This is a genomic window from Massilia atriviolacea, from assembly GCF_003953935.1.
GTDB lineage: Bacteria > Pseudomonadota > Gammaproteobacteria > Burkholderiales > Burkholderiaceae_D > Telluria_A > Telluria_A atriviolacea.
Genome location: NZ_RXLQ01000003.1, coordinates 1 through 115343, shown reverse-complemented (window position 1 = coordinate 115343; position 115343 = coordinate 1). Strand labels below are relative to the sequence as shown.

The window sequence follows — 115343 nt, the reverse complement described above, 5'->3', positions numbered from 1 at the left end:
GTGCGCAAGCGCGCAGGCGGGGTCGGGCTGCGTCAGGTTCGCGGTCGGCAGCACGATGCCCCGTTCCAGCGCGGCGTGCGCGCACAGGAAGCCGAGTGCCCCGGCGCCGGCGATCCAGTGGCCGAGCGCCCCTTTGACGGAGCTGACATGGGCGGCGTCGAGGCTGGCCCCCAGCACTCGCCGCAGCGCCAGCGCTTCGACCGCGTCGTTGAGGGGCGTCGAGGTGCCGTGCGCCTGGATGTAGCCGACCGCATCGAGTCCGGCGGCGGCAAGCGCGATACGCATCGCGCGCGCGGCGCCATCGCCCTGCGGGTCGGGAGCGGTAAGGTGATGGGCGTCGAGGCTGCGGCCTTCGCCGGCCAGTTCGACCGTCGCATTGCCGCGCTCGCGCGACAGCACCACCATGGCGGCGCCCTCGCCGACCACGAAACCGTCGCGCCGCAGGTCGAACGGGCACGACACGCCGCGCGCGCTCAGGGCGCCGACGCGGCCGAAACCGGCCAGCATCATCGGATCGACATCGGCGCCCACGCCGCCGCACAGGGCCGCTTCGCACAGGCCGAGGCGGATTGCGCGCGCCGCTTCGGCAATCGCACTGGCGCCCGAGGCGCAGGCCAGCGACATCGTCACCGCCGGCCCATGCGCGCCGTATTCAAGGGCGAGCGCCGATGTCACGGCCGCCGGCGAAATGATGGAGGCGTCGAATTCGGCCACCAGCGCCGCCGCCTTGACGCCGAACTGCGCATGGTCGAAGCGCGCACCGCCGCCGGCGCCACGGGTCAGTCCATGCAAGGTGGCAAACGGCGCGCGGCCGGATTCGGCCCCGAGAAAGATGCCGAGCCGCTTGGGCGCGACATCGACGCCGGCTGCCTGCCATGCTTCGCGCGCGGCGACCCTGGCCAGCGCCAGGCGGCGGTCGCCGCTGTGCGCGAAGCCCGCGATCTGCGCAGCGGCGGTGGAGGGAAAGCCGGCCGCATCGAAACCGGCGACCTGTCCGATGGCGCTGCGCCCTGCGGCCAGCGCCTGGAGCGAGGCGGGCCAGTTCGCGCCCAATGCCGTGATGGCGCCGACGCCGCGCACGAACACCCGCGTTGCCGTCATGCGTCCTCGGCCGAGCCGGTGAGCCAGATATTGAGCACCTCGCGGCGCCGCGCCAGCAGCTTGGGATTGGTCACGCGCGCAAAGGCGAAGGCCAGTTCGGCTTCGGCCACCAGCCTGCCGTCCACGCGCGCCATGGCGCGCACCTGGCCGCCGTCTTCATGCACGACGATGCCGTGGCATTCGAGTTCGATCTTGTCGCCCGCGCGCACCTGGTGGCGAAACTTGGCGCGGTCGACCGTGACCAGTAGCGCATGCAGGTCGTGGCGGCCTTGTTCGCGCATGCTCGCTTCGACCAGCACGCCGCCCAGTTGCGCCATCGATTCGATGATCATCGCCCCGGGCATGATGGGGTGCCCCGGAAAATGGTCGGCAAAGATATCGTCCGACAGCGACACGCACTTGACTCCCGAAGCCAGTTGCGGCGGCTGAAGCGCCGTAATTCTATCGAGAAGTATGTATCGCATCCACGCTGCCTTTTTGACCATGTCGATTGCCGCCGGCGGCGCCGAACGGCCACTCAAAGCATGCAATTCAGGTTAGGATATCCTAAAGCTAACACCCAACACCAGTAGATCATCGTTGAAAGGTTCACATGGAATGTACCAGCTGCGACACGGGCACCGTGCGCAAGGATCGCGAGCACACCTTCTTCATGCACGAGATGGCCGTCTGCGGCGGCTGCACGACGCCGATCGAAGCGCGCGTGGTGCTGCGCGACGATGGCGTGGTGCGGCTGATCCGCTGCCATCAATGCGGCCCATCCGAACAGATGGTGTCGGACGACGCCAAGGGCTGGATGGCGGCTTTTCTCGCGCGCGGCCAGGCCGGTCCGGGCAAGCAGGGCGACCACTATTTCAAGCACACGACATCGACCTGTCCCGGGTGCCTGGCATTGCTGCCGGCCGATGTGGTGATCCGCGACGGCAAGGTCTACTTCGTGAAGAACTGCGACCAGTGCGGCCCGTCCGAAGCGCTGGTGTCGGAAAACGCGGCCTACTATGTGGACGCCTACTCGTACGCGCGCGCCGGCACCGAGCCGCTGGTGTTCGCAACGCAAGCCGACAAGGGCTGTCCGACCGATTGCGGCACCTGCGGCGACCATGAGCAGCACACCTGCCTGCCGATCATCGAGATCACCGATTACTGCAACCTCGAATGCCCGGTCTGCATCGTCAACAACACCAATGCCTACCACCTGTCGAACGAGGCGTTCGCCCGCATGATCGATACGCTGGTGCGCAACGAGGGCCAGGTGGAGTCGATCGCGCTGTCGGGCGGCGAGCCGACCAGCCATCCGCGCCTGATGGAACTGGTGGCCATTGCCACGCGCGAGGAAATCGGCCGCATCGTCATCATCACCAACGGCTTGCGGCTCGGGCGCGACCGCGCCTTTGCCGAGAAGATCAAGGCCAGCGGCGCCTACATCGCGCTGCAGTTCGACGGTTTTACGGCCGACACGCACGAAAAAATCCGCGGGCGCGACCTGTGCGACGAAAAGAGCGCCGCACTCAGGATGCTCAAGGAGCTCAACATCCCGACCCAGCTCATTTTCGTGGCCGCGCGCGGCGTCAACGAGCACCAGATCGGCCAGGTGGTGGAGCTGTTCCTGTCCGAGGACCACTTCCTGTCGCTGAACTTCCAGCCGGTGGCCTTTACCGGCGCGGGCGGCGGCCAGTTCGCGCACGACCCGATGGACCGGCTGACGATTCCCGGCGTGATCAAGGCCATCGAAGAACAGACCGGCGGCAAGCTCAAAGTGAGCGACTTCGCGCCCCTGCCCTGTTCGCACCCCCAGTGCGTCTCGCTCAGCTACCTGCTGCGCATGAACGACGGGACCCATATTCCGTTCGGGCGCTTTGTCGACTTCCGCACGCACGGCACCCTGCTGCGTTCCTCGGCCACCCTGGGCGCCTCGCCCGAGATCCACGATGCGATGAGCGATGTGGTGCACGACGTGTTCGCGCGCCAGGATGAGATCGAGCGCTCGGCGGACATCCTGGCGGCGCTGCGGCGCACGATCGATGTGATGTTCCCGAACCGGCCGGTCAGCGCCAAGGAAGCGATCCACCTGGGCGAGCGCCAGGCCAAGTCGATCTTTTTGCACCACTACATGGACCGCCACGACTTCGACCTGGAACGGCTGCGCAAGTGCTGCCACCATTATCCGCAGGTGGACGGGCGCATCATGCCGGCCTGCGGCTTCAATATGTTCCACCGGGGCGCGGCCAAGGGCCCGGACACCGAACTGGCGGCATGGGGCAAGAAGCCCTGGACCACGGACGCGCCGGTGCAGGTGGTGCAGTTCCACCGCACCGATACGCGCCAGGCGCTGACCGGGATCGGGGTCGGCGAAACGCCGGCGCGCGCGCCGCATGCGATCGGCCTTGGCGGCGCCAAACCGGTGGTGCTCGAATAATGGGAATGCTCGACGGTCGGACCGCATTGGTCACCGGCGGCTCGCGCGGCCTCGGACGCGCGCTGTGCATGGCCCTGGCGCGCGAAGGCGCGAACGTGGCCTTCAATTATTCGCGCTCGGTGGCGGAAGCCGAGGGCGTGCTGGCCGCGCTCAGGGAACTGGGCGTGAAGGCGTGGGCGTTCCAGGTGTCGGTGCTGGACAAGGCGGGCCTGCAGGGCATGGTGCGCGCCATCGAGGCGGATGCGGGGGCGATCGATATCCTGATCAATAACGCCGGCATCGGCCAGGTGGTGCCGCTGGCGCTGATGGAGGAAGAAGACTGGGACCGCATGATGAACACCAACGTCAAGGGCGCTTTTCTGACCACCCAGGCGGTGCTGCGCGGGATGATCCACCAGAAGCGCGGGCGCATCCTGAATATCAGTTCGCTGGCGGGCGTGAAGATGATGCAGGCGCCGGTGCACTACAGCGCCGCCAAGGCGGCGCTCAAGGGCATGACGGAAGCGCTGGCGAAGGAAGTCGGCCGCTACGGCATTACCGTCAACTGCCTGGCGCCGGGCGTGCTCGACGAAGGCGTGAGCGGCAACGTGCCGGCCGCGAAGATGACGGAATACCTGCGCCATTGCGCGCTCGGGCGCCTGGGAACGGTGGAGGAAGTGGCGCAAGCGGCCGCATTCTTTGTATCGGACAAGAATAGTTATATGAGCGGAGCGACCGTGGTCATCGACGGCGCGGTGTAAGCGGGAATGTGCCTGCGGCAAGGCCGCGCGGACTTAAGCTGAATCAAGCGGGCGGCCCGTGCCGGCGGGCCTGGCGGCGCGCAGATGTGCCTATCATTTGCTGACACGGGACGCGGCCGCCAACCTGCCGGCCGCGCATCTTGTGTCTTCAAGAAAGAGGCCCATCATGACCAGTCCCCTGACCTTACTGACGCCGGTACTTCCCGGTACGAGTGCGGCCACTGTCGTCGCCAGGCTGACCATCCTGCTGCCGGCGATCGAGGCGGCGATCCAGGCGATCGGCACGGTCCACTATGCCCGCCTCATCCTGCTCGACCGCTCGCAAGCGGACCTGCAGCCGGACCTGGCGTCCCTGCTGCCATCGGACAATCTGGTGATTGCCATCATCACCTCCTTCGATGGCGATTTCAGTGCGTACATCCATGACTTCACCGTCCAGCTGAGCGCCGAGTTCGACGCGATCCTGTCGCTGGTGGTGGGCGGCGCGGCGATCACCCCGGTGGTCGACCATGTGGCGGAATTCGAAGCCTTCATTGCCAAACACAATGCCTCGCAACATCTTCCCAACACGTATTTCTACGCCGCCTATCCGCACACCGTGCAGCACATCCTGGCCGCCATCTGAGGCATGGGCGGCAAGGGGAGGCAGCGATGAGCGAATCCGCGATCGACCTGGACGACGTGCAAGGCCTGATCCTGCGCGGCTACCGCGTCAAGCTGGCGCGGCATTTCGTGCTGACGATCACGGATGCGCTTGCGACCCGCAAGCTGATCGGGGCGCTGGTGCGGGGCGCCGATGGCTTGCCGGCCATCACAAGCGCCAGGCTGGGCGTGCCGACACCCGCCGCGTTCCTCAATATCAGTTTCAGCGCGGCCGGGCTGGCTGCGCTGGGGGTCGGTGCCGGCGCGCTGGCCAGCTTCGATCCCGCCTTCCAGCGCGGCGCGACCGATGCCGTGTCCGCCGCCACCGTGGGCGACGTCGGCCCGAGCGCGCCGCGGCACTGGATTGGCGGGCTGGGCGACGCCACCCGGGTCCACATCCTGCTGAGTCTGTGGGTGCGCGATTCGGCCGCCCTGATGGAGCATGTTTCGGCGCAACTGCGGGCGGCCTTCGGCGGCAGTGTGAGCGAGCTGTACGTGCACGATGGCGGCGAATTCGCGGACGGGACCGTGCACTTCGGCTATCGCCACGGGATCGCGCAACCGGCGATCATCGGCATGCCGCCGCGCAAGCAATTTGCGCTCGATGCGCAGGAACCGGTCCCGCCAGGGGAATTCCTGCTCGGTCACCCCAACGCGGCGGGCGGCAGCTACCGCGTGTTGCCGCCGGAACTATCGGCCAACAGCAGCTATGGCGTTTTTCGCATCCTCGAGCAGGATGTGGCCGGCTTCGAGGCCATGCTGGCCCGCCATGCCGCCGATGCCGGCATCGATACCGACCTGCTGGCGGCAAAGCTCATGGGACGCTGGCGCAACGGCAAACCGCTGGCCCTGGCGCCGCACGCGCTGGACGCGCCGCTGCCCGATGCGCAACTGAACAATTTCGGTTTCGTCAGCCCCGACCCGGCCGCGGACGACACCCTGGGCCTGAAGTGCCCGATCGGCGCCCACATCCGGCGCAACAATCCGCGCGGCGCCGCCGTCATCGGCAGCGGCAGCAGCCATCACCGCATCGTGCGGCGTTCGATGCCCTACGGTCCGCAGTACGATCCGGCAAGGCCGGACACGCGGGCGCGCGGGCTGATCGGTTACTTCATCAATGCCAGCATCCGCAAGCAGTTCGAATTCCTCAGCAGCGAATGGAACCGGAAGCACGACTTCGTGAAATCGGCCACGGGGCCGGGGGGCGCGGCGGACGGCAACGCGGTGTTCAACATCAGCGGCGAAGATGTGCTGTCCGGGGTGAACGATCCGGCGTCGAGCGCGTTCACCCTGCCCGGCAAGGGGCCGAACGGCAGCGCCAACCGGGTGCTGGAGGGCTTTTCGCGCCTGGTGAGGACGCGCGGCGGGGTGTACTGCTTTTTCCCGAGCATCACAGGCTTGCTGTACCTGGCGCGCTTGCCCTGACGCTACTACGGCCGCGAGAAGCGCGTCACCCAGGTCTGGACGCCGCTGTCGTCGGGCAACACGTCGATCTGCTGGATCAGCTCGACCACATCGCCGTCGCTGCGCCGCAGCCGCACGGCGCCGCGCCAGCTGCCGTGCAGGGCGAGCAGGCGCATCACGTCCTGGTCCAGCCCCGCCGCGCGGCTCTCGCAATGCAACAGGCGCTGATGCTGGCCAACCACGTCCTCGGGCGCGTAGCCGGTGAGCGCGCTGAAGGCGTCGTTCACATCGGAAATAATGCCTTGCTGGTCGCTGAGGAACATCGCTTCGGGCGCACGCGTAAACACCTGCGCCAGGCGCTGCGCGCGGCGCTCGCCGGCGCTGCGCCGGCTGACGTCGATCATGACGGCGCGGCACGTCTCGCCATTGTTGGACAGCGTGGTGCGCAGTTCCACCGTGCGGCTGCCGCCGTCCCTGGCCGCCAGCGCCACCTCGCACTGCGCATCGGACTGGGTGGCAAACAGCGACTTGAGGCAGGCCGCCAGGCGGCCGCGGTCGGCTTCGGCCACGAACACGCCCAGGCGCTTGTCGATCACGCGGGCGCGCTCGGTGCCGAGCAGGCGTGCGCCAGCCAGGTTGGCCTCGGCGATCTTGCCGGCCCGGTCGAGCGTGAAGTAGGCCACCGGCGCGAAATCGAACAGTTCGATATAGCTGGCCAGGGCCGCCTCGATCCAGGCGCGCGCCGCTTCCAGCTGTTCATTCTGCAATTCGAGTTCGACCTGGTGCACCTGCAATTCGTGCACCAGGCGCTGGGGATTGTCGAGGTGCGCGGCGCCGTTCCCCGGCATGCGTCCCTGCTCGTACAGGCGCTCGTGCGCGCGCATCCGCAGGTCGGGATCGGCTGGCGATGCCCCTTGCAAAGTGTGTTCACGGTTCATGGTGGTTTTCCTGAGGAATGTGGCGCTCCAGCAATGCCTGCGCCTCTTGCACAATCTGTTGCAGGGCCGCACCCGGCGCGCTCCCCTGCTTCAATACCGACAGCGCCTGGTTCAGTGTGTCGGCCAGGCGCCGGCGTTCCGTTACATCTTCCTTGACCGAGATAAAATAACCGGGCTCGGGCGAGTACAGCGCACAGTTGATCCATTGCGCGCCGTCATTGCAAGCCACGTCCAGGCGCTCCGACTTGCCCGTGGTCGCCACCCGCACGCAGGCTGCGAACAGTTCCGCGCTGAAAGGATAGATGGAGGTGGACAGTTCCGACTGGCGCTTGCCGACCGCATCCTGCAGCCCGGTCAATTCCTTGAACTTCGGATTGACTTCGAGCACCAGGAAATCGCGCGGCACGCCATCGTCCAGCAGTACCTGATGGCAGGCGACCGCGTTCAGCGAATGTTCCAGCAATTGCCGGAAACGCGCTTCTGAGCGCTTCTGCTCGGTGATTTCCCAGGCCATGCCGGACACGCCGATGATCGCGCCGCTCTGGTCGCGCGCCGGTTCGGCAAAAAAATCGTAGAAATGCGTGGTGCCATGCAAGTGCGCGCTGGTTTCGGTATGCACGCTGATGCCCTGTTCGAGCGCCTGGCGCTTGAGCGCGGACAGGCGCGCGGCGTCTTCCGGCGGCAACAGGTCGGCATCGGTCTTGCCGACCGCGTCGCCCGAGCGCAGTTGCGGCTGCAGGTTGTGGACCCAGGTGTAGCGCAGGTCGCGGTCCTGGCTGAAGACCGTCAGCGGCGCGTGTTCGATCGCAATGCGGAAACGCTCGTCGCTGAGCCGCAAGGCGCGCTCCAGGGTTTTCGCGGCGCTGATATCGATGAAGGTGATGACCACGCCGTCGATGCGGTTGTCCTGGGTGCGGTAAGGCATGATGCGCACATTGAACCAGCGGCCGTCGAATGCGCCGACCTGGACTTCGCGAAACACCAGCGAGCGCAGCACTTCGCGGGCATCGTCGGCCAGCGAGGGGTAGTCGAGCGTGCTGACCAGGTCGGTAATCGGGCGCCCGGCATCGCTGGGGATCAGCTTGATGATGCCGGTGATGCGGTTGGTGAAGCGCCGGATGCGCATCTCTTCGTCGAGAAACAGGGTGGCGATGTCGGTGCTGTTGAGCAGGTTTTTCATGTCGTCGCTGGCTTGCGACAATTCGTCGACCTTGGCCGACAACTCATGGTTAACCGTCTGCAACTCCTCGTTCATCGACTGCATCTCTTCCTTGGAGGTGGTCAGTTCCTCGTTGGTGCTCTGCAGTTCTTCGTTGGTGCTTTGCAACTCCTCATTGGTCGATTTCAACTCTTCCTGCGAGGTTTGCATCTCTTCGCGCGCGCGCTGCAACTCTTCGCGCGATTGCGCGATTTCCTGCGTCATCGCATCCATGCGCTCGGCTTCGGCACCGGCCAACTGGCCCTTGCGCGGCACTTTGGCGCGGGCGGCGGGCTGGTCCGAAAACACGATCAGGACCATGCCGCGCAGCGGGGCCGGATCTTGCAGGCTGTGCACCTCGACATTGACCATCAGCGCGCCGTCGTTGCTGCCCACGCGCAAGCCCTTGAGCACCTGGCTGCCCTGCTCGCGCACGACGCGGGCGAAGACTTCGTTCAGGGCGCCGGCCAGCCCCTCGCGCGCCATGGCGAAGATGTTCAGGTTGGCCTTGCCGGCGGCCGGTTCCAGGTATTTGCCGGTCTTGCCGCTGATATAGATGATGTCGCCCTTGTCGGTGGTCAGCACGGCGGCGGGCGAAAAACGTTGCTGCAGCAGCGAATCGATCAAGGTCTGCACGTTGGCGTTGCCCGGCTGGGCCGCGCCGGCGGCCGGCATCGGTTCGGCCAGGCCCCGGCGGGCGCGGCCGTAAATGGAGGCCGGGAAATCCAGCGGCTCGCTGCGCGGGCTGCTGGCGCGGCGCTGGTAGATGCGCGTCTTGCCCGGCCAGGCCGTAAACAGGTCGCTGGCGGCGCCCACCGTTTCGGCGCTGCCCAGCACCAGGATGCCGCCCGGACGCAGGCTGTAGTGAAACAGCGGCAGCAGTTTCTTCTGCAAGTCGGCCTCCAGGTAGATCAGCAGGTTGCGGCAGGTCAGCAGGTCGAGTTTGGTGAACGGCGGGTCCATCACCAGGTTTTGCGGTGCGAAGGTGACCATCTCGCGGATTTCCTTGCACACGCGAAAGCCGCCATCGTGCTGCACGAAATAGCGGCGCAGGCGCGCTTCGCTGATGTCGGCCACGATATTGCCGGGAAATTCACCGGAGCGCGCGCGGTCGATCGCATCGCTGTCGAGATCGGTTGCAAAGATTTGCAGGGTGAAGCGCCCTTCCGGCTTGAGGCGCTCGATCGTGTCGCGAAACGCGATGGCCAGCGAATAGGCTTCTTCGCCGGTGGAACAGGCCGCCGTCCAGGCGCGCAGGGTGGCGCCTTCCGGATGGGCGGCAAGCAGGGCGGGAATGACTTCGTCCTCGATCTGTTCCCACACGGCGGGGTCGCGGAAGAAGCTGGTCACGCCGATCAGCAATTCCTTGAACAGCAACTGCGCTTCGTGCGCATTATCGCGCACATAGCGCACATAATCGGCGATGCCAGCCAGCTGGTGCAGGCTCATGCGGCGCTCGATGCGGCGGTAGATGGTGCTTTTCTTGTAGAAGGAAAAATCATGGCCGCTTTGGGCGCGCAGGATCACGACGATCTTGTCCAGGGCGCTGCCGTCGGCATCCGAAAAGCTCAGTTCAGGCGGGGCGACCGGCAGCGGCGCGTGACGGCGGTAAGCCAGGATGCGGCCGGCCAATTCCTCTGCGGGCGCCACCACGTCGGCCAGGCCGGCGTCGATGGCGCTGCGCGGCATGCCGTCGAACTTGGCCGACTCGGGATCCTGGACGAACACCGCGCCCGCGCATTCCTTGATCGCGCGCAAGCCGAGCGAGCCGTCGGCACCCATGCCGGAGAGAATCACGGCGATGCTGTTGGCTTGCTGGTCGGCGGCCAGCGCGCGCAGGAAAAAGTCGACCGGCAGGCGCAGTCCGCGCGGCGCGGCCGGTTCCAGCAGGTGCAGGACGCCATGCAGGATGGACAGGTCGCGGTCCGGGGCGATGATGTAGAGATGATTCGGCTCGACCCGCATGCGGTCGCCGATTTCGATGACGGGCATGCTGGTGCTGCGTTGCAATAGCTCGACCATGATGTTTTTGTGCACCGGATCGAGATGCTGCACGACCACGAACGCCATGCCGCTGTCGGCCGGTACGCCCGACAGGAACAGTTCCAGCGCTTCGAGTCCGCCGGCCGAGGCGCCGATGCCGACGATGGCGGTGCCGGCACGCGGACGGGCCGGCGCGCTGCCGGACTGGAGGGTGGGCGTGGACGGCGTCGTGCTGGTTTTTGTCATGGCGGCTGAAGCTACATCGTGGATGAATCGACCCGCAGCGCTGGCGGCGGCAGGCACCGGGCCGTACTATAACATTCGGCTCGCCGGGCCAATGCGGGGGCAGGCACATTTTTGTACCTACTTTCCAGGCGCCGCGATGAGCAATACGATGGCGCACTTCGACACCGACCCCGACGGCATTCATGAAAAAACTCATCATCGTCACGCATCCCCATATCGGCGCGTCCACCGTCAACAAGCGCTGGCTGCGCGAAGCGCAGGAAAGGAGCGGGGAATTTACCGTGCACCAGCTGCATGGGGTATACGGCGCGGGAAACGCGCTCGACGTGGAACGGGAACAGGCGCTGTTGCTGGAACACGAGGCGCTTATCTTGCAGTTTCCGTTTTACTGGTTCAGCACCCCTCCCCTGTTGAAACAGTGGCTCGACGACGTGCTGCTGCCCGGCTTTGCCTATGGCCGCGCGCCCGAGCACCGCAAGCTGGAAGGCAAGCGCATCGGCTTTGCGATTTCGGCAGGCATCGGGCAGGAGGATTACCGGCGCGAGGGGCGTTATCACTACACGGTGGACGAACTGCTGGCGCCGCTGAAGGCCACGTTTTCGTATATCCAGGCCAACAGCGTGGCGCCGTTCGTGTTCTACGGGGCGCAATACGATCCGACCGATCCGGATATCGGCGACATGAGCGAACAGGTGGAAGCGAGCGTGCCGGCCTATCTGGCGTATTTGCGCGGCGTTTAATCAGGACGATCCATGCCATGCGCGCTCAGGTAATCCTGGCCCCAGTTGCACATCGCTTCGATAATCGGCGTGAGCGTGGCGCCCAGTGGCGTGACGGCATATTCGACCATGGGGACCTTGCCGGGCGTGGACAGTTTGGCGATCAGGCCATCGGCTTCCAGCTCGCGCAGCTGCTCGGTGAGCACTTTTTGGGTGATGCCGAACATCATCCGGCGCAACTGGCCGGAGCGCGTGCTGCCTTCCATCAGGTGGCACAGGATGGCGCATTTCCATTTACCGCCGATCAGGATGACGGTTGCGTCGATCGGGAAGTTGATCGTTCGTTTTGACATTGGGTGGATTGAAGAGTGAGCGTGCGCGCCGGAGATCAGTGTTCGATGTAGACCTTGTCGCGAATCGATTGCAGATGCGCTTTGAACACGGCGTTTTGCCTGAGTGACAGCGCGGGATCGAATACCAGTTCCCCTCCGAAGGCCGATTCCGTGTTGGCCCCGACCAGCGTCTGTCCGCGCGCGGCGAATTTTTGCGCGCCCTGGCGCATGATCACTTTCAGGGTGCTGGAATCGACCCCGCCGCCACAGAAGAACTTGTAAGGCACGGTGACTTCGGCGATGCCGTTTTGGTCGAGGTCGGTGACGGTGATGTATTTTGGGAAAAACTGCCCCTCGGAATCCAAGGTCGGGCAATCGTTCACGTCCTCGATCAGCCACGCGCGCGCCCAGCGGCTTGCCTTACGCGTGTAGAGCGAGGCGAAGAAATCGTAGCGCTCGACCCTGGCGGGCGTGGCGTTGTCTGCGGCGGATGGCCCGGCGCGCAGGCTGACGACCAGGAGGTGTTCGCCCGTGGCGTCCTCGATGCGTGCTGCCTTGACCAGCTTGCCGGGGACGGCGATGTTTTCGGTTTTCAGGAACGCCGGCGGGACCGGGGCCTGGCTCAGCGCAGGCGCCGCGCGCACGCTGGCGGGCGTTGCGGCGGCAAGCAGGGCGATCGGCAGGGCAAAGTGTGCAAGAGGTAGGGATGTCATGCGGCGGATCGGAAACGTTGGACAAAGGAAAAACAATCGCATGGCGGGGGCATCGCCGGCCGATCCGGACAGTGACGGCTTCAGTGTGCAATGGCACAGACGCGAACGCGAAAGCGGACCAGACTGTATTTTCGCACACCTACTGGATACAAGATGCATACCACTAACGGCCCGAGCGGCGCTCCCTTGCGCTACGACCCCGCCTTCGAAATCGAGGAAGATGGCGAGGCGGAAACCACGGCGGGCATGCTGGAAAGCCTCAAGCATATTTCCGCCACAACATACGAACACAGCGGTCACGCGACGCGCAGCGTGCATGCCAAATCGCACGGCTTGCTGCTGGGTGAACTCAGCGTTGCACAAGATTTGCCGCCCGCCTATGCGCAGGGATTGTTTGCGGCGCCGGGCCGCTGGCCCGTGGTCATGCGGCTCTCCACCACGCCGGGGGATGTGCTCGACGACAAGGTATCCACCCCGCGCGGCATGGCGCTGAAGGTGATCGGGGTACCCGGCGCCCGCGTTGAAGGCAGCGAAGGCGACAGCACGCAGGACTTTGTGCTGGTCAACGGACCGGTATTCCTGGCGCCGAGCGCCAGGCGGTTTCTTGGGAGCTTGAAGCCGCTGGCGGCGACCACCGACAAGGCGCCTAAGCTGAAGCGTGCATTTTCCGCCGTGCTGCAAGGCGCCGAGAAAGTCATCGAAGCGGTCGGCGGCGAAAGCGCCACCATCAAATCGCTGGGCGGGCATCCGGAAACCCATCCGCTGGGCGAGACGTATTTCAGCCAGGCGCCGATATTGTATGGCGAGTACATGGCCAAGGTATCGCTGGCGCCGCTGTCACCCGAACTGATCGCCCTGAGCGGCCAGAGCGTCGATCTGTCGGGTACGCCGGATGGTTTGCGCGCGGTGGTGCAGGCGCATTTCGCCGGCCATGGCGCAGAATGGGCGCTGCGCGTCCAGTTATGCACGAATCTGGAGACGATGCCGATCGAGGATGCGTCAGTCGCGTGGCCGGAAGAGGAAAGCCCGTGGGTGACCGTGGCGCACCTGCGCGCCCTGCCCCAGGCGGCGTGGAGCGAGGCGTTGTCGAAGGCGGTCGATGACGGAATGCAGTTCAACCCGTGGCACGCGTTGGCGGCCCATCGCCCGATCGGATCGATCATGCGGGTGCGCAAGGCGGCGTACGCGATGTCGAAGCGCTTTCGCGCCGCGCGGAATGGGGTGTCGGTCGGCGAGCCGCGTGATGCGGCGGTATTGACCGGCATTGCGCTCGACAAGCCATAGCATTGCGATCTGTACTACGCGACCGTGTCGAAGGCGTTCGAGACAGGCACTCAGCGCCGCCGTACTGACAGCATGCACGGCGGCAAATGCGGCAGTCGCCGCTGCGGCGCTGCCGGGACATACCGTGTTCGGACGGCTCCAAGGATCTGCGCTGTGCCGGCCGCCCGCCGCGTGAGTGGCCTCTCATCGGTCATTTTTTGGCCTGCCCAACAGGAATCGAACCTGTGACCCTCAGCTTAGAAGGCTGATGCTCTATCCAACTGAGCTATGGGCAGTATCTGTCGCAAGGAGCAAACCTCGCGGAAATGAAAACGGGCTGTCACGTGAATGACAGCCCGTCTTTAACTTGGTCGGAGTACAAGGATTCGAACCTTGGACCCCCTGGTCCCAAACCAGGTGCGCTACCGGACTGCGCCACACTCCGAAGACGTTATTATACGTCGGGCGAATCGCAATCGTCAACGGCACATCGTGAAGTTTCCGTGAAATGTTGAATCAAGGAAAACTCGCCACCAACGCCATGACCGACACCACGGCGCGCCAACCTCGTCACGGCGCGCCTTCCCCCTTCGCGACCGCCTGCCTACGCCGTGACCTTGCTGGCAATCCGGCGCGCGGTCGATTCGGCGACCTGGGCATTCTTCGCTTCCACCATCACGCGGATCAGCGGCTCGGTGCCCGATGCGCGGATCAGCACGCGGCCGGTATTGCCCAGCTCGGCTTCCACGGCCTCCTTCTCGGCCACCATCTCGGCATTCTTGGTCCAGTCGAAGCCGGAAGGCACCTTGACGTTGATCAAGGTCTGCGGATACAGGGTCAGTTCGCTGCAGCACTTGTCCAGGCCCTTGCCGCTGCGCTTGAGCGCGGACAGGACCTGCAGCGCGGACACGATGCCGTCGCCGGTGGTGTGCTTGTCCAGCGCCAGCAGGTGGCCCGAACCTTCGCCGCCGAACAGCCAGCCGTTCTCTTTCATTACTTCCAGCACGTAGCGGTCGCCGACCTTGGCGCGCGCGAAGCCGACGCCGAGTTCCTTGAACGCCACTTCCAGCGCCATATTCGTCATCAGAGTTCCCACCGCGCCGGCCACCGGGCCGGTCATCATGCGGTCGCGCACCATCACATACAGCAGCTCGTCGCCGTTGTAGATGCGGCCGGCGCTGTCGCACATGACCAGGCGGTCGGCGTCGCCGTCGAGCGCGATGCCCAGGTCGGCGCGGTGTTCGAGCACGGCGGCAGCCATGGCTTTCGGTGCGGTCGCGCCGAAGCCGTCGTTGATGTTGAAGCCGTTCGGCTTGTTGCCGATGGCGATGACTTCCGCGCCCAGCTCGTGGAACACGTGCGGTGCGATGTGGTAGGCGGCGCCGTGCGCGCAGTCGAGCACGATGCGCAGGCCGCGCAGGTCGAGCTCGTTCGGGAAGGTGCTCTTGCAAAATTCGATGTAGCGGCCCTTGGCATCTTCCAGGCGCTTGGCGCGGCCCAGCTTTTCGGCCGGCACGCATTCCATCGGCTGGTCGATCATGGCTTCGATTTCCTGTTCGACCGCGTCCGGCAGCTTGGTGCCGTGTTCGGAGAAGAACTTGATGCCGTTATCCTGGAACGGGTTGTGCGACGCGGAAATCACGACACCGGCGGACAGGCGCAGCGCGCGCGTCAGGTAAGCCACGGCCGGGGTCGGCGCCGGGCCGGCCAGCATCACGTCCACGCCGGCGGCGTTGAAGCCCGCTTCCAGGGCGGACTCCAGCATATAGCCCGAAATCCGGGTGTCCTTGCCGATCAGGACCGTCGGACGGCCGGAGGCGGCGTTGGTTTTGGCGATCACCTTACCGGCGGCGTAGCCGAGGCGCATCACGAAATCAGGGGTGATCGGCGCAACGCCCACCAGCCCACGCACACCGTCGGTACCGAAATATTTACGTGCCATGTTTTCTCTTTTACTCAGTAAATGAATGAATTAGTTAATGAATGCATGCGTCGTGGCGGCTTGCCACACGGCCAGTGCGTCGACCGTTTCGACCACATCATGGACGCGCACGATGCGCGCGCCCTGCGCCACTGCGGCCAGCGCGCCGGCAAGGCTGCCGGCCAGGCGCTGCTCGACCGGCTTGCCGGTCACGGCGCCGATCATCGATTTGCGCGACACGCCGGCCAGCACCGGCAGACCCAGTTCGCGCTGCATGTTGCCGATATTGCGCAACAAGGCGTAGTTGTGTTCCACCGTCTTGCCGAAACCAAAACCCGGGTCGATGCAGATACGCTCGCGCTCGATGCCGATGGCCAGCATGGCCTCGACCCGTTCGCGCAGGAAGTCCGTCACCTCGCGCACCACATCAGTGTAGGCCGGCGCCTGCTGCATGGTTTGCGGCGAATCCTGCATGTGCATCACGCACAGGGCGCAGTCGCTTCCCGCCACCGCGTCCAGCGCGCCAGGCGCGCGGAACCCGTTGATATCGTTGATCATGTCGACGCCGGCCAGGATCGCTTCGCGCATGACCTCGGGTTTGTAGGTGTCGATCGACACGGGTTTGCCCAGGTCGCGCAGCGCGTACAGCACCGGCATTACGCGGCGCAACTCCTCGTCCAGCGCCAGGGCGGGCGCGCCCGGACGACTCGATTCGCCGCCGATGTCGATCAGGTCGACGCCCTCGCCCACCATTTCTTCGGCGCGCGAGAGGGCGAATTCGAGCGAACCGAAGCGTCCGCCGTCCGAAAACGAATCGGGCGTGACGTTGAGAATGCCCATGACCAGGGGTTTGGCGGCCACATCGAAGCCAAAACGGCCGCATTGAAAGTATTGTCGCATTACCTTGACATCATGATGTTAATCGATCGACCATAAAAAATGCCGCTCAGTCTTGTCTGAACGGCATTATATACAACCTTGCAAGAACCGGAGAAATTTACGCCGGTGCTGTCGCGTTTGGTGAAACACCACCCGAGCCGCTGTCGCCCGGTGGCGGCGTGCGCTTGGTCAGGATGCCCGACTTCGGCTCGCGCGGCTCGTTGCCGGCCATGATGTCGTTGATCTGGTCGGCGTCGATGGTTTCCCAGTCGAGCAGCGCGCGCGTCATTTTTTCGACCTTGTCGCGGTTCTCTTCCAGCAGGCGGCGCGAGAGCGCGTACTGCGTGTCGAGGATCGAACGGATCTCGGCATCGACCTTTTGCTGGGTCGCCTCGGAGATGGTCTTGGTGGCGCCGCCGAAGAAACCTTCGTTTTCGCTGTCTTCGTAGACCATCACACCCATGCTGTCGCTCATGCCGAAGCGCGTCACCATCGAGCGCGCCAGCTTGGTGGCACGCGAAAAGTCGTTCGACGCGCCGGTCGACATCTGACCGACGAACAGTTCTTCGGCGATACGGCCACCGAACAGGATCGAGATTTCTTCCAGCATCTTGTCCTTGTAGCCGGACAGGGTGTCGTGTTCAGGCAACTGCCAGGTCAGGCCCAGTGCATAACCGCGCGGCATGATGGTGACCTTGTGCACCGGATCGGCCTTGGGCAAGAGCTTGGCGATGACGGCGTGGCCGGACTCGTGGTAGGCGGTATTGCGGCGTTCTTCTTCGCGCATGACCATCGATTTGCGCTCCGGACCCATGTAGATCTTGTCTTTCGCGTCCTCGAAATCGCTCATTTCCACCAGGCGCTTGCTGCGGCGCGCGGCGAACAGGGCTGCTTCATTGACCAGGTTGGCCAGGTCGGCGCCCGAGAAGCCCGGCGTACCGCGTGCCAGGATGTCGGCCTTGACGTCGGCGCCGATCGGTACCTTGCGCATATGCACATTGAGAATCTGTTCGCGGCCGCGGATGTCCGGCAGGCCGACCATGACCTGGCGGTCGAAACGGCCCGGACGCAGCAGCGCCTTGTCGAGCACGTCGGCGCGGTTGGTGGCGGCCACGACGATCACGCCGGAGCTCGCTTCAAAGCCGTCCATCTCGACCAGCAGCTGGTTCAGGGTCTGTTCGCGTTCGTCGTTGCCGCCGCCCATGCCGGCGCCACGGTGACGGCCGACCGCGTCGATCTCGTCGATGAAAATGATGCAAGGCGAGTGTTTCTTGGCGTTCTCGAACATGTCGCGCACGCGGCTCGCGCCCACGCCGACGAACATTTCGACGAAGTCCGAACCGGAAATCGAGAAGAACGGTACCTTGGCTTCGCCGGCGATGGCGCGTGCCAGCAGGGTCTTGCCGGTGCCCGGAGGGCCGACCATCAGCACGCCGCGCGGAATACGGCCGCCCAGCTTCTGGAACTTGGTCGGGTCCTTGAGGAAGTCGACGATCTCGTTGACTTCTTCCTTCGCTTCGTCGCAACCGGCGACGTCGGCGAAGGTGACGGTGTTGTTGGTTTCATCCATCATGCGGGCCTTCGACTTGCCGAAGGAGAAAGCGCCACCCTTGCCGCCGCCCTGCATCTGGCGCATGAAGAAAATCCATACGCCGATCAGCAACAGGAACGGGAACCAGGAAATGAAGACGGTTTGCAGGAAGGAGGGATCTTCCGGCGGTTTGATGTCGAAACGCACACCCGCTTCGCGCAGGTCGCCCACCAGGCCACGGTCGAGCAGGGTCGCGGTGGCGCGCACCTTGGTGTCGTCCAGGCGGGTGGCGGTGATGTTCGGGCCCTCGATCAGCACTTCCTTGATGCGCCGTGCCTTCACGTCATCGAGCAGTTCGGAATAAGGGATGGACTTGCTGCCGCCGGCAACGCTGTTGTTGTCGAACTGCCGGAACAGCATGAACAGCAGCAGGGCAACGACAACCCAGATGGCGGATTTTGAAAACATATTATTCACGAAAACTCCTTCGATGCAGGCGCATCTTTTTACCGATTTTAGAACGCCGATTTTACTCGCAATAAGCAGGCGGTGCCACGCACGCCCCGCTGCCGGGCTGAAAAACTACTGAAAAGCCATGAATATTAGGCAATTCTTACCCAATTTCCATGCCTTTTGCGGCTTTCCTTGGCTGATGTGCGGCTAAACCCGTCAAATATCAAGGGGAGATTCCTCTTCCAGTGCGGTATTCTTGTCGGTAGGATTTTTCAGCCCCTTGCCGACCAGGAAAATCTCGGACGATTTGTCGCGGCTGGCCTTCGGCTTGATCTGCTTGACCACCTTGAACTCGGCCCGGAAGTGCTCCACGATCTGGCTGAAACCCATGTCCTTGAAACATTTGACCACCAGCGCGCCGCCCGGTTTCATGTGGAATTGCGAAAACTCAATGGCGAGGTCGATCAGGTGCTCCATGCGGGCGGCGTCGGCCGTGGGGATGCCCGACAGGTTGGGCGCCATGTCCGACAGCACCAGGTCGCACTTGCGCCCGGCCAGGATGGTGTCGAGCTGGCGCAGGATGCGCGCTTCGCGGAAGTCGCCGAGGATGAAGTGCATGTCGGCGATCGGCTCCATCGGCAGCATGTCGAGGCCGATGATGGTGCCGTTGATGCCGCCGCCATCCTTGCCGGCCAGCTTGCGCCGCACGTACTGGCCCCAGCTGCCCGGGGTGCAGCCGAGGTCGACGATGACCTGGCCGGATTTGATCAGCTTCTCGCTCTCGTCGATTTCCTTGAGCTTGTAGGCGGCGCGTGCACGGTAACCCTCTTTCTGCGCCAACTTCACGTAGGGGTCGTTTATGTGGTCGTGCAACCAGTTTTTGTTTAATTTGTTCTTTGCCATTCGCGTAGAATACTGCTTTTAAAGGATTATCTAAAAATATTATGCAAAAACTTACCCCCGTCGAGCGCAGTGCACTGCGCGCTGAAGCCCACGCGCTGAAGCCTGTCGTCATCATCGGCGAAGCGGGCCTGACGCCAGCCGTGATCAAGGAGATCTCGGCCAGCCTCGACTCGCACGGCCTGATCAAGGTCCGCGTGTTCGGCGACGACCGCGCCATGCGCACAGAAATCTACGAGAACATTTGTACCGAGCTCGATGCGGCTCCGGTGCAACACATCGGCAAACTGCTGGTTATTTACCGCCCCAAAGTGGAAGTGGTCAAGGAACGCAGCGGCAAGTCGGGTAAAGGAATGCGCGAAGTAACCATTGTTAAAGCGAGCGCAAGCGGTACCAAGCGCCCGTCCGTGACCAAGGTCATGATCAAGGGAAATGAGCGTGTGACGGAAGGCGGCTCCATCAAGCGCGCCAAGCCGCGCCAGAGCAGCCAGAAGAAAAGCGCACTGGGGAAATAATCCCGGCGTCGCCTGCGTTACCGCCTCTGCAGCGTCGTTCCCGGCCTAGGCCGGGAACGACGCGCTAGTGGCGAGAACAGCGACAGTGGCAGATACCGCAGTGGCGACCAGCATTACGGCCTCGGGTTCTTCAACACCAGCACCGCCGCCAGCACGCTCTGGATCAGATACAAGCCCATCGAGATTCCGTGCAGCATGCCGAACTGCTTGCGCGCGGCGCCTTCCATCACGCCGCCCGGCGCCGCTTCTTTCAGCGCCGCCATCATCGGTCCCAGCCCCAGGCTGCTGACCGCCTGCAGCGCCAGCATCGCCGCCACCACCAGCATCAGCACGCGCCGCCGCCTGGCGTCGATCGCCCGGTCCAGCGCCAGCACGGCCAGCAAGCCCGCGCCGCACACCAGCGACACGATGGCCTCGCTGCGGAACATGCTGCCCGCGATGGTCCCGGCCAGCACGCTGTCGGACAAGGTGCGGAACAGGGTCGGGGCCACCAGGTAACCGACCGTCCACAAACTGCCCGCCCATGCCGTCACCAGCAGCAGGCGAACCCGCGCGAGCAGCATCAGATGTACTTGACTTCGAGGATTTCGTATTCGCGCGGGCCCGATGGCGCCTGCACTTCGACCACGTCGCCGGCGTATTTGCCGATCAGCGCGCGCGCGATCGGCGAGGTCACCGACACTTTATTGAGTTTCAGGTCCGCTTCGTCCAGGCCCACGATCTGGTAGGTCACTTTGGCGCCGTTTTCCAGGTCTTCCAGGTCCACGGTCGATGCGAACACCACGCGCCCTTCGGCGTCGAGGGTGGTCGGATCGATGATCTGCGCGGCGCCCAATTTGCCTTCCAGCTCCGCGATGCGGCCTTCGACGAACGCCTGGCGCTCCTTGGCGGCGTCGTATTCGGCGTTTTCGGACAGATCGCCGTGCGAGCGCGCCTCGGCGATCGCGTCGATCACAATGCGGCGCTCCTTGGTCTTGAGCTGGTGCAGCTCTTCCTTGAGCAGTTCGGCGCCGTATTTGGTAAGTGGAACGGTTGTGTTCATGTCGTATTCGCGTTTCTACTGAAAAGTGAAAACCACAGGGCGCGCGATGGAGGCTGTCCGTCGCGCGCCCTGTGGTCAGGGGTACTGCGTGCCGCTTAGTTTAAGGTTTTATGCAGGCCTTGTAAATCGTACACCCGCAACTCGTCGAGATGACGCATGCCTTCGACCGCAGCCTCCGCACCCGCTATTGTAGTGTAAGTCGTCACGCGCGCGGCCAAAGCCGAAATCCGGATCTGGCGCGAGTCGACGATCGCACTGCGTTTTTCTTCGACCGTGTTGATCACCAGCGCGATCTCGTGGTTCTTGATCATGTCGACCACGTGCGGACGGCCTTCGATCATCTTGTTCACGGCCTGGCACGGAATGCCCGCCGCCGTGATCACGGCCGCCGTGCCCTTGGTCGCGACGACCTGGAAGCCCATCGACTGCAGGTCGCGCGCCACTTTCACCGCGCGCGGCTTGTCCGAGCCCTTCACCGACAGGAACACCTTGCCCGATTCGGGCAGCTTGACGCCGGCGCCCATCTGCGACTTGACGAACGCTTCGCCGAAGGTCATGCCCACGCCCATGACTTCACCGGTGGACTTCATCTCGGGTCCGAGAATGGTGTCCACGCCAGGGAATTTCACGAACGGGAACACGGCTTCCTTGACGCTGAAGAACGGCGGCACGACTTCGGTCGTGATGCCCTGCGATGCGAGGGTCTGGCCGACCATGCAGCGCGCCGCGATCTTGGCCAGCTGCAGGCCGGTCGCCTTGGACACGAACGGCACCGTGCGCGACGCGCGCGGGTTCACTTCCAGCACGAACACCGTGTCAAGCATGGCGCCATCGACTTCGGTCTTCTGGATCGCGAACTGCACGTTCATCAGGCCGACCACGTTCAGGCCCTTGGCCATCAGCGAGGTCTGGCGCTTGAGTTCATCGATGGTCTCCTGCGACAGCGAGTACGGCGGCAGCGAACAGGCCGAGTCGCCCGAGTGCACGCCAGCCTGCTCGATGTGCTCCATCACGCCGCCGATGAAGGTGGTCTCGCCGTCGGAGATGCAGTCGACGTCGACTTCGATGGCGTCGTTCAGGAAGCGGTCCAGCAGCACCGGCGAATCGTGCGATACCTTGACCGCTTCGCGCATGTAGCGTTCCAGGTCGCGCTGTTCGTGGACGATTTCCATCGCCCGGCCGCCCAGCACGTAGGATGGACGCACCACCAGCGGATAGCCGATTTCCTGCGCCAGCGCCAGCGCTTCGGCTTCGGTGCGCGCGGTGCGGTTAGGCGGCTGGCGCAGGTCCATCTTTTGCAGCATCTGCTGGAAGCGTTCGCGGTCTTCGGCGGCGTCGATCATGTCGGGCGAGGTGCCGATGATCGGCACGCCGTTCGCTTCCAGGTCGAGCGCCAGCTTCAGTGGCGTCTGGCCGCCGTACTGCACGATCACGCCGACCGGTTTTTCGATGGCGACAATTTCCAGCACGTCTTCCAGCGTCAGCGATTCGAAGTACAGGCGATCCGAGGTATCGTAGTCGGTCGACACGGTCTCCGGATTGCAGTTGACCATGATGGTCTCGTAGCCGTCTTCGCGCATCGCCAGCGCCGCGTGCACGCAGCAGTAATCGAATTCGATACCCTGGCCGATGCGGTTCGGGCCACCGCCCAGCACCATAATCTTTTTCTTGTCGCTCGGGTTGGACTCGCACTCTTCATCGTAGGTCGAGTACATGTACGCGGTGTCGGTCGAAAATTCGGCCGCGCAGGTGTCGACCCGCTTGTACACCGGACGGATGCCCATCGCATGGCGCGTCTCGCGCACGACTTTGTCGCTCGTGTGCAGCAGGAAGGCCAGGCGCCGGTCCGAGAAGCCTTTTTGCTTGAGTTTGTACAGGGTCGGCTTGTCGATCGCTTCGAGCTTCTGCGTATCGAGCCAGAGTTCGATGTCGACGATTTCCTTGATCTGCACCAGGAACCACGGATCGATGTGGGTCAGCTGGTGCACTTCTTCCAGGGTGAAGCCCTGGGCGAAGGCGTCGCCCACGTACCAGATGCGGTCCGGGCCGGGTTCGCCGAGTTCTTCTTCGATCTTTTCGCGGTCGCGCGTCTTTTCGTTCAGGCCGTCGACGCCCACTTCCAGCCCGCGCAGGGCCTTCTGGAACGATTCCTGGAAGGTGCGGCCGATCGCCATGACTTCACCGACGGACTTCATCTGGGTGGTCAGGTGGTGGTCGGCGGCCGGGAATTTTTCGAACGTGAAGCGCGGGATCTTGGTGACCACGTAGTCGATCGACGGTTCGAACGAGGCAGGCGTGGCGCCGCCGGTGATTTCGTTGCGCAGTTCGTCGAGCGTGAAGCCCACCGCCAGCTTGGCAGCGATCTTCGCGATCGGAAAACCGGTCGCCTTCGAGGCCAGCGCGGAGGAACGCGACACGCGCGGATTCATTTCGATGACGATCATGCGGCCGTCGGCCGGGTTGATCGAGAACTGCACGTTCGAGCCGCCCGTGTCGACGCCGATCTCGCGCAGCACCGCCAGCGAGGCGTTACGCATGATCTGGTATTCCTTGTCGGTCAGGGTCTGCGCCGGCGCCACGGTGATCGAGTCGCCGGTGTGCACGCCCATCGGGTCGAGGTTTTCGATCGAGCAGATGATGATGCAGTTGTCCGCCTTGTCGCGCACCACTTCCATCTCGTACTCTTTCCAGCCGATCAGCGATTCTTCGATCAAGAGTTCCTTGGTCGGCGACGCTTCCAGGCCGCGCTTGCAGATGGTCTCGAATTCTTCTTCGTTGTAGGCGATGCCGCCGCCCGTGCCGCCCATGGTAAACGATGGACGGATGATGGTCGGGAAGCCCAGCTCGCGCTGCACGGCCCACGATTCTTCCATCGAGTGCGCCACGCCGGAACGCGCCGAACCGAGGCCGATCCTGGTCATCGCTTCCTTGAACTTGGAGCGGTCTTCGGCCTTGTCGATGGCTTCCGGCGAGGCGCCGATCAGCTCCACGTTGTACTGTTTCAGTACGCCGTTGTTGTGCAGGTCGAGCGCGCAATTGAGCGCGGTCTGGCCGCCCATGGTCGGCAGGATCGCGTCAGGACGTTCCTTGGCGATGATGCGCTCGACGACTTTCCAGGTGATCGGCTCGATGTAGGTCACGTCCGCCATCTCGGGGTCGGTCATGATGGTCGCCGGGTTGCTGTTGACGAGGATGACCTTGTAGCCCTCCTCGCGCAGCGCCTTGCACGCCTGGGCGCCGGAATAATCGAACTCGCACGCCTGGCCGATGATGATCGGGCCTGCGCCAATGATCAGGATACTTTTAATGTCACTACGTTTTGGCATATTATTTATTCTCCGCGGCTTGCATCAGGCTGATGAAGCGGTCAAACAGGTAAGCTACATCGTTCGGGCCCGGCGACGCTTCAGGGTGGCCCTGGAAGCAGAAGGCCGGCTTGTCGGTGCGGGCGAAGCCCTGCAGCGAGCCGTCGAACAGCGATACGTGGGTCACGCGGCAGTTGGCCGGCAGGGTTTGCGCGTCGACCGCGAAACCGTGGTTCTGCGAGGTGATCATCACCTTGCGCGAATCGAGATCCTGCACCGGGTGGTTGGCGCCGTGGTGGCCGAACTTCATCTTGAGCGTGCGCGCGCCGGAAGCGAGCGCCATGATCTGGTGACCGAGGCAGATGCCGAAGGTCGGGATGCCGCGCTCGATCAGCTCCTTGCTGGCCGCGATCGCGTAATCGCACGGCTCCGGGTCGCCCGGGCCGTTGGCGAGAAAAATCCCGTCCGGATTGAGGGCCAGGGCGTCGGCGGCGCTGGACTGGGCCGGCAGCACGGTCACTTTGCAGCCGCGTTCGGTCAGCATGCGCAGGATGTTGCGCTTGACGCCGTAGTCGAAAGCGACCACGTGGAACTTGGCGTCGGTGAGCTTGCCGTAGCCTTTGCCGAGCGTCCATTCGGTCTCGGTGAATTCGTACGCGGCGGTGGTCGAGACCACCTTGGCCAGGTCCATGCCGGCCAGGCCCGGGAACGAGCGTGCCAGTTCCAGCGCCTGTACCTGCGACGGCTCGTTGCCCTGCGTGCCGACCAGAATGGCGCCGCCCTGCGCGCCCTTCTCGCGCAGCAAGCGGGTCAGCTTGCGGGTATCGATGCCGGCAATGGCAACGATGTTTTCGGCCTTGAGGTAATCGGACAGCGACTGGGTCGAACGGAAGTTCGATGCCAGCAGCGGCAGGTCGCGTATGATCAAGCCGGCGGCGTGGACCTTGCTTGCCTCGACGTCTTCCGGATTGACGCCCGTATTGCCGATGTGCGGATAGGTCAGCGTGACCAGCTGGCGCGAATAGCTTGGATCGGTCAGGATTTCCTGGTAACCGGTCATGGCCGTGTTGAACACGACTTCCCCGGTGGTATGGCCGGCGGCGCCAATGGAAAAACCTTTAAATATCGTTCCGTCGGCGAGAGCCAGGATGGCTGGAACGGCGGGGCCAGAAAAAAATGGCGGCAAGGGCAACTCCTGATAAAGTTACCGTAGCTGCGCCACGTCAGACCGACGACCATGGATTCCCGCTGCGCTTGGCGCTGGGGGATGGTGTCATGTTGAATGAGGGATGGTGGGTAGTCGCTACGGTAGGTGTATGAATGGCTAAACCTCCAAATTATAGCGCAAGCCAGCCCTTCCGGCAATCGCCGGCGGGCGCATTTGCATCGCTTTTCGCGCTTTTGCTGGACATCGCCAACGCTCCTCGCTACATTTGAGCGAGCATCGCCAGGCAAACATTTATCGGGAAATGTGATTATGTCTACGTTTGGAAGAGATACGCCGATGGAGCGCCCCAACCCGGGCGGACGGGCAGCCGTGTTCGTGCCCAAGGTCAACGCGGAAGAAGCGGTCGGCTCGATGCTGAAAAACGGCTCGGGCATGGTCGGCTTCGGCAACAGCGACGGTTCGGTCACCGTCTACTTCGAAAACAACCGCTTCAACGATTCCGCCCTGCATAAATGGGAAAGCAAGGTGTGGAAGGCGTACGGGAGAATGGTCGAGCTGTCGCCGACGGTAAACAAGCTGGTCTGCGACGCCAGCAACCTGGCGCAGATCGGCTTTGTCCAGGGGCCCGAAATCGAGGTGCGCGACATGGAACTGCTGATGGCCTGGCTGGAACGCACCAAGGCCGTCGATACCGCGCCGGAAGGCCCGCTGATCCACGCCTGAGCGGGAGGCCGCCATTAAAGGCCGAGTTCGCTCAAGCCCGGATGATCGTCCGGGCGCCGGCCCAGGGGCCAGTGGAACTTGCGCTCCTGCTCGCGGATCGGCAGGTCGTTGATGCTCGCATGGCGCAGCGCCATCAAGCCCTGCTCGTCGAATTCCCAGTTCTCGTTGCCGTAGGAGCGGAACCAGTTGCCGGCGTCGTCGCGCCACTCGTAGGCGAAGCGCACGGCGATGCGCTTGCCGCCGAAGGCCCACAATTGCTTGATCAGGCGATAGTCGAGCTCGCGCACCCATTTGCGCGTCAGCAGGCCGACGATGGCCTCGCGCCCGGTAACGAACTCGGCGCGGTTGCGCCAGCGGCTGTCGGCGGTATAGGCCAGCGCCACGCGCGCCGGGTCGCGCGAATTCCAGCCGTCTTCGGCCAGGCGCACCTTGAGCGTGGCGCAGTCTAGGGTAAACGGCGGCAGTGGCGGACGGCTCGCGGATTCGGTCATATTGGCTCTCCAAAGGGGAATCACAGCATAAGCGAATGCGGCCGCATCTGTGGTAAGCAGAGCGGCCGCGAAAACCGGATCAGATCGGCATTGCCGCCGATGTATTACTGCGCCAGTGCGGCAATGCCGGCCTTGGCGATCTGCGCATCCTGGTCCGACTTCACGCCGGACACGCCCACGGCGCCGATCACATGGCCGTCGACGATCACCGGCACGCCGCCTTCGAGCATGCCTTCGACGAACGGCACGGTGAGGAAGGCGGTGCGGCCGTTGTTGATGATGTCTTCATACACCTTGCTCTCGCGCCGGCCCAGGGCCGCCGTCTTGGCCTTCGATGGCGCGATGTGCGAGGACAGCGGCGCGGCGCCGTCCAGGCGTTGCAGCGACAGCAGGTGGCCGCCGTCGTCGCAGATGGCGATGGTCACCGCCCAGTTGTTGGCGATGGCTTCGGCTTGCGCGGCGGCAGCGATTTTCTGGACGTCGGCGAAGTTCAGGTACGGTTTCGATGGCATGTTGATATCCCAAGTGATTAATGCGGGCCATTTTACGGCAAGCGCGTGGCTTGCCGATATTGGTATGGCTATAGCCTTTATGACTGCTGGCGCGCCTTGAGCTTGGCCTTGATCTGCGGCATTACGGCCGCCGCCGCCTGCTCGCCGGCCAGGATCGCGCGATTGCGGCTGGCAAAATCGTTACTGCCCATCTTGGGCAGGGACGGCGCGATGACGACGTCCGCATCCTTGAGTTCATAGTGATTGAGGCGCTGGCCCATGATGGCGAAGGTTTGCATCAGCACTTCCAGCGAACTGACGGCCGCCTGCGCGTCGGTCTGGCTCGAAATATTGACGGCGATAATGAAATCGGCCCCCATTTCGCGGGCAAAACGCACCGGCACCGGCGCCACCAGGCCGCCGTCGACATATGAGCGGTCGCCGATGCGCACCGGCTGGAACACGCTCGGCACGGACGAGGAAGCACGCACCGCCTGCCCGGTGTTGCCGCGCCTGAACAGGATCGGCTGGCCGTTGTTCAGGTCTGTGGCGACGGCGCCGAAGGGAATCTTGAGCTTTTCGATCGGGGCGTTCTTGACCGCCTTGTTCACATAGTTCTGCAGGGCGTCGCCCTTGAGCACGCCGGAAGACTTGCCGAACAGCGGCATGGCCCAGTCGGAAATTTCGGCCTCGTCCATTTCCATGGCGGTTTTTTGCAGGGCGAAGCCGTCGTTGCCGGCGGCATACATGGCGCCGACCACGCTGCCGGCGCTGGTGCCGACCACGATGTCCGGATAAATGCCCTGGGCTTCGAGCGCCTTGATCACGCCGATGTGGGCGAAGCCGCGCGCGGCGCCGCCGCCCAGGGCCAGGCCGATGCGGATTTTCTTGGGCGCCGGGGCGGCGGCCGGTTGGGCCACGGCGGGCGGCGGAGGTGGCGGAGTCGTGCCGCAGCCGGCGAGCAGGACGGCAAGGGCGATCAGGGAACGGCGTTTGGTAAACATAGTGGTCGTCAGGGAAGCGAAGACCACGATTGTACCTGCTAAGGAGCGTGCCGTAGCGCGCGCGGGCGGACATCCACCCGGCGCCGGCTGGCGGCGCCTGGATTTCCCGAACTCGCCAAGGCCACGCCCTGCGGGCGCCGCGCGGCCTTGACCGGCGCGCACGCGATGCCGACGTGCGCAAGGGCATCGCCTACACGATAAAGTCCCACTGCAGCGGCGCAAGCACATGCGAGGCGATCTCCGGCGAACGCAGGAACTCGTCGGCAACATGCTCCAGGCTCACGCCCTGCTCCATCGCCGCGCGCCAGAAGGCCAGGCCGGGGGCGTCGCTGTGGCGTCCGAAAATGCCCTGGTAGAGCAACTCGAGATCGTGCTCGATGGCGCCGTTGAAGCGCATCGGATGAAGCAGCTGCGATTCGGGCGAACTGATGATCTCCAGCGCGATGTGGCCCAGGCTCACCCCGCTTTTCTCGGCCTGGGACCAGAACTCGAAGCCCTGGTAGTCGGCCTGGCGGCCCAGCACGCTCTTGTACAGCCCGGCCAGCGCGCTCTGTTCGCTCCTGTGCTCGACCGCCAGCGTGCCGTCGGCAAAGACCAGGCTTTCCACATTGATCGCCAGCGCCGTGCGCCCGCCTTGCGCCGTGGGCGTGACAGCGACATACGATTCGTGCAGCGCAATCGTGTAGTCGGCCCGGTTGCCGATGAAGACGCCGCTGTCGGCCGCCAGTCCGCCGTGCAGGATGGTCGGCGCCGGCGTGGCCGCCGGCTCGGCCGCTGCCGCCCTGCTGGCGCTGCCCACCGCCCAGTTCAGGCGCAGGGTATCGTTGCCGCCGCCGGAGAACAGGAAGGCGTTGTCGGCCGAGGTGCTAAAGGTCTGGCTGGCGGCGTCGCCCGTGAGGATCTGGCCTTCGGTGTTGCCGCTGACGTTGGCGGCGCCGACGATCGCGGCAAAATTGACCGCGTTCAAGACAATCTGGCTGCCGCTGGCCAGCTTGGTGGCGTCCACCACCAGCGCCGTCGCCTGGCTGGCGTTACTGGTGCCGGTCAGGGTGACGGCGCCCGTGGCGGCGTTGGCGCCGCCCACTGCCACGATGGTCTCGACCAGCAAGGGCAGGCTGGCGCCCAGGCGTCCCAGAAACGTGACCCCATTGCCGGTCAGGTGGGACTGGTCGGCGCTCGGATGGCCGGGCGTGGAAGCCAGAATGGCCTGGATCAGGTGCTCGGTCGAATTGCCTGCATTGCGGCTGGGGCCGCCGCTAGCCGACAAGCCGAAGCCCGGCGCCAGCTGGGCCAGCAGCAGATTGGCGCCGCTGGTGGCGGTGGCCAATGCAATGTCGGCCGTGCTGGCGCCGCCATTCGATTCGACCCGGTCGCCGCTCACCACCGGGATCACGGTCTGGGTGCCGCTGCCGCCACCGGGCAGGCTCACCGGCACGGTCGTGACGGCCACGCCGTCGACGGTCGCCACCACCGGCACGGGAGGGATGACCGGCGGCGGCACCGGAATTACCGGCGGCAAGGGCAGCGAGTCGATCAGCAAGCCGAGGATTGCGCCGGCCGGCGACAGATTGCCGGCGGCGTCGCTCTGCTTGACCGTGAGCGCGTGGTAGCCGATCGAGAGCGGAGAACTGGTGATGCTCCACTGGCCGCTTGCGTCGGCCACTGCCGTTCCCAGCATTGTCACGCCATCGTCGTCGTACAGGATCACGCTGGTGTTGGGGCTGGCGCTGCCGGTCAATACCGGTGAGCTGAAGTAAGTGATCTTGTCGCCCGCGGCGCCGCTGTCGCTGCCGGGCGACAGGAGCGGCGCGCCCGGCATTCCCGGCGCTTCGGTGTCGATCAGCAGGGTCAGCGCGGCACTGGCAATGGAGACATTCCCGGCCGCATCGGTCTGTTTCGCCGTGAGGGTATGGCTGCCTTCGCCGAGCACGGTGGTGACGATGCTCCAGATGCCGTTGGCATTGGCGATGGCGCTGCCCAGCACGGTAATGCCGTCGGTGTCGAACAGTTCCACGGTCGCGTTCGCTTCGGCGCTGCCGGTCACGGTGGGCGTGGAAAAACGGGTCAGATTGTCGCCGGCGATGCCGCTGTCGCTCGGTGCCGCCAGCACCGGCGTGCCCGGCGCTGCGGCGCCGCTGTCGATGACGACGGCCAGTGCGCCGCTGGCGGTCGATACATTGCCGGCCAGATCGGTCTGGCGCGCTGTCACGGTATGGCTGCCGACGGCGAGCATGCTGCTGGTGATGCTCCAGTTGCCCTTGCCATCGGCAACAGCGGTCCCGATCAGCGTGGTGCCATCGGTGTCGTACAGCCTGACCGTCGCATCCGGTTCGGCCGACCCCTTGAACACCGGCGTGCCATTGCTGGTGATGGCGTCGCTGTCCGACACCCCGGTATCGGTCGCGCTGCTCATCACGGGAACCGAGGGCGCCGCTGCGGTATGGTCGAGCACGTACTGTTCGCCCGCGTCGTAGCCGCCGGCAATGGGGACATTGCCGGCATTCTGGATACCGGTGCCGCTGGCATTCAGGTTCAGGCGCACGCTGCCGTCGCCGCCGATGCCGTTGACGGTCACGGTGTAGCTGGCGCCGCTGCCGGCCAGCGAGGCGATGTTGGCGACCGCCGTACCGGTGGTGACAAGCGTAAAGTCGCCGATATCGACCCCGGTCACGCTCTGGCTGAAGGTGACGGCATAGGTCAGCGTGGTGTCGGCCGCCGGCACCGCGGCGGCCGCGCCGCCGGCGCGCACGATGGCGCTGACGCTGGGCGTATTGGTGACGTTGATGACGAAGATCTGGTAGGCCTCGTTGCCGGCGGCGTCGGTCGCTTTCAGGTAAATATGGTAGCTGCCCATGGCCAGGTTCTGGCTGGCCACCAGTCCGCTGCCGGAGATGCTGAACTTGGCGTTGTCGGCGTCGATGGTGCCGTTGCCGACCGCAAAACCGTATTGCACGCTGGTGATGTCGGTCGACGATAGCGTGGCCACGGTGCTGCCGCTGGTAGCGGCAGCGGCGTCGACCGAGGTGGCGCTCAGCGCCATCCCGACCGGACCGATGGTGTCGAGGATATAGGCAAAGCCGTTCGAGGCCGGCGAAACGTTGCCGGCGACATCGGTCTGGGTTGCCGTGAGCGTGTGCGCCCCTTCGACCAGGGCGCTGCTGGTGATGCTCCAGGCGCCCGCGCCGTTGGCCGTGGCCGTGCCCAGCAAGGTGGTGCCGTCGGTATCGTACAGGCGCACTGCGGCGTTGGCTTCGGCCGTGCCGGTGATGACGGGCAAGGCGGCATTCGTGATGCCGTCGCCGGGTGTGCCGCTGTCGCTGCCGGCCTGCAGCGCCAGTTGCGCCGGCGCGTTCGCGCCGCTGTCGATGGTCAGGACCAGGCCGGCGCTCAGCGGCGAGGTCTCGCTGGCGAGATTGGTTTGCGTCACCTTCAGCGTATGGCTGCCCTCGCCCAGCGCCGTGCTGGTGATGCTCCAGTTACCGCTGCCATCGGCCGTGCTGGTGCCGAGCAAGGTGGTGCCGTCGGTGTCGTACAGTTTGACCGTGGCGTTGGCCAGGGCGGTGCCGGTCACGGTTGGGGTGCCGACGTTGGTGATGCCGTCGCCGGCGGTGCCGCTGTCGCTGGCGCCGCTCAGTACCGGCAGCGGCGGCGCGGCCGGGCCGGGACGGCCGCCGAAGACTACGATGGAACTGGAGAAGGTGGCGCTGTCGCTGCCGTCCAGGCCCTGGACCGCGTTGACGTCATTGTTGGGGCTCGGGTCGGAATACGAAAATTCGATGATGTCGCCGGCGGTCAGGGCGTTGGCGGTAAACGTCAGCCTCACCATTTTCGCCGCGCTGTCGATCGCAACGGCCGAAACGGTGGTGCCGGTACCGTTGATCTGGACCGAAAATGCGTTGGTCGGCGGGGGATTGGCGGCGTCGAGGTCGAGGGTGAAAATCAGGCTGAAGAAATTCTCGCTGATATACCCATTCGCGCTGGCGTAGGTCGGTTGAGGCATTGAACGGTCTCCTTGCTGTGAGTAGGGCCGCCCCGCGCACCTGCAATGCTACTCCGGCGGGGTGAAGTCGGAAATTCATCTTACACCCCGCAAAACCGTTGTTTTCGCCGCACAATTGAACTCAGCGCCAGAGCGATGCATTCGCGCCACAGTGCGCTGCCGCCATGCCATATGAAATGCTTCCTTGCCAGGATGCCGGCCTGCGTGCCGGCGCCGGCGCGTCCCTTGCAGCGGCAGTCAGGCGCAGCGCGCCCGCGCGATCTGCCGAGATCAGGTGGCCGGCCGGTTGCTCCCGCGCAGCCCAGGCCGGCTGCGCGGCCGTCAGCCGGAGGCGGCCGGCAAGGACACGATAAAGCTGCTGCCCTTGCCCGCTTCCGACTTGATGGTCAGGTTGCCGCCATGGCGCAGCAGCACGTGCTTGACGATCGCCAGGCCCAGGCCGGTGCCCTGGGTTTCGCGCGAGCGGCTCTTGTCGACCCGGTAAAAGCGTTCGGTCAGGCGCGCGATGTGCTTCTGGTCGATGCCGATGCCGGTATCGGTGGCGACGAACTGCGGGCCGTTCGGACCGATCTGCCAGGCCAGGTGCACGGTGCCGCCCGGCGGGGTGTAGCGCACCGCGTTCGAGGCCAGGTTGCCGAAGGCGCTGCGCAGCTCTTCCGCATTGCCCATCATGTTCGGCCCGTTCACGCTCGACGTGATCTGGTGCTTGCCGCCCGACAACGCCCGCGCCTCCTGCACCACCTGCTCCATCAGCGCGGCAATATCGACCGACTCGCTGCGCAGCGGATAATCCACCGATTCCAGGCGCGACAGGGTCAGCATGTCCTCGATCAGGCGCTGCATGCGGTGGCCCTGCTCGGTCATCAGTTTCAGGTGCGACATGCGCGTTTCCGGGTCGAGGTTCATTTCGCTCGACGCGATCTCCAGGAAGCCGACGATCACCGTCAGCGGCGTGCGCAATTCGTGCGAGGCGTTGGCGATGAAGTCGCGCCGCATTTCCTCGATGCGCTGGGTTTCGGTGGCGTCGTGCGTGACCAGGATCTGGCGCCGGTTTTCGAAGGGAATGATCTGGCAGATCAGCTTGCGGTCGCGGAAACTCAGCGTCAGCGGGTTCTCGTAGCGGCCGAGGATGATGTAGTCGATGAAATCCGGATGGCGGATCAGGTTGGTGACCCGCATGCCCTTGTCGCGTTCCAGGGTCAGGCCCAGGTGGCGTTCGGCGGCCGGGTTGCACCATTCGAGGAACAGGACGTCGTCCATGATGGCGACGCCGTCGGGCAGCAGGTGCATGGCCTGGCGGAAACGGGCCAGCCATTCGGTCAGTTCGGCCTGGTTGCGTTCGTCGTCGCGGCGCAGGCGGTACAGGCGCGAGAAGATATTGGTCCAGGAACCCCAGCCATCGGGCAGCTTGCCGGAATGCGGGTCGTCCAGCCAGTCGCCCAGCTGGTGCAGGTAGGACAGCTGGATGAACAGCAGGATGAAGACGGACAGGAAAGCGACGGCCAGGCCGTAGACCAGCCCGAACAGCCACCAGAACACGCCCGCGCCAAGCAGGATGAAGCTCATGCGCAGCAGCGCGGGGATCCAGAACAGCAGTTTGGGATTCATGTTGCGGGGGGTGTCTTTCGTTCAGCTAATACCCCGTCGTTCCCGCGCAGGCGGGAACCCAGGATCGAAGCGCCGCTCGCAGCTGCGCAAACAAAATTGGATTCCCGCCTGCGCGGGAATGACGGCCTCAAGGTCGGCGGTCGCAGTTCCAGCGCGGCGACGCTGCTGCCAACGTCGACAACATCACTTCTCCGACAGCATATACCCGACGCTGCGCACCGTCTTGATCAGTTTTTCCGATTCCTTCAAGGCCTTGCGCAGCCGGAGCACGTGCACGTCGACCGTGCGTTCCTCGATCACCACATGGTCGCCCCATACTTTATCGAGCAACTGGCTGCGCGAGAACACGCGTTCCGGATGCGCCAGCAGGAACTTGAGCAGCTTGAACTCGGCATGTCCCATGTCGATCTTCTGGCTGTCGATCGACACCGTGCAGCTGACCGGGTCCAGGCTGACCGGCCCGGCACTCATCACCGCCTGGTCGTGCTCCGGGCTCTTGCGGCGCAGCAGCGCCTTGGCGCGCGCCAGCAGTTCGCGCGGGGAAAACGGCTTGGTCACGTAATCGTCGGCGCCATTGTTCAGGCCAGCGATCTTGTCTTCTTCCATGCTCTTGGCGGTCAGCATGATCACAGGAATATCCTGGAAATTGCGGTCCGAGCGCATGCGCGACAGCAGGCGCAAGCCGGTCTGGTCGGGCAACATCCAGTCCAGCAGCATCAGATGCGGAATGCGCTGCTGCATGAATTCCCATGCATCTGCCACATTCTGCACCGAACACACGTTCCAGCCCGCTTCGCGCAGCGAAAAAGTCACCAGTTCAACAATGGCCGGTTCGTCTTCTACGATTAATACAGTGGTTTTGTCGGCGGCCATCGAGATTACGGTACAGGTTGATCGGGAATCGTCAGCGCCGGCTTGGTATGCCGGATATCCTTGCCTTCGACGACGTAGATCACGTATTCGGCGATGTTCTTCGCATGATCGCCGATGCGCTCGATGGCCTTGGCGACCCACAGGGTGTCCAGCGCCGACGAAATCGTGCGCGGGTCTTCCATCATGAAGGTAATCAGGTTACGCATGATCGAGCGGAATTCGTGGTCGATCACCGCATCCTGGGCGATCAGCTGCAGGGCCTGCTTGCCGTCCAGGCGGGCGAAGGCGTCGAGCGCGTCGTGCAGCATGTCCGAGGTGGCGGTGGCGATCGTGCGCACCATTTCGTAATGGTTCACGCCGACGGCGCCGCGGCCGTGCAAGTTCTTCGATGTGCGCGCGATCTTGGCCGCTTCGTCGCCGATCCGTTCCAGGTCGGTGATGACCTTGATGGTCGCCATGACGGTGCGCAGGTCGTTGGCGGTCGGCTGGCGGCGCACGATCAGGTGGCTGCAGGCGTCGTCGAGCGCCACTTCGAGCTGGTTGACTTCGTCGTCTTCCGCGATCACGCGGTCGGCACGTTCCAGGTTGCCAATGCGAAAACAGGTCATCGCGTCGAGGAACTGGGTCTCGACGATGCCCCCCATCAGCAATACCTTGGAGCGGATGGTTTCAAGTTCGTGGTCGTACTGCTTGGATGAATGCTCGCCTATCATTGCTGCTCTCCGTATTGATTATTGTTCTGGCTCAGCCAAAGCGTCCGGTGATGTAATCCTGCGTCTCTTTGCGCGCGGGATTCATGAAAATCTGGTCGGTTTCGCCGAACTCGACCAGCTCGCCCAGGTACATATAGGCGGTGTAGTCCGAGCAACGCGCGGCTTGCTGCATATTGTGGGTCACGATGGTGATCGTGTAGTCCTGTTTGAGTTCGCTGATCAGTTCTTCCACTTTCGCGGTCGAGATCGGATCCAGCGCCGAGGTCGGCTCGTCGAGCAGGAGCACGTCCGGCTTGACCGCCACGCCGCGCGCGATGCACAGGCGCTGCTGCTGGCCGCCCGACAGCGACAGTCCGCTCTTGGACAGCTTGTCCTTGACCTCGCCCCACAGCGCGGCTTTTTTCAGCGCCCATTCGACGCGTTCGTCCATCTCGCCCTTGGACAGGTCTTCGTACAGGCGCACGCCGAAGGCGATATTGTCGTAGATCGACATCGGGAACGGGGTCGGTTTCTGGAACACCATGCCGACCTTGGCGCGCAGCATGTTCACATCCTGGCCCGGATCGAGGATGTTCTTGCCGCGGTACATGACCGAACCCTCGGCGCGCTGGCCCGGATACAGGTCGTACATGCGGTTCAGGGTGCGCAGCAGGGTCGACTTGCCGCAGCCGGACGGGCCGATGAAGGCGGTGACCTGTTTTTCGAAAATATCGAGGCTGACGTTGGTCAGGCTTTGCGTTTTGCCGTAGAAGAAATTCAGGCCGGAAATCTCGATCGTCTTGTTCTTGGGCGTTACAGTAGGCATCGGTGTAGGCATAGGGCTCATGAGAGTGATCGGTCGATTATTTCGTGGTTTTCTGGCTGAACATGGTACGCGACAGGATGTTCAACAACAACACGCTGAAGGTCAGCAGCAAGGACGCGGCCCAGGCCAGGCTGACCCAGTTGTCCGCGGTGCTTTGCGCAAAGGTATTGATGACGACCGGCAAGTTGGCGATCGGGGCATTCATGTTGGAACTGAAGAACTGGTTGTTCAGCGCCGTGTACAGCAGCGGCGCGGTTTCGCCGGTGATGCGCGCCACCGCCAGCAGCACGCCGGTGACCACGCCCGACTTGACGGCGCGCAGGCGCACCGTGGTGGCCACCTTCCAGCGCGGCGCGCCGAGGGCGAAGGCGGCTTCGAGCAGGTTCTGCGGCACCAGGCGCAGCATGTTGTCGGTGGTGCGCACCACTACCGGGATCGCGATCAGCGACAGCGCGATCGAGCCGGCGTAACCGGAATAGTGCCCGGCCACGTTGACATACAGGGTCCACACAAAGATGCCGAGCACGATCGAGGGCGCCGACAGCATGATGTCGGTCACGAAGCGCGTGACCTGGGCGAAACGGTTTTCTTCGCCATATTCGGCCAGGTAGACGCCGGCCAGGATGCCGATCGGGGTGCTGATGAAGGTTGCCAGGCCGACGATCATCAGGCTGCCGAGAATGGCGTTGCGCAAACCGCCGCCTTCGCTGTCGGGACCGGGCGTATCGTTGAAGAACAGGTCGAGCGAGATGCCGGCGAAGCCCTTGATCAGGAGGGTCGACAGGATCCACATCAGGAAGATCAGGCCGACCGACATGGCCAGCACCGACAGCGCGATGCCGATCCGGTGCTTCCAGAGGCGCTTGCGGTAGACCGGGTTGAGAATCGTCTGGCTCATTTAACGCCTTCCTTGCGCGACATTCCGAGCAGCATCAGCTTGGCTGCGGACAATACGATAAAAGTGATGATGAACAGGATCAGCGCCAGCGCCAGCAGCGAGGAGGTATGCAGCGGCTGCTCGGCTTCGGCGAACTGGTTGGCCAGGATCGAGGCGATACTGTTACCGGCCGAGAAGATCGACCACGACAGGTTGTTGGCGTTACCGATCACGAAGGTCACCGCCATGGTTTCGCCGAGCGCGCGGCCGAGGCCGAGCATGACGCCGCCGACCACGCCGGTCTTGGTGTAAGGCAGCACGATCTTGCGCACGACTTCCCACTTGGTGCAGCCGAGGCCGTAGGCCGATTCCTTCAGCACGGCCGGAACGATTTCGAACACGTCGCGGATGACCGAGGCGATGAAGGGGATGATCATGATCGCCAGCACCAGGCCGGCGGCGAGGATGGAAAAGCCCATCATCGGGCCGCTGAACAGCTGGCCGACGATCGGCAGCTGGCCCAAGGTGGATTTCAGGAAAGGCTGGACGTATTCCGAAAACAGCGGCACCAGCACGAAGGCGCCCCACATGCCGTAAATGATCGATGGAATGCCTGCCAGCAGTTCGACGGCGGTGCCCAGGGGGCGGCGCAGCCAGACCGGGCAGATTTCAGTCAGGAACAGTGCAATGCCGAAGCTGACCGGAAACGCGATCAGCAAGGCGATAATCGAGGTGGCGAGGGTGCCCACGATGGGAATCAACGCGCCGAATTGCTGGTTGCCCGGATCCCACTCGGCGCTGGCGACGAAGCCGAGCCCGAAGGCCTTGAAGGCCGGCGCGGCGCCGATGATCAGCGAAACGATGATGCCTACCAGCACCAGCAGGACCGATGCCGCGAACAGCAGGGTCACTTTATGGAAGAAAAAGTCCTGTATGCGCTGCTTGCGCATAGTGGAAAGCAGGGCAGCGTGCTCAAGGTCGGGCGCTGCGGGCTTGTTGACGGCCATTGCGATAGTTGGGTGTGCGCTCATTGATTGACTTCGCCGGGTGTCCACATGATGTTGATCGATGCATAAAAGCGGGCGGGCCGCACATGCGGCCCTGCCCGCCCCTTGTTATTACCAGATGGCCTTGCCGGACGCATCTTTCAGATTGGCTTTCCAGGCATCGCTGACCAGCTTGGTGACGCTGTCAGGCAGCGGCACGTAGTCCAGTTCGACAGCAGCGGCGTCACCGTTCTTGAACGACCAGTCGAAGAACTTGATGACTTCCTTGCCCTTGGCGGCGTCCGCCTGGCTCTTGTGCATCAGGATGTAGGACACGCCGGTGATCGGCCAGCTGTTCTTGCCTGGCTGGTCGGTCAGGACCACGCCGAAGCCCGGCGCCTTGACCCAGTCGGCCGAGGCGGCGGCGGCCTTGAAGTTCTCGTCGTCAGGCTGCAGGAAGCTGCCGTCCTTGTTTTTCAGCTGGGTGTGAGCGATCTTGTTCTTCTTGGCGAAGGCCCACTCGACGTAGCCAACCGAACCCTTGACGCGCTGCACAGTCGAGGCGACACCATCGTTGCCCTTGCCGCCCACGCCGACCGCCCATTTCACCGATGCATCGGCACCGACCTTGGTCTTGAATTCCGGCGAGACCTTCGACAGGTAGTCGGTGAACAGGAAGGTGGTGCCCGAGCCGTCGGCGCGGTGCACGACGGTGATGTCGTCGGCCGGCAGCTTGACGCCCGGGTTCAGGGCGGCGATTTCAGGGGCGTTCCACTTGGTGATCTTGCCCAGGTAGATGTCGGCCACGACCGGGCCGGTCAGCTTCATGGCGCCAGGCGCGATACCGTCCAGGTTGACGATGGTCACCACGCCGCCCATGATGGCCGGGAATTGCATCAGGCCGGCCGCGTCGAGTTCGTCGACTGGCAGCGGCTTGTCGGACGCGCCGAAGTCGACGGTTTTTGCCTTGATCTGTTTGATGCCGGCGCCGGAGCCGACCGATTGATAGTTCATGCCATTGCCGGTGGTCTTCTTGTACGCCTCCGCCCATTTCGCATACACAGGGTAAGGAAAGGTCGCACCCGCGCCGGTCATGTCCGCAGCCATGGAGTTCGCTGCCGCCAGTGCGCCAACGCCAACGATGATGGAAGCCAACAACTGTTTCATTCGCATATCAAGTCCTTGTGGGTTATACAACGTGGAATGCTGCGCAGTCTACCGCCCAAATATGACACGTTTATGACATGACCGAAATCCTTGTAAGAATCCTCCTGCTGCCTGCATGATACGCTTAGTATGACCCTGGGCATGTCACACAATTGAGACGCTGTGTCACCGCCATGTCATATTCATTTATTACACTAGCGGCGTTTACTATTATCTATCTGACTAGTTAAAGACATAATGAAAACTGCAACGACCGCGGATCCGGCGCGCGCCAATATCTTCCTCGACCGGGAGCTGTCGCAATTGACGTTCAACCGCCGCGTTCTGGCCCAGGCCGAAGACACTTCCCTGCCCCTGCTCGAACGGCTGCGCTACCTTTGTATAGTCAGTAACAACCTGGACGAGTTTTTCGAAGTGCGCGTGGCCAGTCTGTTGGCCCAGGGCAACCTGGCGGAAAACCCGGCGCTGGCGGCCAACCTGGCGCGCATCAGTAACGAATGTCACAATCTGGTCAAGGACCAGTACGCGGTGCTGAACACCGAAGTGCTGCCCGAACTGAAGAAAAAAGGCGTGCACCTGGTGCGCCACACCGACCGCAACGAGGCGCAGCGCGCCTGGGTCAAGGATTATTTCGAACGCGAAGTGCGTCCCCTCCTGACCCCGATCGGCCTCGATCCGGCCCATCCGTTCCCGCAGGTGGTTAACAAGAGCCTCAATTTCATCATCTCGCTGACCGGCAAGGATGCCTTCGGGCGCGGCACCGGGATCGCCATCGTCAAGGCGCCGCGCGTGCTGCCGAGGGTGATCCGCCTGCCCGACCACCTGTCGACCAACGGCGGCATTTCCTTCTGCCTGCTGTCCTCGATCATTCACTCGCACATCGAAGACTTGTTTACCGGCCGCGAAGTGATCGCCTATTCCCAGTTCCGCGTCACGCGCGACAGCGACCTCTGGGTCGACGAGGAAGAAGTCAAGAACCTGCGCCAGGCGCTCAAGGGCGAGTTGCAGGGGCGCCAGTTCGGCACCTCGGTGCGGCTCGAAGTGGCCAAGAATTGCGCCCCGGAACTGTCCGAATTCCTGCTCGAACAGTTCGGACTCGACAAGAGCCGCCTGTATGCGGTCGACGGCCCGGTCAACCTGGTGCGCCTGGCCGAGCTGATCGACCACGTCAAGCAGCCGGCCCTGCGCTTCGAGCCCTTCGTGCCCGGCATGCCGCAAAAGACCGCGCACCACGACATTTTCGAGCAGCTGAAAAAGCACGACATCCTGCTGCACCATCCGTTCCAGTCGTTCCAGACCGTGGTCGACTTCATCCAGGTGGCCGCGCACGACCCGGCGGTGGTGGCGATCAAGCAGACCATCTACCGCACCGGCATGCACTCGGACCTGATGGAAGCGCTGATGGCGGCCGCGCGCGCCGGCAAGGAAGTGACGGTCATCCTGGAACTGATGGCGCGCTTCGACGAAGAAGCCAACATCAACTGGGCCGACAAGCTGGAACAGGCCGGCGCCCAGGTGGTGTACGGCGTGGTCGGCCTGAAAACCCACGCCAAGGTGGCGCTGGTGATCCGGCGCGAGGATGCCGACGCCGAGGGCAACCCGGGCGGCCTGCGCTTCTATGCCCACCTCGGCACCGGCAACTATCACCTGACCACCACCCGCCTGTACACCGACTTCGGCCTGCTGACCGCGCATCCCGAGATGGCGCAGGAAGTGAACGAAGTGTTCATCCACCTGACCAGCCTGACCAAGCCGCACAAGTTGACCCATTTGTGGCTGGCGCCGTTCGCGCTGCAGAGCGAGATCATCAAGGCGATCCGCAACGAAGCCAAGATCGCCCGCGCCGGCCGGCCCGGACGGATCATCGTCAAGATCAACGCGCTGGTGGACGAATCGGTGATCCGCGCGCTGTACGCGGCCTCGCACGACGGCGTGAAGATCGACCTGATCGTACGCGGCGCCTGCACCCTCAAGCCTGGGGTGCCGGGGCTGTCCGAAAACATCAAGGTGCGCTCGATCATCGGCCGCTTCCTGGAACACAGCCGGATTTATTACTTCCGCAACGACCTGGCGCACGATGTCTACCTGGCCAGCGCCGACTGGATGAGCCGCAACCTGTTCCGCCGCATCGAAGTCGCCTTCCCGATCCTGGACAAGGCGCTGAAACGGCGCGTGATCACGGAAGGCTTGAACCCTTACCTGAAAGATAACTCAAACGCGTGGGAGCTCGAACCGAGCGGGCAGTACCAGCGCCGCAAGGTGCGCGGCAAGCAGCTCGAGTTTTCGGCGCAGCGCCATCTGATGGCGCTGCTCGGCACCCACCCCGTCGATACCGGAGAGTGACAGGAGAACAGCATGGATCTGATTTTATGGCGCCACGCCGAAGCGCACGACGCCGACCCGGACCAGGACGACATGGAGCGCGCGCTCACGCCCAAGGGCCAGAAGCAGGCGCGCCGCATGGCCGACTGGCTCACCTCGCAACTGCCCGACAGCTGCCGCATCCTGGTCAGCCCGGCGCTGCGCACCCTGCAGACGGTGGAGCCGCTCAAGCGCAAGTTCAAGATCGTGCACGAACTGGCGCCGGGCGCCGATCCGGAAGATATCCTGATGGCGGCCAACTGGCCGAACGGGCGCGAACCGGTGCTGGTGGTCGGGCACCAGCCGACCCTGGGCCAGGTGGCGGCGCTGCTGCTGTCGGGCCATCCGCAGGACTGGCAGATCAAGAAAGCCAACGCCTGGTGGCTGGTCCAGCGCGAAGCGCTCGATCCCTACAGCCTGTACCTGAAAGGCGTGATGGCGCCCGACCTGATTGTTAAATAAGTGTTCGCCAGCCTTGAATTGTTGCATTCACCTGCTAAAGTTTAGGTGTATCAACTAAGGGAGAAATCGCTCAACGGCGGTTACTGGATCATGTTAAGCATGCTGGTCATGGCCATTTTTGGAGGGATGGTTGGGTTGGTGCTGTATGAACTGGTGGAAGAAGTTCACGGCAGTAAACTCGACCTGCAAGATCGCTATCACGAATAGCACAGGGCCTGAACCAGGCCGATAAAAAAAGCGGCAAGGCCCGATGGGCGCTTGCCGCTTTTGCGTTGACGGGATGGGCCGCTCAGCGTCCGGTCTTGAACTTGGTGAACGTGCGCGTCATCACGCGGCGGATATCCTGCGGCACCGCTTCCGGCGGGATCATCTTTTTCAGGTCCTCGTCCGACAGGAACACGCTCTTGTTCTCGGCCACATCCTTGCGCACGAACTTCATGCCGGCCTTGTTCGGGTTCGCGAAAAACACCTTGTTGGTCAGGCTGGCCTGCACTTCCGGACGCAGGATATAGTTGATCCACAGGTGGGCATTGTTCGGATGCGGCGCATCGGCCGGAATGGCCATGGTGTCGAACACCAGCGGCGCCCCGTTCTTCGGCACCAGGGCCTCGATCTTGACGCCCTTCTTCGCATCGATGGCGCGCTGGCGGGCGATATTGATGTCGCCCGCCCAGCCGAACACCACGCAGATGGCGCCGTTGGCCATGTCGTTGATATAGCCGGAAGAACTGAACAGGGTCACGCTCGGGCGCACCGCCTGCAGCATCTTGCCCGCTTCGGCGTAATCGGCCGCGTTCTTCGAATACGCAGGCTTACCCATGTAATGCAGCGCCGCCGGGAACACTTCGGACGGCGAATCGAGGAAGGACACGCCGCACGACTTGAGCTTGGCCGTGTACGCCGGATTGAAGATCAGTTCCCAGGCATTGGCCGGCATCGGGGTCGTGCCCAGCGCCGCCTTGACCTTGTCGACATTGATGCCGACCGTGGTGTAGCCCCACATCCAGTCGACCAGGTACTCGTTGCCCGGATCGAGCGTGGCCAGCTTGGCCTGGATGCCGGGATCGAGGTTGGCCAGGTTCGGCAGTCTGGATTTATCGAGCTTGCGCAGCAGCTTGGCGTCCATCTGCTGGCGTGCCCACGGCGCGGTCGGCACCACGATGTCGTAACCCGACTTGCCGGCCACCAGCTTGGCGTTCAGGACTTCGTTACTGTCGAAGACATCGTAACGCACGGTGATGCCGGTCTCCTTGGTGAAGTTCTTGATCGTGTCGTCGGCGATGTAGTCGGACCAGTTATAGATATTGAGGACTTTCTCCTCGGGCTGCTGGGCCTGGGCCGGAACGCCCGACCAGAGCGCCGCCGCCAGCGCCGCCAGGCCCAGGCCGAGCCGCCGTTTCGCGTGCATTTGCCGATTGACTGCCACCATTGATGCCTCCGAAGATAGATTGTAGATAATAGATAATAGATAGTAGATAGAGAGTGGAACCGCGTCCTGCCAGAATGATCGGGCATTGCGGCCCGGTTGGCAAGCGCCGCCGCACAGCGCCTTGCACGGGAGGGCACGGCCAACTAAAATCGAGCCTCTTGCGGTATCCTTGCCACTTTTCCCCTTCCGTGACGGCCCCAGACGATGAAAACACCCCCTGCGGCGCTTGACGCGACCACGCCGGAACCACGTATGTACCGGGTTGTCGCCGACAGCATCGTACAGCTGATCGCCGCCGAAGGCATGCAGCCCGGCCAGCGCCTGCCGGCCGAGCGCGAGCTGTCGGCGCGCCTGGGGGTGAGCCGCGCCTCGCTGCGCGAAGCCCTGATCGCCCTGGAACTGGGCGGGGTGGTCGAGGTGCGCAGCGGCTCGGGGGTGTACGTCAGCATCCAGGCGGCCCAGGCCAAACCGTCGCCCGAAGTCGGACCCGGCCCGTTCGAAGTACTGGCAGCGCGCCGCATGATCGAAACCGAAGTGGCCGGCCTGGCGGCAAAAAATGCCACCGATTCGGCCATCGACGCCATCCTCACGGCCGTGCTGGAGATGGAGCGCGACCACGAGGACCGCGCCAGCAACGAGCAGGCCGACCGCAATTTCCACCTGGCGCTGGCGCGCGCGACCGGCAACACGGCGCTGGTGGGCGCCATCGACTACCTGTGGAACCAGCGCGGCACGCTGTGGCACAAGCTCAAGGAACACTTCCAGACCGAGGAATTGCGCAAGCAGACGCTGATCGACCACCGCAACATCCTGGCGGCGATCGCCGCGCACGACGTGGCCGGCGCGCGCCAGGCCATGCGCGCCCACCTCGAACGCGTGACCCGGACCTTCTCCCGTGCGTAAGCACGCGCCGCAGGGCTTCACCTACGTCGGCCTGATGGCGATGGTCGCCGTGATCGGCGTGGCGACGGCGGCCACCGTCTCGGTGGGCGAGCTGGCGCGCCGGCGCGCCGCCGAGACCGAGCTGCTGTTCGTCGGCAAGCAGTACATCCGCGCATTCCTGGAATACGAACTCAATACGCCGGAAGGCCATGCCAGCCATGCTCCGTCGCGGCTGGAAGATTTGCTGCAGGACCCGCGCCAGCCCGGCGTGAAGCGCTACCTGCGCCAGCTCTACCCCGACCCGATTACCGGCAAGGCCGACTGGCAGCTGGTGCGCGCCCCGGGCGGCGGCGTGATGGGGGTGCGCAGCGCCTCGTGCGCACCGACCATCCGGCGCAGCTTCACCGACGGCGACTTCATGTACCTGGACGGGCAAAAGCGCTACTGCGACTGGCAGTTCGCGTATGTGATGGCGTGCGGCGGCAACTGCAAGGACACGCTGCGCCCCGAGGATTGAGCCGGCGGGGCCAAAAAAAAGCCACGCGTCAAGGGATCGCCTTGTGCGCGTGGCCAAACCGGCTAGATACGCCGTCTTCTCACCTGAATCCTGCTGGGTTCCCGCTTATTTAAAGACGCATGCGCGCGCGATGTTGGCGGCGTTGCTGTCCTTGCCTGGCTCGTTGCCTTTCGAGGTGCCGACGAACGTGGCGCAACGCGACGACGCCTTGTTCGACACGAAGTCGGTCATGGTGGCGACATCGTAGGCCTTGGCCAGTGCCGGCAGTTTGGAGGCGTCGAAGCTGCTGTTTACGCCGACGCCTGCGCTGACGTTATAGATCGTCACGCCGTTGATGGTGACGGTGCGTGCCGACTGGCTGGAGCAGTTACCGCACGAGCGATACAGCTTGCCGCCTTCTTCCGCGTAGAAGTTGGAGATCACGATCTTGCTGTTCGCGCCGTTATTCTGGAACATCTTGTCGGCCGCCTTGTAGGCCGCGCCGCCGGTGACGGTCATGGTGCCGGCGCCTTTGAGCGTGGCCGCATCTTCGCCCACGTCGCCCCAGTACACGTTTTCGATCTTGCAGTTGCCGGCGCAATGAACGCCGTCGGCGCCGCCGGCGGCCAGGTTGCGGCCCGTGCCTTTGGCCGGATCGCCCAGTACCACGTTCTTGAGGGTGGCGCCGGCGCCCAGGGTGAAGTGCGGGATCTGGCTTTCGGACTGGCTGCCGTCCATCTTCTTGTTGTTACCGACCAGGCAAACCATCTTGCCGTATTTGACCAGGCCATCGAAGGTGGTATTGGCCGGGACGTCGGTCGTTTGCGTGACCAGCACCTTGGTGCACGAGGGGATAGCGCGCTTGCCTGGAGCGGCCGATGCGCTGGTGGCGATGCACAGACCGGCGATTGCGAAAAGAAGGGCATTGAAGCGTTTCATGATGACTCCTGATGGATGAATGAAGCGGCCATCCCCGCCCGGGGATGGCGCGAACTGCGACAACATTTACTGGGCCAGGTTGGTGCGCGCGCCGGCCGTTGCGATGGCTTTCGCTTTCACGCCGGCCGCCGCGCTGGCGCTGTAGGCGTAGCCGGTCGGGCCGTACGCCTTGCTGGTTTTCCAGTCGGTGGCGTTGGCGTAGGTGCCGCTGTCCGGCGCGCCCCAGGTGATGCCGCTGCCGACGAAGTTCTCGCGCAGGTCCCAGTAACCGAGCTTGCTGCTGTCGCGCGAGGTGACCGGATTGCGGACGTTCTCGAAGTAGTTCGCTTCGACCAGCGCCATCGCGCCCATGCGCACGTTGATGCCGGAGGTATCGACGTTGCCGAAGTAGTTGTTGAAGAGGTGGGCCTTACCGTAACGCAGCAGCGGCAGGCGCGACTTCACGTTTTCGAAACGGTTGTTGTGGTAGGTGGTCAGGGAAGCGGCGTTGAGCGTGTCCTTGTCGCTGAAACCGTTCAATGCCACCTTCTGGTAGTTGTACACGTAGTTGTACGACACCGTGATGTGGTTGGCGCCCTTCTTCATGTCGATGCCGCCGTCGAACGAGGCATCGCCCGCGCCCGGGCACGATTTGATCGAAGCGAAGATGGTGTTGTGGTCGATCCAGATCTTGCTTGGCTTGCCGCTCGAGGTGCCTTCGATCGAGATCGAATCGGCGTCTTCGCCGCCCTGCAGCAGGCCGATGGTCATGTTCTGCACGATCACGTTGCTCGAGTCGCCGACGATGCGGATGCCGAAGTTGGCCGACGAATCGGCCGCGCCGCGGATCGTGATGTCGCTCTTGTTCTTGATTTCCAGCGTTTGCGCCGGTTTTTTCCACTGTGCGCACACGTCCTTGACGCTGGCGTAGTCGAACTTGCCGGTGTAGTTCAGTACCAGGCCGCCGCTGCCCGAATAGGCCTTGATCTTCGCCGCCATGTCGGCCAGCGTGGCCACGTTCACGGCGGCCTTGCCGCCGCCGCCGGTGGTGGCGGCGCCGTAGCCGATGGGACCGGCCATCGCCTGGGTACTCGCCAGGACGGCTGCGGCAGCCAGTGTCAGTTTCAAAGTCGATATTTTCATGCGGGTTACTCCGTAAAGATTGCTAGTCATTCGAGCCGGCAGCGGGGCCGGAACCGATCCCGCGCTGACGATGTGGACCAAACGGAGCGCCGCTTTGTTGCCGTATTGCATCCGCAATCTGCATGGGTAAACGCCTTCTGCGGGTCGGCCATAGTGCAAATAAATTAACGTTCGCTAGGTCTGGAGTGAGAATGCACGCTCAGATGTTGTCGTGTCAATATCATGTTAAATGACATGAAGCACCATGAAGATACCAATTTTCACCAGCGCAGCGGCGACGGAACCGATAGCGCGTGAGATTGCCACAGCGATGATCTTTATTTTTCGCCTAACGTCTTTCTATATTCAGACAATTCATATCAACGTCTGCATGAAAAGGTTTTCCATGCGATCCGGGCGAGCGCCTCGGCATGTCAAGGACGATAAGACCTGATGCCAATGAAAAATGTAAAATGCACGACCAAAAAACAACATTTGGCCTGACCGAAATGAGGATTTGGTCGAAACATATAAAATATTGGTCAGTCCAGATTGCGATTTTTTGAGTGATTTTCTTCGCCGTGCAAATTTGGCCTGACCGCAATTGATGATTCAAGGAAGAAGGATCAAAGCCGGCTGAACGGCATGCCGTCGCGCGTATTGCCGGGCGCGCCGCTGTAGAGGTTGTAGACGCCGGCACCGCTATCGGGCGCGACCAGAATCCAGGTGGAGGTACTTTCGGTCATCGGATCGAGCGGCAGGGAGCGCAGATATTTGCGTTCGACCAGTTCGCCGAGCGTGTGCGGATAGCGTCCGTTATCGCCATAGAATTTGTCGATCACCTCGCGCGTGATGTGCAGGTTCTCCCTGAGGACCGTTTCCTTCGACTGGTCGATACTGCGGAAAAAGCGCGGCGCGGCGATCGTCAGCAGCAGCGCCAGGATCGCCAGCACCACCAGCAGCTCGATCAGCGTGAAGCCGCGCTTACCAGCGCCGGTATGCAATGCCATTCAGTCCCACCTGTTCGGAATTGGAGTGCACGTCGTAGACATCCTCGCCCGGCTTGGGGTCGGCCGGGTCGCTCTGGTAGGAGCGCAGGCGCCAGGTCTGTTCCGGCGCCAGGCTCGGGTCGTCGCTGAAGGGATCGCGCGGCAGCGCGCGCAAAAAATACACCTTGCGCGCCTTGGCGCTGCGCTGGTCCGGCACGCCGTTGACCAGCGTTTGCAGATTGGGCGGATAGCCGCTGCCATCGAGCAGGCTGGCGATGCGGCCCTCGCCCGCCGCGCGCTTGTACTCGTCGAGCGCGGTGCGGATATCGCGCAGCGCCACGCGCAGTTCCTGTTCCTTCTGGCGCTGCACGGCCACCTGCGCCAGCGGCAAGGCAATGGTCGAGAGCAGCGCCAGGATGGCCAGGGTCACCATCAGCTCGATGAGCGTGAATCCGCGCAGGCCCCGCATGTCAGCCGCCGTTCCGTTCGAGCAGGGGGGCGCTGGCCGGCAGGGGCACCGGAACCGGCGGCGCCGGCTCCTGCGGGGCGGCGTGCGGCGGCTGGCCCGCATGGACGGCCCCGCCGCGCAGGCTGGCATCGGTCCCGGCATCGAATTCCACTTCGCCGCCGGCCCCGGGCGCCTGGTTGCGCAGCACGCGCGGCGTGATCGACAGCACGATCTCGGTCTTGGTGCGCTCGCTGCCCTTGCTGCCGAACAGGCGGTCGAGCATCGGCAGCTGGCCCAGCCCGGGAATGGCGCTCGACGAACGCTTGTCGTTATCGCTGATCAGCCCCGCCAGCACCTGGTTCTCGCCATCGCGCAGGCGCAGCACCGTACTGGCGTTGCGCGCGCCGATGCGGTAGCCGTAGGGCTGGTCGTTACTGTCGAAGATCGTGCCCAGGATGCTGCTCACTTCCAGATTGAGCTTGATCGACACTTCATCGTCCATGTACACCACCGGTTCGGCTTCGAGCTTGAGGCCGACGTCGAGGTAGTTGACCGACTGCGAAGTCACGCCGGTCGAGGTGACATTGGCCGACACGCTCGGCACCCGCTCGCCGACGCGGATCAGCGCCTTTTCGCGGCTCTTGATGCGGATGCGCGGATTGGCCAGCACGCTGACGTTATCGCGGTTCACCGTTGCCGACAGCCGCATCGGATCGACGCTGGCCAGCAGACCCTTCGAATTGAGGTTCTTCAGATCGTTCAGGGTAAACGGATTGCTGGCGATGCTGCCGTCGAACAGCACGGTGGACGCGCCGAGCGGCGTCAGGCTCACATTGCCGGGCCACTTCACGCCCAGCGATTCGAGGTCGCTGCGCTGCACTTCGAGGATCTCCACTTCCAGCATCACTTCCGGTTCGGCGACGTCGTGCAGCGCCACCAGCCTGGCCGCCATCCGGATGGTGTCCGGCGTATCGCGCAGCACCAGCATATTGAGTTTTTCGTCGACCACCAGGTCGCGCGTCTTGAGCAGGGTGCGCAGGCTGTTGGCCACGGTCCTGGCCTCGGCGTTGGCGATGCGGAAGCTGCGGATCGTCAGCTTCTGGTAGTCGCGCTGCTTGGCCGCGTCGTTCGGATACAGCAGCACGGTGCGCTCGTCGACGATGCGCTGCTCCATCTGCACGCTCATCAGCAGGTTGCGCAGCGCCTGTTCGATGGTGGTGTCCTGCAGGTTGAGCGTGACGCGCAGGTCGGCAGGCACGTCCTTGTCGAGGGTGAAGCTGATGCCCGAGGTGCGCGACATCGATTCGAGCACCGCGCGCAGCGGCGCATCGTGGAAGCGCAGGCTCAGTCGCTTCTGGAAGGCCTTGCCCAGCACCGTGCCGGCCGGCGCCGCGGCGGCGTGATCCTGCAGGGTTTGCAGCATCTTTGCCGCACGGCCGTTCTTGGGGTGCCTGGCCAGCAGCGCCTGCAAGGCCTCGCGCGCTTCCTCGCGCTTGCCGGCGGCGAGCAACTGCTCCACGCCGGCCAATGCCTGCGCCTGCGACTGCGCCGCAGCCAGCTTGCGCATGCCGAGCATGGCCTGGTCCACCGCGCCCAGGGCGGCGGCGCGGCGGTAGCCTTCCTGCGCCGCGTCCCAGGCGCCGCGCGCCACGTCCTGCGCGGCCTGCGCCAGCAGCTGGTTGGTCAGCGCGATGCGCGTGTTGGCCAGCAGGACGCGCGCCTCGATATGGCCCGGGGTTGCGGCCAGCACCTGTTCCAGGCGCGCCACGCCCTCTTCCAGCTTGCCGGCGTCGAGCAAGGCGCGCACTTCCGGCGGCGTGGGCTGCGGCCCGCTCGCGCATGCGGCCAGCACCGCCAGGCTGCATGCCATTGCCAGCTTGCCTGCTATTTTTTTCATTCTTCTGTCCCAAAACTGATCCGGTGTTGCTTGCCGGTTTGTTGATCCTGAATGTCCACCGATTCCTGGCGCAGGGCCCGCACGCGATAACGCTTGTCGAACACGCTGCCGGCGCGCGCCAGCAGGACCGCATCGCCGCGCAGCAAATAGGCTTCGCGCACGCCGTCTTCCACCTTGAACCCCAGCAGCACGAACGGCGCCTGCGGCTTCTCGCCGGCGTCCGGATCGTGCGAGTCATGCGCTCCGGCGCTGGCCGCATCCTGCTCCCCCGGCTGCGCCGGGCCGCCCGCAAACAGGTCGGGCACCGGGCCGGCCGGGTCGGCTGCAACGGCAGGTGCGCGCAGCGGAGCGGCTGCCGCTTGCACCGCTTGCACCGCTTGCGGGCGGCGCGGGCGCTCGGCCACGCCCACCACCTCCGGCTCGGTGGGGCTGTCGAACAGGATCAACAGGCCCACGCCCAGCATCACCGCCATCATGATCTTCAGACGTGCCGGCATCACGGCGCGTCCGGCGCAAACCAGACCGAAAACAGCAGGCGCGCCTCGACACCGGCGCCGGCCGGGGCGCGGTGGATGCCGACTTCGTCGAGCGACAGGCCGGGAATGGCCTGTGCCGCGCGCACGAAGCGGCGCACCTGCGGATAGGTGCCGGTGGCCGGCATCTGTACTTGCCAGCGGCCGACCCGTCCCGTTTCCTGGCGCCGGTAGTCGGCCTGCGCGATCGTCAAGCCATGTTCCGCCGCCAGCGCGAACAGGCGCTGTACCGCCGCATCGGCGCGCGCCGCCGGCGGCAGCGCGCTGTGCGGGGGGCCGGCCTGCACGCTGGCGGGCACTGGTGCTCCGGCCCGCACGGCCAGCGCGTCGCGCAAGGCGGCTTCCTGCGACGGCAACCACCACAACCACGCCAGCAGGGCGCACAGCAGCAAGGCCGCGCCGGGCAGCATCCACAGGCCGTGGCGCACTGCCAGTACTTCCAGTCGCCAGCGCAGGGCGTTCCATCGCATCATGGCGCGCTCCGGGCTTCGCTGTCGGGCAAGCGGTACGGCGCCGACAGCTGCGCTTCGTAATGAAAGTTGATGCCGCCTTCGGCCGCCGCCTCGTGGCGCATCAGGCTCAGACGGGTAAATACCGGGCTGCCTTTCAGGGAGCGCAGGTAGGCCTGCAGTCCGGCCACGTCGTCCATATTGGCCTGTACCTTGATCACGCCGCGCGCCAGATCGGGTTCGAACGATTGCAGGCGGGCCTGCGGCACGCGCTCGAACGCGCCGAAGATCTCTTCCCACGGCTGCGCGCGCTGCAGCATCGACTGGCGCAGCAACTGCGCTTCGTCGGCCAGCGGCTGCGCGCGGCGCCGTTCGGCCTGTTCGCGCTGCTCGCTGGCGGCCTGGCGCGCGGCCTGCGCCGCCCTCGCCTCCTGCAGCTCGTGCTCGATGCGCAAACCGCGCCCGAACGCCAGGCCGCCCAGCAGCATGGCGAGCACGGTGAAGCCCAAGCCCAGCTGCGTGCCGCGCATGCGCCAGTCCCAGCGCCATACGCTGCGCTGGTCGGCGAAATCGATCATCATCGGCTTCATGCGGCTGCCTCCAGCGGCGTCCACCCGGCCGGCGCGGCGGGGCCGGACCAGAAGCGCGCGGCCGGCAAGGCCATGCCCAGGCGCGCCATCTCCAGCGCCAGCAGGCCCTCGACGTCGGTGCCGGGCTGCTGGCGCACCAACTGCAGGCGCGCCTTGTGCCAGACCAGCAGGTTGACCACCCCGTCGGCCGCCGCGCACCAGACGCCGTCCGCCGGCAGCGCCGCGCAATGGCGGTTCCAGTCGTGCAGTAATGCCGGCTGCAGGCGTGCCAGCGCAAAGCCGGCCAGCGCCTGGCGCAGGGCGCGCGGTATCGCGCAGGCCAGCATCGGCGCGCCGGCCTGCCAGTCGGCCTGCAGCAGCCAGTCGGCCGGCGCCTGGCCGTACAAGGCTTCGAAGCGGGCGTCGAGCAGCAGGCGGCAGTCGCGCAGGCTGGCGATCCCGCCCGGCGCTTCCAGCAGGAAGGTGCGGCTCCAGCGATCGGCCACGCGCACCGACAGGCGCGCGCGCGCCGGCAGCGCCTGCGCCAGTTCGGCGCCGAGCGCGGCCCAGTCGCCGCCAGCCGCATTGAGCGCGCTGCGCCGCGCGCCGCGTTGCAGCACGATGCTGCGGGCGCCGATATCGACGCCGATGTTTTCAGCCTGCCAGCGTGACACGTTTCACCTCCTCCAGCGTGGTGTCGCCGCTGGCCACCAGCGCCAGCGCATCTTCGAACAGGCTGCGCATGCCGCCGGCCCGTGCCACTTCCTTGATCTGGCGCAGCGGGCGACGCTCGATCACCAGTTCGGCCAGCGCATCGTCGAGCATCAATATTTCGGCCACGGCGCGCCGTCCCTTGTAGCCGGTGCCGCGGCATTCGCCGCATCCGACGCCGCGGCGGAAGTTGTAGTGCGCCACGGCGGCGCGCGCCAGGCCGCTGCGCACCAGCTCCTCATCGTCCGGCGTGTACGGGGCGCTGCAGTGGCGGCACGACAGGCGCACCAGTCGCTGCGCGATCACGCCGTTCAGGGCCGAGACGAAGGAGTAGGGATCGATGCCCATGTGGGCGAAGCGGCCGAATACGTCGAACACATTGTTGGCGTGGACGGTGGAGAGCACCAGGTGCCCGGTGAGCGCGGACTGCACCGCGATTTCTCCGGTTTCCTTGTCGCGGATTTCGCCGACCATGATGATGTCCGGGTCGTGCCGCAGGATCGAGCGCAGTCCGCGCGCGAACGTCAGGCCCTTTTTGTCGTTGACCGGAATTTGCAGAATGCCGGGCAGTTGGTACTCGACCGGGTCTTCGATGGTGATGATCTTTTCGTGTCCGCTGTTGATTTCGGTGATGGCGCCGTACAGGGTGGTGGTCTTGCCCGAACCGGTCGGCCCGGTCACCAGCACCATGCCGTACGGCTCCGACACCAGGCGCCGCATGGTGGCCAGGTGGTCGGGCGCGAAGCCGGACGAGTCGAGCGTCAGGCTGCCGTGCGCGCTGATCATCGACTGCTTGTCCAGGATGCGGATGACGGCGTCTTCACCGTGCACGCTCGGCATGATCGAGACGCGCAAGTCGATTTCGCGGCCCTGCGATTCGACCCGGAAGCTGCCGTCCTGCGGCACGCGGCGTTCGGCGATATCGAGTTCGGCCAGTACCTTGATGCGCGAGATGGCCTGCTCCGCCAGCGCGCCGCCGGCCACCTGCGCGGCCTGGTCGAGCACCCCGTCGATGCGGTACTTGGTAAGCATGCCGCCGGGCGTGCTTTCGAAGTGGATGTCCGACACGCCCGATTTGAGGGCGTCGTACAGGGTGGCGTTGACCAGCTTGACGGCGGGACTGCCGGCGTCGCCCAGCGAGGCGTAGGAGAGGCTTTCCATCAGACGCGAGGAATCGCCCTCTTCCGCCGCGCCGGTGACGAGCGAATCGACCGAGCGCACCGATTCCTCCTGCTTGGACAGGTAGGCATGCAGGTCGGCCGGCAGCGCCAGGCGCCAGCGCAGCGGCGCGCCGGCCAGGGTTTCGGCCCACACCTGCAAATCCTGCGCGTAGGGGTCGCACAGCACCGCCAGCAGGCCATCGGCGCCGCGCAGCAGCACGCACTGGCGCTGCTGCGCGCGCGCCAGCGGCAGGCGCTCGAACGCCGGGGCGCAGGCCAGCATGGCAGCCAGGTCGATGGCTGGCAGGCGGAAAGCGTCGGCCGCCTGCGCCAGCAGCGCGCGCGGTTCGGACTGGGTCAGCGCTTCGAGTTCGGCAAAAAAGGCGCGGCCCGACAGCTGCGCCTTGCGCTGGGCCGCGCGCATCGAGTCCAGCATGGGCGCCAGCATGGGCGCCATCATGGGCGCCATCTCCATCGGCTTCATTGCAGGGTTCCGGCGAGGTCGAAGATCGGCATGTACAGCAGCACCACGATGGCGCCGATGACGACGCCGATGGCGGCCATCAGCACCGGTTCGAAGGTCTTGCTGAATTTCTCGATCCACAGGGTGGTTTCGGCGTCGTAGAACAGCGCGGCGCGCGTGAGCATCAGCCCCAGTTGGCCGGAGCGTTCCCCCACGCGCAGCATGCGCAGCGCGATCGGCGTGGTCAATCCGTTCCGTTCGAGCGACTCGGAAAAGCTGCCGCCCTGCGCAATGGCGTGGCGCGCCGCCGCCAGCGCCGCGCGCCGCCCCGGCGAAATGGCGCCGCTGACCATGTCCAGCGCCGCGACCACGGCGATGCCGCCTTCGAGCAGCATGCCGAGGGTGAGGTACAGGCGCGCCAGTTCCAGGATGTGCATGCGCTCGCGCACGCCCGGCAGGCGCGTGAACAACTGCATCAGCTGGCCGGAACGGTGCATCCGGCGCAGCCAGAAGAACAGCGCCGCGCCGGTCGCGGCCAGCGCCGTCAGGATCGTCGGACCATGGCCGGCGACGGCGGCGCCCCACTTGATCAGCCACTGCGACAGCATCGGCAGTTCGCGTCCGCTGCCCTGGTAGACGGCGGAGAATTTCGGTACCACGTACCCGAGCAGGAACATGCTGACCGCGCTGCCGACCGTCAGCAGGATCACCGGATAGATGGAGGCGCTGACCAGGCGATTGCGCACGCCGTCGACACGCACCTGGTATTCGATGTAGCGGGTGAGCGCCTGCGGCAGGTCGCTGGTGCGCTCGGCCGCCTTGACGATGCCGCCGAACAGCGGCGGGAACGATGCCGGTTCGGCCGCGATGGCCACCGAAAAGCGCAAGCCGTCGCGCATGCGCGCCAGCAGGCGGGCCAGCAGCGCGCCGGTATCGGTGTGGGATTCTTTTTCGCTCAGCGCTTCCAGGCTTTCGACCAGGCCGAGGCCCGCTTCGAGCAGGGCCAGCAGCTCCTGGGTGAACAGGACGAGGGAAAAGCGCTTGCCGCGGTGCTGGGCCGTGAGCGCCACCGGCCGTACTTCGAGCACGGTCAGGCGCCGCTCCACGGCCGCGCGCGATGCGGCGCTGGCATCGCTGGCGTCCAGTTCCAGCATCTGGACCCGGTTGTCGGGTCCTACGGCACGAATCGCGAAGCGCACGGGCGGATCAGCGGGCGAGGCTGGCGTCAATGCCGCGCAACTGCCGGCGTGGAAATGGATTCATGCTGCCCCTGCTTTCAAAATCATCCTGGGTGGAAGGCGCTGTGGTTTGCCACCTTAGGCAGGTGCACGCCCACTTGCACATCATCGGTCCAGCCACTTACTATGCGGCCTGACCAATTCGCATTCTACTCCTGTTGATGTCATTTGGATATGTGACTTTAAAGACACGGAATTGGCAATTTTTTATTGCAAGATCATCAGCTGATGTGGCAGCGGAGCGGGATGAGGATGCGACACCGGATCGCCTGTTTCGTGCGCCGCGCGCGCCTGAGGCAGCGCAAAAGACGCAGCAGGTCGCTCGCTACAATGCGCCATGACCGCCCACCACGACATTGGCTACCGTGCGCTGTTCGCCCACCCGGAACTGGTGCGCGATCTGCTTGCCGGCTTCACGCCCTTCAAGCTGTTCGGCGGGATCGCCCTGTCGTGTTTCAAGCGGATCAATGCCACCTATGTCAGCGAGCGCGCAGTGCGGCGCGAGGGCGACATGGTGTGGCGCGTGCAGCTCGGCGCTGGCTTGCACGTCTACGTTCTCCTGGAATTCCAGGCGAGCGTCGAGCATTTGATGGCCGTGCGCATGCAGACCTACATCGGCTTGCTCTACCAGGACCTGGGAAAACGTCATGAATTGCGGCGCGGAAAACTGCTGCCACCGGTACTGCCGCTGGTCTTTTACAACGGCCAGCGGCGCTGGAGTGCCAGCCTGGATCTGGCCGGCGTCCTGATGGCAGCGCCCGCCGGACTGGCGCCGTTCCAGCCGGCCCAGCGCTACGTGCTGATCGACCAGAAGCGTCTCGACCAGAGCACCTTGAAAACGACGGCCAATGTGCTGGCACTCTTGTTCCGGCTCGAACTTTCATCGGCTCCCGAGGTCGTAGAGGAGATTGTGCCGGCGCTGATTACCTGGCTGTGCGCAAGGCCACAGCGCGGTCTGCGCCGGTCGGTCGCACGATGGGCGAACCGCGTGGTGGAGCGGCGGTCCGGCAAACCGGGACCGTTTTCCCTGGAGAATATGGAGGAGATTGCCGACATGGGAAGAAAACTCTTGACATGGGCGGAAGAATTCGAGTCGATCGGCTTCAAAAAGGGGCGCGCCGAAGGCAAGGCTGAAGGCAAGCTGATCGCGCTACGCGCCATGGTGGACACCCTGCTGCGCTCCCGCTTCGGCGAGCTGCCCGCGCCGGCGCTGCAGCGCATCGAACAGGGTACGCACGCACAGCTCGATCGATGGTTCAAACGCGGCCTGACCGCAGCGAGCCTGGATGCGGTGTTTGGCGACGGCGAACAGTGAGCCCTTCCCGCCCTACACGTGCAACAACAGATGCTCGCGTTCCCACGGGCTGATGACGGTCATGAATTCCAGGTGCTCCTGGTCCTTGATGGCCGCGTACACATCGACGAAGCGCTCGCCGAGCACGTCGCGCAACTTGTCCTCCGCGCGTAACAAGCTCAGCGCTTGCGGCAAACCCTGCGGCAGTTCGAAATCGAGCGCATGCGCACTGCCGACCGTCATCGGACTCGGTTCGATCTCTTGCGTCATGCCCAGGTAACCGCAGGCCAGGGTCACGGCGAACGCCAGGTAGGGATTGGCATCGGCGCCGATCACGCGGTTTTCCACCTTGCGCTCCTGCGGCGCCGACTCCGGCACCCGGAAGCCGACCGTGCGGTTATCCAGCCCCCATTGCACATTGATGGGCGCGGTGGTGTGGCGCACGATGCGCCGGTAGGAATTGACGTAGGGCGCGGCCAGCGCCATCGCCGCCGGCATGTAGCGCTGCAAGCCGCCGATATAGTGATAAAACGCCGGCGACGGCGCCCCTTCCGCCGTACTGAACAGGTTCAGGCCGGTGGCGCTGTCGCTCACGCCCTGGTGCACGTGCATCGCCGAGCCCGGCTCGTTGGCGAGCGGCTTGGCCATGAAGGTGGCGTACATATTGTGCTTGAGCGCCGCTTCGCGCAGGGTCCGCTTGAAGAAAAACACATTGTCGGCCATGGCCAGGGGCTCGCAGGAGAGCAGGTCGATGCCGAACTGGCCGGCGCCGATCTCGTGGATCAGCGTATCCACATCGAGCTGCATGAGCTCGCAGAAATCGTAGATATCCTCGAACAGCGGATCGAACTCGTTGACGGCGTCGATACTGTAGATCTGGCGGCTGGTTTCGGCGCGCCCGCTACGGCCGATGGGGGAGCGCAGCGGCAGGTCGGGATCGTTGTTGCGGGCGGTCAGGTAAAACTCCAGCTCCGGACCCACGCTGGGCGACCAGCCCTTGTCCGCATACAGCTTGAGCACGCGCCGCAGCACGCTGCGCGGGGCGAAATCGACCAGGCTGCCGTCGGAAAAATAACAGTCGTGGATCACCTGGGCGGTCGGATCGAGCGCCCAGGGCACCATGGTGATGGTGGACGGATCGGGCCGCAGCACCATGTCGCGGTCGGTCTGTGAAATGGCGCGGAAATAGGCGACGTCGTCGGCCGGATAATTGCCGGTCACTGTCATGCCTAGCACGGCTTCGGGCATGCGCATGCCGCGTTCGTTGGTGAATTTGGTGCGCGGCAGGATCTTGCCGCGCGCCACGCCGGTCAGGTCCGGCACCAGGCATTCGATTTCGGTGACCTGGCGCTGGTTGAGCCACAGGTCCATATCGCTGAAAGTAAAGTTCTTGCGAACCGCCATTCCACATCTCCTCAGGCCATGAAGTCGAACAGCGAACGCGCCCCTGCGCCGGGCAGGCCGGGCAAGGCACTGTTGGCGCCGCCACCCTGGCTGATCTCGGTGTAGCGCGCCACCAGGTTGCTGGCCTGGGCATTGAGCGCGCCGGTGAGCGCCGTCTTCTGGCCGGTCAGGGTAGTGACGCTGCGCTCGACGCTGAGCTTTTCCTTGCCGATGCTGCTGCCGGCGCCCAGCAGTTGGCCCAGTTGCGCGTCCAGCTTGTCCGCAATCCCCTTGCCGCCGTCCGTAAACAGCTTGCCGACGGCATTCGGATCGGCCTGCACCGCCGCCGCCAGGGCCTTGGCGTCGATCTTCAGGCTGCCGCCCTTGTCGAGCGTGACGCCGGCTTTTTCCAGCGCTTCGCTATTGCTTCGTATCATGGCCGTCAGCTGATCCTGCGCCTGGCGCAGCGCCGGATCGGATTTGAGGCCGCCCTGCTGCAAGGTGTGCAAGGTCGACGACAGCTTGTTGAAACCATCGACAAAATTGCCGATATTTTTGGCGATGGCGCCGGTTTCCTGCGCGACAACGACCTTGGTACTGCCCTTGGCTGCCAGCGCCAGCGCCGTGCCGCCGATCTGGCCGGTGATGACGTTGCTGGAACTGGTGACGCGCTTGCCGTCGATATTGAGCACCGCGTCCTGGGCGGCGCTGCTCGCCGTCAGGTTCTTCAGTCCGGCCGGATTGTAGGCCAGCAGCTTCTCCACGGCGGCGTCGCCCCCCGCGCTGATGCGCATGCTGCCGGCCGCGCCTTCCGGCCCTTTGAGCTGCAGCGCGAAGCCGCCGCTACCCTTGACGATACTGGCGTCGATGCCGGCCGCCTTGAAGGCGTCGGCCATGCCCTGCAGGGAATTGTTGGTGCTGTCGATCGTGATCGAACGAGCGCTGCCGTTCGGCGTCAACGCGCCGCCCGCCTCGCTGCCGAATTCGATCTTGATGGTGGAAGGCAGCCCGCTGCCGATCGGCGCGTCCTTGTCTTTTTGCGGTCGCGCCAGCAAGGTTTGCGACTGCGCGAGTTGCTGCACGTCGATGGCGTAGGTGCCCGCCTTGGCGCCCGTCATGGTCAGGGCAGTCAGGACATTGGGACTCGACGAGGTGGCGCCGGTCTGCAAGCCGGTGCCGGACAGCGACTGGGTCAGCGATTGAAAATTCGCCAGCGCGCTCTGCAACTGGCCGAGGCCGGACAGGCGGGTCTGGTCGCGGCTCAGCTGGGCCGTGAGTTTCTGGACGCCGGCATGCTGCGCGAACAGGCTCTTGTTGACCCGGCCATACATCTCGGCGGAGGCGGCGTTGCCCGACTTGAGGCCACCCAGGACACTGTTGGAATTGATCGGCACGGCCATGATGTTTTACCTTTGATTCACGTTTAACGTAAAGGTAACACATTCGCCCACCGCGCTTCACGCAATTCCCGGCGCAGGCCTGAGGCAGGGCAAGGGCGCCGGGCAAGCGTCTTGCGCCGTGCGCAGGCGAGCCTCGTCCTTATGCCTTACTTCATGAACTTGGCCAGCTGGGTCATCCCCGACAAATTGAGATTGAGGAAGTTAAAGCCGACCTTGAAGTCGCCATGGCTCAAAATGCAATACGAAGCGCGGCCACGGACATCGATCGTGGTCATGCTGCCGTCCACGAACAGGTCGAAGCGCAATTGCGCGTTTGCGCCTACCTGGATCGGGTCGGGCGACACGATGCACATCCCGTTCGCCCCCACATCCACCGTCTTGACCGTGATCGGGGCACAGCCCTCCACCGCCACGAGAGCTTTTACTTTTAACAATTTTCGCTGCGTCAGTCTTTGTTCGTTAAACACGTTGTCGCCCATTACCATGCAGAGTCACACATTATAATGCCAAATTGCAACATGTGTTATTAATCGAGCTCACGCAGTTTGTTAAATGCTTCGTCGATCCGTTCGACCGCGACGATGGTCATGCCTTCGATTTTCTGCTTCGGTACGTTGGCCTTGGGAATCATCGCAATCGAGAAGCCGAGCTTGGCCGCTTCGCGCAAGCGCTCCTGTCCGCGCGGCGCCGGCCGGATTTCGCCCGCCAGCCCGACTTCGCCGAATACCACCAGCCCGCGCGGCAGCGGTTTGCTGCGCATCGACGAATTAATTGCCAGCAACACCGCCAGGTCGGCCGCCGGTTCGGTAATCTTGACCCCGCCTACCGCATTGATGAAGACATCCTGGTCGAAGGCGGCGATCCCGGCGTGCCGGTGCAGCACCGCCAGCAGCATCGCCAGCCGGTTTTGCTCCAGGCCCACCGAGAGGCGGCGCGCATTCGGCAGGTGGCTGGTATCGACCAGCGCCTGGATTTCCACCAGCAAGGGCCGGGTGCCCTCCTGCGTCACCATCACGCACGAGCCCGGCACCTGGTTGTCGTGCTGCGACAAGAACAGGGCCGACGGGTTGGACACCCCTTTCAAGCCTTTTTCGGTCATCGCGAACACGCCCAGCTCGTTCACCGCGCCGAAGCGGTTCTTGATCGCGCGCACCAGGCGGAAGCTGGACTGGGTGTCGCCCTCGAAGTACAGCACGGTGTCGACGATATGCTCCAGCACGCGCGGCCCGGCCAGCGCGCCTTCCTTGGTCACGTGGCCGACCAGGATGATGGTCACGCCGGTCTGCTTGGCCACCCGGGTCAGCTGGGCGGCGCATTCGCGCACCTGCGCCACCGAACCGGGCGCCGAGGTCAGCGCGTCGGAATACACGGTCTGGATCGAATCGATCACCGCCACTTCGGGCTTCAGGTCGGCCAGCGTGCCGAGGATTTTCTCGAGCTGGATCTCGGCCTGCAGCTTCAATTGCTTGCCATCGACGCCCAGGCGGCGCGCGCGCAGGGCGATCTGGGCCCCCGATTCCTCGCCGCTCACATATAAAGTACTCTTGGCATGCGAGATATTCGCCAGCGCCTGCAGCAGCAGGGTCGATTTGCCGATGCCGGGGTCGCCGCCGATCAGCACCACCCCGCCCGAGACCAGGCCGCCGCCCAGCACGCGGTCGAATTCCTCGATGCCGGTGCCGAAGCGCGGCACGTCGACCGCCTCGATGTCGGCCAGCGACAATACCGGGGCCGTTTGCGCCAGGCTCTTGTGCTGGGTCTGCGACAGGCGGTTCACGCCGGGCGTGTCGACCACCGTCTCGACCATGGTGTTCCATTGATGGCAGGCGGCGCACTGCCCTGTCCACTTATTGCTGATGCCGCCGCACTCGCTGCAGGTGTATTGCGTTTTAGCTTTAGCCATGGATATCCAGATTGCCTTCCACCACGCGCACGCGGGGCGCCAGCGCGCACATTAATTCGTAACCGATGGTGCCGGCGGCGTTCGCCACGGTATCGATCGGCAAGCCGGCGCCCCACAGGACCACCTTGCTGCCCACGCCGGCACGCGGCACATGGGTCAGGTCGACCGCCATCATGTCCATCGAGACCCGCCCCACCAGCTTGGTGAGCACGCCGTCGACCAGCACCGGCGTGCCGTGCGGCGCGTGGCGCGGGTAGCCGTCGGCGTAGCCGCAGGCCACCACACCGACCGTCATCGGCCAGTCGGCCTGGAAGCCGCTGCCGTAGCCGACCGAGTCGCCGGCCACCAGGTCCTGTACGCCGATGATCTCGCTCGACAGGGTCATGGTCGGGCGCAGGTCGAATTCGGCCGCGCTGCGCCCGCCCGGGGTGCCGCCGTACAGCATGATGCCGGGACGCACCCAGTCGTTCGACAATTCGTGCGACAGCGCCGCCTGGTGCAGCACGCCGCCCGAGTTCGACAGGCTGCGCTGGCCCGGCAAGCCGTCCGCCCCCAGGCAGAAACGGCGCACCTGTTCCAGCACGGTCAGGCGCGGATGTTCGAGCTCGTCGGCATTGGCGAAGTGGGTCATCAGGGTAATCTCGCGCACTGCGGGAATGGCACGCAGGCGGGCATAGGCGGCGCCGAAGGCTTCGGGACGGAAGCCGAGCCGGTTCATGCCGGTATTCATCTTGAGGTGGAGGTCGATGGGGCCATCCAGGGTGGCCTGTTCCAGCAGGGCGATCTGTTCGGCGCAATGCACCGCGCTGTTGAGCTGGTGGCGCACCAGCAAGTCGACGTCGGCGGCGTCGAAAATCCCCTCCAGCAAAAGGATCGGACGGGTCCAGCCCAGTTCGCGCAGGCGCAGCGCGTTCTCGGTTTCGATCAGGGCCAGGCCATCGGCCCCGGCAAAGCCGCGCATGCCCCGTTCGAGCCCGTGGCCGTAGGCGTTGGCCTTGACCACCCCCCACACCTTGGCGTGCGGTGCGCAGTCGCGCGCCCGCATCAGGTTATGCTGCATGGAATCAAGGTGAATCGTGGCGATAAGCGGGCGCGGCATGGTGCGAAATGGGGAAATTGGCGAGCCTGTATTTTACCGGACGCAGCCCGTTCCGACGTGCCGATTTCTTTGGCTTCCCAGCCATTCATGGTATAAAGCAACCCACACTAGCTTTTAGACTTCTCGAATGAATCGTGGTTTTTACACCATCATGGCGGCGCAGTTTTTTTCGTCGCTGGCAGACAATGCCCTGCTGTTCGTGGCGATCGACCTGCTGATCTCCATGAATGCGCCGGCTTCGCTGACGCCTTTGCTCAAGCTCTCCTTCGTCCTCTTCTACGTGCTCCTTGCGCCCTTCGTCGGCGCCTTCGCCGATTCCATGCCCAAGGGCAAGGTCATGTTCATCGCGAACCTGGTCAAGGTGTTCGGTTGCGCCCTCATCTTTTTCCACGTGCACCCGCTGCTGGCGTACGCCGTGGTCGGCTTCGGCGCGGCGGTGTATTCGCCGGCCAAGTACGGCATCCTCACTGAATTGTTGCCACCCGAGAAACTGGTTGCCGCCAACGGCTGGATCGAAGGCTTGACGGTGATGTCGATCATCCTCGGCACCGTGATGGGCGGTGCGCTGGTCAGCGCCAAGGCCTCGGCCTACATGCTCGGCTTCGACGTGCCGCTGATCGAGACCGGCATCGACAGCACCACCGAAGCGGCCCTGTGCGTGGTCGTGGCCGTCTACATCCTGGCCACGCTGTTCAACCTGCGCATTCCCGATACGCTGGCCAAGTATGAGCACCAGGAACGCAATCCGGCCAAGCTGATCGCCGACTTCGCCAACTGTTCCTCGCTGCTGTGGAAGGACAAGCTGGGCCAGATTTCGCTGGCCGTGACCACCCTGTTCTGGGGCGCGGGCGCGACCTTGCAGTTCATCGTGCTCAAGTGGGCCGAGAAATCGCTGCACATGCCGCTCGACAAGGCCACCACCCTGATCGGCATCGTCGCCCTCGGCGTGGCGGTCGGGGCGGCCGCCTCGGCCAAGATGATTCCCCTTAAAAAGTCGCTGACCGTGATCCCGCTCGGGATTGCCATGGGCATCGTCGTGGTCTGCATGACCATGGTGCATTCGGTCATGATCGCCTACCCGCTGCTGCTGCTGATCGGCGTGCTGTCGGGCTTCTTCGTGGTGCCGATGAATGCGCTGCTGCAACACCGCGGCCACGTCCTGATGAGCGCCGGCCACTCGATCGCCGTGCAGAACTTCAATGAAAACCTGTCGATCCTGACCATGCTGGCGGTGTACGCGATCCTGATCACCCTGAAAGTGGACTTGAATATCGTCATCATCGGCTTCGGCCTGTCGGTGGCCGGCATCATGTTCCTGATCATGCGCAAGCACAAGATGAACCAGGCCGAGCACGACTCACTCGCCCTGATCGGCGAGCACAAGCACTGATCAGGCGGGCTAGCCGCCGCTTTCCGTCCGCACGATCTGCTGGCGGAAGGCGGCGCGTGCGCGCCAGTCGTCAGGGACGATGAAACCGCGTCCCGTTTCGACCAGGCCGCCGTCCGCCGCGCGCACGCTGGCGACCAGCAGCGGCATCGGCACCGCCGCGAATTTCTCTGCCAGGACAGTGTGCAATTGCTGCCGCGAGAGCAATCGTTCCTGATCGGACGAGCGGAACGGCGCCAGCCATTGCAGGCGCGGCAGGATGACCCAGGCCTCCGGCGCCTGGGCCGCCACATCGCCCAGCGCGCACCAGAAACCACGGCAGTGCTGGCCGGAGATGCCGTCCATCGCCTGCCCCGCTCCGCCCGGATAAAACAGCCACCCCTTGACCAGCGCCCGCGCCCGCGTGACGGGGCGCGGCAGCACGGACCGGGCCGCCGGATGGGCGCCCAGCGCCAGCTGCCTGTCGAAAATCTTGCGCATCTTGGCGCCCAGGCTGTCGGCCAGGTTGGGGCCGACGAAGGTGTCGAAGCGCGAGGCGGCGGTGCCTTCCAGCAGATAGAACTTGGTGGCGAACTCGATGTGTTCGAGGCCGCCGTCGCCATGGTCGAGCAAAAAATCGAACTCGCCGACCGTGTCGTTGCGGCTGGCGCGCACCTGCAAGCCGTGCGCCACCAGTTGCCCATGTTCCTGGAAATAGAAGGCCATCAGCTTTTCGGCATACAGGCCCAGGCGCGTGTAATTGCGCGTGCCGAGCATGTCGAGCAGGCGCGCGGGATCGGCATCGAGGCCGATCAGCCAGTCGTCGACCGCCGCCGGCAGCACGCCCAGGCTGGCGATCCGGCCTTCCCAGTGCGGGTCGGCCGGATCGAGCAGGTCGGGCGCATGCAGCAGCCAGGCCAGCGCGCGCACGTGCGGCTGCGCCAGCCGTCCCCAGCGCCGCTCGAAGCCGGCCTGGTAGTTGTCAGCCGGGCCGGCCATCGTGCGCGCGTGCAAGGCACAGATCGGCCCAGGCCAGTGCCTTGTCGGCGCCGCGCCGCAACAGCTCGCCCGGATGCAGGGTGGCCACCAGCTTGACGCCGCCGACCTCGTGCACCTGGCCGCGCGATCCTGCCAGCGCTTCCTGCAAGGGCTTGCCCTGCAGGGCGTTGGCGGCGATCTGGCCGAGCGTGAGCACCATCGATGCGCCGGACAATGCCAGTTCGCGGTCCAGGTACGGCCGGCAGGCCTGCGCTTCCTCGGCGCTCGGGGCGCGGTCGCCGCCGTTGGCGCTGGTCGGACGGCATTTGATCAGGTTGGTCACGTAGACATTGCTCTCGCGCGAGAGTTCGACCGCGGCCAGCATGTTGACCAGCAGCTTGCCCGGTTCGCCGGACAGCGGCTGGCGCTCCTTTTCGTCGGACGCGGTGGAAGCGCCGGCCGCCACCAGCCAGCGCGCCTGCTGCGCGCCGTTGCCGTAGACCGGCTTGCGCCCCCCCTTGCACAGGCCGCAGCGGGTGCAGTTGGCGATGGCGTTCCTGAGCTGGCCCCAGTCCATGGCGGCGATCTCTTCTTCGGTGGGCGGCGGCGCCGGCGGCTCCTCGCCCCAGGCCGAATCGGCGGCGGGCGCGGCGGCCGGCGGCGCGGTCCTGGGCACCGGCGGCACCGGCATGGCGGGGGGCACGGCGGTAGGCACGGCGACAGGCACGGCGGTAGGCACGGCGGCAGGCGCGGCGGCAGCTTGTGCGGCAGGCACGGCGGCAGCTTGGGCGACAGGCACGGCGGCAGCTTGGGCGACAGGTGCGGCCGCTGGCGCGGGCGCGGCTTCCGGCAGCGGGGCCGCGACGTCGTCGGCGAGCGCGTCGTCGGCCACGGCGGCATTGCGCAGGGTCCACAGCGGGCCGATGCCCATCTCGTGCAAAAAGGCGCTGTCGCGCGCGCTGGTACTCATAAGACGAACCTCATCACGATGGCATCCTCGCGCTTGCCGTCATGGGCGGGATAGTAGCCGCGGCGGCGGCCGATTTCAGTGTAGCCATAGCGCTCGTACACGGACAGGGCGCGCAGATTGGACGGGCGCACTTCGAGCAGGATCGATTCCATCGACAGGCCGCGCGCGCAGGCGGCGATCTTGTCGAGCAGGTAGCGGCCCAGGCCTTCTCCCTGGCGCTCGCCCGCCACGGCCACATTGAGCAGGTGCGCTTCGTCCACCACCGGCATCAGCAGGAAGTAGCCGAGCAGCGCCCCGCCGCGCTCGCGCAATACCCAGGCGTTGTAGCCGCTGCCGAGCGAATCGGTGAAATTGCCGCGCGTCCAGGGATGCGGATATACCTGCTGTTCCAGCGCGAACACCTCGTCGACATCGCCCACCACCATCGGTGCGTACACCAGATGGTCATCGTCGCGCAGCGCACTCATGCGGCGGCCTTGGCGGCGTTGATCGCGCTGCGTTCCGCACTGGTGTAGGCGATCTTGTTGCGCAGGTAGAGCGGCTGGGCCTCGGCCGCGCCGACGGCCCTGCCGGCGGCCAGCGCGGCGCGGCCGAGCGGCGCCAGCTGGGCGGCGTGCGGCATGATGTCGGGGTAGCTGGCGCCGAACGCCGAGGCAGGAAAGGCGTCGGGATAGGCCGCCAGGCCGTTGCCGCAGGCGGCCAGCGGGCCCTCCGCCGGCAGCGGCGCCACGGCGCCCGGCGCGCACAGCACCGGCGCGGCCAGTTCGCGCCACAGGCCGGCGGCGCTGTCGAAACGGTACTGGGCCCAGTAGACTTCGCCCATGCGGGCGTCGAGCACGGCCACCACATCGGTGGCGCCATGCAACTGGCGGCAGGCCACGGCCATCGCTTCGAGCGTGATCAGGGGCAGCACCGGCAAGCCGGTGCCGTAAGCGAGGCCCTGGGCGATGCCGCAGGCGGTGCGCACGCCGGTAAACGAGCCGGGACCGGCGCCGAAGGCGATGGCGTCGCACTGCTTCAGCGAGAGGCCGGCCTCGGCCAGCAGTTCCTGCACCATCGGCAGGATCGATTGCGAGTGGGTGCGCACCCCGGACGATTCGCGGGCGATGACGGTGTCGCCGCGCAGCAGGGCGCAGGACGCCATCTCGGACGAGGTTTCAATAGCGAGAATAATAGACATACGGTATTTTAACCCGACCGCGCTTTGGCAAGCAGGGCTTCGTCGCCCGATGTAGAATGCCGCTCATGCACAGCCACACACTCGATTCCGATAACCGCGACAGCATTGCGCAAGCGCTGGGTGACGACCGCTGGATCGTCGCCTGCCTGTGCGCGGCCTGGTGCGGCACCTGCGCCGGCTACCGCGCCGCCTTCGAGGGCCTGGCCGCGCGCCATCCCGACAAGCATTTCATCTGGATCGACATCGAAGACCAGGCCGAGGTGGTGGGCGACCTCGATGTCGACAACTTCCCCACCCTGCTGATCCAGCGCCACGACATGGTCACCTTCTTCGGCACCATGCTGCCCGACCCGGCGCTGGCCGAGCGGCTGATCCTGGCCCAGGTGGCGCAATCGGACGCGGACCTGGCGCTCCAGGCACGCAGCAGCGAGGAGCGGCGCGAATGGCAGCAGCAGTGCAACCTGCGCGCACTGCTGCGGCGCGCCTGACACCGGGCAGGCATGAATTCGTTTGACTCAAGTCAACCGTGGCCGAAGGCCGTCCGCGCACCATTGCATGTCCTGATTGATCACTTTTTCGAAAGCGCAGATAATGGACATCATGGAAGCCCGTATTGTCAGACTTGAGTTGGCCGTAGAAAAGATCCTCGAGCGCCTCTCCGCCGTGGAGTGCGACATTGCGGTGATCCGTTCCAACTACGCCACCAAGGCGGACATCGCAGCACTGCAAGCCGCCATTGCGGCACTTGAGACAAGGATGCTGAAATGGTTCATCGGTAGCGCCATCACGCTGGCCGGTGCCGCCTTCGCCGCCGCGAAATGGATTAATTAGCTGTAGCTAATGGGCATCATGGCAGCCCGCATCATCAAATCCTCTCCAATGACGCCACCAAGGCCGACCTTGCAGCTCTACAAGTTGCCATGCAAGCGGCCATGCCGGCACAAGCGCGTGGACTCGACGCCAACATGGCGGCACCTGAGGCAAGGATGCGGACATGCTCGATACGTACCGCCATAGCGCTGGCAGTCCGCAATATCCCCTTGGCCGGACTCGCCCTTGCCGGCGCTAGGTCGTTGCACTGAGCGCGCTCCTGTCGACACCTTGGCCAAGCCCGCAATGCGGGGATTTTTGATGGCCGAATGCCTCCTGCGCCACCATTCCTGGCTGGCGAATATCTTGTACTTGCACGAAGATTGTCCTTAGAGCACCATTTACTGGTATTCTGTCGACCCTCCGTGTAATTATTGAAACTCTTCTAAAACGACATCGGGAGCGACGCCGGCGACAGCCTGCCGGCGCGCAAAACCGGTGCCGGATTGGATCACTTCCGCGCCCGAATGAACGCTCAACGACTCCTCAGCCTGATCCTCTCCGCCACCCTCGCCGGCCCCGCGCTGGCCGCTGGCGACGATAAATTCGACGACTATTTCGACACCCAGATGAAGGCGGCCCAAAAGGCCATGAGCGAGAAGCGCTACGCCAGCGTCAAGGAAACCGTGACGGAGCTCGAAAAAGCCCTCGCCAAGGCCGACCCGTCCTACGGCGAAAAATCGCAGTGGGCCTACGTGCTCGACTTCAAGCGCTTCGCCCTGGTCGAAATGGGCGAGCAGGAAGCGGCGCTGGAAAGCTGCCGCCGCACGGTCAAGGTGCTGGCGTCGAACGACTGGCCTTACCTCGAGGAATTCAACGTGGTGCGCGCCGCGCGCCGCGCCTGCCACAACATGCTGGCCTGGGAGCACAGCGCGGCCGCCACCACGCTGGCCCAGCACGAGGAAGCCATCGCCCAGATCGAACAATGTTTCGCGACCGTCTCGCCGATCGAAGACGACTCGGTGCTCGATAATTTCTACGAAACGCGCGCCACGGTCTACCTCAAGGCCAACGCCCTCGCCAAGAACAAGTATCAGCCGCAGTTGTTCGACACCCTGGCCCGCGCCGACCTGCGCAAATTGGCGCTGGACGACGACCCGGAGTTCGCCAAGATCATGAAAACGCCCGCTTACCTCAGTTTCAGGAAAGACTTCAAGCTTCCAAAGAAAAACACCAGGCCAGGCATCAACCTGTCTTCCATTTCATCCGACGACCGCTGACATCATGCTTCTTTCCGCCCGTACCGCCATGTTGAAAACTTCGATTGCCGCAGCCTGCCTGGCCCTCTCGCTCGGCGCCCACGGCGCCACGCCGCAGCCGCCCGCCGACGATACCGTGCGCGCCCAGATCGACAGCCTGGGCGACAGCACCATCGCCGCCCTGGTGGTCGAGCAGCGCTGGACCGAGGTGCTGCCGCTGGCACGCGCCTGGACCCGCAGCAATCCCGGCTCGGCGCGCGCCTGGTACTACCTCGGCAAGGCCCAGCACCACCTCGACAAACTGGCCGAGGCCGAAGTCTCGCTCAAGCGTTCGCTGAGCCTGGCGCCGGACGATGCCCAGACCTTGAACGAGCTGGGCAACATCGCCAGCAGCCGCGACAAGCGCGACGCCGCGATCGGCTACTACGAGCGCGCCCACAAGGCCGACCCGACCCTGCCGGCCGTGGCCGAAAACCTGGGCGCGGTGCTGGCCGCCTCCGGCAAGTACCAGCCGGCCCGCACCGCCTTGCTCAACGCCATCGAACTCGACCCGGCCAGCAGCTTCGCCTGGCACACCCTGGGCACGGTGCACGAAAAACTGGGCCAGATGAGCGAGGCCGAGCAGGATTACCGCAAGGCGCTGGAACTGGCGCCGGCGCGCGAGAACACGGCGGTCGCCCTGGCCACCCTGCTGCACGCGCAAGGCAAGTTCGCCTTCGCGCTGCAGGTCTACCGCAATGCCGTGCGCCAGCGCGCCGACGATCCGGCCGTGTGGCATGGCATGAGCAATTCGATGGCCTCGATCGGACGCATCGACGACGCCGTCAACGCCAGCCGGCGCGCGATCCGTCTCGATCCGACCTACGCCGCCGCCTGGCACGGGCTGGGCGTGCGCTATCTGCAAAAACGCAATTTCGCCAAGGCGCTGATCGCCCTGAACAAGGCGGTCACGCTCGATCCGAACTCGGCCAACGCCTGGACCAGCCTGGTGGTGCTGCACAGCCTGCGCCAGGACCAGCCGGCGCGGCGCAAGGCCCTGGTCCGCCTGCGCAAGCTCGACCGCGCCGCCGCCGACAGCCTCGCCAAATAAATCATTAACACTTAACAGCAAGCATCCATCCCATGACCATCGCCCTCCGCCCCCTTTTCGCCAGCGTGGCTGCCGCCCTCATCCTGTCCGGCTGCGTATCGGCCCCGGCCACCGATCCCGCCGCCAAGCCCGCGGTCCAGTACGGCATCCTGGTATCGAACGGCAAGCTGACCGAAGAAGGGGAACTGCGGCGCGACCTCGGGCTCGAGCACTCGACCGCCGGCCGCCACGCGGCGGCCTACGCCCAATGGCTGCCGCTGGCCGAACAGGGCCACAGCGAATCGCAATTTAACATCGGCCTGATGCTGCGCGACGGCCTCGGCGTGCCGGCCGACGCCGCCAAATCGCTGGAGTGGACGCGCAAGGCGGCGGCCGCCAGTTATCCCGACGCCTACTTGGCGCTCGGCGTGCGCCACGCCAACGGCAGCGGCGTGGCCAAGGACCCGGCCGAAGCGCTGCGCCTGTGGCGCCAGGGCGCGGGCCTGGGCGACGCCAACAGCGCCTTCTATGCCGGCCAGGCCCTGTTCTTCGGCCTGGACGTGCCGCGCGACGGTCCCGCCGGCCTGAAACTGCTGCTGCAGGCGGCCGAAGCCGATACGCCGAGCGTGCGCGCCCAGTCGATCCTCGGCATGATCTACCTGACCGGCGAAGATGGCGTGGCGCGCGACTATGCCAAGGCGCGCAAGTGGCTGTCGCTGGCCGCGGCCGGCGAAGACAGCCAGGCCCAGCATCACCTGGGCGTGATGTACCAGTTCGGCCGCGGCGGCCCGGCCGACGTGCGCCGCGCGATCGCCTGGTACGAACGGGCTGCGCGCCAGGGCAATCCGGCCGCGCTCAACAACCTGGCCACGTTCTACAAGAGCGGCAAGAACCTGCCGAAAGACGTGAAAAAGGCGCGCGAGTATTTCGAGCGTGCCCACGACGGCGGCAACCTCGACGCCACCGTCAACCTGGGCGACATGCTGTTCATGGGACGCGGCGCTCCCGCCGACCGCGACAAGGCGGTGGCGCTCTACAAGCAGGCCGCCGAGGCGGCCAACGGGCCCGGCCAATGCCGCTACGCGCGCGCGCTGCGCCACGGCGAGGGCGTGAGCGCCAACGCCGACGAATCGGCGGCCTGGCTGGCCAAGGCCAAGGCGGCCAAGGTGGCCTGCGACACCAGGCAAGCCCTGGCCGCGTTCCTGAAATGATGCGCGCTGCGGGCTGAAGCGGATTGCCGATCCACCCGCGCCAGGCCGCAGCCGCTGGCGCTGCCGGCGGCACGCGCGCCGATGGACCTGGCGCCGCGATCTGTGTACATTGGCTGATGCCGGGCCGCGCACCGGCAGCGTCCTCGCCGCCGGCGCCGCTGCCGGCCGAACCTCCACTCTTGAAGAGACTTCCATGACTCCACAGTCCTCCCCCGACGCCGGCGCTTCCGGCGGCGTCATCGAGACCGCCGCCGCCTACGGCGTTGCCGTGCCGCGCCCGCGCCTGCTGCTGGTCGTGCTGGCGCTGATCGCCGCCTGCATCCTGGTGCTGACCGCGATCGACCTGGCGACCCTCTCCGCCCAGATTGCCTCCCTGAGCAGTACGCCCGGGGCCGACAAGCTCCCGCGCGACGCAATGCGCGCCAGCCAGCTCAACAGCTCGCTGTTCATCGCGGCCCTCATGTTCGGCGTGCTGGCGCTGATCGCCTTCGGACACAACTGGGCGCGCTGGGTCTGGATGCTGGTCTGCATGCTGATGGGCCTGCTGGTTGCGGTGGGCTCGCTGGCGCTGATGTTCAGCTATGCCCCGCAGGCGGCCATGGCCAAGTGCGCCGTGTACCTGGTCCTGTTCGTACTCTCGTGCATGCTGTTTGCGCCATCGTCGAATGCCTGGTTCCGCCAGATCAAGGATATCCGCAACAATCCGCGCCTCAATCCGGCCTTCGCTAGCGCCGCCCCGGCCGCCGCCCCGCTGCAGGGCGAGTCCTACCATCCGTACGCGCCGCCCGGCGCCATGGCCGGCGCGCCCGCGGGTCCGGTGACGCTGCCGCCGCGCGCGCGCACGGTCACCGTGGCCGTCGGGCTGCTGCTGCTCAACGCGGTGGCCGGCATGGTGCTGGGGGTGATCTACATGCCCGAGGTGCTCGCCACCCAGAACGTTCCGCTGGGCGACGGCTGGATGAAGAATGTCGTCTACGGCGGCATTGCGTTCGGCATCGTCCTGATGCTGGTCCTGATGTACTTCATCGCGCGCGGCTCGAACGTGGCACGCTGGATCTGGCTGGTCATGTCCGTGATCGGCTTCCTGAATGCCTATTCGGCCGTCAAGACGGCGTTCGTCATCTCGCCGCTGTACGGCACGCTGGCCACCATCAGCCAGCTGATCGCGCTGGCCGGGACCATCCTGCTGTTCGTGCCCGCATCCAACCAGTGGATGCGCGCCGTGGCGCAGGCGCGCCGCCCCTGAAAAAGGTCCACCATGCCAAGTACCGCGATTACCTTAACGAAAGCCTTCATGCACACATCGCTGATCAGCGCCGGCCGCTACGCCGCCACCGCACTCCTGTTCACCCTGGCCATGGCGCAAGCCCACGCCGCCCCGGCCACCAAGGAAAGCCTGCGCCGCTATTTCGAGGTCGCCAAGGTCGCCAGCCTGACCGACAACGCCATCGAAACCATTTCGGCGGCCCAGGCCAGGGACTGGAAGGAAGAAACCGATCCGAAGGAAAAGGCCGGCAAGAAGGCGGTCTACGACAAGGCCGACCAGACCATCCGCAAATACATCAACTGGCCCGTGCTCGAACCGCTGGCGATCGAGAGCTACCAGAAGCTGCTCGACGAAGCGGACGTGCAGGGAATGACCGTGCACGCGCAGGGGCCGGTCGGCCAGCTCATCACCAACAAGCTCACGCCGGCCCTGATCGCCCAGCTGCCGGCCATCGGCCAGCACATCGAACAACGGGTCGACGCCATCATCGACCAGGACGACGCCGCGCCCAAGCCGGCGGTGGCGCCGCCGGCGCCGCCGGCGAACCGGAAGGAAGCGCTGGCGCGCACCATGCTGGGCGACTACCCGGGCGTGCGCGAGGAGTTCGACGCCATGATGGGCACGATCGAAGCGCGCATGATGCAAAGCGCCGCCATGTTCATGGGCGAACAGGCCGCCAAGATGGAAGCGCAGATGAAGACCTACGGGGCCCGCATCAGGGACCAGATCACCTTCGACGAAATCACCGCCCTCAAGGCGCGCCTGCTGGCCGATGCGCTGAGCGAAGCGGAAATGCACGCCATCATCGACGACAACAAGAAGCCGGCGCGCCGCGCCCAGCTGGTCAAGGCCAAGAAGGCCGAGGCGGAACTGCAGGTGCGCATGAACACCTATCTGCAGGAAAAGGTGTTCCCGGTGCTGGTGCCGGAACTGGTCAAAATCATCGGCACGAAGTAAGCCCTCAGGCCAGGCGCAGCGGCAGGCTGCGCAAGCGCTGCCCGGTCAGTTTGAACAGCGCATTGGCCACCGCCGGCGCGATCGGCGGCGTGCCTGGCTCGCCGACGCCCTCGGGCGGCTCGGCGCTCTTGACGATCACCGTTTCCACCTCGGGCGTGCTGTCGATCCGCAGCACCGGATAGTCGCCGAAATTGCCCTGCTCGACGCGCCCGTTGTTTACCGTGATCTCCCCTCCCAGCGCGGCCGACAGGCCGAACACCACCGCCGACTCCATCTGCTGCGCGATGATGTTGGGATTGACCGCCAGCCCGCAATCGATCGCGCACACCACGCGGTGCACGCGGATGCGCTTGTCCGTCACCGACACCTCGGCCACCTGCGCCACGATGCTGCCGAACGACTGGTGCAGCGCCACGCCGTGCGCGCGTCCGGCCGGCGCCGCCCCGGCCCTGGCCAGCGCCGCATCGAGCACCGCCAGGTGGCGCGGATGGCGCGCCAGCAGCGCGCGCCGGAACGGCGCTCCATCCTGGCCGGCCGCATGCGCCAGTTCGTCGATGAAGCTCTCCTTGAAAAAGGCATTGTGCGAGTGCCCGACCGAACGCCAGTAGCCGAGCGGCACGGCGCTGTCGACGATCACGTGCACCACGCGCTGGTTGGCGATCTCGTACTGCATGTCGTATTCGCCTTCGGCGGTGGTCTTGTCCGGGCCGACGCCGGGCAGGCCCAGGTTGCGCGGAAAATACTGGTGCGCGATCGAGCCGCTGGCCGACTTGTTGTCGTAGCTGACGATGGCGCCCTTCGCGTCCACGCTGCCCGTAAAGCGCGCCAGCGCGGCCGGCCGGTACACATCGTGCGCCATGTCGTCCTCGCGCGACCAGACCAGCTGCACCGGCTTGCCGCCTGCCGCCATGGCCAGCGCCACCGCCTGGCCCACCATGTCCACCTCCAGCCGGCGTCCGAAGCCGCCGCCCAGCAGCAGCACGTCGACCGCCACGTCGGCGCGCTCGACCCCCGCCACCTTGGCCGCCATGTCGACGCACATGCTCGGCACCTGGGTCGACGCCCACAGCCGCACCTTGCCGCCCGCCACCTGGGCGGTGCAGTTGACCGGCTCCATGGTCGCATGCGCCAGGAACGGCGCGCGGTATTCGGCGCTGATGGTCTTCAAGCCGGCCTTGCCCGCGGCGGCGGCCACGTCGCCGCTCTCGTGATAGGTAAAGCCCGATTCGGTATCGAGCGCGCTGGCGAACTGCCTGAAGATCGCGGCGCTCGACAGGCCCGCGTTGGCGCCCTCGTCCCATTTGACGGCCAGCGCGACTAGCGCCTGGCGCGCGCGCCAATAGGTATCGGCGATCACCGCCACGCCCGCGCCGGCACCGGTCCTGTGGCTGGCGGGAGGCGCCAGGCCCACCACCGCCACCACCCCGGGCATGGCCTTGGCCGCCGCCGCGTCGAAGGAGGCGACCTTGCCGCCCACCACCGGCGACATCGTCACCGCCGCGTACAGCATGCCGGGCGGCCGCGCATCGATGCCGAAGATGGCGCTGCCATTCACCTTGGCCGGCGAATCGCGGCGCGCCTGGGGCGTGCCGATCAGCGTGAATTCGGCCGGCTCCTTGAGGCGCACATCGCCAGGGCCGATATCGAGGCCCGCCGCTGCCGCTTTGGCCGCCAGGCTGCCGTACGAGGCGCGCTTGCCGCCGGAGTGCACCACGAAGCCGGCGACGCCCTTGCACTGCGCGGGCGGCACGCCCCATTCCTTCGCGGCGGCGGCGACCAGCATGGCGCGCGCCACGGCGCCCGCTTCGCGCATCGGCAGCCAGGCATCCTTGATGCTGCTCGACCCGCCCGTCATCATGATGCCCATCTCGCGCGCCACTTTGGAGAGCATCCATTGCGCCCCCTCCTTGACGCCGCCACGGTCGTCCGGATGGAAGGGCAAGGTCTCGCGCAGCACTTCAATGTTGCTGAAGATCTTGTCGATCGGCGCCTGGGCGATGCGCACCTGCGCCAGCGGCACGTCGAGTTCCTCGGCCAGCAGCATGGGCAGCGCGGTGTTGACGCCCTGCCCCATCTCGCAGCGCGGCACCACCACCGACACCGTGCCGTCGGGCGCGATCGCGACCCAGCCGTTGAGGGCCACCGCGCCGCCGCCGAGCGCCAACGGCTGCGCGGTATGCAGGCGCTGGCGCGGCGGCTGGAGACCCCAGCCCACCAGCAGCGCGCCGCCGGCGGCCAGGCCGCCGAGCAGGAAACGGCGGCGTGTCTTGTTCTTCGGTGTGCTCTGGCTCATTGCATTCTCATGGCGTGCGTGGGGAATCGCACTGTAGCACGGCCGCCGCCCGCTGCGCGAGCCTCAGGCCGGCAAGCGCGCCTGCCAGCGCGCCAGGATCGCGTCCGGCAGTTCCGGGCGGCTGTACAGGTAGCCCTGCGCCTGGTTGCAGCCGTGGCGCAGCAGGAAGGCGGCCTGCTCGTCGGTCTCGACGCCTTCGGCGATCACCGACAGGTTCATGCTCTTGCCGAGCTGGATGATGGCGATCGCGATCGCCTCGTCGTTGACGTCGGTCGAAATATCCTTGATGAAGCTGCGGTCGATCTTCAGGGTCTGCACCGGCAGCTGCTTGAGGTAAGCCAGCGACGAGTAGCCGGTGCCGAAATCGTCGATCGCCAGGCCGACGCCGATCGAGTGCAGGTCGTTGATGAAGACCAGCGCGTCGCCGGTATTCATGATCACCGACTCGGTCACTTCCAGCTGCAGGCGCTGGGGCGCCAGGCCGGTCTCGCGCAGGATGTCGGCCACCATGTTGACGATGCTGCCGCGCTCGAACTGCTTGACCGAGAGGTTGACCGCGATCTTCGGCACGTGCAGGCCGGCCGCTTCCCAGCGGATCATCTGGCGGCAGGCCTCTTCCAGCACCCACTTGCCCAGCTGGTTGATGAAGCCGGTGTCCTCGGCCAGCGGGATGAAGCGCACCGGCGTCACATTGCCCAGCTCCGGATTGTGCCAGCGCACCAGCGCCTCGACCCCGATCAGGCGGCCGCTGTCGATTTCGACCTGCGGCTGGTAGTTCAGGAAGATCTCGTTCTTGTCGATCGAGCGGCGCAGCATGGCTTCCAGGCGCAGGCGCTCGACCCCTTCGCCGGTCATCGACGGCGCATAGAACTGGTAGCCGTTGCGCCCGCGCGCCTTGGCCTGGTACATGGCCACGTCGGCATTCCGGATCAACATGGTCAGGTCGGCCGCGTCGTCCGGGAACATGCTGATGCCGACGCTGCCGGTGACGAACAATTCGTAGTCGGAGACGATGAAGGGCTGTTCGAACATGGCCATCAGCTTTTCGGCCACCAGGCCGGCCCCGACCTGGCCGGCCACGTTCTCGAGCAGGACGATGAATTCGTCGCCGCCCAGGCGCGCCAGCGTGTCGCCCTCGCGCAGCTTGCCCTGCAGGGCCGCCGCGACCTGCTTGAGCAGTTCGTCGCCAACCTGGTGGCCGAGCGTGTCGTTGACGTTCTTGAAGCGGTCCAGGTCGATGAACAGCACTGCCAGCTGCTGGCCGTCGCGCGCGGCGCGCGCCAGCGCGTGGTGCAGGCGGTCGTGGAACAGCAGGCGGTTCGGCAGCGCGGTGAGCGAATCGTGGTGCGCCATGTGATCGAGCTGCTCCTGCGATTCCTTGACCTTGGTGATATCGCTGAACACCGCCACGTAATGCGTGGTCAGGCCGCGATCGTCGCGCACCGCCGACACGGTGAGCCACTGCAGATAGGTTTCGCCGTTCTTGCGCGTGTCCCAGCGCTCGCCGCGCCAGAACCCGTGCTCGCCCAGTTCGGCCCACATCTGCTGGTACATGGCCGGGTTTTCGGTGGTGGAACGGGTCAGGCGCACATCCTTGCCGACCGCCTCGATTTCGGTAAATCCCGTGATCTGCGTGAAGGCCGGGTTGACGGCCACGATTTCGAGGTCGACGTCGATCACCATCACGGCGTCGGCGATGTGTTCGAGCACCGTGGCCGACAGGCGCAGCTCTTCCTCGGCCTCGCGCCGCTCGGTGACGTCGGCATACACCCAGATGCTGCCGCCGTTGGGGCGCGCCGGGTCGAGCGCGCAGCCGCTCACGCGGCACCAGAACACGGTGCCGTCTTCCTTCATGTACTCGCGTTCTTCGTTGTAGTCCTTGCCGTCGGCCAGGGCCGCGTACTGGCGTTCGCCCGCGCGCAGGAATTCCTCGTGGCTCGGGTACATGATGTCGGCCAGCTTGCCCGTCATCTCGCCGCTGGCGTAGCCGAACAGGTCTTCGCAGCGCCGGTTGACCGACACGATGCGCCGTTCGCGCACGAACATCACGCCGAACATGACGTTGTCGAGGATCGCGCTCTGCTCGGTCAGCAGCGCCTCGATGCGCATCTCGTTGTGTTTGCGTTCGCTGATGTCGGAGATGATCCCGTCCACCCACGAATCCTCCAGCCTGTCGGCGGCCTGCGGCTGGCCGTTCTCGGACACCCAGCGCTCGGTGCCGGTCGAATCGATGATGCGGTACTCGATTTCGTACGGCCGCCCGCTGCTCATGGCCTCGCGCACGGTGCGGCTCTGCATGCGCCGGTCCTCGGGGGTGATCAGGTCCGACCAGGCGTCGGTGGTGCTGCGCATGAACAGCGCGGCGGCGTAGCCCGAAATGTCTTCGATGGCGTCGCTGACGAAATCGATCGAGCCGCCCGGGCGCACGCGGAACACCGCGCCCGGCACCTGGGTGACGATGGTGCGAAAGCGCTCCTCGCGCCGGCCGATGTCTTCGAACAGGTGCTTGATGGCGACCCGCATCTGCTCCATCTGCTTGGCCAGGCGGCCCAGTTCATCGCTGCCTTCGAGTTCGAGCCGGGTTTCGAAGTCGCCGTGCGAGAGGCGGTCGGAAAACTTCATCAGCTGGCGCAGCGGCACCAGCAGGCGCTTGTTCAGGAACAGCACGATCAGCGCCAGCGAGACGGTCAGCTGGAACGCCAGCACGAAGGCGTAATTGGACTGCTTGCCGCGCAGCTCCTGCTGGCTGCGGGCGTCGTCCATCTCGACCACGACCACGCCGATGCGTTCGCCGCGCACCAGGATGTCGCGTTCGGCGCGGTAGATCTGTCCGACCGGGCGCTGGGCCGAGTGGATGTTGATGAACTGGGCGTCGGACTGGCCGATCACCTGGACGTGCAGCACGGACGGATCGCGCATCACCGATTCGACCAGCGACTGGGCCGATTCGGCGTTCATGTTCCAGAGCGACTCCTGCATGCCGAGGGCGAGGATGTCGGCATTGCGGCGCAGCGACTCTTCCAGCACCGCCTTGGCCGCCTTCTGCTCCTGCACGCCGATCAGCACGTAACTGCCGATCAGGGCGGGAATGACCAAGCCGCCGAAAACGACCAGCATCAGCGCGCCGTAGATCGACAGCCCGTACAGCCTGCCCAGCTTGGTACGGAAACGTTGGTAGGCCGTGCTAAGCATGCAGCGAGTCTGAAAGCATACGGGGAGATGTCTGAATGATAAGTTAGACAATAAAAGTTTTCTACACGGAATTATGCACGGAAGCACCCGCCAAGTCATCCACGGCACGGGAGGATGAGGCGTTTTACCGACGTCTTCGCAAAAAGCGTGCGACGACCTTCTGACGTGTGCTACGAACACCGTGTAATGTTGTGGATGAGCCAAATACTTATAGTTCAGCAAGTGAACAATTCCACCGAGGCCCCCCCTACATTGCCATTGGTGCGGACGCGAAAGCTCTCAAGATATGTCGTCTGAGCCACATATTTTCCGACAACGCAATGTTTCCATTAAGTCATGAGCACACCCAACCTTTTGGGAAGTGTCGTCAATGTATGCAATTCATTCTTGTTCTTACCAACACGGGTTAAATTTTTATATGGTCAAAGATCAGATTGGCCAGGATAGAGGTATATTTTTTGTGGAAAGATAGCTTCTAAGTAAGTATTTTCACTTAAAAATATCTTAAAATATCCTAAAGCAATATCGCCGTGCGATATCGGAACTACTTGTAATTCAAGTTCCGAAAATTTTGGCCAGTAAAATGAGCCTGAAATTGCCCACCAAATTCGCTGTGCATAAATATAATCATCAAAAATTTAAGTTAGTGTGAATTTTATTGCAACTTCACTACGAAGTGGTGAGTGCATGAATAGAATTAATCGACTTACAAACCGGAAATTTTTAATTATGGTGACATACATGAAGACTTGCCTCTTTTGCAGCACACCCGTTACAACGTCAAACAAGGCGAGGGAACATGTATTAAAAAAATCTTGGCTAAAAGCACTTAAATATGAAAAATTGCCAATGCATAGAACTTGCTCAAGCCGCGAAACTCTTCTCGATTTTCGCACCATTCCGGCAATTTCCGTATTGACGGGCGATGTATGTGGCGAATGCAACTACGGTTGGATGGAACAACTCGATAAAAATATCGAGGAGATTGTGATGAAACTATCAAAAAACTCTGGTCTTAATATCGAAATTAACATTAGCCAAAAGGATGCAAGAAATATAGGAAGATGGCTACTAAAAGTCGCATGTGTACACCAATACACCGACACAATAGACCGTCGTCATATTCCTTTATCTATCCGATCTAGCCTTAGAACAGATGACTATCTTCCACCAAGCTTTGTGGTTTTTGCAATTCGAAGCTGGATGAACACTCCTGGGCTAGATATATCAATATTAGATGTCTGGTCAGAGTCAGAAGCAGAGACTTTAACGAATTTCCCACAGAGTACGCGCCTGAAATTCGGCATAAGGTACGACAATGTTATTTTTGGTTGTTGCTATGTACATTCAGAGAATCCGACGTTTATTGGCATCGATGGCTTTCATTATCCATTAATAACATCTCAAGCAAAATTTAGACTTGATAAAGTAGTGAACACTCAAGAATATTTCACCTCCTTGCCGCAATTTTTTGGACGACAAAACACCATTGTAGAAGTAGCACTAGCGACGCTTGGCGTAGAATTTTAGGACAAGCAATTGCCAAAACCGTGGCAATGGCGACCAAACGGCGCGCGCCCCAGCGCGAATCCCGCCAACTTGCTATCATCGCAGCACTTTTCTAAAAGGGATTCCCCATGACTTTTTCCATGTACGACGCCTCGGTGCCCGTTTTCAAGCAGATCCTGACCAGCCTGTCGGCCATCATCGACAAGGCCGAAGCCCACGCCACCGACAAGAAGATCGAACCGGCAGCGCTGCTGCAGGCGCGCCTGTATCCGGACATGTTCCCTTTCCTGCGCCAGGTCCAGGTGGCGGCCGACTTCGCCAAGGGCTGCTGCGCCCGCCTGGCTGGCGTGGACGTGCCGCGCTATGAAGATACCGAGCAAACCTTTGCCGAACTGAAAGACCGTATCGCCAAGACGCTCGATTTCATCAACGGCCTGCCGCAGGACGGCATCGAAGCGAGCGCCCAGCGCGACATCAGCACCAGCAGCGGCGCCAACGCCAAGCACTTCAAGGGCCAGGTCTACCTGGCGCACTACGCGCTGCCGCACTTCTATTTCCACGCAACGACCGCGTACGCGATCCTGCGCCACAACGGCGTGGAAGTGGGCAAGAAGGACTTCATCGGCGCGTTCTGAGCCGCCGCACTATCTATATAGTAAGGGGAGCCGCGCGGCTCCCCTGCCCGGCCGCTGCCGCGCCTTCGGTCGATCAGGTATTGCGGCGCGGGTAACCTTGCGCCAGGATGCGCACCCACACCACTTCCTTTTCGGCGTCGCTCATCGACACCCAGTGCGCCACTTCCACTACGCTGCGTCCGCAGCCGCGGCAAATTTCATCGAAGGTGGTCGAGCAGACCGCGACACAGGGCGTGTCCGGCCGTTCAGGCAGCTTCACGCCGCCCTCATTTGGCGGGGCCGACATCGAGCGCGTCCCAGCCGTCATGGCCGAGTTTTTCCAGGGTTTCAATATTCTTTTCGAAGATCTCGGACGCTTCCGGGAAAGCCTCGACCGCGCGTTCGATGCTGTCTTCGCGCAGCAGATGCAGGATCGGGTACGGCGCGCGGTTGGTGAAGTTGCCGATATCGTTGATATCGGTGTCCGCGAACTGGTATTGCGGATGGAAACTGGCGACCTGCAATTCGCCGTCGAGCTGCATGTCTTCCAGCGCGGCATCGGCCACATCGAGGAATTCGTTGTAGTCCAGGAAATCATTGAGCACAAAAGGATGGATCAGCAAGGTGGTGTCCACTTTTTCGGGATCGGTGTCGGACAACAGCTGCAATTCGTTCATCAGGGTTTCGAGCAGGGCTTCCGGCGTGGTAGCGCTGGACACCACGTAGCGCACCTGTTTTTTGACATGAACAGCCTTGGCGAAGGGGCACAAATTGAGGCCGATGACGGCTTTTTCCAGCCATTGTTGAGTGGCAGCAATGATCTGGTCATCGTCGGCGTTCAGGTTCGGGGTGTTCATGGTGATGCTTTCACTGAAAGAAAAAGAAAGTGCGTGGCGCGCACTGCGCCAAAATGCGCCGTGCAAAAAGCAAATTGTACGCACTCTTTGCGCCGCCTCATAGGCTCACCCGCGTGCCGGTGTACTTTAAAACCCGGCCACCGGCCCGCCGCCCTCCCCGGCGGCGGCCCGCTTTTGGTATTGTTTCCCGGCGTAGCGCGCTCCCTCCCGGGCAGCCCGCGCAGCGCTCTCCGGCTCATCTTTGCCATAGGAGAAAATCATGCATACCCCCCGGGAGTATCCGCAGCGAGCGCGTCCATACACTGATAGCATCCTGGCATTTTTCAGGCATACTCCCGGCAATTGGTATTTTCGGTTGCAACAATATTGGTCGAAAGTATTGTCAAAATATTTGCCCCGCACACAGTTATTTGACTTGACTCAAACGAGAAGTGGTACGTACACTCCCACCTTATCTATTCGTCTGTCCGGCAGTTTTCGGACCCAACAATGGAACGCTATGCAAAAAACGACACGCAATACCACTTCACTTGCAGTCCTCGTTCTGATGCTGGCGCCAGCGCTCAGCCACGCCGTCGACACCGTCTCGACCAACGTCGCGCCGCTCGCCCCGACTGTCAAGCCCGCACCGGCCCCGCTCCAGCCATTCCCCGCCGTCAAGGCCGATGAATACAAGGAAGTCGATGTCTGGGGCCGTATCCGCACCGGCTACGCCATTCCCGATATCGACAACGAGCTTGTTAGCAAGCACGTCAAGTGGTACAGCACCCGTCCCGACTATATTGCGCGCACCTCGGCGCGCGCCTCGCGCTATCTGTTCCACGTGGTCCAGGAACTCGAAAAGCGCAATATGCCGACCGAGCTGGCCTTGCTGCCGATTATCGAATCTGCCTTCAATCCGCAAGCGTATTCCAAGGCCAACGCCGCCGGCATGTGGCAGTTCGTGCCCGGCACGGGCAAGGATTTCAACCTCAAGCAAAACATGTTCAAGGACGAGCGGCGCGGCGTGCTGGCCTCGACAGATGCGGCGCTGACCTACCTGCAGCGGCTGTACAGCATGTTCGGCGACTGGCCGCTGGCCCTGGCCGCCTACAACTGGGGCGAAGGCAATGTCCAGCGCGCCATCAAGAAGAACCAGGCCCTCGGCAAGCCGACCGACTACGAAAGCCTGTACGAGCACATGCCCGCCGAAACGCGCGAATACGTGCCGAAGCTGCAGGCGGTCAAGAACATCATCGCCAACCCGGCCCAGTACCACGTGTCGCTGCCGGTGATCGACAATTCGCCCTACTTCACCGCGATCGACAAGACCAGCGACATCGACCTGACCATCGCCGCCCAGCTGGCCGAACTGTCGGTCGAGGAATTCAAGGCGCTCAATCCGCAGTTCAACCGTCCGGTCATCACCGGCGGCGAGCAGACCAAAATTCTGTTGCCACAGGAAAATGCGGAAAAATTCCACCTGAACCTGGCGCAATGGGGCCGTTCGCTGTCGACCTGGACCACGCACAAGATCACCGGCGCCAAGGACAGCATCGCCTCGCTGGCCTCGCGCTTCGGCACCACCCCGGAAGTGATTCGCCAAGCTAACAATATTCCGGCGTCCACCCGCCTGAAAGCCGGCTCCACCATCCTGGTGCCGAAAATCTCGACCTCGGTGCAGAGCGACATCGCCGAGCACGTCGTCGACAACGCGGTGATGGCCTTCGAAGCCGAACGCGCCGGCCGCCGTGGCGGCCGTGCCGAAAAGCAGACCAACGCCCAGCGCCTCAAGGGCAAGGTCGCGGAGCTGAAAACCCGCGTGTCCGCACGCAATGCCAAAGCGGCAGCCAACGAGTCGTCGCGCTACAAGCGGCGCGGCGGCTGATGGCGGGCGGCGGGTGCGTCGATCGCATCCGCCGTTTCCGGATCGACTGTCACTTATCTACCAAGACTCCTTCAGTAAATCCAGCGCTTGCATACACACTATTCGGATTTACCTATACAAGTACAGTGAAACTACTGTATAGTGTTGTTTGTGCGCTGCAATACGTTTCTCGCAATCAGACTGAAGCGATGGCCCTTGGCAGTAACAAAGAAGTAAAACTAGCAGCTTCGCAAGCCTAGGCGTATCCCCCGGATACCCTCAATAAAGCCCTCCCGCCTTGTGTGTCGCACCTGACACCGTCCCGGCGCAAAGCTTTTGTGCCGAAATTTCTTTCATCCTGAGTCATTTCGTTGTGTTGGTTGGCGTTGCTATTTTGCGCTCGGAGCAGTTGCTCGGGCGCTGATCTATACCGAAAGAAAAGAACATAATGAGTTTTGAAGCATTAGGCCTCCACGCGTCTATCGTAAAAGCAGTAACCGATGCCGGTTACACCGTGCCGACCCCAGTCCAGGAGCAAGCTGTTCCTGCCGCCATCAGCGGCCGCGACCTGCTGGTATCGTCGCAGACCGGTTCCGGCAAGACCGCCGCATTCATGCTGCCCGCCCTCCACAAATTCGCCGTTGCCGAGCAATCGCAGGCGTCCAAGAACGCCGCCCAGGAAGCGCAGAATGCGCGTGCCCGCGGCGAGCGTCCACGTTTCAAAGCGGCCCAGCCGAAAATGCTGGTACTGACCCCGACCCGCGAACTGGCCCTGCAAGTGACCAGCGCGACCGAAAAATACGGCACCCAGATCCGCCGTATCAAGGCCGTATCGATCCTGGGCGGCATGCCTTATCCTAAGCAGATGCAACTGCTGGCGCGCAATCCGGAAATCCTGGTGGCGACCCCCGGCCGTCTGATCGACCACATGGAATCGGGCAAGATCGATTTCTCGGAACTCGAAATCCTGGTGCTGGACGAAGCCGACCGCATGCTGGACATGGGCTTCATCGACGATATCGAAAAAATCATCGCCGCCACCCCTGCCAACCGCCAGACGATGCTGTTCTCGGCCACGCTCGACGGCATGGTCGGCAATATGGCGCGCCGCATCACGACCGACCCGATGACCATCCAGATCACCGGTTCGGCCACCAAGCACGAAAACATCGTGCAGCGCGTGCACTTTGTCGACGACCTGTCGCACAAGAATCGCCTGCTCGACCATCTGCTGCGCGACGAAACGCTGGACCAGGCCGTTGTGTTCACCGCCACCAAGCGTGACGCCGACACCATCGCCGACCGCCTGAACATCGCCGGTTTCTCGGCCGCCGCACTGCATGGCGACATGCACCAGGGCGCCCGTAACCGTACCCTGGACGGCCTGCGCCGCGGCCAGGTGCGCGTGCTGGTCGCGACCGACGTTGCAGCCCGTGGTATCGATGTCCCGAACATCACCCACGTGTTCAACTACGACCTGCCGAAGTTCCCTGAAGACTATGTGCACCGTATCGGCCGTACCGGCCGCGCCGGCCGCAATGGCCTGGCGATCTCGCTGGTAAACCATGCCGAAGGCATGAACGTCAAGCGCATCGAGCGCTTCACCAAGCAGCTCATTCCGGTCAACGTGATCGAAGGCTTCGAGCCGAAGAAAACCGCGTCGGCGCCACGTTCGGCAGCCCGTCCAGGCAGCTGGAAACCAGGCGACAACCGCGGCGGCGCCAAGCCGGGCCAGCGTACGTTCAGCAAACCGGGCGCTCCGCGCAAGGAAGGCGCGACAAGCGGCGGCTACAAGGGTTCGAACCCGCGTCCGGCTTCCGAGCGCACCCGCAGCTCGTACGGCGACCGTTAATCGTTCGCTGTAAGGACTGACCAAGGAACGGCTGCTTCGGCGGCCGTTTTTTTTCGTCAAGCGCCGTCAGTTACTTCAACCACCGTTCAAGCACCGTTCAAGCACCGCTCAACCACCGTTCAACCACCGCTCAACCGCCGCTCAACCGCCGCTCAACCGCCGCTCAACCACCGCTCAACCACCGTCGTTCCCGCCTGCGCGGGAACGACGGTGGCGGATGTCCTGTACCGCTACAACGCGCAGGTGCGGAATCCGCAAAAGATATCGTCGCGCTCCGGCTTGAAGAAATTGCGGAAGCGCGCCGAGGCAAAGCGCGAGGGCGTTGCGAACGAGGCGCCGCGCAGCACCTGGTGCGTCATGAACCACGGCGCCGAATACTCGCGGTAGCGGTCCGCCACGAAGCCCGGATACGGTTCGAACGCGCTGCTGGTCCACTCCCACAGCTGGCCCCAGCCAAAACCGGCCTGCCCCGACAGCGCCGCGTATTCCCACTCCGCTTCACCCGGCAAACGCCGTCCGGCCCACGCGCAATACGCCTGCGCCTCGAACAGGCATACATGGCGCACCGCTTCGGACGGCGCCAGCGTCGACAGGCGCCCGAAGCGCATGGTGCGCCACTGGTCGCCATCGCGCTGCCAGTAGCGCGGCGACGAGCGCTCCTGGCGCATCAGCCACGCGCTGCCGGCCGCACTCCAGTACTGGCGGTTCTGGTAGCCGCCATCGGCCACAAAATCGGCAAACTGCGCGTTCGTCACCAGGCCCGCATCGATGCGGAACGGGGCCACGTACACCGGGTGCGCCTCGCGCTCGTTGTCGAACACGAAGCCGCCATCCTGGGCGCGGCCCAGCACCAGCGTCCCGCCCGGATAGGCAATCTCGGACGATGGTCCGCCCCAGGCGCCGGCCCGCAGCAGCTGCTCCGGCACCGGCACGCCCAGGGTCTGCAAGGTGTACAGATAGGCCTCGCCATGCATGTCTTCGTGCGCCAGCGCCAGCCGGTAGGGATACAATGCCTGGTCGACGCCAGCCTCGCGCGAGAGCTTGTCGAGCGTGCGGTCGAGCACCTCGTGGCAGTAGGTCTTGAGCGCGCCGGGGCTGGGCAGATCGAGCGTCCAGCGCGAGCGGTGCGGCACCGTGTTCGAATCGAACCAGTCGTCGCCGCGCGTGAGCAGCGAGTGGCGCTGGGCGTCGGCCGGGTGGCTCGACGTCGCCTCGCGCAGGATGAACCACTCGGCAAACCACGCCGTGTGCCCTAGCTCCCACAGCGGCGGATTGATGGTCGCAAGATGCGGCACGCGCGCCAGGCTGTCGTAGCCCATGGCGGCGAAGCAGTCGAACAGGGCGAGCGTATAATGTCGGGCACTCTGGAGCGCCTCGGCCAGTTGTTGCGGCCTGGCGTGCCGGAAGGATGCGGTGATCGATGCGGTCGTTGGGTTCATGGCGTCGATTGTAACGACTTTTTCAAAGGCAGCGCTGCGTGAAGAAACAGCTACTGATCGTCAGTCCCGCATCGGCGAAGGAAAACAATGGCAACTGGCAGACCGCCAGCCGCTGGGCGCACTTCCTGCGTGCGCGCTACCGGGTCGCCATCGCCCCCGGATGGCAGCCCCAGGACGGCGCGCCCGACCTGCTGATCGCCCTGCACGCGCGCCGCTCGGCCGGCCCGCTGGCGGCGTTCACCGAGGCGTTTCCCGACCGGCCCTCGGTGCTGGTGCTGACCGGGACCGACCTGTATCGCGACATCGCCACGTCCATCGAGGCCCAGGCCTCGCTGCGGCACGCGCGCGCGCTGGTGCTGCTGCAAGGCGCCGGCCTGGCCCTGCTTCCTGCCGCCGTACGCGGCAAGGCGCGCGTGATCTACCAGTCGGCGCCGGCGCTGGCGCCACAGCGCCACGCAGCGCGGCGGCGCCATGCCGACATCTGCATGATCGGCCATCTGCGCCAGGAAAAAGACCCCTTGACCTTCATGCGCGCCAGCGCCCTGGTCACCAGCCCGGCGGCGCGCCTGCTGCACATCGGCGGCGCGCTCGATGCGGACCTGGGCGAGGCGGCCCAGGCCACCGCCGCCGCCAACCCGCGCTACCGCTGGCTGGGCAACCTGGCGCACGCCGAGGCGCGCCAGCGCCTCAAACGCTGCCACGCGATGGCGATCGCCTCGCACATGGAGGGCGGCGCCAACGTCATCATCGAAGCCGTCACCAGCGCGGTGCCGGTGCTGGCCAGCGACATCAGCGGCAACCGCGGCATGCTGGGCGAGGACTATGCGGGCTATTTCGCTCCCGGCGACGCGCCCGCGCTGGCGCGCCTGATCGACCGCTGCATCATCGACCCGCCCTTCCACGCGCTGCTGCGGCGCCAGTGCGATGCGCGCGCCGCCTTGTTCGCCCCGGAGCGCGAGCGTGCCAGCGTGCTCGACTTGGTGGATAATCTGGTCTGACCTGCCTTTTACCGAAACGGAAACCACCATGAGCACAGCCCCGGATACCCCCATCAAACTCACCGCGTTTTCGCATGGCGGCGGCTGCGGCTGCAAGATCGCGCCCGGCGTGCTGTCCGAGATCCTGAAGAACTCGGGCGGCTTCCCGCTACCGAAGGAACTGATGGTCGGCATCGAGACCGCCGACGACGCCGCCGTCTACAAGCTCAATGACGAGCAGGCGCTGATCGCCACCACCGACTTTTTCATGCCGATCGTCGACGATCCCTTCGATTTCGGCCGCATCGCCGCCACCAACGCGATCTCCGACGTGTACGCGATGGGCGGCACGCCGATCATGGCGCTGGCGCTGGTCGGCATGCCGATCAATAAACTGCCGCTGGAGACGATCGGCGAGATCATTCGCGGCGGCCAGACCATGTGCGCCGAAGCGGGCATACCGATCGCCGGCGGCCACACCATCGACTCGGTCGAGCCGATCTACGGCCTGGTGGTACTGGGCCTCGTGCATCCGTCCAGGGTCAAGCGCAATGCCGACGCGCGCGCCGGCGACGTGCTCATTCTCGGCAAACCGCTGGGCGTGGGCGTGCTCTCGGCGGCGCTCAAGAAGGACGTGCTGGGAGCGGACGGCTACGCCGCCATGATCGCCAATACCACCAAGCTGAACAAACCGGGCAAGGCCCTCTCGGAGATGGACGGCGTGCACGCGCTGACCGACGTCACCGGTTTCGGCCTCCTGGGCCACCTGCTGGAACTGGCGCGCGGCGCGCAGCTGACGGCGCAGCTGACCATGTCGCAGATTCCGCTGCTGCCGGGCGTGGAACAGCTGGCGCACGATGGCTACTTTACCGGCGCCTCGGGCCGCAACTGGGACGCCTACGGCAAGGACGTGACGCTCTCGCCGGGCATCAGCGCGGCCCAGCACAATCTGCTGACCGACCCGCAAACCTCGGGCGGGCTGCTGGTGTCGTGCGATCCGGACAGCGTGGACGAGGTGCTGGCGCTGTTCGCGCGCGAAGGCTTCGAGAGCGCCGCCGTGATCGGCGAGATGAAAGCAGGCGCGGCGCGCGTACAGGTCGCAGCCTGAACACGCGCTGGACTCCCTGCCATGCCGCAGAGAGTCCAGCGATGTAGCGGCAAATACAACATTGGCGCGTATATTTACGGAAAGGTGCGAGCCTGCGCATGCGGGGCGGGTATGATCGGATCTCGGGTTCAAACACGGTATCCCTCAGGAGAACATGATGGCCTATGTCGATGGTTTTGTCCTTCCCCTCCCCACCAGCAATATCGAGAACTACCGCGCCGTCGCGGCAACCTGCGGCGCCATCTGGCGCGAGCACGGCGCGCTGCATTACTGCGAATGCATCGCCGACGATGTCAAGCCCGGCAAGCTGACGTCCTTCCCCCAGAGCGTCAACCTGCAGCCTGACGAAACCGTCGTGTTTTCCTGGATCGTGTACGAGTCGCGCGCCCACCGCGACGAAGTCAACGACAAGGTCATGAAAGACCCGCGCATGACCGACTTCATGAAGGCCGAGAACATGCCCTTCGACGGCAAGCGCATGATCTACGGCGGTTTCGACATGTTCCTCGACGTCTGACGTACCCGCCCAAAAATAAATGTGATGGTTGTCTTCCTTTAACCGGCGCGCTGCGTCGGTGCCGGCTTGCTGGTGTTGCATTTCAACGCTTGACAAGCCGGCGCGGCCTGACGTACAGTGAACTCATGTCTTCCTCCCTGCATCTGTCGTCTTTCCCCCTGCTCGCTGGCGCGCTATCGCTAGCGACGCTACTAGCTGCACGCGCGTAATCCACCCGCAGTGCGCCGTCCGGCTCCCCGCCGGCGAGTTGTAAAACCCCAGGAAAGCTCGACCCATGTTTGCATCCGTCTCCCTCATTGAATTGCTACTGCTAAAGCTACCGATCGGTTGCCTGGCCTAGCGTACCCGTGGCCGCCCGGCAGCCTGTCGCCACACCGCCGCCCGGCCCTTATCCGCTTTCGCCAAACAGGAGTACCCCATGATGTTGCAGAATCCGTCGTCCAAATACCGCGCCTTCCCTCCAGTCAATTTGTCCGCCCGCCAGTGGCCGGATAAGGCCATCACGCGCCCGCCGATCTGGATGAGCACCGACCTGCGCGACGGCAACCAGGCCCTGATCGAGCCGATGAGCCCGGAGAAAAAACTGCGCTTCTTCGAGATGCTGGTCAAGATCGGCCTCAAGGAAATCGAAGTCGGTTTTCCATCGGCCTCGCAGACCGACTTCGATTTCGTGCGCAAGCTGATCGACGAAGACCGGATTCCCGAGGACGTGACCATCATCGTCCTGACCCAGTCGCGCGAAGAACTGATCCGCCGCACGGTGGAGTCCGCCGTCGGCGCGCGGCGCGCCATCGTGCACCTGTATAACTCGGTGGCGCCGGTGTTCCGCAAGGTCGTGTTCGGCATGACGCGCGAGCAGATTACCGAGATCGCCACCAGCGGCACCAAACTGGTCAAGGAGCTGGTCAAGCAGCATCCCCAGACCGACTGGGGCTTCGAATACACGCCGGAATCGTTTTCGACGACGGAACTGGATTTTTCCAAGCATATCTGCGATGCCGTCAGCGACATCTGGCAGCCGACCCCGCACAACAAGATGATCGTCAACCTGCCCTCCACCGTCGAGTGCAGCACGCCGAATGTGTACGCGGACCAGATCGAATGGATGTCGCGCAAGCTGGCGCGGCGCGATGCGCTGATCATCAGCGTGCATCCGCACAACGACCGCGGGACGGCGGTGGCCTCGGCCGAGCTGGCCATCATGGCGGGCGCCGACCGGGTCGAAGGCTGTTTGTTCGGCAACGGCGAGCGCACCGGCAATGTCGACCTGGTCACCCTGGCGATGAATCTGTACACCCAGGGCGTGCATCCGGGCCTGGATTTTTCCGATATCGATGCCGTGCGCCATGTGGTGGAAGAGTGCAACCAGTTGCCGGTCCATCCGCGCCATCCGTATGCGGGCGACCTGGTGTTTACTGCGTTTTCCGGTTCGCACCAGGATGCGATCAAAAAAGGCTTTGCCCAGCAGCAGCCGAATACCTTGTGGGAAATCCCGTACCTGCCGATCGACCCGGCCGATCTGGGGCGCAATTACGACGCCGTGATCCGGGTTAACAGCCAGTCCGGCAAGGGCGGCATGGCCTATCTGCTGGAACAGGAATTCGGCCTGAGCCTGCCGCGCCGCCTGCAGATCGAATTCAGCCGCGCGGTCCAGGCGGTGGCCGACGCCAGCGGACGCGAGATCGCGGCCAAGGAAATCCATGCGATCTTTTGCAGCGAGTATTTCGACCAGACCAGCCCGTACGCCTACAGCGCGCACAAGATGGTGGAAGACAGCAGCAGCGACGAGCCGGTGCAGATCGACATCACCCTGGCGCACCGCCAGGCCAGCATGCGCCTGCAAGGTGGCGGGAACGGGCCGATCGATGCCTTCGTCAACGCGCTCGGACTCGACATCAAGCTGATGGATTACCACGAACATGCCATCGGCTCGGGCGCCAATGCCAAGGCGGCGTGCTACGTGGAATTGCGCCTGGCAAACGGTCCGACCATGTTCGGGGCCGGGATCGACAGCAATATCGTGACAGCCTCGTTCAAGGCGGTGCTCAGCGCCGTGAACCGGCAGCTGGTGCGGGCCGAAAACGACGTGGCGGTAACCGGCTAAGCCGGCGCCGGCTTGCGGCGCGTCCCCGCACGTTGAGGCGGGGACACGCGCCAGTTCAGATGAACTTGGTCTTCTTCAGGTATTTTTCCACATCGCGATAACTGTCGTCGCTGCCGGCATAACGGACCAGATTGCGCGCCGTTTTCAGCCATTCCACCGTCGACGGCTGCATCGCATCGAGGGCGTACGCGATATCGCCCGGCCCGATCGGCCGCTCCGGATTGCCGGCCAGGATATCGTGAATCGCGCTTTCCTTGGCCAGGTCGATCACGCCATCGATGTCGGCCCCCGAGAAATGCGGCGTCGCCGCCACCAGCGCATCGACATCGACGCCTTCCACCGGCACGTCGCGCAGCTTGATATTGATGATGTGCTTGCGCGCCTCGGCATCCGGCGGCGGCACGAACAGCTGGCGCGCAAAGCGGCCGGTGCGCTTCATGGCCTGGTCCACATCCCACGGCATATTGGTCGCCGCCAGGAACAGCACGTCGCGGTTGTCGCGCTCGAAACCGTCGAGCTGCGACAGGAACTCGTTCACGATAGTGCGGCTATGCTCGCTCTGCGCCTTGGAGCGCGAAAACGCCAGTGCATCGAGCTCGTCGAAAAACAGCACGCAGGGCTTTTGCGCGCGCGCCTTTTCGAACAGCTGCGCCAGGTTGCGTTCGCTTTCCCCCATCCACATATTCAACACTTCGCTGATGCCGACCGACACGAACGAGGCATTGCATTCGTTGGCAATGGCGCGCGCGATCATGGTCTTGCCGCAGCCTGGCGGACCGTACAGCAAGATCCCGCCGCCCCCCTGCTTCTTGAATTTGGCAAACAGCGAAGGCCGCAAGAACGGTTCGATGATGTGCAGGCGCAGCATCTTCTTCAAGTCTTCCATGCCGCCCACGTCGGCAAAGCGGACCGCGTCCGGCGCCTGCGGCTTGAGCGGCACCACATTGGCGGGCTGCCCTACCAGCGACAGCGCCGGACCGGAGGCCGGACGCGCACTCTGCTGCAACTGTTCGAGCGCCGGCACCGGCACGAAGCCATCCTGCTGGCGCGCGCGGCCGTAGGCGGCCAGCGCATCGCTATTGCGTTCCAGCGCCAGCAGCGCCTGCGCCTTGCCGCTCGACGCCGCCGCGCCCGGCGACTGCCGTTCGGCCAGTTCGAACTGCACCAGCGCGGCGCCGGCATCGTGCTGGTCGAGCAGCAGGCGGGCATAGGCGAGCCGGTTGGCGGTGTTGAAGGGATCGCTTACCAGCGCGGCTTCATATTGTTCACGCGACATTGTCATGGTTATCAGATTCCTGCGCGGCGTTTCAGCCAGCGCTTGAGCAAAGGGGGAAAAATCCAGGAGTACACGCAATACGCGATCAGGACCACGCTGAGCGGGCCGACGGCATTCGGCGCGAACTGGCCGGCGCCGTTGATCACGGCCACGGTCAGCACCCACAAGCCGACCGTCGCGCCCAGGCCATAGCGGCTGAGCGGCCACAGGGGCAGCATGCTCCAGTGGCTCAGGGCGTCGAGTTCGACCACCAGTTCGAGGATATCGCGCGAATCCGGGTGCAGCTTGAGCAGTTCGATGGCGATACGCTTGGCCGCCCGGTACTTACCGCGCCGCACCAGGTGCGAGATCAGCATGCGCGCCGTGCCCAGGCTTTCCGGATGGCGGATCATCAAGGCCGACAGGCGCTCCTGCTCTGCGCTGTGACGGCCCGCGATCAGGTCGCCCATCATGCAGGCGATCAGGGCCAGTTCGTCGTCCGGATCGAGCCGCAGCGCCTCGTGCGCCAGCGCCTGCGCCTTGTCGACGTGCTGGGTGCGGTACATCAGCATGGCGTAACGCGCATAGTGATGGCCGGATTCGGGATAGTCGCGCAGCAGGTCGAGCAGCATGGTTTCGGCGGCCGGCAACTCGCCGCTTTCCTGGTACAGGGTCGCCAGCAGGGAACGCGCCCCATAGTGGTCCGGCGCGCGGCTCAGCACGCGCAGCAGGACGGCGCGTGCGTCGTCGTGTTTGCCAGTGAGGAAGTCGAGCAGGCCGGCGCCGTACAGCAGGTCGCTGTCGTCCGGATACTGGCCCAAAGCCTCCGCCAGCACATCGCCGGCCTGGGCGTAGCGCTTGCGCTCGATCAGGCCGAGCGCGCGCGCGCTGAATTCGCGCGCCGTCAAGACAACGTGGTCGTTCATACGAGGTTCGCCCTCACATAAGCGAGTACGGCGAGTTTCATGCCGTAGGCGAGCACGGCGCAGACGATGGCGGGAATCCACGGCGACGGCGGTGTGGCGCCGAACAGGGCGGCGGAGCGATGCTGCTTGCGGTGCATCAGGTAAAACGCGCCGAACAGGGCGATCGACACGGCGCGCCACAGCACTTCGGCGGCGCTGTTGCCGATCAGCGCCACCAGCCAGGCCAGCGGCAGGCCGCCGGTCTGGATGCCAACGATGAGAGCGGCGCACAGCGCCAGCGCGGCAAGGTAGGCGAGCGCTTCGAGCGGCCGCCTGAGCTTGTACGAATTGAGCGCCGAATACAGGATGATCGCAAACGGCCCGCCGAAAAACGCGACCAGGAAGCCCGATTGCACCGAGTACAGATTAGCCGCGGGCGCCGCGGAGGGCGTGAGCGACGGAGTGAGCAAGCTTTCGCGCATGGCGTGTTGTCTGGAGTAAGTATTAAATGGTGGCGCGAAACAGAACCCGCATCATACGCAAGTTTCCCGCCACCTTCCAGTCGAACCGGACCGGCGCGTCTCAGCGCAGTTCGAGCAACCAGTCGGCCATCGCGGCCAGGTCGGGCACGATGATGGCGGGCGTGGCGCCGAGCTCTTCGAGCGGGCCGCCATCGCGATTGACCCAGCATACCGGAAAGCCGAATAAACTGGCCGCACTCGCGTCCCAGCCGAAAATCCCTCGCTGCGCCCGTCTAATGCTTGCTCGCAAGGCTGGGACACCGAACGACATCACGCACATTGTGGAACAGGTCACGCTCACCCTGTGAATCGTTGGCATGGGCACCTGTTCCGAGCCACGACACGCCACGTTCGCGCGGCCCGGTTTCGTACAGGTCCGGCAGGATTGAAGATGGCGACCCTGTCCAAAGCCAATTGCAACATTAACCGTTATCGAAGATCGTTCTATGCCGAAAATGCCCACGATCGTTCAGTTGATATTCGTTTACGCCGTCCTGATAAAAGCCAGCCATTGAATCGTGGATATAGTGATCGAGAAAGTTGATTATCGATTTCGGCAGCTCCCCAACGCGGTGCATTCCGCGCCACATCTCCAGATCTTCAGGAAAGATGGATGCCTCCAATATATCCTGCGTCCTGATATCCCAATAGCCACCGCCCTTGTGGGGCAACCCCCTTCGCTCTTCGATCTCACGCTCCTGCTTCGCGATTAAGGGCGCATTCGCGTGCTTCCTCCTGTAACCGATGCACTTCGCTTTAAAATGCGCATTGGTGAGTTTGAGAAAGCTTTCGTCCGCCGCCGGGGAACCTTGTGCCTTCGCTTCATCGGAGAAGGTCTCAAGCTTTCGATAGCGATAAAATCGGTATCGATTCATGCGCTGCCTGCATATCTCCTCAACTGTTCCGGATACGGTATCCGCTTTAATATAAGCATTATAATCCTCCCTTGTTTGCAGAGTGGGAGTAAAGTCCCGCAGGCTTTCCTTACTCATATCATGAATAGGAACCAGTGGCACGCCTGTCGCCATCGCTTCATGATACATATCGATATAGGGAAACTGCGCACTGAAGTTGTAGGAAAGCCCATCGGCAGGCAATATGCTTCGCCCCTGAGCACCCGGCGAATAACCGCCACCCACATCCGAATGTACACCTGGATAAACCACTTCGAAACAGTTCGCAGGATATTTCCCAAGGTATCTGACCGAATCCAATGGAAAGCTCGCCCGCACTTCATGTGAGGCGACAAAGTGAACGCAACGCTCAATGGCTGGATGAATTCTTAAATTTCCTTTCGCCCATCCGAACTTCCCGGAAGCTATATTATCCATCACAATATCGCCACTAGTAGGGCCAACTGCTGCGACAGTGTCGAAAATTCCCAGAAAATAGATACGCACAGGAACACCCGCGAATGTGTACTCATCGCCATTTTTCTCGCACAATCGATAAAACCACTGGCAAAACACCCGCGCTTCCGCTGCGCCGCGAGAAAAACCGTAAACCGAGACATTGTATTGAGTAACGGTAGGCTTACTCGAAAGCAATATGCCTTTGAGTTGCGTCATGAAAGGCCGTAGTTTCTCGATGGCACTACTCGTGGATCCATCACCTTCCGACTGTGCGAATTCACCCGCAGGCTCATCGTACATTAAAGGGACACCACCCTTTACGTAGCGGTGCAACGCATTCATCGACTGAATGAGACCCCACACAATCCTTGATTGCCCGCCATTCGCCATGGCCTTTCCCATCTTGGTTTCTCCGGGCTCCCCGATCAACGGAAATGGCGTACCGACACCGGGAACATATTCTTTTCGAATATAGATAGCAGGCGCGACACCCAGTTTGGCACTGTTATCCTTATGAACGCGCCATAAACGAACCACATTACTCTGTTTGTGCTTTCCAACGTCCTTGTCCCGATTATTTCCCGTACCGTCGAAAAATACTCCTAAATAAGCTTGCCCTGTGCAACTCGGAGTATTTTTTTCTGGAAGGTTGCATGCCAAAGCCTGCGCACGCCTAATTTCCTCTTTTGCGCTAAGGACGCGCTGCCCCGTCAATGGAGCCGGCTTTGGGGTATTCGCCGCGGCATTACTCATCGCTTCCTATTCCTTACACAGTTCAGTTTTATTCGGCATCGGATGCATGGCGGTACAAGGCCAGTAGTGATTAATGTAAACTTGCACATTATCGCCCGGGAGAAACAGGATTTGCAGCGCACCTGTTTTTTTATATTCGGGAACGGGTGCTATCGTCGTGTACCATTTCTCATCTCCCGATTTCTGCCACTTAATAGTCACCACGAGACCTTTGCGCCAAACTTTCGGAATGAGGGTGCAACATATACTGCCGCCACCTCCGCTAAGACCATGCACAGAACCACCCCATTGCCCATTTACATATATATCAGCAATCTCACCGGAGGTGAAATTCCATGGTTCTATAGTGGCAATGGCATTTTTCCGCTCAATAAACCGGTCATACACAATATACGAAACAAGCGACACAAATATCAAAACAAAAACACAGCGAAATAGCGTTTTTTTCGACATGCGACGTGTGGGAAATTTCATCACACCCTTAATAAACAGTTTTAGTTTGCGCGCCCATCGACTCAGCCTCTGCCCAGCACGCGTCATCGATCGCAAGAAAAGCATTGCCAAGCTCGCCTGGTGTCCATATCTTCGAAGCAAGAACCTGCTCGAATCGCGGATGCAAGTAAAAATATTCCGATGTGAACATTGCAGTGGTGCAAAACATGACGACATCCGGGAAACTCTTGATCGCAAGTCTATTTGTTTGTATTAAGAGGCGTTGAATCAGGCAGTAATTATCCGACGGAAGGACTGTACTCAAGAGCGCCGGGTTTTGGTCAGCAATCGCATTTAGAATGGCGTCGATTTCGCCATGGTCCACCAGCTGATTGAACCCGTACTGAGACAGGACCAAGACATTCTTCGCTCGACAATAATCATCTTCATTGCAGGTAAGCGCCGGCAATTCGGAAAGCGCGCCTTTTCTGTCTGGCAGCCACCAGTGCACAATCCCCATCCGCCATCCGTACGTTGCCTCTGCAAGTAAAACGGCGTCCAGTCCGGCAAGGATCCGGGTATCGGCAAAACGCAGCACGAATTGTTGTTGGTCGACAGTCTTCACTTCCAGGAAATCCTGAAACGTGTTGGCCAATAAGCTGCTGTCGAGTTCGCTCGCAACGAAGCTGAGCATTGGCTTCCCATTGCAGGTCTCAACAAGCCGCTGAATATGAACCCGCGCAAGACGATGTCCATCGCCCAATTTGAACAGGCATGGCGCGGCGTTTGCCAGCGCGTCAAGTTCACTGCCCCGATACAAGGAAGTCTCCTGGCCTTTCCATACAGGTCGGCCCGGACGGGGGTTAGCATACTCGAACGAGGTATCGATCAACGCAAACAGCGCCAGCTTTCCATTGCGTCGCTTTGCGAGCGCGAATGCGTCCAGCAGATCGTCCGCAAAATCCGGAGCGATCGGATCGACGGCAAAAAACATCTCCATACGGTAAACCCTGTTGTTGAATGTGTCTATCTGACCGCAAAAGCGCTTCCGCTCTTCATGGCTTTTAACAGGCAGTCGAGACATACTGCCTGAGGCAGCTTCGGCAGGGGATAATTCATCCCTCCAGGTCCTGTAAAGTCCTTGATCCCGGCGCGAACGGTAATGGCACCCGGGCAAGTCACCCTGATGTTGCCACCTTCTATGGTAATGTTGGCGCCGCCGCCCGTCGTCAAACTGATTCTCGATGGCGAAGCCCAGTCGATGTGGGCATTGGCACTCATCACTTTCATTTCGGCGCGCGCTTGTATTTTCAGCACATCGGCCTGCGCCTGGAAATCGATTGCGCCTTTGGCGGCGATCATTTGCAGGCCCATATTGTTGTCGCCGGGCTCGATTGCTCCGCCCAGCATGCCAATCACCTGACCGCTGTGCACGCGCATCTGGCCACCCGTGACGTACTGGCTGTCTTCGCCACTCATGATCGTCAGGCTTTCGCCGTTGACCAGCTGCAGGTTCCGGCGCGCGTTGACCCCCAGCCCACCCTTTGCCGTGATGGCTATGACAGGATCGGTGCTATGCGGCAGGGTTTCCCTGGCGCGCGCGATCTGCTTATTGGCGGCACTCTCTTGTGCGGCATTCAGGCTGGCATTGCTGACCATGCCGGAAACGGCTTTCAAAAGAGCCTTTAACGGCGCCGCCTCGTTGTCAAGCTTACTCTCATCCTTTTTGAGCGTCCCCAAGTGCGCGCCAAAAGCCACGCTATGGTGCTCCTCGGCCGCCTCGCTGAAGGCCTTGCCCAGCTCGACTGCATGCTTGAGCATGGTAATGCCGGCCCGATTGTCGCCTGCCGGATCGCGCGCATCGGCCGCGTGCGCCAAGCGATAGCTCGACACCAGCAACCCAGCCCCGCCACGCACCACGCCGTAGGAATCGGTACGCAACTCCGCACCGCTCCCGCGCAAGCTCCCGCGGAAATTGTCGGCGCCGTGAATCAAATGTCCCAGCGTCAATTCGGTCGCCGCATGGCTGCTTCTGAGCTGAACACGGCCTTGTGCATCGGTGTCATCGAACAACAATTGATTGTAGCCAGAAGCGCCGAATTCCTTGCTGCGCACACCCCACTGGGCCGAACTGTTGCGATGGCCCGCATCGCCGGCCGACGCCCCATGCCATACCGGACTGTTTCCGCCAGCCAGATTACCCTGAGCCGAGGTAGCGTGGTCGTGAGCCGGCTGAAACCGGTCAGCCCCACTGTCACGGTCGCTGCGCCCGCCCGGAGTCGGCACAATGCCACCCTCGCCCTGGCCGTTGTACAGCGCCCCGACGATCACCGGGCGGTCTATATCGTTTTCCATGAACTGCACCAGCACTTCCTGCCCGATACGCGGCAGGAATTGGCTGCCCATGCCACCGATCGCCGAGCGCTGCGCCACCCGCACCCAGCACGTCGCGCGCTCATTGTCCTGCCAGTGATAGCGGATGCGCACCCGTCCCATTCGGTCGCAATAGATTTCGTCGGCACCAACCGGACGATCCTCGCCCTCCGGACCAACAACAATGGCGCTTTGGGCGCCCGGCACAGTCGGTTTCGGATGACTGCGTGCATCGCTTCCATCCAGTTGCGGCCGCCATACGATGTCGTTGGCAAGTGCTTCGAAGCAGTTGGCATACCCGGACTTGCGCGCTTCGGCGATCGCCAACGCGACATCCTCGGGCGCACTACCGCCAACGCTGCCATGCAGCAGTTCGGGAATCGGACCGAACAGTTCCGCCAATGCATGCAGGGCCGGCGCGGGCAGGTTATTCACTCCCACGCTGTACACTCGTAACACCGTGTAGGCCGGCGCCGCGCTGCCCTGCTGCAAGGGGCCGTTGAGGATGGTCATACGAGTGCCCGCGCGCAGGGTACGCACGGTGGAGCGGCCGCGCCATAACACACTGCGCGCTTCGCGCGCTTGCATTTGCAACGTGGCGTAGCGTTGCGCCTGGTCGCGGTTGGCATAGGAATACTGTCCTGGTGTGTCGAAACTTTCCAATGCCGGCAATTTGCTACTGGGCAGGAGCGAAGGAGAACTGGCGCTGACCGCTTGCTTGGCTTTGTAGTCGTAGCTGAGGACGGTGGACAGGGAGACCGCCACCTTGCACTGCGCTTGCAGCGCCTGCACCGTATCGTGCTGCTCGCCCGAGCGCACTGCGTGAAAGCGGATGCCGTCCGGAGCGCTGATGTCATCCGGTACCGCACTGCGCTGGGTACTGTCGGCAAACAGCACCATCCCATCGCCGTCGTCGGCCTGCTCAAAGCGCCAGGCTAGGCCTTCCTCGGCGAGCAAGCGCTCGACGAAAGCCAGGTCGGTTTCACGGTATTGGCAACAGTAGCTGCGCGGTAGGGCCCCTTCCATCCAGGGCCCGGTTTCTTCGCTCCAGCGCCACCGCGCCAGCGGCGCATAGGCGCCCAGCACGTCGTCGACAATGTCGACCACCGACATGTCTTGCCACACGCGGCTGTTCCGTACCAAGCTCAGGCGAAAAAGCCAGGGCGACAGGCGCACACGGTAGCGCGCCAGCCCGCCTTCGCTGCCCAGCATGGACGCCGCGCTGATGTGGCCTTCATACACGCAGCGGCTACCGTCGGCCAACGTCACGTCCAGCTTGGCGCTTTGCCCGAGCAAGGCCCCCAGCTTGATGTGGGCGCTGGTCGACACGACGATCACGTCGCGGGCACCGACGCCCTGAATCGCGTCGTCCGCGGCAAAGGCCTCGACCAACAACCCGCCCGACCCCAGGTCCCTGGTGCCGTCACCGACGGTCAGGCCGTACAGGCGGGTGTCGCTGGAAAATGTTGCGATTGCGGCAACCACCTGCTCAAGCAAAACAGCGCGATTAACCGAGCTCATGCAGTCTCCCTCGCAGGCCGGCAGCCCGCGTGTTGGCATTGCGGGTCTAGGCACGAATGTCGAGAAAGGCTGCTCACTACCATATTTACCTGCATCACTTCTTTGTGTCCATAATTCGCATTTGACAAGGTTGCGATGACCAGGTGCGCGGCACGGCACCCAATGAAAATAGAAAACGTTTACGGTATGGCAATTGTATAAGATATACTAGTTGTAGGTATTATTATTTCATTTTTTGGCAACACCCTCCCGGCGATCAATGTGACATTGTGGCGCACCTGCCCGATGCGATGCCAGAGCCCGACGCGACGCAGTGCGAGATTGCCGGCGGAGTGCAAGGCCGCAGCGCGCCGCGTCTGAACGACAACAATCACGTCGATTTGCCAATCACCGCATCAAGGATCAGGCAATGGCAAAACCATTTATTCGACTCAAGGACAAACATACCCACGGCGGCAAAGTCATCACAGCCGCACCGGCGAGTTTTTGTCTCGGTTTGCCGATTGCCCGCAAAGGCGACAAGATCACCTGTCCCATTCATGGCAATGGCGAGATCGCCACCGGCGACGCGAGCGTATTGGTTGACGGTATGCCGGTGGCGCGCCGGGGCGACAAAACCAGCTGTGGCGCACTGTTGATCCCGAGCCAGGCCCTGACAGTGGACTTGATCTGATGGGCATAGCTTGCTTGCCACGTCTGATCATGCCCGAACGCGATACCGGCCCGTTTTGCCGCAGGTGGATGTGGCCGGCGGCACCTGCGGCGCGCTGCCGTTCCAGGCCGCGCTGGCCCTGGCGCCCTTTCAGGCGGTCGAACTCGACGCGCCGGTCCCATGCCTGAGCAACGAAGATCCCTCGCGTCGCTGCGTCGCCCTGCCCTGGCCGGCCGCAGTCCCGCAGTCACAGTGAATGGAATTAGTCCTATGTTGAAACAAGCTGCGGCTCTGCTATCGAGCTTCACCCAAACCACGCGCCTGCTGCGCCTGACCACTCCGCTGGGCGCAAACACGCTGCTGGCCGAATGTGTGCGCGGCGAGGAAACCATCAGCGCCGGCTTTGGCTTCACGATCAGCGCGCTGTCGACAGACGCGGGCATCGAACTGCGTTCCTTGCTGGGCCAGCCGGCCCTGCTGGAACTGCTGACCGTCGACGGTGCCCAGCCGCGTCCGTTCCATGGCCATCTGACGACGGTGGAACTGACCGGAGCCAATGGCGGCCTGGCACGTTACACCCTGACCTTGCAGCCATGGAGTGTTTTCCTGGCCCAAGGGCGCGACAGCCGGGTGTTTCAGGACATGACGGTGTGCGACATCCTCGATGCTGTATTCTCCTCCTTCCAAGGGATGGGGACGTTGGCCCCGGCGTGGCGCTTCGACATTGCCGAGCGCGCGGTTTACCCCTTGCGCAGCCTGACCACGCAATACCAGGAAAGCGATCTCGCCTTTGCCGAGCGCCTGATGCATGAAGAGGGTCTGTTTTACTTCTTCGAGCACGAAGGTGATGCCGCCAGCCCCACGCTGGGCCGGCACGTCATGGTCGTCGCCGACCATAACGGCGCCTTCAAGGCCAATGCACAGGCCATCGTGCGCTTCACCCAGCCCGGTGCGGTCATGAGGGAAGACAGCCTGGACCGCTGGCGCAGCGAACTGACGCTGCAGGCCAGCGCTGTGGAACTGAGCAGCTGGGATTACCGCACGCTCGATACGCGCCCGGTCGCGGCGGCCAGGGTCCAGGCCGCCGATGGGCGCCTGGTCAGCCGCGATGTACCAGGGGCCTACGCCTATGCCAGCCGGGACCAGGGTCAGCGTATCGCCCGCAACCACCTGCAAGCGCTGGATGTGCAACGTGAAAAGTTTACTGGCGCCGGCACCGTACGCACGCTGGCGCCCGGCACCACCTTCACCCTGGCCGGCCAGGCGGTGCACGACAATGAGGGCGAACGCACGTTCGCCATTGTCCGCACCGTGCACCTGATGCATAACAACCTGAGCGCCGACCTGCAGGGCGAGCTACACCGCCAGCTCGGCCAGGCCACACTGGCCGACAGCATCGACGCGGAACAGGAACACAGCTTGCACGCGGTGGGCACCGCCATGGGCCAGCGTCCGCTATACCGCAACCGCATCGATGCCATTTACGCCAGCTTGCCGTTTCGTGCTAGCGGCACCGACGGCCACGGCCAGTTGCTGCATCCGCGTCCGAGCGTACGCGGCCAGCAGAGCGCCATCGTGGTAGGGCCGCCTGGCGCCGTCATCCACACCGACCGCGACCACCGGGTCAAGGTGCAGTTTCACTGGCAGCGCGGAGTCAACAGCCACAGCCGCATGCCCCATCCGAGGCCGGACGGCCATAGCGGCGCCCCGGCTGACGACCAGGCCGGTACCTGGGTCAGGGTGGCCACGCCGCTGGCGCCTGTGGCCGGCACTAACTGGGGCAGCAACGCCCTTCCCCGGGTCGGCCAGGAAGTGCTGGTCGATTTCTTGGAAGGCAATATCGATCGGCCGGTGATCATCGGTGCCCTGTACAACGGACAAGGCCAGCTTGACGCCCAGAACAACCAGGTCAGCCATGGCGCCGGTGCGGCGACTGGCAACGCATCGGCCTGGTTCCCTGGCCAGGCTGCGGCGCATGCGCATGCCGCAGTACTGTCAGGCATCAAGAGCCAAGCCATGCAATCGAGCCAGGCAGGCGCGGGCGCCTACAGCCAGCTTGTGTTCGACGACACACCCGACCAGGCGCGGGTAGCGCTGCAGCGACATGCCGGCGCGCATCAGGGCACGGCCGAGTTGAACCTGGGGCACCTGCGCCACCAGACCGACAACCAGCGCCTGGCCCCGGCCGGCTTCGGCGCCGAGCTGAAAACCGAGCACAGCGTCTCGCTGCGGGCCGGCCGCGGCATGCTGCTGACCAGCGACGCACAGCGCGGCGGACATGGCGACCAGCTCGATTCGACAGCGGCGCGTGCGCAACTCGTGCGCGCCCAGGACGTACAGCAATCGCTGGCCGAGGCCGCACAGAAACACAACGCCAGGCTCACCGACAGCCAGGACAAGCCGGAGCCCGCGCCTGAAGAGCTGCCTGCCATCATGGCCATGGTCGACAGTATCGCGGTGCTCGACAGCACCGACAGCACGAGCCTGGCGCCATCGGATGCGTATGGAACGGCCGGGGGCCAAGGCAAGGTGAGCGCGTACAGTGAAACACATTTGCAATTATCGAGTCCGGTTGGCATCGCCGCCACCACCCCGGCCAATGCCATCCTCAGCAGCCTGGGCACCAGCAGCCTCGAGGCGGGTCAGGATATCGACATCGCCGTGCAGGGCAATTACCTGCATGCTGTGCAAGACGGCATTAGCCTGTTCACGTACGGCAAAGTGAGAAATAACGACAAACCGCACCAGGAAACCGGAATCCGGCTGCACACCGCCAGCGGCAAGGTGTCGACCCAGAGCCAGAGCGATGAGACCAGGATCACTGCCAGCAAGGACATCACCGTGTCCAGCACCGCAGCGACGGTAACGGTGGCAGCGTCCTCGCATGCCCTGATGAGCGCGGCGGGTGCCTTCATGAAATTCGAAGGCAGCGACATCCTGCTGCACGGTCCCGGCACCATCTCGTTCACAGCGGGACTGAAGGACTTGACCGGGCCGGGTGGGATTGCCCTGAATCTGCCTGTCTTCCCCAATTCCGAACACGCCTTTGCTCAATCCTTCAAACTGCTTGACGACGATGGCCAGCCGCTCAAGGACCAGAACTATACGATTTTCACGTCGGACGACCAGGAAATCCGGGGCAAGACCGACAACGCCGGCATGACCGCCCAGGTCGATACCGCCAATCCGGAAAGCACCTATATTCTGTTCGACCGCGATTTGCGATGGGAATGCGAGGATGACGGTGACGACGACGCACTCACTTGCTAACGCGGGTGCCATGACGTGCGCTTTGTTGAACAATGAAAATCGTAAAATCCGATCCTGCGGTGAAAATGCCGCAGTCGGCCGAGAAACCCGCCTCCACAATGAAGTTCTACATGACTAGCAAAAAATATGTGTCCGCCCGTGATGGCGAAAACAACAGTGTCATCTACAAAGCGGCGGATGGCACGGAAGAACTGCATTCAGGCGGATCGCGGGCATGGCGCAACAATAATCCTGGCAATCTTATTTCGGCGGAAAAGAGCGGTCTAGCCATCGGCAAGGGGGGGCGCTTCGCCGTTTTCCCGGATCACGACGCCGGCTTTGCGGCGCTTAAAATGACGCTGGTCAAAAACTATTCGGATATGAAGCTGGATAAGGTATTCCAGAAATATGCCCCAGCCAGCGACAAGAACAATCCCGAACAGTACATCGCCCAAGTAAAAAAATGGACCGGTCTCGATTCGGCCCGCGCGCTCAAGGACCTGGACGAAGCGGAACTGCTCAAATTCATGAAAGCCATCGAACGCGCCGAGGGCTGGATTGTTGGAAAAATCACGCCTGTTCCGCATGCCCAGCAGTTTGTCGTCAAGGGCGTTGACGGCAAACCGATTTCCAATATGGACTACCTGATCGACTTTTTCCGCAAGGACGGCACCCCGGACAAGGCCAAAGGCAGCACCAACAAGGATGGCAAGACGGCCGTCATCAAGACCAATATCAAGTCGCCGGTCACCCTGACCCTGCCGCGCCCCGATCCCGGCAGTCCGTTAAAAGCGGCAAAAGGCAAGCCGCCGCCAGGAGGCATGAAAGTCGTCGCTGCGCAAGTCACGGCCAAACCGTGGTATGCCTTCGCATTCTCCACGGCCGAGGCCAGCAACGATCCGAAGGATGGGCCGGCAAGCGAACCGAAACAGGCGGCAACGGTCGTGGCGCCGCTCGCCGTTGTCAAACAAGCCGGCGCGGTCAAGGTTTCCGGCACCGTCGACAAGGAAAAGAAATTCGTCCAGCCGGTAGTCGTGGAGAACGGTGTCTTCGTAACCTGGAAATTTGACACCAGCGGGGGCTCGGGCAAAGTCCTCAATACCTTGCCCTACATTGTCGTGAAAATCGAAGGCGGCACAGCATCGCTCCTGCTTGAAGGGGATAAAGTTGAATTGATGCGTAACAATATCGTTCGCAGGAAAGTGCCGCGCGGGACCGAAGTAGCACTCTTCCTGGGCAGCGATGCAAAAGAAAAATATCGCAGCGCGCCGATGTTCAAGGTGTTAGCTGAAGACGGCTTCACCGATATCGTGGTGAAGGTGGCGGAAAAACGTGGCCTCGACTACAGCGCCGCGCTCGAGATTCCCCATGCGCCGGTGGTTGCGGGCACAAAAAAGACCTACTCTGCCGAGCTTCACGGTACAAGCTGGATGAAGTTCAGTCACAAGTACGCCGAAGCCGAGGCGGAACAAATGACTGCCTCGGCAAAGGCAGAGGTGCAACGATCGGTGAAACAAATTTATAGCGGGACCGCCACCGTCGGCGGCGGTACGATTCGCCTTAGCGTGACCAAGCCGAATCAACAAACGCTAAAAATAGTTTGGCCAGCCGAGGCCTTCGGCAATTGCATGGCAAATATTCCCTCGGTCCCGGATCTGGATGCTTGCAAGAGCGAAATCATTGCGCGCGTGAACCCGCGTACCTACCAGGCTTTTGTGGAAGCCGCTTTCGAGATCGATGCCGAAGAAATGGTCATCAGCTCCGGGTGGCGACCGATGCTGGGCTCGATTTTACACCGTATCGGCGTCGGCTTGGACGTCAAGAAAGTGACTGTTAACGGTAGCCCCAAAGTCTTCAACCGCGGTCCAACTGCGGAAGAAAATACATATCACCAAGCGATCGCCGAGCGAAAGCAGCTGGAAAAATTCAAGAAAAACGGCACGATAACGCCTGAGCAAACGGCCAGGCTGAACGTGCTGAAAGCGGAAGAGCCCGGCAAATTGGAGCGCGCGTCGGACGCCATCACGAATAACGAAGCAGCGGTGTTAAAAGCCTTTACGAAAAGCCTGCGCGGCAATGCGCATGTGCGTCAAACCTTCGATCCTTGGGAAATGGATGTGAATACCAGGGACAACAAGGATGCCACCCAGAATGATTTAAGCGACAGCAATGAAAAACTTCATAAAAACCACTTGCACATCACGGTCGTCGATCCGGAGCTTGGTCATGGTTAAGCCCCTGTTCGCCAGCATTGCGCTCATCGCCCAGCTGCTTGGGATGAGTCCGGCTTGCCATGCCGGCAGCAACACCGGATTCGACTACACGAATTTCGGCCATGATCTGACGACGCCGGTCTTCCCGAAAGACCGGTCGCTGGCCATCTACAAGGATCGGAATGACGCCAAACCGTCGGTCGTGCTGAACGACGTGCCGGTACTCCAGCTGCGCGGGGACTGGAAGCCGTGTATCGCAAAAAACCCTCTCGACGGCTGGGTACGCTGCACGATCGGTGTCGATCAAGGGTGGGTCAAGCGCGCCGCCTTCGACGGTCCCCAGGATGCGCTTCCGGTTGAAAAATGGGCGTTTCGTTACTGGCTGTTTGTCGCCAGTGACGGCTCGGGTGGCGAAGAGACCCTGATGCTGTATGAGGTGGTACCGCGTTCGCCGTACCTGATCAAGCCGAAACAGTTCGACAATGTGTTTTTTCTAGTTCATTTCGATGAACAAGGCTTTGCGATCAGCCCTAAAACAAAGAAACGGACAGGAGACCGCGTATTTTTGGTCGGGAACAAGGTATTCCTCGCCCCGGCGGAACCGCAAAAACGGCTGCGTACGCCCTGGCTGTTCCTGACCTTTTATAACGCCGAACTTAAGGCCTTGTGCCCGGGGGCCAGCAAGGCCAATTGTCTCAGCGCGGTCAACCCGCATCCGCAGTGGCCAGGGATCAAGGCATTGAACGAGTCGCCGCCCAAGTCGCCCGGGGCAGGCGACACCAGCCCGAATGGCCAGAGCGCTCCCTGGTTCGGACAGGAAAAAGTCGCGTTCGCGCGGCACGATGACCCGGTGCTGCCGTTTCTTTACCACGTTCCGCCCGAGGTGACGATGATGGCGGACGGCAGTTCTCCGACCGAAGCGCAACTCAAGAAAAACCGCCTGACACCATTCTGCCTGATCGACTGCAAGCCAGGCGCCAACGTCGTCATTCCGGATCCGAAACCGGGGATGGGACTCGACCAATGAAAACGACACACCTGTTGGCCAGAGCAATTGCCTGCGGCTTGTCGCTATCCCTCGCTTTGCCGGCACTGGCCCAGCTTCACATCGTCAAACCCGGCAAGGATGTGACGCCGATCGATGCCATGGGAGTCCGACTTAATATGTTGAACACCGTGATCGACAGGAATAACGCGCATGACATTGAGATCATCGGTTTTTTCATTTCGAACAGCAACGGTCCGGGCCAGAGCGTGCCGTTTGAAATCGGGTATGACTACCAGCCGGTCCTGACCTTGCAGAGTGGAGCGGACTGTGCCATCTCGACGGTGCGCATCTTCCGCCGTGGCGCGACTGTGCGGGTGGTGCATGCGCAACGCAAAGGCGCATGGTCGGACAAGAAGCGTGCCAAGGTCACGGTGTTTGAGCTGGAAAAGAGTACCGAGTTTGCACCGGGCACCCCGGGACTCTACTTCAAATCGTTGAAAACCGGCGATACCAAAGGCAGTTACTGTGACGTGAACGACGCGCTCGATCAAGAAACCAGCCTCTACAAATGAAAAATGCCTCGATGAATTCCCTGGACCCCACCGCCTCCCTTGGCCTGTTCGGCACCGGCCTCAGCCAACATGCAAGGCTCATCACACTCGCCAGTGCGCAGGACAGCGGGCTGCCACAATCCTTGATGGCCGAACAGATCTGCGGACGAGAAGCGGTCAACGAGCTGTTTTCCTTCGATGTCGATGCGCTCAGCGTCTCGACCGACCTGGAACTGTCGATGTTCATCGGGGAGGAACTGACCATCACCTTGCTGCAGCCCGACGCGAGCCGGCGCGCCTGGCACGGCATCTGCACCGAGGCGGCCTGGCTGGGCGCCGACGGCGGCGTGGCGCGCTACCGGCTGCACCTCGCCCCGGCCATGGCGCTGCTGCGTCTGCGCCGCGACAGCTATATTTTCCAGGACAAGAACGTGCGGGACATCGTCACCGAGCTACTGGACGATTATCCGCAGGTACGCTTCGAGTTCGACGTCACGCAGGAACTGGCGCCGCGCGCCATCTGCACGCAATACCGCGAGAGTGATTTCGACTTTTTTAAACGCATACTCGCTTCCGAAGGCCTTAACTGGCGCTTCGAGCACGACCAGGTCGACGACAACAGCAAGGACGGCCAGGCCAGGCACCGGATCGTCATCTTCGACAGCCATGCCAAGTCACCCGCCATTCCCGGCGGCAGTGAGTTGCGCTTTCATGGCGTGCGCGCCACCGACAACGACGACGCGATCGACGCTTTTCGCGCACGCCGCCAAATACGACCCAATGCGGTCAGCATCAGCAGCTGGGATCCGGCGCGCGTGCTGGCCCCTGCCGCCGAAAACCTGTCATCGCTGCACACGGGCGCGCTGCCTTCGATGCCTGTTTATGATGGCAGTGGCGAGCGGATCGCCAGCGCTAGCGGTGTGGCCGATCCGCACAGCCGGTTGATGCTCCAGGCACTGGAACTGGACAACAAAGTATTCGAAGGGGAAGGCGCGGTACGGCGCCTGGCGGCCGGCCACGCCTTTGATTTGACGCAGCATGAGCGCTATAGCAATGGCGCCAACGCGTTTACCGTATTGTGGGTCGAGCACAAGGCGCGCAACAACTATCTGACTGGCATCGTCAAGGTCAACCGTGATGCCGTACCAGCAGGCACTTACCGCAACAGTTTCGGCTGCGTGCGCGCCGCAGTGGCGGTCGTCCCGCGCGCCACTGCGGCGCCGCATGCCAGCACGGCGTTGGGACCGCAATCAGCCATCGTGGTCGGCGTCGACGATGCCATCTCCACAACCGAACGGGATCATCATGTGAAAATTCAGTTCGCCTGGCAGCGTGGCCAGGCGGCAATGGCTGGCGGCATGGGTCACAACACCGATCCCGTCGGCAATGCACCGGGCAACCAAGCCTCGGGCACCTGGGTACGCGTGGCCGAGGCTGTGGCCGGGCCGAATTGGGGATCGCAATTCACTCCGCGCATCGGCACGGAAGTGCTGGTCGACTTCATCGAAGGCGACATGGACCGGCCGATCGTGGTGGCGCAACTGTATACAGGCGCCGACCTGCCGCCGTTTTCGGCCGGCAGCGATTCCGGCGTCAATCATGCCGGGGTGCTTTCCGGTATTCATAGCCATAATTTCGACGGCGCCGCCACCTTCAACCAATGGCAGCTGGATGACACTCCCGGCCAGGTACGCACGCGCCTGTCTACCAGCAGCGCCGCGACCGAGCTTAATCTCGGCTACCTGATCGCGCAGCCGTATTCCTCCGCCCAACGCGGCAAGTATCGCGGCAGCGGTTTCGAACTGCGTACCGATGCCTGGGCCATGGTGCGCGGCGCCAACGGTGTACTGTTGTCAACCAGCGCGCGCGCCAGCAAGGGAAGCGGAGTTACATCGACTCAGCTCGACGCGGGCGAGTCGTTGGAAATGCTCAGGCAGGCCGAGGCAAACAGCCGCGCCATCACGAAATCGGCGAGCGGACAGAATGCCCTGGTGAGCAAGGACGCGGCCAGCGCGCAAGCCGACTTCATCGACCAGATCGACCCGCGAGCCAAGGGAAGATTCGCCGGTCCGCTAAACGGCCAGACAGCACTTAAGGCCCAGAACGGCGCGCGACCTCTGGACAGCGCACAAGCGGTGGAGCGTTTCGGCAAACCTGTCGTGTTGATGGAGGCGGCGGCCAGCGTTAACTGGGCCACGCCGGCATCCACCTTGCTCTACGCCGGTGAGCATTTGCACTGGACGACGCAAACTGATATGCACATGAGCGCAGGCGACACGGTGTCGTCGGTGTCCGGCAAGGCTGCAACCATGTTTACCCAGGCGGGCGGTATCCAGATTTTTGCCGGCAATGGCCCGGTCTCGCTGCAATCGCATACCGATCAACTGGACATCCTGGCGGACAAATCGATAACGGTGATATCCGTCAACGGCAGCATCGATATCACGGCGCAGCAGACGATCATTGTGCAAGCAGGAGCGGCATCAGTGACCCTCGACGGTGGCAATATCACGTTTGCCTGCCCCGGCGTTTTCTCGGTCAAAGGTGGCCTGGAACCGTTCGCACCCGGTGGCGGCCAATCCACGTCGTTCGAGACACTTCCCGATTACCTGGTCAGTCGGCAGGAAATGGGGGATAGCGAGCAGTGACCAGCATTGGGAAGCTGCCACGCGCGCCGAACGATGCGTCCCACTACTGCGGCGCCGCTGCCGGCAAACCATCGCAGCGCGTTAGAAATCAAATCCCGTGCGCAGCATGAGCATGAGCATGCGCTTGTGCCCTCCCAGGCTGCCCTCCAACCGCCGTCACGGAGACGGGAACGCAATTTTCGCCGCCGTCGCTCAGGGATCCGGTCGCGACGCGTCTCAGCGCAGTTCGAGCAACCAGTCGGCCATCGCGGCCAGGTCGGGCACGATGATGGCGGGCGTGGCGCCGAGCTCTTCGAGCGGGCCGCCATCGCGATTGACCCAGCATACCGGAAAGCCGAATAAACTGGCCGCACTCGCGTCCCAGCCGTTGGCCGAGACGTAGAGGATGTTTTCGCGCGGATAGCCGACGCGCTGTTCGGCCAGCAGGTAAATCTTGCGGTGCGGCTTGAATACCTCGACATCGTCGACGCTGACGAACTGGTCGAAGGCCCATTTCAGGCCCGAGTTCGACACCACCTGGTTGATGGTGTTTCGCGACCCGTTCGACGCGATGATCATCGGCACGCCGGCGTCGCGCAGGCGGCGCAGGGTGGCCGGCGTTTCGGGATGGGGATCGAGGTGCAGGTACTGGTCGCTGAGCTGGCGCACGGTGCCGGCCAGCAGCGGCAGGCCCAGCTTGATGCAGGTGAAGCGCAAGGCGTCTTCGGTGACCGTCTCGAAATCGGCGTAACGCTCCATCAGGCTGCGCAGCCAGGTGTAATCGAGCTGCTTCTGTCGCCACAAGATGGCGATAGCGTCGCCGTGGCCGGGGTAGGCTTGCTCGCAAGCCTGGGACACCGAGTGGACATCGTACAAGGTGCCGTACAGATCGAAGATCATCGCGTGGATTTTTTGCATGGGCGCTCTCCTCCGTCTTTACAGACACTGTACCATTTTGCAGGAGAAAGGCAGGGCGTCGGGCGTGCGCTGTTGTATTGCATGGGACTTGCGCGGGGATATCGCAAGCGCTTTCGGACGGATTGCTATTACTACAGATTACTACACGTAACGCGCCGGTGCGCGTGCCGTCAGGAACCGACCATGCCTCGCCGACGCGCAGACCATCCGCCGGATTACGCGCGCTGCTTGACGTCGAGTTTGGAGATCACATCGTCAAGCGCCTGCTTCACCCGTGCACTGTCGTCTGGATTGGTTTGCGTATAGAGACGACAAACATCCTTCAGATGCATCACGAAGTCTGCATTGGACACGATTAATTCTTCGTTAAAAATGTAAAACTTCACACCAGTGAATTTTTCTTCATCCTCATCAAGCTCATCAGGAAATTCACATACGGCATCGTTAAATCCAGCGCCAATTCCTTTAGCAACGTTTTTCAGCGCTTCAAGGAACGACCTCGCCGGCATTGCATTGAAAAAGGCCTGAACCGGAAAGAGCCTGTTTTCAAGCGTGATCGCAAAATCCATGTTGTCGTCCTGGTTAAAAAGAGGGAAAGACCGAGTGGAACGGCTTGTAGCCCCTCCAACGGCGGGAAGTCATGGGGCGTACTCCCTACTGCGGTCGAACACCGCCTAATCAAATACTCTGTCGCGGAATGCCTCGATCAAGTTGAGCTTAGACACCAGCGCTTCATGCTGAGCAATCAGGCGCCGAATGAGGTGTCGTAGCCGCCATAGACGCGGCCGGACTCGGATAACAGAAGAACCATGTGGCCGTTGTACGCCATCCCGATAACGACCAGTGTTTCCTGCACGCGCGCCTCGTACGATCTGACCGTCTCGCGGCACGTACAGGCGATCGTGCGGGCCGGATCAAAATCGATGCGGTCCAACGCGCCCGCGACCCGATACGCGGGCATGTCGCCAGCGAGTCCGCCGAAGCGCTGGAAAAATCGCTTCGCCTGCGGGAAGCGCACGTAGCCATCCGCGGCAAGCGATGCAAGAAAAGGCGCCGGATCGACCTCGCGCTGTTCGCTCCATCCCATTTTTCTCAAAAAAACGTAGCTGGTTTTTTCAAATTTCTTCTGCTTACCGTTGATTGCTGCCCGCTTCAGGTCATAGTGCTCGCGCTCATCGCCGGGCTTTCACCTGCCTTTTCCAGCAATCGCTTGAGCCACTCGCATTCCTGTATCGTTCCGGTGAATACGATTCCAGATTCATGCTTGAGCAGGGCGTACGCCGCAATCAGATCGAGATCGAGGGCGGTGCGCAATACCTTGACGGCATTGAAAGCCGACTGCGCACGCCCTATCCGGACCATCCACTCTCCGTACGCTGCGAGCATGCGGGCACGCGGCTCCGCCTGAAGGAATCCGATATCGTCGGACTCCCACCTCATGCCGCAATGGCGGCAATAAAACGATTCCCAACTTCGCAACGTACCGTAAACATCGCCATAGCCGAGCGTAACGGAGGCGATTTGGGAACATGCGCGACACCTACGTTCGTCCACTAATGTGCCATTGGCGACTGGTTGCGCGCCTGTAGGCACGCGAGTATTGCCGGTCATTGTTTCCTTTCATTCCCAAAAAACCGATTCCAGGCGTCCCGCATATTGCCACTGACATGTAAATGCATGCGTGTAAAACCCTTTTTTTGACACGGTCGCACCCGAGTATTTACATCGTTGCCCGTTAAAACACGTAAATCGGTGTCCTCTGGCCCTGGCACGAAACTTGATATAGATCATATACCTGCATGCGTTTAACCGTGAGCCCCCTTCGGCACGATCCGATCCCCGGCATTCACGATCACCCTGACGACAGCAGCAACCAAGCAAGATAACGTCGATACGGAGGAAGTAATGCCAGACTATTCCAGCAAGTCCGAACTGCAAGCCGCAATCACCCGCGCACTGGGCCGGCGCAGCGGCAGCGAGGCGCTCAAAGCCGTCGCCTACTGGAAAGAAACCGGCACCTTCTGGGCACTCAAGCAGGACGGCTTCCTGAGCGAACAAGAGATGGCGTCCCTGCGCGAGGAGCTGGGAACGACCCAGGTCTACCACGCCTGGCTGAACACCTGCTCCATCGACTGGACCGCCAGCACGGGCCTGCGTGCAAGAATGGTCGGCGTATCGGCGCATCTGAACAAAATGGCGCAGCCGGCCGACTGGCGCGGCCTGACCGCCGCCGCCAATTGCGACTGCAGCGTCGAGTGCACGTTCGACGTGGAGCGCGTGCCAGCCGAAGAGCCGGTCGGCGACGCCCGCGCCGTGCAGGCCGCCTGGTGGACCTTCATGAGCGACATTCCGTTCGAACACTTCGACCTGCCGGTACAAACCGCCAATCCGCTCGCCGGCCTGACGCAGGGACGGGCGACCTACTCCGCCTGAACCTGCCCCCGCAGCGAGGACCGCCCGGGATCTGGACGCTGTCACGCCTTGCCGTGCGCCGACGCGCAACGGCATGGCCGTGATAAACCTCTTCCACAAAAACGCGATCGGCATAGGGGGCAGCTATATCAGCTGCACCCCTGCCATACCACCCGGCATGCGGGTCCGCACCGGGCGGTTCGAGTAGTTGAGGTCAGGACAGGCGAGGTACGCCAAGTGCGTCGAAGTAGGCAATCGTGAGGACCGTTTTCAACAGTCGATCAGCATTGCGCCACCAGCAACGGCTATTTGCCGCGACCTGCTTTGCGACCGAAGGCGCCGCCCCAAGCCCGAGCAATTCCCGATACATGGATTTTCCGCGCTTCCAGTGCTTGAGCTGAATCGCTCTGAGCCGGTGGCGAAGCCATTCGTCGAGTTTCTTCCAGATCTTTGGGGTTTGAGCCAACTTGAAATACCCTTTCCAGCCAAGCATATAAGATCGCAGTTTGTCGACGGTCTGAGCCATGCTGCGGCCGCAGGAGCGCCTTGTCAGTTCACGGATTCGCTGTTTGAATGTTGCCAGCGGCTTGTCCGCGACCTTCAGTTTCACCACTTTCCCACTTGCCACCCACAGGCTGTAACCGAGGAATTTGCGGCCGAATGCACTGGCCACCGCACTCTTGCCTTCGTTGACCACGAGATGCAACTTGGCATAGTACCGGCGTAACAGCGCCATCACCCGCTCGCCAGCGCGTTTGCTGCGAACGTACACGTTCGCGTCGTCGGCGTAGCGCGCAAAGCAATGACCGCGCCGTTCCAGTTCCTTGTCCACTTCATCGAGCAGGACGTTTGCCAGCAGCGGCGACAGCGGACCGCCTTGCGGCGTGCCCTCG

The 115343-nt window shown here is 63.4% G+C and carries 101 protein-coding genes and 2 tRNA genes (1 of these 103 running past the window's edge); 37 read left to right on the top strand and 66 right to left on the bottom strand.

Going from position 1 to position 115343, the window contains the following annotated elements:
- Positions 1–1101 carry the 5' portion of a beta-ketoacyl-[acyl-carrier-protein] synthase family protein gene (locus EJB06_RS05815; RefSeq protein WP_126073077.1) on the bottom strand. Its footprint begins 102 nt before the window's first position, so the window shows 1101 of its 1203 coding nt (coding positions 1–1101); its start codon is at positions 1099–1101; its stop codon lies beyond the left edge, outside the window.
- Complete coding sequence (gene fabZ / locus EJB06_RS05810; protein ID WP_164557832.1) at positions 1098–1565, bottom strand: 3-hydroxyacyl-ACP dehydratase FabZ; 468 nt, start codon at positions 1563–1565, stop codon at positions 1098–1100. The genes EJB06_RS05815 and fabZ overlap by 4 nt, the downstream gene beginning before the upstream one ends.
- Before the next feature lie 128 nt (positions 1566–1693).
- Here fabZ and EJB06_RS05805 point away from each other — a divergent pair, with 128 nt between their 5' ends.
- From EJB06_RS05805 to EJB06_RS05790, 4 genes are all read left to right on the top strand, one after another.
- Positions 1694–3517 carry a radical SAM protein gene (locus tag EJB06_RS05805; protein ID WP_126073075.1) on the top strand — a complete coding sequence of 608 codons (1824 nt, stop codon included), beginning with the start codon at positions 1694–1696 and terminating at the stop codon, positions 3515–3517.
- 5 nt (positions 3518–3522) lie between these two features.
- Positions 3523–4257 carry an SDR family NAD(P)-dependent oxidoreductase gene (locus EJB06_RS05800; RefSeq protein ID WP_164557831.1) on the top strand — a complete coding sequence of 245 codons (735 nt, stop codon included), beginning with the start codon at positions 3523–3525 and terminating at the stop codon, positions 4255–4257.
- 166 nt (positions 4258–4423) lie between these two features.
- The gene (locus tag EJB06_RS05795) at positions 4424–4882 is read left to right on the top strand and encodes a hypothetical protein (RefSeq protein ID WP_126073073.1); all 459 of its coding nucleotides are present in this window, start codon (positions 4424–4426) and stop codon (positions 4880–4882) included.
- Between the two features lie 26 nt (positions 4883–4908).
- Complete coding sequence (locus tag EJB06_RS05790) at positions 4909–6324, top strand: Dyp-type peroxidase (RefSeq protein WP_126073072.1); 1416 nt, start codon at positions 4909–4911, stop codon at positions 6322–6324.
- A 5-nt stretch (positions 6325–6329) separates the two neighbouring features.
- On the opposite strand, the gene EJB06_RS05785 is transcribed toward EJB06_RS05790, so the two are convergent.
- Both EJB06_RS05785 and EJB06_RS05780 read right to left on the bottom strand, forming a co-directional pair.
- A complete protein-coding gene (locus tag EJB06_RS05785; protein WP_126073071.1) occupies positions 6330–7241 on the bottom strand; it encodes a PAS domain-containing protein in 912 nt (303 codons plus the stop codon).
- The gene (locus EJB06_RS05780) at positions 7231–10668 is read right to left on the bottom strand and encodes a chemotaxis protein CheB (protein WP_126073070.1); all 3438 of its coding nucleotides are present in this window, start codon (positions 10666–10668) and stop codon (positions 7231–7233) included. Before EJB06_RS05780 ends, EJB06_RS05785 begins: the two co-directional genes overlap by 11 nt.
- A 182-nt stretch (positions 10669–10850) precedes the next feature.
- Between EJB06_RS05780 and EJB06_RS05775 the strand changes: the two genes are divergently transcribed.
- Positions 10851–11408 (top strand): NAD(P)H-dependent oxidoreductase, encoded by a 558-nt coding sequence (locus tag EJB06_RS05775; protein ID WP_126073069.1) that lies wholly within the window; start codon positions 10851–10853, stop codon positions 11406–11408.
- Here the strand turns inward: EJB06_RS05775 and EJB06_RS05770 are convergent.
- Both EJB06_RS05770 and EJB06_RS05765 read right to left on the bottom strand, forming a co-directional pair.
- The gene (locus tag EJB06_RS05770) at positions 11405–11740 is read right to left on the bottom strand and encodes a winged helix-turn-helix transcriptional regulator (protein WP_126073068.1); all 336 of its coding nucleotides are present in this window, start codon (positions 11738–11740) and stop codon (positions 11405–11407) included. The two genes, EJB06_RS05775 and EJB06_RS05770, sit on opposite strands and share 4 nt — an antisense overlap.
- A gap of 35 nt (positions 11741–11775) precedes the next feature.
- Complete coding sequence (locus EJB06_RS05765; protein ID WP_164557830.1) at positions 11776–12432, bottom strand: M949_RS01915 family surface polysaccharide biosynthesis protein; 657 nt, start codon at positions 12430–12432, stop codon at positions 11776–11778.
- Positions 12433–12618: 186 nt separating this feature from the next.
- On the opposite strand from EJB06_RS05765, the gene EJB06_RS05760 reads away from it, so the two are divergent.
- On the top strand, positions 12619–13716 hold the full coding sequence (locus tag EJB06_RS05760) for a catalase family protein (protein WP_307720438.1): 1098 nt from the start codon (positions 12619–12621) through the stop codon (positions 13714–13716).
- 198 nt (positions 13717–13914) lie between these two features.
- Here the strand turns inward: EJB06_RS05760 and EJB06_RS05755 are convergent.
- From EJB06_RS05755 to EJB06_RS05730, 6 genes are all read right to left on the bottom strand, one after another.
- Positions 13915–13991: transfer RNA gene (locus tag EJB06_RS05755), tRNA-Arg, on the bottom strand.
- A gap of 72 nt (positions 13992–14063) precedes the next feature.
- Positions 14064–14140, bottom strand: a tRNA-Pro gene (locus tag EJB06_RS05750).
- Between the two features lie 159 nt (positions 14141–14299).
- Positions 14300–15637 (bottom strand): phosphoglucosamine mutase, encoded by a 1338-nt coding sequence (gene glmM, locus EJB06_RS05745; RefSeq protein WP_126073066.1) that lies wholly within the window; start codon positions 15635–15637, stop codon positions 14300–14302.
- Positions 15638–15667: 30 nt separating this feature from the next.
- Positions 15668–16516, bottom strand: coding sequence for a dihydropteroate synthase (gene folP, locus EJB06_RS05740; RefSeq protein ID WP_126073065.1), 849 nt, complete (start codon positions 16514–16516; stop codon positions 15668–15670).
- 97 nt (positions 16517–16613) lie between these two features.
- A complete protein-coding gene (gene ftsH, locus EJB06_RS05735) occupies positions 16614–18503 on the bottom strand; it encodes an ATP-dependent zinc metalloprotease FtsH (RefSeq protein WP_126073064.1) in 1890 nt (629 codons plus the stop codon).
- A 192-nt stretch (positions 18504–18695) separates the two neighbouring features.
- The gene (locus EJB06_RS05730; protein ID WP_126073063.1) at positions 18696–19382 is read right to left on the bottom strand and encodes an RlmE family RNA methyltransferase; all 687 of its coding nucleotides are present in this window, start codon (positions 19380–19382) and stop codon (positions 18696–18698) included.
- Positions 19383–19423: 41 nt separating this feature from the next.
- Here EJB06_RS05730 and EJB06_RS05725 point away from each other — a divergent pair, with 41 nt between their 5' ends.
- The gene (locus tag EJB06_RS05725; protein ID WP_126073062.1) at positions 19424–19894 is read left to right on the top strand and encodes a YhbY family RNA-binding protein; all 471 of its coding nucleotides are present in this window, start codon (positions 19424–19426) and stop codon (positions 19892–19894) included.
- A gap of 113 nt (positions 19895–20007) precedes the next feature.
- On the opposite strand, the gene EJB06_RS05720 is transcribed toward EJB06_RS05725, so the two are convergent.
- The 4 genes from EJB06_RS05720 to carA form a co-directional block, all read right to left on the bottom strand.
- Positions 20008–20457 carry a DUF4149 domain-containing protein gene (locus tag EJB06_RS05720; protein WP_126073061.1) on the bottom strand — a complete coding sequence of 150 codons (450 nt, stop codon included), beginning with the start codon at positions 20455–20457 and terminating at the stop codon, positions 20008–20010.
- Positions 20457–20936, bottom strand: coding sequence for a transcription elongation factor GreA (gene greA / locus EJB06_RS05715; protein ID WP_126073060.1), 480 nt, complete (start codon positions 20934–20936; stop codon positions 20457–20459). The genes EJB06_RS05720 and greA overlap by 1 nt, the downstream gene beginning before the upstream one ends.
- Positions 20937–21031: 95 nt before the next feature.
- Positions 21032–24262 (bottom strand): carbamoyl-phosphate synthase large subunit, encoded by a 3231-nt coding sequence (gene carB / locus EJB06_RS05710; RefSeq protein ID WP_126073059.1) that lies wholly within the window; start codon positions 24260–24262, stop codon positions 21032–21034.
- Between the two features lies 1 nt (position 24263).
- Positions 24264–25427, bottom strand: a complete 1164-nt coding sequence (carA, locus tag EJB06_RS05705) for a glutamine-hydrolyzing carbamoyl-phosphate synthase small subunit (RefSeq protein ID WP_126073058.1) — start codon at positions 25425–25427, stop codon at positions 24264–24266.
- Positions 25428–25745: 318 nt separating this feature from the next.
- Between carA and EJB06_RS05700 the strand changes: the two genes are divergently transcribed.
- Positions 25746–26132: a hypothetical protein gene (locus EJB06_RS05700; protein WP_126073057.1), complete on the top strand. Its 387-nt coding sequence runs from the start codon at positions 25746–25748 to the stop codon at positions 26130–26132.
- A 14-nt stretch (positions 26133–26146) separates the two neighbouring features.
- Here the strand turns inward: EJB06_RS05700 and EJB06_RS05695 are convergent, their stop codons facing one another.
- The 11 genes from EJB06_RS05695 to pstS form a co-directional block, all read right to left on the bottom strand.
- Entirely contained in the window at positions 26147–26623 is a 477-nt protein-coding gene (locus EJB06_RS05695; RefSeq protein WP_126073056.1) for a nuclear transport factor 2 family protein, read from the bottom strand.
- A gap of 104 nt (positions 26624–26727) precedes the next feature.
- A complete protein-coding gene (locus EJB06_RS05690) occupies positions 26728–27135 on the bottom strand; it encodes a heme-binding protein (protein WP_126073055.1) in 408 nt (135 codons plus the stop codon).
- 77 nt (positions 27136–27212) lie between these two features.
- On the bottom strand, positions 27213–28118 hold the full coding sequence (locus EJB06_RS05685; protein WP_126073054.1) for a patatin-like phospholipase family protein: 906 nt from the start codon (positions 28116–28118) through the stop codon (positions 27213–27215).
- Between the two features lie 190 nt (positions 28119–28308).
- Positions 28309–32118: an Ig-like domain-containing protein gene (locus EJB06_RS05680; protein ID WP_126073053.1), complete on the bottom strand. Its 3810-nt coding sequence runs from the start codon at positions 32116–32118 to the stop codon at positions 28309–28311.
- Between the two features lie 321 nt (positions 32119–32439).
- A complete protein-coding gene (gene phoR / locus EJB06_RS05675; protein ID WP_126073052.1) occupies positions 32440–33726 on the bottom strand; it encodes a phosphate regulon sensor histidine kinase PhoR in 1287 nt (428 codons plus the stop codon).
- Between the two features lie 183 nt (positions 33727–33909).
- Positions 33910–34599 carry a response regulator gene (locus EJB06_RS05670; protein ID WP_126073051.1) on the bottom strand — a complete coding sequence of 230 codons (690 nt, stop codon included), beginning with the start codon at positions 34597–34599 and terminating at the stop codon, positions 33910–33912.
- Between the two features lie 5 nt (positions 34600–34604).
- Entirely contained in the window at positions 34605–35312 is a 708-nt protein-coding gene (gene phoU, locus EJB06_RS05665) for a phosphate signaling complex protein PhoU (RefSeq protein WP_126073050.1), read from the bottom strand.
- Between the two features lie 31 nt (positions 35313–35343).
- Complete coding sequence (pstB, locus tag EJB06_RS05660; protein ID WP_126073049.1) at positions 35344–36129, bottom strand: phosphate ABC transporter ATP-binding protein PstB; 786 nt, start codon at positions 36127–36129, stop codon at positions 35344–35346.
- A gap of 25 nt (positions 36130–36154) precedes the next feature.
- Positions 36155–37015: a phosphate ABC transporter permease PstA gene (gene pstA / locus EJB06_RS05655; RefSeq protein ID WP_126073048.1), complete on the bottom strand. Its 861-nt coding sequence runs from the start codon at positions 37013–37015 to the stop codon at positions 36155–36157.
- A complete protein-coding gene (gene pstC, locus EJB06_RS05650; RefSeq protein WP_229426975.1) occupies positions 37012–38001 on the bottom strand; it encodes a phosphate ABC transporter permease subunit PstC in 990 nt (329 codons plus the stop codon). The genes pstA and pstC overlap by 4 nt, the downstream gene beginning before the upstream one ends.
- A gap of 111 nt (positions 38002–38112) precedes the next feature.
- Positions 38113–39147 carry a phosphate ABC transporter substrate-binding protein PstS gene (pstS, locus tag EJB06_RS05645; protein WP_370660112.1) on the bottom strand — a complete coding sequence of 345 codons (1035 nt, stop codon included), beginning with the start codon at positions 39145–39147 and terminating at the stop codon, positions 38113–38115.
- Positions 39148–39384: 237 nt separating this feature from the next.
- Between pstS and ppk1 the strand changes: the two genes are divergently transcribed.
- Together ppk1 and sixA are read left to right on the top strand one after the other, a co-directional pair.
- Positions 39385–41490 (top strand): polyphosphate kinase 1, encoded by a 2106-nt coding sequence (ppk1, locus tag EJB06_RS05640; RefSeq protein WP_126073045.1) that lies wholly within the window; start codon positions 39385–39387, stop codon positions 41488–41490.
- 12 nt (positions 41491–41502) lie between these two features.
- Positions 41503–41970 carry a phosphohistidine phosphatase SixA gene (gene sixA, locus EJB06_RS05635; RefSeq protein WP_126073044.1) on the top strand — a complete coding sequence of 156 codons (468 nt, stop codon included), beginning with the start codon at positions 41503–41505 and terminating at the stop codon, positions 41968–41970.
- 289 nt (positions 41971–42259) lie between these two features.
- On the opposite strand, the gene EJB06_RS05630 is transcribed toward sixA, so the two are convergent.
- Positions 42260–43378: a polyamine ABC transporter substrate-binding protein gene (locus EJB06_RS05630; RefSeq protein WP_229426949.1), complete on the bottom strand. Its 1119-nt coding sequence runs from the start codon at positions 43376–43378 to the stop codon at positions 42260–42262.
- A 273-nt stretch (positions 43379–43651) separates the two neighbouring features.
- Here EJB06_RS05630 and EJB06_RS05625 point away from each other — a divergent pair, with 273 nt between their 5' ends.
- Positions 43652–44302, top strand: a complete 651-nt coding sequence (locus tag EJB06_RS05625) for a FadR/GntR family transcriptional regulator (protein ID WP_229426948.1) — start codon at positions 43652–43654, stop codon at positions 44300–44302.
- Entirely contained in the window at positions 44295–44798 is a 504-nt protein-coding gene (locus EJB06_RS05620) for a type II secretion system protein (protein WP_126073041.1), read from the top strand. The genes EJB06_RS05625 and EJB06_RS05620 overlap by 8 nt, the downstream gene beginning before the upstream one ends.
- Positions 44799–44903: 105 nt before the next feature.
- Here the strand turns inward: EJB06_RS05620 and EJB06_RS05615 are convergent, their stop codons facing one another.
- From EJB06_RS05615 to EJB06_RS05565, 11 genes are all read right to left on the bottom strand, one after another.
- A complete protein-coding gene (locus tag EJB06_RS05615) occupies positions 44904–45716 on the bottom strand; it encodes a pectate lyase (protein ID WP_164557829.1) in 813 nt (270 codons plus the stop codon).
- 66 nt (positions 45717–45782) lie between these two features.
- Complete coding sequence (locus tag EJB06_RS05610) at positions 45783–46838, bottom strand: pectate lyase family protein (RefSeq protein WP_126073039.1); 1056 nt, start codon at positions 46836–46838, stop codon at positions 45783–45785.
- A 605-nt stretch (positions 46839–47443) separates the two neighbouring features.
- Positions 47444–47827 carry a prepilin-type N-terminal cleavage/methylation domain-containing protein gene (locus EJB06_RS05605; protein ID WP_126073038.1) on the bottom strand — a complete coding sequence of 128 codons (384 nt, stop codon included), beginning with the start codon at positions 47825–47827 and terminating at the stop codon, positions 47444–47446.
- Positions 47802–48275 carry a type II secretion system protein gene (locus EJB06_RS05600; protein WP_126073037.1) on the bottom strand — a complete coding sequence of 158 codons (474 nt, stop codon included), beginning with the start codon at positions 48273–48275 and terminating at the stop codon, positions 47802–47804. The genes EJB06_RS05605 and EJB06_RS05600 overlap by 26 nt, the downstream gene beginning before the upstream one ends.
- A 1-nt stretch (position 48276) precedes the next feature.
- Positions 48277–50151: a secretin GspD/PilQ domain-containing protein gene (locus EJB06_RS05595; protein ID WP_126073036.1), complete on the bottom strand. Its 1875-nt coding sequence runs from the start codon at positions 50149–50151 to the stop codon at positions 48277–48279.
- On the bottom strand, positions 50148–50648 hold the full coding sequence (locus EJB06_RS05590; RefSeq protein ID WP_126073035.1) for a hypothetical protein: 501 nt from the start codon (positions 50646–50648) through the stop codon (positions 50148–50150). The genes EJB06_RS05595 and EJB06_RS05590 overlap by 4 nt, the downstream gene beginning before the upstream one ends.
- On the bottom strand, positions 50648–51157 hold the full coding sequence (locus EJB06_RS05585) for a hypothetical protein (protein WP_126073034.1): 510 nt from the start codon (positions 51155–51157) through the stop codon (positions 50648–50650). The genes EJB06_RS05590 and EJB06_RS05585 overlap by 1 nt, the downstream gene beginning before the upstream one ends.
- Positions 51154–51723: a hypothetical protein gene (locus EJB06_RS05580; protein ID WP_126073033.1), complete on the bottom strand. Its 570-nt coding sequence runs from the start codon at positions 51721–51723 to the stop codon at positions 51154–51156. Before EJB06_RS05580 ends, EJB06_RS05585 begins: the two co-directional genes overlap by 4 nt.
- Positions 51720–52376, bottom strand: coding sequence for a hypothetical protein (locus tag EJB06_RS05575; RefSeq protein ID WP_126073032.1), 657 nt, complete (start codon positions 52374–52376; stop codon positions 51720–51722). The genes EJB06_RS05580 and EJB06_RS05575 overlap by 4 nt, the downstream gene beginning before the upstream one ends.
- Positions 52357–54048 (bottom strand): GspE/PulE family protein, encoded by a 1692-nt coding sequence (locus EJB06_RS05570; protein WP_370660116.1) that lies wholly within the window; start codon positions 54046–54048, stop codon positions 52357–52359. The genes EJB06_RS05575 and EJB06_RS05570 overlap by 20 nt, the downstream gene beginning before the upstream one ends.
- A gap of 5 nt (positions 54049–54053) precedes the next feature.
- Positions 54054–55235, bottom strand: coding sequence for a type II secretion system F family protein (locus EJB06_RS05565; RefSeq protein ID WP_126073031.1), 1182 nt, complete (start codon positions 55233–55235; stop codon positions 54054–54056).
- A gap of 376 nt (positions 55236–55611) precedes the next feature.
- Between EJB06_RS05565 and EJB06_RS05560 the strand changes: the two genes are divergently transcribed.
- Entirely contained in the window at positions 55612–56589 is a 978-nt protein-coding gene (locus EJB06_RS05560; RefSeq protein ID WP_126073030.1) for an Rpn family recombination-promoting nuclease/putative transposase, read from the top strand.
- 12 nt (positions 56590–56601) lie between these two features.
- Here the strand turns inward: EJB06_RS05560 and EJB06_RS05555 are convergent, their stop codons facing one another.
- The 5 genes from EJB06_RS05555 to alr all read right to left on the bottom strand — a co-directional run bounded on the left by EJB06_RS05555 (position 56602) and on the right by alr (position 62353).
- A complete protein-coding gene (locus EJB06_RS05555) occupies positions 56602–57972 on the bottom strand; it encodes a glutamine synthetase family protein (RefSeq protein WP_126073029.1) in 1371 nt (456 codons plus the stop codon).
- 11 nt (positions 57973–57983) lie between these two features.
- Entirely contained in the window at positions 57984–59351 is a 1368-nt protein-coding gene (gene fliD / locus EJB06_RS05550) for a flagellar filament capping protein FliD (protein WP_126073028.1), read from the bottom strand.
- A 146-nt stretch (positions 59352–59497) separates the two neighbouring features.
- Positions 59498–59830 carry a PilZ domain-containing protein gene (locus EJB06_RS05545; RefSeq protein WP_126073027.1) on the bottom strand — a complete coding sequence of 111 codons (333 nt, stop codon included), beginning with the start codon at positions 59828–59830 and terminating at the stop codon, positions 59498–59500.
- A gap of 47 nt (positions 59831–59877) precedes the next feature.
- Entirely contained in the window at positions 59878–61254 is a 1377-nt protein-coding gene (gene radA, locus EJB06_RS05540) for a DNA repair protein RadA (RefSeq protein ID WP_126073026.1), read from the bottom strand.
- Complete coding sequence (gene alr, locus EJB06_RS05535; RefSeq protein ID WP_126073025.1) at positions 61247–62353, bottom strand: alanine racemase; 1107 nt, start codon at positions 62351–62353, stop codon at positions 61247–61249. Before alr ends, radA begins: the two co-directional genes overlap by 8 nt.
- A 127-nt stretch (positions 62354–62480) precedes the next feature.
- Here alr and lplT point away from each other — a divergent pair, with 127 nt between their 5' ends.
- Complete coding sequence (lplT, locus tag EJB06_RS05530) at positions 62481–63743, top strand: lysophospholipid transporter LplT (RefSeq protein ID WP_126073024.1); 1263 nt, start codon at positions 62481–62483, stop codon at positions 63741–63743.
- A 9-nt stretch (positions 63744–63752) separates the two neighbouring features.
- On the opposite strand, the gene EJB06_RS05525 is transcribed toward lplT, so the two are convergent.
- Genes EJB06_RS05525 through tsaB form a run of 4 tightly spaced genes read right to left on the bottom strand, consistent with a single transcriptional unit; the run spans position 63753 to position 66847 of the window.
- Positions 63753–64718, bottom strand: a complete 966-nt coding sequence (locus EJB06_RS05525; RefSeq protein ID WP_126073023.1) for a DUF1853 family protein — start codon at positions 64716–64718, stop codon at positions 63753–63755.
- Entirely contained in the window at positions 64702–65667 is a 966-nt protein-coding gene (locus EJB06_RS05520) for a uracil-DNA glycosylase (RefSeq protein ID WP_126073022.1), read from the bottom strand. Before EJB06_RS05520 ends, EJB06_RS05525 begins: the two co-directional genes overlap by 17 nt.
- On the bottom strand, positions 65664–66134 hold the full coding sequence (gene rimI / locus EJB06_RS05515; RefSeq protein ID WP_126073021.1) for a ribosomal protein S18-alanine N-acetyltransferase: 471 nt from the start codon (positions 66132–66134) through the stop codon (positions 65664–65666). The genes EJB06_RS05520 and rimI overlap by 4 nt, the downstream gene beginning before the upstream one ends.
- Complete coding sequence (tsaB, locus tag EJB06_RS05510; RefSeq protein ID WP_126073020.1) at positions 66131–66847, bottom strand: tRNA (adenosine(37)-N6)-threonylcarbamoyltransferase complex dimerization subunit type 1 TsaB; 717 nt, start codon at positions 66845–66847, stop codon at positions 66131–66133. Before tsaB ends, rimI begins: the two co-directional genes overlap by 4 nt.
- Positions 66848–66912: 65 nt before the next feature.
- On the opposite strand from tsaB, the gene EJB06_RS05505 reads away from it, so the two are divergent.
- The 7 genes from EJB06_RS05505 to EJB06_RS05475 all read left to right on the top strand — a co-directional run bounded on the left by EJB06_RS05505 (position 66913) and on the right by EJB06_RS05475 (position 73420).
- The gene (locus EJB06_RS05505) at positions 66913–67335 is read left to right on the top strand and encodes a thioredoxin family protein (protein ID WP_126073019.1); all 423 of its coding nucleotides are present in this window, start codon (positions 66913–66915) and stop codon (positions 67333–67335) included.
- A 103-nt stretch (positions 67336–67438) separates the two neighbouring features.
- Positions 67439–67678, top strand: coding sequence for a hypothetical protein (locus tag EJB06_RS05500; protein WP_126073018.1), 240 nt, complete (start codon positions 67439–67441; stop codon positions 67676–67678).
- A 506-nt stretch (positions 67679–68184) separates the two neighbouring features.
- A complete protein-coding gene (locus EJB06_RS05495) occupies positions 68185–68937 on the top strand; it encodes a hypothetical protein (protein ID WP_126073017.1) in 753 nt (250 codons plus the stop codon).
- Positions 68938–68965: 28 nt separating this feature from the next.
- Complete coding sequence (locus tag EJB06_RS05490) at positions 68966–70006, top strand: tetratricopeptide repeat protein (protein WP_164557828.1); 1041 nt, start codon at positions 68966–68968, stop codon at positions 70004–70006.
- A gap of 32 nt (positions 70007–70038) precedes the next feature.
- Complete coding sequence (locus EJB06_RS05485; protein WP_126073015.1) at positions 70039–71196, top strand: tetratricopeptide repeat protein; 1158 nt, start codon at positions 70039–70041, stop codon at positions 71194–71196.
- Positions 71197–71389: 193 nt separating this feature from the next.
- Positions 71390–72442 carry a hypothetical protein gene (locus EJB06_RS05480; RefSeq protein ID WP_126073014.1) on the top strand — a complete coding sequence of 351 codons (1053 nt, stop codon included), beginning with the start codon at positions 71390–71392 and terminating at the stop codon, positions 72440–72442.
- Positions 72443–72490: 48 nt separating this feature from the next.
- Entirely contained in the window at positions 72491–73420 is a 930-nt protein-coding gene (locus tag EJB06_RS05475; RefSeq protein WP_126073013.1) for a DUF2059 domain-containing protein, read from the top strand.
- A 4-nt stretch (positions 73421–73424) separates the two neighbouring features.
- Here the strand turns inward: EJB06_RS05475 and EJB06_RS05470 are convergent, their stop codons facing one another.
- Complete coding sequence (locus EJB06_RS05470) at positions 73425–75713, bottom strand: xanthine dehydrogenase family protein molybdopterin-binding subunit (RefSeq protein WP_126073012.1); 2289 nt, start codon at positions 75711–75713, stop codon at positions 73425–73427.
- Between the two features lie 63 nt (positions 75714–75776).
- Entirely contained in the window at positions 75777–78905 is a 3129-nt protein-coding gene (locus EJB06_RS05465; protein WP_126073011.1) for a bifunctional diguanylate cyclase/phosphodiesterase, read from the bottom strand.
- A 741-nt stretch (positions 78906–79646) separates the two neighbouring features.
- On the opposite strand from EJB06_RS05465, the gene EJB06_RS05460 reads away from it, so the two are divergent.
- Both EJB06_RS05460 and EJB06_RS05455 read left to right on the top strand, forming a co-directional pair.
- Entirely contained in the window at positions 79647–80435 is a 789-nt protein-coding gene (locus EJB06_RS05460; protein WP_126073010.1) for a hypothetical protein, read from the top strand.
- Between the two features lie 107 nt (positions 80436–80542).
- Positions 80543–81049 (top strand): DUF1993 domain-containing protein, encoded by a 507-nt coding sequence (locus EJB06_RS05455; RefSeq protein WP_126073009.1) that lies wholly within the window; start codon positions 80543–80545, stop codon positions 81047–81049.
- Positions 81050–81122: 73 nt separating this feature from the next.
- On the opposite strand, the gene EJB06_RS05450 is transcribed toward EJB06_RS05455, so the two are convergent.
- Positions 81123–81335, bottom strand: a complete 213-nt coding sequence (locus tag EJB06_RS05450; RefSeq protein ID WP_126073008.1) for a DUF1289 domain-containing protein — start codon at positions 81333–81335, stop codon at positions 81123–81125.
- Complete coding sequence (locus EJB06_RS05445; RefSeq protein ID WP_126073007.1) at positions 81316–81885, bottom strand: DUF1415 domain-containing protein; 570 nt, start codon at positions 81883–81885, stop codon at positions 81316–81318. Before EJB06_RS05445 ends, EJB06_RS05450 begins: the two co-directional genes overlap by 20 nt.
- A gap of 499 nt (positions 81886–82384) precedes the next feature.
- On the opposite strand from EJB06_RS05445, the gene EJB06_RS05440 reads away from it, so the two are divergent.
- Positions 82385–83752: a transglycosylase SLT domain-containing protein gene (locus EJB06_RS05440; RefSeq protein ID WP_126073006.1), complete on the top strand. Its 1368-nt coding sequence runs from the start codon at positions 82385–82387 to the stop codon at positions 83750–83752.
- 427 nt (positions 83753–84179) lie between these two features.
- Positions 84180–85583, top strand: coding sequence for a DEAD/DEAH box helicase (locus tag EJB06_RS05435; protein WP_126073005.1), 1404 nt, complete (start codon positions 84180–84182; stop codon positions 85581–85583).
- A gap of 230 nt (positions 85584–85813) precedes the next feature.
- Here the strand turns inward: EJB06_RS05435 and senA are convergent, their stop codons facing one another.
- Complete coding sequence (senA, locus tag EJB06_RS05430; protein ID WP_229426947.1) at positions 85814–87022, bottom strand: selenoneine synthase SenA; 1209 nt, start codon at positions 87020–87022, stop codon at positions 85814–85816.
- A 38-nt stretch (positions 87023–87060) separates the two neighbouring features.
- Between senA and senB the strand changes: the two genes are divergently transcribed.
- The 4 genes from senB to leuA all read left to right on the top strand — a co-directional run bounded on the left by senB (position 87061) and on the right by leuA (position 91728).
- Positions 87061–88020, top strand: coding sequence for a selenoneine biosynthesis selenosugar synthase SenB (gene senB / locus EJB06_RS05425; RefSeq protein WP_126073004.1), 960 nt, complete (start codon positions 87061–87063; stop codon positions 88018–88020).
- A 28-nt stretch (positions 88021–88048) separates the two neighbouring features.
- Positions 88049–89107: a selenide, water dikinase SelD gene (selD, locus tag EJB06_RS05420; protein WP_126073003.1), complete on the top strand. Its 1059-nt coding sequence runs from the start codon at positions 88049–88051 to the stop codon at positions 89105–89107.
- 154 nt (positions 89108–89261) lie between these two features.
- Entirely contained in the window at positions 89262–89624 is a 363-nt protein-coding gene (locus EJB06_RS05415) for a DUF1428 domain-containing protein (protein ID WP_126073002.1), read from the top strand.
- Positions 89625–90042: 418 nt separating this feature from the next.
- Positions 90043–91728 carry a 2-isopropylmalate synthase gene (gene leuA / locus EJB06_RS05410; protein ID WP_126073001.1) on the top strand — a complete coding sequence of 562 codons (1686 nt, stop codon included), beginning with the start codon at positions 90043–90045 and terminating at the stop codon, positions 91726–91728.
- A gap of 55 nt (positions 91729–91783) precedes the next feature.
- Here the strand turns inward: leuA and EJB06_RS05405 are convergent, their stop codons facing one another.
- From EJB06_RS05405 to EJB06_RS05370, 8 genes are all read right to left on the bottom strand, one after another.
- On the bottom strand, positions 91784–93010 hold the full coding sequence (locus EJB06_RS05405; protein ID WP_126073000.1) for an ATP-binding protein: 1227 nt from the start codon (positions 93008–93010) through the stop codon (positions 91784–91786).
- Between the two features lie 5 nt (positions 93011–93015).
- Positions 93016–93909 (bottom strand): tetratricopeptide repeat protein, encoded by an 894-nt coding sequence (locus EJB06_RS05400; RefSeq protein WP_126072999.1) that lies wholly within the window; start codon positions 93907–93909, stop codon positions 93016–93018.
- Positions 93906–94370, bottom strand: a complete 465-nt coding sequence (locus tag EJB06_RS05395) for a hypothetical protein (RefSeq protein WP_126072998.1) — start codon at positions 94368–94370, stop codon at positions 93906–93908. The genes EJB06_RS05400 and EJB06_RS05395 overlap by 4 nt, the downstream gene beginning before the upstream one ends.
- 100 nt (positions 94371–94470) lie before the next feature.
- Positions 94471–94659 (bottom strand): hypothetical protein, encoded by a 189-nt coding sequence (locus EJB06_RS05390; RefSeq protein ID WP_126072997.1) that lies wholly within the window; start codon positions 94657–94659, stop codon positions 94471–94473.
- Positions 94660–94831: 172 nt separating this feature from the next.
- Positions 94832–96514 carry a T6SS phospholipase effector Tle1-like catalytic domain-containing protein gene (locus EJB06_RS05385; protein WP_126072996.1) on the bottom strand — a complete coding sequence of 561 codons (1683 nt, stop codon included), beginning with the start codon at positions 96512–96514 and terminating at the stop codon, positions 94832–94834.
- A 6-nt stretch (positions 96515–96520) separates the two neighbouring features.
- A complete protein-coding gene (locus EJB06_RS05380) occupies positions 96521–96988 on the bottom strand; it encodes a DUF3304 domain-containing protein (protein ID WP_164557827.1) in 468 nt (155 codons plus the stop codon).
- A 7-nt stretch (positions 96989–96995) separates the two neighbouring features.
- A complete protein-coding gene (locus tag EJB06_RS05375) occupies positions 96996–97946 on the bottom strand; it encodes a DUF4123 domain-containing protein (protein WP_164557826.1) in 951 nt (316 codons plus the stop codon).
- A 26-nt stretch (positions 97947–97972) separates the two neighbouring features.
- Positions 97973–100840, bottom strand: a complete 2868-nt coding sequence (locus EJB06_RS05370; protein ID WP_126072993.1) for a type VI secretion system Vgr family protein — start codon at positions 100838–100840, stop codon at positions 97973–97975.
- A 409-nt stretch (positions 100841–101249) separates the two neighbouring features.
- Between EJB06_RS05370 and EJB06_RS05365 the strand changes: the two genes are divergently transcribed.
- The 7 genes from EJB06_RS05365 to EJB06_RS05335 are packed head-to-tail and all read left to right on the top strand — an operon-like array spanning position 101250 to position 111141.
- Complete coding sequence (locus EJB06_RS05365; protein ID WP_126072992.1) at positions 101250–101513, top strand: PAAR domain-containing protein; 264 nt, start codon at positions 101250–101252, stop codon at positions 101511–101513.
- Positions 101514–101568: 55 nt separating this feature from the next.
- Positions 101569–101748 (top strand): hypothetical protein, encoded by a 180-nt coding sequence (locus EJB06_RS05360; RefSeq protein WP_126072991.1) that lies wholly within the window; start codon positions 101569–101571, stop codon positions 101746–101748.
- A 14-nt stretch (positions 101749–101762) separates the two neighbouring features.
- A complete protein-coding gene (locus EJB06_RS05355) occupies positions 101763–104762 on the top strand; it encodes a type VI secretion system Vgr family protein (protein ID WP_126072990.1) in 3000 nt (999 codons plus the stop codon).
- Positions 104763–104794: 32 nt separating this feature from the next.
- Positions 104795–106975, top strand: coding sequence for a hypothetical protein (locus tag EJB06_RS05350; RefSeq protein ID WP_126072989.1), 2181 nt, complete (start codon positions 104795–104797; stop codon positions 106973–106975).
- On the top strand, positions 106968–107981 hold the full coding sequence (locus EJB06_RS05345) for a hypothetical protein (protein ID WP_126072988.1): 1014 nt from the start codon (positions 106968–106970) through the stop codon (positions 107979–107981). Before EJB06_RS05350 ends, EJB06_RS05345 begins: the two co-directional genes overlap by 8 nt.
- Positions 107978–108514, top strand: coding sequence for a carbapenem self-resistance protein CarG family protein (locus EJB06_RS05340; RefSeq protein WP_126072987.1), 537 nt, complete (start codon positions 107978–107980; stop codon positions 108512–108514). The genes EJB06_RS05345 and EJB06_RS05340 overlap by 4 nt, the downstream gene beginning before the upstream one ends.
- Positions 108511–111141 (top strand): type VI secretion system Vgr family protein, encoded by a 2631-nt coding sequence (locus EJB06_RS05335; RefSeq protein ID WP_229426946.1) that lies wholly within the window; start codon positions 108511–108513, stop codon positions 111139–111141. Before EJB06_RS05340 ends, EJB06_RS05335 begins: the two co-directional genes overlap by 4 nt.
- A gap of 216 nt (positions 111142–111357) precedes the next feature.
- Here the strand turns inward: EJB06_RS05335 and EJB06_RS05330 are convergent, their stop codons facing one another.
- The 4 genes from EJB06_RS05330 to EJB06_RS05315 all read right to left on the bottom strand — a co-directional run bounded on the left by EJB06_RS05330 (position 111358) and on the right by EJB06_RS05315 (position 113649).
- A complete protein-coding gene (locus EJB06_RS05330) occupies positions 111358–112038 on the bottom strand; it encodes a haloacid dehalogenase type II (RefSeq protein WP_126072985.1) in 681 nt (226 codons plus the stop codon).
- Positions 112039–112253: 215 nt separating this feature from the next.
- A complete protein-coding gene (gene cdiI, locus EJB06_RS05325) occupies positions 112254–112607 on the bottom strand; it encodes a ribonuclease toxin immunity protein CdiI (protein WP_126072984.1) in 354 nt (117 codons plus the stop codon).
- 176 nt (positions 112608–112783) lie between these two features.
- Positions 112784–113125 (bottom strand): SUKH-3 domain-containing protein, encoded by a 342-nt coding sequence (locus tag EJB06_RS05320; protein WP_126072983.1) that lies wholly within the window; start codon positions 113123–113125, stop codon positions 112784–112786.
- Positions 113126–113190: 65 nt separating this feature from the next.
- Positions 113191–113649 carry a hypothetical protein gene (locus EJB06_RS05315; protein WP_126072982.1) on the bottom strand — a complete coding sequence of 153 codons (459 nt, stop codon included), beginning with the start codon at positions 113647–113649 and terminating at the stop codon, positions 113191–113193.
- Between the two features lie 294 nt (positions 113650–113943).
- Between EJB06_RS05315 and EJB06_RS05310 the strand changes: the two genes are divergently transcribed.
- Positions 113944–114471: a hypothetical protein gene (locus tag EJB06_RS05310; RefSeq protein ID WP_126072981.1), complete on the top strand. Its 528-nt coding sequence runs from the start codon at positions 113944–113946 to the stop codon at positions 114469–114471.
- A gap of 193 nt (positions 114472–114664) precedes the next feature.
- Here EJB06_RS05310 and EJB06_RS05305 read toward each other — a convergent pair.
- Positions 114665–115343: group II intron maturase-specific domain-containing protein (locus EJB06_RS05305; RefSeq protein WP_267876891.1), on the bottom strand; the 679-nt coding region annotated here is incomplete at its 5' end.

What these genes read in the sequence shown, in the direction of transcription:
- fabZ (WP_164557832.1), bottom strand. Translation starts at nt 1,565, where the DNA reads ATGCGATACATACTTCTCGATAGAATTACGGCGCTTCAGCCGCCGCAA.
- EJB06_RS05805 (WP_126073075.1), top strand. Translation starts at nt 1,694, where the DNA reads ATGGAATGTACCAGCTGCGACACGGGCACCGTGCGCAAGGATCGCGAG.
- EJB06_RS05800 (WP_164557831.1), top strand. Translation starts at nt 3,523, where the DNA reads ATGCTCGACGGTCGGACCGCATTGGTCACCGGCGGCTCGCGCGGCCTC.
- EJB06_RS05795 (WP_126073073.1), top strand. Translation starts at nt 4,424, where the DNA reads ATGACCAGTCCCCTGACCTTACTGACGCCGGTACTTCCCGGTACGAGT.
- EJB06_RS05790 (WP_126073072.1), top strand. Translation starts at nt 4,909, where the DNA reads ATGAGCGAATCCGCGATCGACCTGGACGACGTGCAAGGCCTGATCCTG.
- EJB06_RS05785 (WP_126073071.1), bottom strand. Translation starts at nt 7,241, where the DNA reads ATGAACCGTGAACACACTTTGCAAGGGGCATCGCCAGCCGATCCCGAC.
- EJB06_RS05780 (WP_126073070.1), bottom strand. Translation starts at nt 10,668, where the DNA reads ATGACAAAAACCAGCACGACGCCGTCCACGCCCACCCTCCAGTCCGGC.
- EJB06_RS05775 (WP_126073069.1), top strand. Translation starts at nt 10,851, where the DNA reads ATGAAAAAACTCATCATCGTCACGCATCCCCATATCGGCGCGTCCACC.
- EJB06_RS05770 (WP_126073068.1), bottom strand. Translation starts at nt 11,740, where the DNA reads ATGTCAAAACGAACGATCAACTTCCCGATCGACGCAACCGTCATCCTG.
- EJB06_RS05765 (WP_164557830.1), bottom strand. Translation starts at nt 12,432, where the DNA reads ATGACATCCCTACCTCTTGCACACTTTGCCCTGCCGATCGCCCTGCTT.
- glmM (WP_126073066.1), bottom strand. Translation starts at nt 15,637, where the DNA reads ATGGCACGTAAATATTTCGGTACCGACGGTGTGCGTGGGCTGGTGGGC.
- folP (WP_126073065.1), bottom strand. Translation starts at nt 16,516, where the DNA reads ATGCGACAATACTTTCAATGCGGCCGTTTTGGCTTCGATGTGGCCGCC.
- EJB06_RS05730 (WP_126073063.1), bottom strand. Translation starts at nt 19,382, where the DNA reads ATGGCAAAGAACAAATTAAACAAAAACTGGTTGCACGACCACATAAAC.
- EJB06_RS05725 (WP_126073062.1), top strand. Translation starts at nt 19,424, where the DNA reads ATGCAAAAACTTACCCCCGTCGAGCGCAGTGCACTGCGCGCTGAAGCC.
- EJB06_RS05720 (WP_126073061.1), bottom strand. Translation starts at nt 20,457, where the DNA reads ATGCTGCTCGCGCGGGTTCGCCTGCTGCTGGTGACGGCATGGGCGGGC.
- greA (WP_126073060.1), bottom strand. Translation starts at nt 20,936, where the DNA reads ATGAACACAACCGTTCCACTTACCAAATACGGCGCCGAACTGCTCAAG.
- carB (WP_126073059.1), bottom strand. Translation starts at nt 24,262, where the DNA reads ATGCCAAAACGTAGTGACATTAAAAGTATCCTGATCATTGGCGCAGGC.
- EJB06_RS05700 (WP_126073057.1), top strand. Translation starts at nt 25,746, where the DNA reads ATGGAGCGCCCCAACCCGGGCGGACGGGCAGCCGTGTTCGTGCCCAAG.
- EJB06_RS05695 (WP_126073056.1), bottom strand. Translation starts at nt 26,623, where the DNA reads ATGACCGAATCCGCGAGCCGTCCGCCACTGCCGCCGTTTACCCTAGAC.
- EJB06_RS05690 (WP_126073055.1), bottom strand. Translation starts at nt 27,135, where the DNA reads ATGCCATCGAAACCGTACCTGAACTTCGCCGACGTCCAGAAAATCGCT.
- EJB06_RS05685 (WP_126073054.1), bottom strand. Translation starts at nt 28,118, where the DNA reads ATGTTTACCAAACGCCGTTCCCTGATCGCCCTTGCCGTCCTGCTCGCC.
- EJB06_RS05680 (WP_126073053.1), bottom strand. Translation starts at nt 32,118, where the DNA reads ATGCCTCAACCGACCTACGCCAGCGCGAATGGGTATATCAGCGAGAAT.
- phoR (WP_126073052.1), bottom strand. Translation starts at nt 33,726, where the DNA reads ATGAATCCCAAACTGCTGTTCTGGATCCCCGCGCTGCTGCGCATGAGC.
- EJB06_RS05670 (WP_126073051.1), bottom strand. Translation starts at nt 34,599, where the DNA reads ATGGCCGCCGACAAAACCACTGTATTAATCGTAGAAGACGAACCGGCC.
- phoU (WP_126073050.1), bottom strand. Translation starts at nt 35,312, where the DNA reads ATGATAGGCGAGCATTCATCCAAGCAGTACGACCACGAACTTGAAACC.
- pstB (WP_126073049.1), bottom strand. Translation starts at nt 36,129, where the DNA reads ATGCCTACACCGATGCCTACTGTAACGCCCAAGAACAAGACGATCGAG.
- pstA (WP_126073048.1), bottom strand. Translation starts at nt 37,015, where the DNA reads ATGAGCCAGACGATTCTCAACCCGGTCTACCGCAAGCGCCTCTGGAAG.
- pstC (WP_229426975.1), bottom strand. Translation starts at nt 38,001, where the DNA reads ATGGCCGTCAACAAGCCCGCAGCGCCCGACCTTGAGCACGCTGCCCTG.
- pstS (WP_370660112.1), bottom strand. Translation starts at nt 39,147, where the DNA reads ATGAAACAGTTGTTGGCTTCCATCATCGTTGGCGTTGGCGCACTGGCG.
- ppk1 (WP_126073045.1), top strand. Translation starts at nt 39,385, where the DNA reads ATGAAAACTGCAACGACCGCGGATCCGGCGCGCGCCAATATCTTCCTC.
- sixA (WP_126073044.1), top strand. Translation starts at nt 41,503, where the DNA reads ATGGATCTGATTTTATGGCGCCACGCCGAAGCGCACGACGCCGACCCG.
- EJB06_RS05630 (WP_229426949.1), bottom strand. Translation starts at nt 43,378, where the DNA reads ATGCACGCGAAACGGCGGCTCGGCCTGGGCCTGGCGGCGCTGGCGGCG.
- EJB06_RS05625 (WP_229426948.1), top strand. Translation starts at nt 43,652, where the DNA reads ATGTACCGGGTTGTCGCCGACAGCATCGTACAGCTGATCGCCGCCGAA.
- EJB06_RS05615 (WP_164557829.1), bottom strand. Translation starts at nt 45,716, where the DNA reads ATGAAACGCTTCAATGCCCTTCTTTTCGCAATCGCCGGTCTGTGCATC.
- EJB06_RS05610 (WP_126073039.1), bottom strand. Translation starts at nt 46,838, where the DNA reads ATGAAAATATCGACTTTGAAACTGACACTGGCTGCCGCAGCCGTCCTG.
- EJB06_RS05605 (WP_126073038.1), bottom strand. Translation starts at nt 47,827, where the DNA reads ATGGCATTGCATACCGGCGCTGGTAAGCGCGGCTTCACGCTGATCGAG.
- EJB06_RS05600 (WP_126073037.1), bottom strand. Translation starts at nt 48,275, where the DNA reads ATGCGGGGCCTGCGCGGATTCACGCTCATCGAGCTGATGGTGACCCTG.
- EJB06_RS05595 (WP_126073036.1), bottom strand. Translation starts at nt 50,151, where the DNA reads ATGAAAAAAATAGCAGGCAAGCTGGCAATGGCATGCAGCCTGGCGGTG.
- EJB06_RS05590 (WP_126073035.1), bottom strand. Translation starts at nt 50,648, where the DNA reads ATGCCGGCACGTCTGAAGATCATGATGGCGGTGATGCTGGGCGTGGGC.
- EJB06_RS05585 (WP_126073034.1), bottom strand. Translation starts at nt 51,157, where the DNA reads ATGATGCGATGGAACGCCCTGCGCTGGCGACTGGAAGTACTGGCAGTG.
- EJB06_RS05580 (WP_126073033.1), bottom strand. Translation starts at nt 51,723, where the DNA reads ATGAAGCCGATGATGATCGATTTCGCCGACCAGCGCAGCGTATGGCGC.
- EJB06_RS05570 (WP_370660116.1), bottom strand. Translation starts at nt 54,048, where the DNA reads ATGGAGATGGCGCCCATGATGGCGCCCATGCTGGCGCCCATGCTGGAC.
- EJB06_RS05560 (WP_126073030.1), top strand. Translation starts at nt 55,612, where the DNA reads ATGACCGCCCACCACGACATTGGCTACCGTGCGCTGTTCGCCCACCCG.
- EJB06_RS05555 (WP_126073029.1), bottom strand. Translation starts at nt 57,972, where the DNA reads ATGGCGGTTCGCAAGAACTTTACTTTCAGCGATATGGACCTGTGGCTC.
- fliD (WP_126073028.1), bottom strand. Translation starts at nt 59,351, where the DNA reads ATGGCCGTGCCGATCAATTCCAACAGTGTCCTGGGTGGCCTCAAGTCG.
- EJB06_RS05545 (WP_126073027.1), bottom strand. Translation starts at nt 59,830, where the DNA reads ATGGGCGACAACGTGTTTAACGAACAAAGACTGACGCAGCGAAAATTG.
- radA (WP_126073026.1), bottom strand. Translation starts at nt 61,254, where the DNA reads ATGGCTAAAGCTAAAACGCAATACACCTGCAGCGAGTGCGGCGGCATC.
- alr (WP_126073025.1), bottom strand. Translation starts at nt 62,353, where the DNA reads ATGCCGCGCCCGCTTATCGCCACGATTCACCTTGATTCCATGCAGCAT.
- lplT (WP_126073024.1), top strand. Translation starts at nt 62,481, where the DNA reads ATGAATCGTGGTTTTTACACCATCATGGCGGCGCAGTTTTTTTCGTCG.
- EJB06_RS05525 (WP_126073023.1), bottom strand. Translation starts at nt 64,718, where the DNA reads ATGGCCGGCCCGGCTGACAACTACCAGGCCGGCTTCGAGCGGCGCTGG.
- EJB06_RS05520 (WP_126073022.1), bottom strand. Translation starts at nt 65,667, where the DNA reads ATGAGTACCAGCGCGCGCGACAGCGCCTTTTTGCACGAGATGGGCATC.
- rimI (WP_126073021.1), bottom strand. Translation starts at nt 66,134, where the DNA reads ATGAGTGCGCTGCGCGACGATGACCATCTGGTGTACGCACCGATGGTG.
- tsaB (WP_126073020.1), bottom strand. Translation starts at nt 66,847, where the DNA reads ATGTCTATTATTCTCGCTATTGAAACCTCGTCCGAGATGGCGTCCTGC.
- EJB06_RS05505 (WP_126073019.1), top strand. Translation starts at nt 66,913, where the DNA reads ATGCACAGCCACACACTCGATTCCGATAACCGCGACAGCATTGCGCAA.
- EJB06_RS05500 (WP_126073018.1), top strand. Translation starts at nt 67,439, where the DNA reads ATGGACATCATGGAAGCCCGTATTGTCAGACTTGAGTTGGCCGTAGAA.
- EJB06_RS05495 (WP_126073017.1), top strand. Translation starts at nt 68,185, where the DNA reads ATGAACGCTCAACGACTCCTCAGCCTGATCCTCTCCGCCACCCTCGCC.
- EJB06_RS05490 (WP_164557828.1), top strand. Translation starts at nt 68,966, where the DNA reads ATGTTGAAAACTTCGATTGCCGCAGCCTGCCTGGCCCTCTCGCTCGGC.
- EJB06_RS05485 (WP_126073015.1), top strand. Translation starts at nt 70,039, where the DNA reads ATGACCATCGCCCTCCGCCCCCTTTTCGCCAGCGTGGCTGCCGCCCTC.
- EJB06_RS05480 (WP_126073014.1), top strand. Translation starts at nt 71,390, where the DNA reads ATGACTCCACAGTCCTCCCCCGACGCCGGCGCTTCCGGCGGCGTCATC.
- EJB06_RS05475 (WP_126073013.1), top strand. Translation starts at nt 72,491, where the DNA reads ATGCACACATCGCTGATCAGCGCCGGCCGCTACGCCGCCACCGCACTC.
- EJB06_RS05470 (WP_126073012.1), bottom strand. Translation starts at nt 75,713, where the DNA reads ATGAGCCAGAGCACACCGAAGAACAAGACACGCCGCCGTTTCCTGCTC.
- EJB06_RS05465 (WP_126073011.1), bottom strand. Translation starts at nt 78,905, where the DNA reads ATGCTTAGCACGGCCTACCAACGTTTCCGTACCAAGCTGGGCAGGCTG.
- EJB06_RS05460 (WP_126073010.1), top strand. Translation starts at nt 79,647, where the DNA reads ATGAAGACTTGCCTCTTTTGCAGCACACCCGTTACAACGTCAAACAAG.
- EJB06_RS05455 (WP_126073009.1), top strand. Translation starts at nt 80,543, where the DNA reads ATGACTTTTTCCATGTACGACGCCTCGGTGCCCGTTTTCAAGCAGATC.
- EJB06_RS05450 (WP_126073008.1), bottom strand. Translation starts at nt 81,335, where the DNA reads ATGTCGGCCCCGCCAAATGAGGGCGGCGTGAAGCTGCCTGAACGGCCG.
- EJB06_RS05445 (WP_126073007.1), bottom strand. Translation starts at nt 81,885, where the DNA reads ATGAACACCCCGAACCTGAACGCCGACGATGACCAGATCATTGCTGCC.
- EJB06_RS05440 (WP_126073006.1), top strand. Translation starts at nt 82,385, where the DNA reads ATGCAAAAAACGACACGCAATACCACTTCACTTGCAGTCCTCGTTCTG.
- EJB06_RS05435 (WP_126073005.1), top strand. Translation starts at nt 84,180, where the DNA reads ATGAGTTTTGAAGCATTAGGCCTCCACGCGTCTATCGTAAAAGCAGTA.
- senA (WP_229426947.1), bottom strand. Translation starts at nt 87,022, where the DNA reads ATGAACCCAACGACCGCATCGATCACCGCATCCTTCCGGCACGCCAGG.
- selD (WP_126073003.1), top strand. Translation starts at nt 88,049, where the DNA reads ATGAGCACAGCCCCGGATACCCCCATCAAACTCACCGCGTTTTCGCAT.
- EJB06_RS05415 (WP_126073002.1), top strand. Translation starts at nt 89,262, where the DNA reads ATGATGGCCTATGTCGATGGTTTTGTCCTTCCCCTCCCCACCAGCAAT.
- leuA (WP_126073001.1), top strand. Translation starts at nt 90,043, where the DNA reads ATGATGTTGCAGAATCCGTCGTCCAAATACCGCGCCTTCCCTCCAGTC.
- EJB06_RS05405 (WP_126073000.1), bottom strand. Translation starts at nt 93,010, where the DNA reads ATGACAATGTCGCGTGAACAATATGAAGCCGCGCTGGTAAGCGATCCC.
- EJB06_RS05400 (WP_126072999.1), bottom strand. Translation starts at nt 93,909, where the DNA reads ATGAACGACCACGTTGTCTTGACGGCGCGCGAATTCAGCGCGCGCGCG.
- EJB06_RS05395 (WP_126072998.1), bottom strand. Translation starts at nt 94,370, where the DNA reads ATGCGCGAAAGCTTGCTCACTCCGTCGCTCACGCCCTCCGCGGCGCCC.
- EJB06_RS05385 (WP_126072996.1), bottom strand. Translation starts at nt 96,514, where the DNA reads ATGAGTAATGCCGCGGCGAATACCCCAAAGCCGGCTCCATTGACGGGG.
- EJB06_RS05380 (WP_164557827.1), bottom strand. Translation starts at nt 96,988, where the DNA reads ATGAAATTTCCCACACGTCGCATGTCGAAAAAAACGCTATTTCGCTGT.
- EJB06_RS05375 (WP_164557826.1), bottom strand. Translation starts at nt 97,946, where the DNA reads ATGGAGATGTTTTTTGCCGTCGATCCGATCGCTCCGGATTTTGCGGAC.
- EJB06_RS05370 (WP_126072993.1), bottom strand. Translation starts at nt 100,840, where the DNA reads ATGAGCTCGGTTAATCGCGCTGTTTTGCTTGAGCAGGTGGTTGCCGCA.
- EJB06_RS05365 (WP_126072992.1), top strand. Translation starts at nt 101,250, where the DNA reads ATGGCAAAACCATTTATTCGACTCAAGGACAAACATACCCACGGCGGC.
- EJB06_RS05355 (WP_126072990.1), top strand. Translation starts at nt 101,763, where the DNA reads ATGTTGAAACAAGCTGCGGCTCTGCTATCGAGCTTCACCCAAACCACG.
- EJB06_RS05350 (WP_126072989.1), top strand. Translation starts at nt 104,795, where the DNA reads ATGAAAATCGTAAAATCCGATCCTGCGGTGAAAATGCCGCAGTCGGCC.
- EJB06_RS05345 (WP_126072988.1), top strand. Translation starts at nt 106,968, where the DNA reads ATGGTTAAGCCCCTGTTCGCCAGCATTGCGCTCATCGCCCAGCTGCTT.
- EJB06_RS05340 (WP_126072987.1), top strand. Translation starts at nt 107,978, where the DNA reads ATGAAAACGACACACCTGTTGGCCAGAGCAATTGCCTGCGGCTTGTCG.
- EJB06_RS05335 (WP_229426946.1), top strand. Translation starts at nt 108,511, where the DNA reads ATGAAAAATGCCTCGATGAATTCCCTGGACCCCACCGCCTCCCTTGGC.
- EJB06_RS05330 (WP_126072985.1), bottom strand. Translation starts at nt 112,038, where the DNA reads ATGCAAAAAATCCACGCGATGATCTTCGATCTGTACGGCACCTTGTAC.
- cdiI (WP_126072984.1), bottom strand. Translation starts at nt 112,607, where the DNA reads ATGGATTTTGCGATCACGCTTGAAAACAGGCTCTTTCCGGTTCAGGCC.
- EJB06_RS05320 (WP_126072983.1), bottom strand. Translation starts at nt 113,125, where the DNA reads ATGGGATGGAGCGAACAGCGCGAGGTCGATCCGGCGCCTTTTCTTGCA.
- EJB06_RS05315 (WP_126072982.1), bottom strand. Translation starts at nt 113,649, where the DNA reads ATGACCGGCAATACTCGCGTGCCTACAGGCGCGCAACCAGTCGCCAAT.
- EJB06_RS05310 (WP_126072981.1), top strand. Translation starts at nt 113,944, where the DNA reads ATGCCAGACTATTCCAGCAAGTCCGAACTGCAAGCCGCAATCACCCGC.